Annotated in this window: 110 protein-coding genes (2 of these 110 running past the window's edge); 29 read left to right on the top strand and 81 right to left on the bottom strand. The window is 74.1% G+C overall.

Annotated elements, in window-relative coordinates:
- The 15 genes from nuoL to BLS43_RS03595 form a co-directional block, all read right to left on the bottom strand.
- Positions 1 to 1796, bottom strand: partial view of an NADH-quinone oxidoreductase subunit L gene (nuoL, locus tag BLS43_RS03665; protein ID WP_093076674.1) — the 5' portion only. 112 nt of this gene lie to the left of the window's left edge; 1796 of the gene's 1908 nt are visible here — the first part of the coding sequence; it begins with the start codon at positions 1794 to 1796; its stop codon lies off the left edge, out of view.
- 12 nt (positions 1797 to 1808) lie between these two features.
- A complete protein-coding gene (nuoK, locus tag BLS43_RS03660; RefSeq protein WP_093076672.1) occupies positions 1809 to 2108 on the bottom strand; it encodes an NADH-quinone oxidoreductase subunit NuoK in 300 nt (99 codons plus the stop codon).
- Positions 2105 to 2983 carry an NADH-quinone oxidoreductase subunit J gene (locus BLS43_RS03655; RefSeq protein WP_093076669.1) on the bottom strand — a complete coding sequence of 293 codons (879 nt, stop codon included), beginning with the start codon at positions 2981 to 2983 and terminating at the stop codon, positions 2105 to 2107. Before BLS43_RS03655 ends, nuoK begins: the two co-directional genes overlap by 4 nt.
- Complete coding sequence (gene nuoI, locus BLS43_RS03650; protein ID WP_093076667.1) at positions 2980 to 3522, bottom strand: NADH-quinone oxidoreductase subunit NuoI; 543 nt, start codon at positions 3520 to 3522, stop codon at positions 2980 to 2982. Before nuoI ends, BLS43_RS03655 begins: the two co-directional genes overlap by 4 nt.
- Before the next feature lie 3 nt (positions 3523 to 3525).
- On the bottom strand, positions 3526 to 4809 hold the full coding sequence (gene nuoH / locus BLS43_RS03645) for an NADH-quinone oxidoreductase subunit NuoH (protein WP_245707277.1): 1284 nt from the start codon (positions 4807 to 4809) through the stop codon (positions 3526 to 3528).
- Complete coding sequence (locus tag BLS43_RS03640; protein ID WP_093076664.1) at positions 4806 to 7190, bottom strand: NADH-quinone oxidoreductase subunit G; 2385 nt, start codon at positions 7188 to 7190, stop codon at positions 4806 to 4808. The genes nuoH and BLS43_RS03640 overlap by 4 nt, the downstream gene beginning before the upstream one ends.
- The gene (nuoF, locus tag BLS43_RS03635) at positions 7187 to 8509 is read right to left on the bottom strand and encodes an NADH-quinone oxidoreductase subunit NuoF (RefSeq protein WP_093076661.1); all 1323 of its coding nucleotides are present in this window, start codon (positions 8507 to 8509) and stop codon (positions 7187 to 7189) included. Before nuoF ends, BLS43_RS03640 begins: the two co-directional genes overlap by 4 nt.
- Positions 8506 to 9225, bottom strand: coding sequence for an NADH-quinone oxidoreductase subunit NuoE (nuoE, locus tag BLS43_RS03630; protein ID WP_093076658.1), 720 nt, complete (start codon positions 9223 to 9225; stop codon positions 8506 to 8508). The genes nuoF and nuoE overlap by 4 nt, the downstream gene beginning before the upstream one ends.
- Positions 9222 to 10544 (bottom strand): NADH-quinone oxidoreductase subunit D, encoded by a 1323-nt coding sequence (locus BLS43_RS03625; protein WP_093076655.1) that lies wholly within the window; start codon positions 10542 to 10544, stop codon positions 9222 to 9224. The genes nuoE and BLS43_RS03625 overlap by 4 nt, the downstream gene beginning before the upstream one ends.
- A complete protein-coding gene (locus BLS43_RS03620) occupies positions 10541 to 11398 on the bottom strand; it encodes an NADH-quinone oxidoreductase subunit C (protein WP_093076652.1) in 858 nt (285 codons plus the stop codon). The genes BLS43_RS03625 and BLS43_RS03620 overlap by 4 nt, the downstream gene beginning before the upstream one ends.
- Entirely contained in the window at positions 11398 to 11949 is a 552-nt protein-coding gene (locus BLS43_RS03615; RefSeq protein WP_093076649.1) for a NuoB/complex I 20 kDa subunit family protein, read from the bottom strand. Before BLS43_RS03615 ends, BLS43_RS03620 begins: the two co-directional genes overlap by 1 nt.
- Before the next feature lie 4 nt (positions 11950 to 11953).
- Complete coding sequence (locus BLS43_RS03610; RefSeq protein WP_093076646.1) at positions 11954 to 12319, bottom strand: NADH-quinone oxidoreductase subunit A; 366 nt, start codon at positions 12317 to 12319, stop codon at positions 11954 to 11956.
- Positions 12320 to 12417: 98 nt separating this feature from the next.
- Positions 12418 to 13677, bottom strand: coding sequence for a geranylgeranyl reductase family protein (locus BLS43_RS03605; protein WP_093076643.1), 1260 nt, complete (start codon positions 13675 to 13677; stop codon positions 12418 to 12420).
- A gap of 145 nt (positions 13678 to 13822) precedes the next feature.
- Complete coding sequence (locus BLS43_RS03600; RefSeq protein WP_093076640.1) at positions 13823 to 14515, bottom strand: demethylmenaquinone methyltransferase; 693 nt, start codon at positions 14513 to 14515, stop codon at positions 13823 to 13825.
- 122 nt (positions 14516 to 14637) lie between these two features.
- Positions 14638 to 15219: a hypothetical protein gene (locus BLS43_RS03595; RefSeq protein WP_093076637.1), complete on the bottom strand. Its 582-nt coding sequence runs from the start codon at positions 15217 to 15219 to the stop codon at positions 14638 to 14640.
- A gap of 85 nt (positions 15220 to 15304) precedes the next feature.
- Between BLS43_RS03595 and bla the strand changes: the two genes are divergently transcribed.
- Positions 15305 to 16180, top strand: coding sequence for a class A beta-lactamase (bla, locus tag BLS43_RS03590; protein ID WP_218129697.1), 876 nt, complete (start codon positions 15305 to 15307; stop codon positions 16178 to 16180).
- Positions 16181 to 16194: 14 nt separating this feature from the next.
- Here the strand turns inward: bla and BLS43_RS03585 are convergent, their stop codons facing one another.
- Together BLS43_RS03585 and BLS43_RS03580 are read right to left on the bottom strand one after the other, a co-directional pair.
- Entirely contained in the window at positions 16195 to 17295 is a 1101-nt protein-coding gene (locus BLS43_RS03585; RefSeq protein WP_093076634.1) for a glycosyltransferase, read from the bottom strand.
- Positions 17292 to 18422 (bottom strand): glycosyltransferase family 4 protein, encoded by a 1131-nt coding sequence (locus tag BLS43_RS03580; protein ID WP_218129696.1) that lies wholly within the window; start codon positions 18420 to 18422, stop codon positions 17292 to 17294. The genes BLS43_RS03585 and BLS43_RS03580 overlap by 4 nt, the downstream gene beginning before the upstream one ends.
- A gap of 164 nt (positions 18423 to 18586) precedes the next feature.
- Between BLS43_RS03580 and BLS43_RS03575 the strand changes: the two genes are divergently transcribed.
- Positions 18587 to 19381, top strand: a complete 795-nt coding sequence (locus BLS43_RS03575; protein ID WP_093076632.1) for an inositol monophosphatase family protein — start codon at positions 18587 to 18589, stop codon at positions 19379 to 19381.
- Here the strand turns inward: BLS43_RS03575 and BLS43_RS03570 are convergent.
- Positions 19360 to 19857 carry a DUF3592 domain-containing protein gene (locus BLS43_RS03570; RefSeq protein WP_093076629.1) on the bottom strand — a complete coding sequence of 166 codons (498 nt, stop codon included), beginning with the start codon at positions 19855 to 19857 and terminating at the stop codon, positions 19360 to 19362. The genes BLS43_RS03575 and BLS43_RS03570 overlap by 22 nt on opposite strands.
- A 60-nt stretch (positions 19858 to 19917) precedes the next feature.
- Here BLS43_RS03570 and BLS43_RS03565 point away from each other — a divergent pair, with 60 nt between their 5' ends.
- Entirely contained in the window at positions 19918 to 21123 is a 1206-nt protein-coding gene (locus BLS43_RS03565; protein ID WP_093076626.1) for an isochorismate synthase, read from the top strand.
- Here BLS43_RS03565 and BLS43_RS29235 read toward each other — a convergent pair.
- Positions 21120 to 21662, bottom strand: a complete 543-nt coding sequence (locus BLS43_RS29235; RefSeq protein ID WP_176921155.1) for a signal peptidase I — start codon at positions 21660 to 21662, stop codon at positions 21120 to 21122. The genes BLS43_RS03565 and BLS43_RS29235 overlap by 4 nt on opposite strands.
- A gap of 169 nt (positions 21663 to 21831) precedes the next feature.
- Between BLS43_RS29235 and BLS43_RS29230 the strand changes: the two genes are divergently transcribed.
- Together BLS43_RS29230 and BLS43_RS03555 are read left to right on the top strand one after the other, a co-directional pair.
- Positions 21832 to 22470, top strand: a complete 639-nt coding sequence (locus tag BLS43_RS29230; RefSeq protein WP_176921154.1) for a TasA family protein — start codon at positions 21832 to 21834, stop codon at positions 22468 to 22470.
- A 118-nt stretch (positions 22471 to 22588) separates the two neighbouring features.
- Entirely contained in the window at positions 22589 to 23890 is a 1302-nt protein-coding gene (locus BLS43_RS03555) for a calcium-binding protein (RefSeq protein ID WP_245707276.1), read from the top strand.
- 3 nt (positions 23891 to 23893) lie between these two features.
- Here BLS43_RS03555 and BLS43_RS03550 read toward each other — a convergent pair whose 3' ends face one another.
- Positions 23894 to 24937: a hypothetical protein gene (locus BLS43_RS03550; protein ID WP_093076620.1), complete on the bottom strand. Its 1044-nt coding sequence runs from the start codon at positions 24935 to 24937 to the stop codon at positions 23894 to 23896.
- Between the two features lie 332 nt (positions 24938 to 25269).
- Positions 25270 to 26949: a 2-succinyl-5-enolpyruvyl-6-hydroxy-3-cyclohexene-1-carboxylic-acid synthase gene (gene menD / locus BLS43_RS03545; protein ID WP_093076617.1), complete on the bottom strand. Its 1680-nt coding sequence runs from the start codon at positions 26947 to 26949 to the stop codon at positions 25270 to 25272.
- Between the two features lie 538 nt (positions 26950 to 27487).
- On the opposite strand from menD, the gene BLS43_RS03540 reads away from it, so the two are divergent.
- On the top strand, positions 27488 to 29134 hold the full coding sequence (locus BLS43_RS03540) for an ABC-F family ATP-binding cassette domain-containing protein (protein WP_093076614.1): 1647 nt from the start codon (positions 27488 to 27490) through the stop codon (positions 29132 to 29134).
- Positions 29135 to 29251: 117 nt separating this feature from the next.
- On the opposite strand, the gene BLS43_RS03535 is transcribed toward BLS43_RS03540, so the two are convergent.
- The 5 genes from BLS43_RS03535 to BLS43_RS03515 all read right to left on the bottom strand — a co-directional run bounded on the left by BLS43_RS03535 (position 29252) and on the right by BLS43_RS03515 (position 33803).
- Complete coding sequence (locus BLS43_RS03535; RefSeq protein ID WP_093076611.1) at positions 29252 to 29623, bottom strand: Rieske (2Fe-2S) protein; 372 nt, start codon at positions 29621 to 29623, stop codon at positions 29252 to 29254.
- A gap of 11 nt (positions 29624 to 29634) precedes the next feature.
- On the bottom strand, positions 29635 to 30861 hold the full coding sequence (locus tag BLS43_RS03530; RefSeq protein ID WP_093076608.1) for an NAD(P)/FAD-dependent oxidoreductase: 1227 nt from the start codon (positions 30859 to 30861) through the stop codon (positions 29635 to 29637).
- Between the two features lie 8 nt (positions 30862 to 30869).
- Positions 30870 to 31196 (bottom strand): Rieske (2Fe-2S) protein, encoded by a 327-nt coding sequence (locus tag BLS43_RS03525; protein WP_237196430.1) that lies wholly within the window; start codon positions 31194 to 31196, stop codon positions 30870 to 30872.
- Between the two features lie 56 nt (positions 31197 to 31252).
- The gene (locus tag BLS43_RS03520; protein ID WP_093076605.1) at positions 31253 to 31993 is read right to left on the bottom strand and encodes an iron-containing redox enzyme family protein; all 741 of its coding nucleotides are present in this window, start codon (positions 31991 to 31993) and stop codon (positions 31253 to 31255) included.
- 193 nt (positions 31994 to 32186) lie between these two features.
- Positions 32187 to 33803 carry a hypothetical protein gene (locus tag BLS43_RS03515; protein WP_093076602.1) on the bottom strand — a complete coding sequence of 539 codons (1617 nt, stop codon included), beginning with the start codon at positions 33801 to 33803 and terminating at the stop codon, positions 32187 to 32189.
- A gap of 211 nt (positions 33804 to 34014) precedes the next feature.
- Here BLS43_RS03515 and BLS43_RS03510 point away from each other — a divergent pair, with 211 nt between their 5' ends.
- From BLS43_RS03510 to BLS43_RS03500, 3 genes are read left to right on the top strand one after another with little or no spacing between them, the layout of a single operon-like run.
- Positions 34015 to 35625 (top strand): gamma-glutamyltransferase family protein, encoded by a 1611-nt coding sequence (locus BLS43_RS03510; protein WP_245707275.1) that lies wholly within the window; start codon positions 34015 to 34017, stop codon positions 35623 to 35625.
- Positions 35618 to 36052, top strand: coding sequence for a RidA family protein (locus tag BLS43_RS03505; protein WP_093076600.1), 435 nt, complete (start codon positions 35618 to 35620; stop codon positions 36050 to 36052). Before BLS43_RS03510 ends, BLS43_RS03505 begins: the two co-directional genes overlap by 8 nt.
- Positions 36053 to 36091: 39 nt before the next feature.
- Positions 36092 to 37486: an MFS transporter gene (locus BLS43_RS03500; protein ID WP_176921153.1), complete on the top strand. Its 1395-nt coding sequence runs from the start codon at positions 36092 to 36094 to the stop codon at positions 37484 to 37486.
- A gap of 52 nt (positions 37487 to 37538) precedes the next feature.
- Here BLS43_RS03500 and BLS43_RS03495 read toward each other — a convergent pair whose 3' ends face one another.
- Together BLS43_RS03495 and BLS43_RS03490 are read right to left on the bottom strand one after the other, a co-directional pair.
- A complete protein-coding gene (locus BLS43_RS03495) occupies positions 37539 to 37991 on the bottom strand; it encodes a GlcG/HbpS family heme-binding protein (RefSeq protein ID WP_093076594.1) in 453 nt (150 codons plus the stop codon).
- Between the two features lies 1 nt (position 37992).
- A complete protein-coding gene (locus tag BLS43_RS03490; protein ID WP_093076591.1) occupies positions 37993 to 39435 on the bottom strand; it encodes an aldehyde dehydrogenase family protein in 1443 nt (480 codons plus the stop codon).
- Between the two features lie 111 nt (positions 39436 to 39546).
- On the opposite strand from BLS43_RS03490, the gene BLS43_RS03485 reads away from it, so the two are divergent.
- A complete protein-coding gene (locus tag BLS43_RS03485; RefSeq protein WP_093076588.1) occupies positions 39547 to 41265 on the top strand; it encodes a PucR family transcriptional regulator in 1719 nt (572 codons plus the stop codon).
- Positions 41266 to 41330: 65 nt separating this feature from the next.
- On the opposite strand, the gene BLS43_RS03480 is transcribed toward BLS43_RS03485, so the two are convergent.
- The 8 genes from BLS43_RS03480 to BLS43_RS03445 form a co-directional block, all read right to left on the bottom strand.
- Complete coding sequence (locus BLS43_RS03480) at positions 41331 to 41636, bottom strand: adhesin (RefSeq protein ID WP_093076585.1); 306 nt, start codon at positions 41634 to 41636, stop codon at positions 41331 to 41333.
- Positions 41637 to 41675: 39 nt separating this feature from the next.
- On the bottom strand, positions 41676 to 42503 hold the full coding sequence (locus BLS43_RS03475) for an aldo/keto reductase (RefSeq protein WP_093076582.1): 828 nt from the start codon (positions 42501 to 42503) through the stop codon (positions 41676 to 41678).
- Positions 42504 to 42582: 79 nt separating this feature from the next.
- Complete coding sequence (locus BLS43_RS03470) at positions 42583 to 43308, bottom strand: sensor histidine kinase (RefSeq protein WP_093076579.1); 726 nt, start codon at positions 43306 to 43308, stop codon at positions 42583 to 42585.
- Between the two features lie 104 nt (positions 43309 to 43412).
- Positions 43413 to 46280, bottom strand: a complete 2868-nt coding sequence (locus BLS43_RS03465; protein ID WP_245707273.1) for an FAD-binding and (Fe-S)-binding domain-containing protein — start codon at positions 46278 to 46280, stop codon at positions 43413 to 43415.
- 5 nt (positions 46281 to 46285) lie between these two features.
- Entirely contained in the window at positions 46286 to 46780 is a 495-nt protein-coding gene (locus BLS43_RS03460; RefSeq protein WP_093076576.1) for an FmdB family zinc ribbon protein, read from the bottom strand.
- 62 nt (positions 46781 to 46842) lie between these two features.
- Complete coding sequence (locus BLS43_RS03455) at positions 46843 to 48141, bottom strand: hydroxyacid-oxoacid transhydrogenase (protein WP_093076573.1); 1299 nt, start codon at positions 48139 to 48141, stop codon at positions 46843 to 46845.
- Positions 48138 to 48908 carry an N-acyl homoserine lactonase family protein gene (locus tag BLS43_RS03450; protein WP_237196405.1) on the bottom strand — a complete coding sequence of 257 codons (771 nt, stop codon included), beginning with the start codon at positions 48906 to 48908 and terminating at the stop codon, positions 48138 to 48140. Before BLS43_RS03450 ends, BLS43_RS03455 begins: the two co-directional genes overlap by 4 nt.
- A 102-nt stretch (positions 48909 to 49010) precedes the next feature.
- The gene (locus BLS43_RS03445) at positions 49011 to 49721 is read right to left on the bottom strand and encodes a GntR family transcriptional regulator (protein WP_093076567.1); all 711 of its coding nucleotides are present in this window, start codon (positions 49719 to 49721) and stop codon (positions 49011 to 49013) included.
- 161 nt (positions 49722 to 49882) lie between these two features.
- Here BLS43_RS03445 and BLS43_RS03440 point away from each other — a divergent pair, with 161 nt between their 5' ends.
- The 5 genes from BLS43_RS03440 (at position 49883) to BLS43_RS03420 (ending at position 55043) form a co-directional block, all read left to right on the top strand.
- A complete protein-coding gene (locus tag BLS43_RS03440; protein ID WP_093077416.1) occupies positions 49883 to 50176 on the top strand; it encodes an ANTAR domain-containing protein in 294 nt (97 codons plus the stop codon).
- A 9-nt stretch (positions 50177 to 50185) separates the two neighbouring features.
- Positions 50186 to 51094 carry a 1,4-dihydroxy-2-naphthoyl-CoA synthase gene (locus tag BLS43_RS03435; RefSeq protein ID WP_093076565.1) on the top strand — a complete coding sequence of 303 codons (909 nt, stop codon included), beginning with the start codon at positions 50186 to 50188 and terminating at the stop codon, positions 51092 to 51094.
- An 89-nt stretch (positions 51095 to 51183) separates the two neighbouring features.
- Positions 51184 to 52350 (top strand): o-succinylbenzoate--CoA ligase, encoded by a 1167-nt coding sequence (gene menE / locus BLS43_RS03430; protein WP_176921151.1) that lies wholly within the window; start codon positions 51184 to 51186, stop codon positions 52348 to 52350.
- A 136-nt stretch (positions 52351 to 52486) separates the two neighbouring features.
- Entirely contained in the window at positions 52487 to 54070 is a 1584-nt protein-coding gene (locus BLS43_RS03425) for a hypothetical protein (RefSeq protein WP_176921150.1), read from the top strand.
- Positions 54071 to 54161: 91 nt separating this feature from the next.
- Positions 54162 to 55043 (top strand): 1,4-dihydroxy-2-naphthoate polyprenyltransferase, encoded by an 882-nt coding sequence (locus BLS43_RS03420; RefSeq protein ID WP_093076562.1) that lies wholly within the window; start codon positions 54162 to 54164, stop codon positions 55041 to 55043.
- A 1314-nt stretch (positions 55044 to 56357) separates the two neighbouring features.
- Here the strand turns inward: BLS43_RS03420 and BLS43_RS03415 are convergent.
- Positions 56358 to 56819 (bottom strand): DUF4229 domain-containing protein, encoded by a 462-nt coding sequence (locus BLS43_RS03415; RefSeq protein ID WP_093077410.1) that lies wholly within the window; start codon positions 56817 to 56819, stop codon positions 56358 to 56360.
- Positions 56820 to 57115: 296 nt separating this feature from the next.
- On the opposite strand from BLS43_RS03415, the gene BLS43_RS03410 reads away from it, so the two are divergent.
- Both BLS43_RS03410 and BLS43_RS03405 read left to right on the top strand, forming a co-directional pair.
- Positions 57116 to 57337 carry a BldC family transcriptional regulator gene (locus BLS43_RS03410; RefSeq protein WP_093076559.1) on the top strand — a complete coding sequence of 74 codons (222 nt, stop codon included), beginning with the start codon at positions 57116 to 57118 and terminating at the stop codon, positions 57335 to 57337.
- A gap of 70 nt (positions 57338 to 57407) precedes the next feature.
- Positions 57408 to 57662 (top strand): hypothetical protein, encoded by a 255-nt coding sequence (locus BLS43_RS03405; protein WP_093076556.1) that lies wholly within the window; start codon positions 57408 to 57410, stop codon positions 57660 to 57662.
- On the opposite strand, the gene BLS43_RS03400 is transcribed toward BLS43_RS03405, so the two are convergent.
- From BLS43_RS03400 to hemB, 10 genes are all read right to left on the bottom strand, one after another.
- Positions 57659 to 59035, bottom strand: a complete 1377-nt coding sequence (locus BLS43_RS03400) for a MinD/ParA family ATP-binding protein (protein ID WP_176921174.1) — start codon at positions 59033 to 59035, stop codon at positions 57659 to 57661. The genes BLS43_RS03405 and BLS43_RS03400 overlap by 4 nt on opposite strands.
- Positions 59036 to 59266: 231 nt before the next feature.
- Complete coding sequence (gene ccsB, locus BLS43_RS03395; RefSeq protein WP_093076553.1) at positions 59267 to 60283, bottom strand: c-type cytochrome biogenesis protein CcsB; 1017 nt, start codon at positions 60281 to 60283, stop codon at positions 59267 to 59269.
- Positions 60283 to 61887 carry a cytochrome c biogenesis protein ResB gene (gene resB, locus BLS43_RS03390; RefSeq protein ID WP_093076550.1) on the bottom strand — a complete coding sequence of 535 codons (1605 nt, stop codon included), beginning with the start codon at positions 61885 to 61887 and terminating at the stop codon, positions 60283 to 60285. The genes ccsB and resB overlap by 1 nt, the downstream gene beginning before the upstream one ends.
- The gene (locus BLS43_RS03385; RefSeq protein ID WP_093076548.1) at positions 61884 to 62633 is read right to left on the bottom strand and encodes a cytochrome c biogenesis CcdA family protein; all 750 of its coding nucleotides are present in this window, start codon (positions 62631 to 62633) and stop codon (positions 61884 to 61886) included. The genes resB and BLS43_RS03385 overlap by 4 nt, the downstream gene beginning before the upstream one ends.
- A 207-nt stretch (positions 62634 to 62840) precedes the next feature.
- Entirely contained in the window at positions 62841 to 63425 is a 585-nt protein-coding gene (locus tag BLS43_RS03380; RefSeq protein ID WP_093076545.1) for a TlpA family protein disulfide reductase, read from the bottom strand.
- Positions 63422 to 64084: a histidine phosphatase family protein gene (locus BLS43_RS03375; RefSeq protein ID WP_093076542.1), complete on the bottom strand. Its 663-nt coding sequence runs from the start codon at positions 64082 to 64084 to the stop codon at positions 63422 to 63424. Before BLS43_RS03375 ends, BLS43_RS03380 begins: the two co-directional genes overlap by 4 nt.
- On the bottom strand, positions 64081 to 65376 hold the full coding sequence (gene hemL / locus BLS43_RS03370; RefSeq protein ID WP_093076539.1) for a glutamate-1-semialdehyde 2,1-aminomutase: 1296 nt from the start codon (positions 65374 to 65376) through the stop codon (positions 64081 to 64083). Before hemL ends, BLS43_RS03375 begins: the two co-directional genes overlap by 4 nt.
- A 10-nt stretch (positions 65377 to 65386) precedes the next feature.
- Entirely contained in the window at positions 65387 to 66004 is a 618-nt protein-coding gene (locus BLS43_RS03365; protein ID WP_093076536.1) for a hypothetical protein, read from the bottom strand.
- A gap of 17 nt (positions 66005 to 66021) precedes the next feature.
- Positions 66022 to 66303: a DUF4282 domain-containing protein gene (locus tag BLS43_RS03360; RefSeq protein ID WP_176921149.1), complete on the bottom strand. Its 282-nt coding sequence runs from the start codon at positions 66301 to 66303 to the stop codon at positions 66022 to 66024.
- Entirely contained in the window at positions 66300 to 67271 is a 972-nt protein-coding gene (gene hemB, locus BLS43_RS03355) for a porphobilinogen synthase (RefSeq protein WP_093077404.1), read from the bottom strand. The genes BLS43_RS03360 and hemB overlap by 4 nt, the downstream gene beginning before the upstream one ends.
- A gap of 63 nt (positions 67272 to 67334) precedes the next feature.
- Between hemB and BLS43_RS03350 the strand changes: the two genes are divergently transcribed.
- On the top strand, positions 67335 to 68111 hold the full coding sequence (locus BLS43_RS03350) for a hypothetical protein (protein WP_143029926.1): 777 nt from the start codon (positions 67335 to 67337) through the stop codon (positions 68109 to 68111).
- Positions 68112 to 68242: 131 nt separating this feature from the next.
- Here BLS43_RS03350 and BLS43_RS03345 read toward each other — a convergent pair whose 3' ends face one another.
- The 8 genes from BLS43_RS03345 to BLS43_RS03310 all read right to left on the bottom strand — a co-directional run bounded on the left by BLS43_RS03345 (position 68243) and on the right by BLS43_RS03310 (position 77076).
- Complete coding sequence (locus BLS43_RS03345) at positions 68243 to 69772, bottom strand: bifunctional uroporphyrinogen-III C-methyltransferase/uroporphyrinogen-III synthase (RefSeq protein WP_093076527.1); 1530 nt, start codon at positions 69770 to 69772, stop codon at positions 68243 to 68245.
- A gap of 31 nt (positions 69773 to 69803) precedes the next feature.
- A complete protein-coding gene (hemC, locus tag BLS43_RS03340) occupies positions 69804 to 70727 on the bottom strand; it encodes a hydroxymethylbilane synthase (RefSeq protein ID WP_093076524.1) in 924 nt (307 codons plus the stop codon).
- Positions 70724 to 72079, bottom strand: a complete 1356-nt coding sequence (locus BLS43_RS03335) for a glutamyl-tRNA reductase (protein ID WP_093076521.1) — start codon at positions 72077 to 72079, stop codon at positions 70724 to 70726. Before BLS43_RS03335 ends, hemC begins: the two co-directional genes overlap by 4 nt.
- Entirely contained in the window at positions 72076 to 72807 is a 732-nt protein-coding gene (locus BLS43_RS03330; protein WP_093077401.1) for a redox-sensing transcriptional repressor Rex, read from the bottom strand. Before BLS43_RS03330 ends, BLS43_RS03335 begins: the two co-directional genes overlap by 4 nt.
- 246 nt (positions 72808 to 73053) lie before the next feature.
- Complete coding sequence (locus BLS43_RS03325; RefSeq protein WP_093076518.1) at positions 73054 to 73680, bottom strand: fasciclin domain-containing protein; 627 nt, start codon at positions 73678 to 73680, stop codon at positions 73054 to 73056.
- Between the two features lie 24 nt (positions 73681 to 73704).
- Positions 73705 to 75228: a molybdopterin-dependent oxidoreductase gene (locus BLS43_RS03320; protein ID WP_093076515.1), complete on the bottom strand. Its 1524-nt coding sequence runs from the start codon at positions 75226 to 75228 to the stop codon at positions 73705 to 73707.
- A gap of 88 nt (positions 75229 to 75316) precedes the next feature.
- Positions 75317 to 75547, bottom strand: coding sequence for a glutaredoxin family protein (locus tag BLS43_RS03315; RefSeq protein ID WP_093076512.1), 231 nt, complete (start codon positions 75545 to 75547; stop codon positions 75317 to 75319).
- A complete protein-coding gene (locus tag BLS43_RS03310) occupies positions 75544 to 77076 on the bottom strand; it encodes an AMP-binding protein (protein ID WP_093076509.1) in 1533 nt (510 codons plus the stop codon). Before BLS43_RS03310 ends, BLS43_RS03315 begins: the two co-directional genes overlap by 4 nt.
- An 807-nt stretch (positions 77077 to 77883) precedes the next feature.
- On the opposite strand from BLS43_RS03310, the gene BLS43_RS29800 reads away from it, so the two are divergent.
- The 3 genes from BLS43_RS29800 to BLS43_RS03295 all read left to right on the top strand — a co-directional run bounded on the left by BLS43_RS29800 (position 77884) and on the right by BLS43_RS03295 (position 81141).
- A complete protein-coding gene (locus BLS43_RS29800; protein WP_176921173.1) occupies positions 77884 to 78450 on the top strand; it encodes a sigma-70 family RNA polymerase sigma factor in 567 nt (188 codons plus the stop codon).
- A 226-nt stretch (positions 78451 to 78676) separates the two neighbouring features.
- Positions 78677 to 80035 carry a DUF5667 domain-containing protein gene (locus BLS43_RS03300; protein WP_093076506.1) on the top strand — a complete coding sequence of 453 codons (1359 nt, stop codon included), beginning with the start codon at positions 78677 to 78679 and terminating at the stop codon, positions 80033 to 80035.
- A gap of 224 nt (positions 80036 to 80259) precedes the next feature.
- A complete protein-coding gene (locus tag BLS43_RS03295) occupies positions 80260 to 81141 on the top strand; it encodes an HAD family hydrolase (RefSeq protein ID WP_093077395.1) in 882 nt (293 codons plus the stop codon).
- Between the two features lie 3 nt (positions 81142 to 81144).
- On the opposite strand, the gene BLS43_RS30415 is transcribed toward BLS43_RS03295, so the two are convergent.
- The 21 genes from BLS43_RS30415 to BLS43_RS03195 all read right to left on the bottom strand — a co-directional run bounded on the left by BLS43_RS30415 (position 81145) and on the right by BLS43_RS03195 (position 101015).
- Positions 81145 to 81426 (bottom strand): hypothetical protein, encoded by a 282-nt coding sequence (locus tag BLS43_RS30415; protein WP_218129695.1) that lies wholly within the window; start codon positions 81424 to 81426, stop codon positions 81145 to 81147.
- The gene (locus tag BLS43_RS03290) at positions 81414 to 81995 is read right to left on the bottom strand and encodes a carboxylesterase family protein (protein WP_218129694.1); all 582 of its coding nucleotides are present in this window, start codon (positions 81993 to 81995) and stop codon (positions 81414 to 81416) included. The genes BLS43_RS30415 and BLS43_RS03290 overlap by 13 nt, the downstream gene beginning before the upstream one ends.
- A gap of 84 nt (positions 81996 to 82079) precedes the next feature.
- A complete protein-coding gene (locus BLS43_RS03285) occupies positions 82080 to 83207 on the bottom strand; it encodes a lysophospholipid acyltransferase family protein (RefSeq protein ID WP_093076503.1) in 1128 nt (375 codons plus the stop codon).
- Positions 83207 to 84271, bottom strand: coding sequence for an NAD-dependent epimerase/dehydratase family protein (locus BLS43_RS03280; RefSeq protein WP_245707271.1), 1065 nt, complete (start codon positions 84269 to 84271; stop codon positions 83207 to 83209). The genes BLS43_RS03285 and BLS43_RS03280 overlap by 1 nt, the downstream gene beginning before the upstream one ends.
- A gap of 84 nt (positions 84272 to 84355) precedes the next feature.
- Entirely contained in the window at positions 84356 to 84457 is a 102-nt protein-coding gene (locus tag BLS43_RS03275) for a 30S ribosomal protein bS22 (RefSeq protein ID WP_010241351.1), read from the bottom strand.
- Between the two features lie 118 nt (positions 84458 to 84575).
- Complete coding sequence (locus BLS43_RS03270; protein WP_093076500.1) at positions 84576 to 84794, bottom strand: helix-turn-helix domain-containing protein; 219 nt, start codon at positions 84792 to 84794, stop codon at positions 84576 to 84578.
- 147 nt (positions 84795 to 84941) lie between these two features.
- A complete protein-coding gene (gene proC / locus BLS43_RS03265; protein ID WP_093076497.1) occupies positions 84942 to 85745 on the bottom strand; it encodes a pyrroline-5-carboxylate reductase in 804 nt (267 codons plus the stop codon).
- 44 nt (positions 85746 to 85789) lie between these two features.
- Positions 85790 to 86611 carry a thioesterase family protein gene (locus BLS43_RS03260; RefSeq protein WP_093076494.1) on the bottom strand — a complete coding sequence of 274 codons (822 nt, stop codon included), beginning with the start codon at positions 86609 to 86611 and terminating at the stop codon, positions 85790 to 85792.
- A gap of 38 nt (positions 86612 to 86649) precedes the next feature.
- Entirely contained in the window at positions 86650 to 87447 is a 798-nt protein-coding gene (locus tag BLS43_RS03255) for a sugar phosphate isomerase/epimerase family protein (RefSeq protein WP_093076491.1), read from the bottom strand.
- Positions 87444 to 88892 (bottom strand): Yip1 family protein, encoded by a 1449-nt coding sequence (locus BLS43_RS03250; protein ID WP_093076488.1) that lies wholly within the window; start codon positions 88890 to 88892, stop codon positions 87444 to 87446. Before BLS43_RS03250 ends, BLS43_RS03255 begins: the two co-directional genes overlap by 4 nt.
- Entirely contained in the window at positions 88889 to 89899 is a 1011-nt protein-coding gene (locus BLS43_RS03245) for a Ppx/GppA family phosphatase (RefSeq protein WP_093076485.1), read from the bottom strand. The genes BLS43_RS03250 and BLS43_RS03245 overlap by 4 nt, the downstream gene beginning before the upstream one ends.
- Before the next feature lie 50 nt (positions 89900 to 89949).
- Positions 89950 to 90633, bottom strand: a complete 684-nt coding sequence (locus tag BLS43_RS03240) for a response regulator transcription factor (RefSeq protein WP_093076482.1) — start codon at positions 90631 to 90633, stop codon at positions 89950 to 89952.
- Between the two features lie 163 nt (positions 90634 to 90796).
- The gene (locus BLS43_RS03235; RefSeq protein ID WP_176921171.1) at positions 90797 to 91960 is read right to left on the bottom strand and encodes a sensor histidine kinase; all 1164 of its coding nucleotides are present in this window, start codon (positions 91958 to 91960) and stop codon (positions 90797 to 90799) included.
- Between the two features lie 116 nt (positions 91961 to 92076).
- Positions 92077 to 92811, bottom strand: a complete 735-nt coding sequence (locus BLS43_RS03230; protein ID WP_093076476.1) for a phosphoglyceromutase — start codon at positions 92809 to 92811, stop codon at positions 92077 to 92079.
- 175 nt (positions 92812 to 92986) lie between these two features.
- A complete protein-coding gene (locus BLS43_RS03225) occupies positions 92987 to 93478 on the bottom strand; it encodes a MarR family winged helix-turn-helix transcriptional regulator (RefSeq protein WP_093076473.1) in 492 nt (163 codons plus the stop codon).
- Positions 93479 to 93504: 26 nt separating this feature from the next.
- Entirely contained in the window at positions 93505 to 94263 is a 759-nt protein-coding gene (locus BLS43_RS03220) for a GntR family transcriptional regulator (protein ID WP_093076470.1), read from the bottom strand.
- An 84-nt stretch (positions 94264 to 94347) separates the two neighbouring features.
- On the bottom strand, positions 94348 to 95340 hold the full coding sequence (locus BLS43_RS03215; RefSeq protein WP_093076468.1) for a DUF4349 domain-containing protein: 993 nt from the start codon (positions 95338 to 95340) through the stop codon (positions 94348 to 94350).
- 69 nt (positions 95341 to 95409) lie between these two features.
- Entirely contained in the window at positions 95410 to 95892 is a 483-nt protein-coding gene (locus tag BLS43_RS03210) for a type III secretion system chaperone family protein (protein ID WP_245707270.1), read from the bottom strand.
- Positions 95889 to 97184, bottom strand: a complete 1296-nt coding sequence (gene mshA, locus BLS43_RS03205; protein WP_093076466.1) for a D-inositol-3-phosphate glycosyltransferase — start codon at positions 97182 to 97184, stop codon at positions 95889 to 95891. Before mshA ends, BLS43_RS03210 begins: the two co-directional genes overlap by 4 nt.
- Before the next feature lie 19 nt (positions 97185 to 97203).
- On the bottom strand, positions 97204 to 100335 hold the full coding sequence (locus BLS43_RS03200) for a sacsin N-terminal ATP-binding-like domain-containing protein (protein ID WP_093076464.1): 3132 nt from the start codon (positions 100333 to 100335) through the stop codon (positions 97204 to 97206).
- Positions 100236 to 101015, bottom strand: coding sequence for a DUF3027 domain-containing protein (locus tag BLS43_RS03195; RefSeq protein WP_093076462.1), 780 nt, complete (start codon positions 101013 to 101015; stop codon positions 100236 to 100238). Before BLS43_RS03195 ends, BLS43_RS03200 begins: the two co-directional genes overlap by 100 nt.
- Before the next feature lie 50 nt (positions 101016 to 101065).
- Here BLS43_RS03195 and BLS43_RS30860 point away from each other — a divergent pair, with 50 nt between their 5' ends.
- From BLS43_RS30860 to BLS43_RS03180, 3 genes are read left to right on the top strand one after another with little or no spacing between them, the layout of a single operon-like run.
- Complete coding sequence (locus tag BLS43_RS30860; protein WP_093076460.1) at positions 101066 to 101812, top strand: glutaminyl-peptide cyclotransferase; 747 nt, start codon at positions 101066 to 101068, stop codon at positions 101810 to 101812.
- Positions 101813 to 101835: 23 nt separating this feature from the next.
- Positions 101836 to 103368, top strand: coding sequence for an MFS transporter (locus BLS43_RS03185; RefSeq protein ID WP_093077386.1), 1533 nt, complete (start codon positions 101836 to 101838; stop codon positions 103366 to 103368).
- Positions 103369 to 103372: 4 nt separating this feature from the next.
- Positions 103373 to 103840 (top strand): DUF2771 family protein, encoded by a 468-nt coding sequence (locus BLS43_RS03180; RefSeq protein ID WP_093076457.1) that lies wholly within the window; start codon positions 103373 to 103375, stop codon positions 103838 to 103840.
- Positions 103841 to 103940: 100 nt separating this feature from the next.
- Here the strand turns inward: BLS43_RS03180 and BLS43_RS03175 are convergent, their stop codons facing one another.
- Positions 103941 to 104327, bottom strand: a complete 387-nt coding sequence (locus BLS43_RS03175) for a cold-shock protein (protein WP_093077383.1) — start codon at positions 104325 to 104327, stop codon at positions 103941 to 103943.
- Positions 104328 to 104436: 109 nt separating this feature from the next.
- Positions 104437 to 106071 carry an AMP-binding protein gene (locus tag BLS43_RS03170; protein WP_176921147.1) on the bottom strand — a complete coding sequence of 545 codons (1635 nt, stop codon included), beginning with the start codon at positions 106069 to 106071 and terminating at the stop codon, positions 104437 to 104439.
- Positions 106072 to 106189: 118 nt separating this feature from the next.
- Here BLS43_RS03170 and serS point away from each other — a divergent pair, with 118 nt between their 5' ends.
- Positions 106190 to 107455 (top strand): serine--tRNA ligase, encoded by a 1266-nt coding sequence (gene serS, locus BLS43_RS03165; protein WP_093076451.1) that lies wholly within the window; start codon positions 106190 to 106192, stop codon positions 107453 to 107455.
- A 30-nt stretch (positions 107456 to 107485) separates the two neighbouring features.
- Here serS and BLS43_RS03160 read toward each other — a convergent pair whose 3' ends face one another.
- Positions 107486 to 108112 carry a helix-turn-helix domain-containing protein gene (locus tag BLS43_RS03160; protein WP_245707269.1) on the bottom strand — a complete coding sequence of 209 codons (627 nt, stop codon included), beginning with the start codon at positions 108110 to 108112 and terminating at the stop codon, positions 107486 to 107488.
- Between the two features lie 81 nt (positions 108113 to 108193).
- Here BLS43_RS03160 and BLS43_RS03155 point away from each other — a divergent pair, with 81 nt between their 5' ends.
- The 4 genes from BLS43_RS03155 to BLS43_RS03140 all read left to right on the top strand — a co-directional run bounded on the left by BLS43_RS03155 (position 108194) and on the right by BLS43_RS03140 (position 112628).
- The gene (locus tag BLS43_RS03155; RefSeq protein ID WP_093076445.1) at positions 108194 to 109240 is read left to right on the top strand and encodes an isopenicillin N synthase family dioxygenase; all 1047 of its coding nucleotides are present in this window, start codon (positions 108194 to 108196) and stop codon (positions 109238 to 109240) included.
- A 290-nt stretch (positions 109241 to 109530) separates the two neighbouring features.
- Positions 109531 to 111882: a molybdopterin cofactor-binding domain-containing protein gene (locus tag BLS43_RS03150; RefSeq protein WP_093076442.1), complete on the top strand. Its 2352-nt coding sequence runs from the start codon at positions 109531 to 109533 to the stop codon at positions 111880 to 111882.
- A 3-nt stretch (positions 111883 to 111885) separates the two neighbouring features.
- Complete coding sequence (locus BLS43_RS03145; protein WP_093076439.1) at positions 111886 to 112356, top strand: (2Fe-2S)-binding protein; 471 nt, start codon at positions 111886 to 111888, stop codon at positions 112354 to 112356.
- Between the two features lie 2 nt (positions 112357 to 112358).
- Complete coding sequence (locus tag BLS43_RS03140) at positions 112359 to 112628, top strand: hypothetical protein (RefSeq protein ID WP_093076436.1); 270 nt, start codon at positions 112359 to 112361, stop codon at positions 112626 to 112628.
- Between the two features lie 68 nt (positions 112629 to 112696).
- Here the strand turns inward: BLS43_RS03140 and BLS43_RS03135 are convergent, their stop codons facing one another.
- On the bottom strand, positions 112697 to 113347 hold the full coding sequence (locus BLS43_RS03135; RefSeq protein ID WP_093076434.1) for a cache domain-containing protein: 651 nt from the start codon (positions 113345 to 113347) through the stop codon (positions 112697 to 112699).
- 86 nt (positions 113348 to 113433) lie between these two features.
- Positions 113434 to 114200, bottom strand: the 3' portion of a protein-coding gene (locus tag BLS43_RS03130) for a FadR/GntR family transcriptional regulator (protein WP_237196306.1). 31 nt of this gene lie beyond the right edge of the window; the window shows 767 of its 798 coding nt (coding positions 32-798); its start codon lies off the right edge, out of view; it ends in the stop codon at positions 113434 to 113436.

The following is a 114200-nucleotide window of genomic DNA, read 5'->3' as shown; positions in this document are numbered from 1 at the left end:
CCGCCGCCGAGGCCCGCGGCGATGCCGTTGACCGCGCCGTCGACGCCCCGGTTGTCCACGAACACCAGCGCCCGGGTGAGCCAGATGCCGGGCCGCTCGATGAGCGTCTCGTTGATCGTGTTGGCGTACAGGTCCCGCCGGGCCGCCCGCACGGGCACGGACACCGGCGACGGCCGCTCGACCGGCGTCGGGCGGCGCCCGACGACGAGGTACGCGATCACCACGCCGAGCAGGGAGAACGCCACCACGAGCCACGGGACCAGCGCGTGCGGCAGCACCCCGCCCTCGAGCTCGCGCAGCTCGCCCACCGACGGGGCCAGCCACTCGTAGAGGCCGATCGAGTACAGGAGGAAGCCGCCGAGCACGGAGCCGAAGGCCAGGACGATCATCGGGACCGTCATCGTGGCCGGGGACTCGTGCGGGTGGTAGTCCTTCCCGTCCGGGCCCTTCAGCTCGCGCCAGCGCTCCTTCCCGAAGAAGGTCATGATCATCAGGCGGGTCATGTAGAACGCGGTGAGCCCGGCCGCGAGCGTGGCCGCGCCGCCGAAGACCCAGCCCTGCCAGCCCTCCTGCGCGAACGCGGCCTCGATGATCGCGTCCTTGGAGAAGTACCCGGACAGGAACGGGAAGCCGATCAGCGCCAGGTAGCCGAGGCCGAAGGTCACGAAGGTGATCTTCATGTGCTTGCCCAGGCCGCCGAAGTGGCGCATGTTCACGTCGTCGTTCATGGCGTGCATGACCGAGCCGGCGCCGAGGAACAGCCCGGCCTTGAAGAACCCGTGCGTGAGCAGGTGGAAGATGCCCAGCGCGTAGCCCGCCGGACCGAGGCCGACCGCCAGGATCATGTAGCCGATCTGGCTGACGGTGGAGTAGGCGAGGACCTTCTTGATGTCGTCGTAGGCGCAGCCGATGACCGCCCCGATGAGCAGGGTGACCACGCCGACCAGCGAGACGATCAGCCGCCCGGTCTCGGTGAGGTTGTAGATCGGGCTCGTCCGGGCGATGAGGTAGACGCCCGCGGTGACCATCGTCGCCGCGTGGATCAGGGCGGAGACGGGGGTCGGGCCCTCCATGGCGTCGGGCAGCCAGGACTGGAGCGGGAACTGGCCGGACTTACCACAGGCCCCGAGCAGCAGCAGGATCGTGATCGCCAGCACCGTGCCGCCGGGGACCTCGCCGATCCGCGCGAACACGTCGGTGTACTGCAGCGTGCCCAGTTCGAGCCAGATCAGGAAGATCGCGACGGCCAGCCCGACGTCCCCGACCCGGTTCATCAGGAACGCCTTCTTCGCGGCGGTCGCCGCCGACGGCCGGTCCTGGTAGAAGCCGATCAGCAGGTAGGACGCCAGGCCGACGCCCTCCCAGCCGAGGTAGAGCATCACGAAGTTGTTGCCCAGCACCAGGATCAGCATCGCGGCGACGAACAGGTTCAGCTGCGCGAAGAAGCGCCGCCTGCCCGGGTCGTGGCTCATGTAGCCCACCGAGTAGATGTGGATCAGCGACCCGACACCGGTGATGAGCAGCACGAACGTCAGCGAGAGCGGGTCCAGCCGCAGGCCGAAGTCGACGTTCAGGGAGCCCGAGGCGATCCAGTCGAACAGCGACACCTCGCGGGTGCGCTCCTCGGGCGCGAGCCCGAGCGTCTCGAAGAACAGCAGCAGCCCGATCACGAAGGACGCGACCACGGTCGCGACCCCGAGCCAGTGGCCCCAGGCGTTCGCACGCCTGCCGGCCAGGAAGTTGATCAGTGCGCCGAGCGCGGGCAGGACGAAGAGCAGGGGAGCGAGAGCGATCATCGTCGACGGCTCCTAGTACTTCAGCAGGTTGGCGTCGTCGACCGACGAGCTCCTGCGGGTTCGGAAGATCGACATGATGATGGCGAGGCCGACGACCACCTCGGCGGCCGCCACGACCATGACGAAGAACGCCATGACCTGGCCGTCGAGCGTGCCGTTGATGCGGGCGAAGGTGACCAGCGACAGGTTCACCGCGTTCAGCATCAGCTCGATGCACATGAACACGACGATCGCGTTGCGGCGCACCAGCACCCCGACGGCCCCGATGGTGAAGAGCAACCCGCTCAGGAGCAGGTAGTTCGTGGGGCTCACCGCTCCTCCTCGCTGGCGCTCGTCGGCCGGCTTCGCCCAGGCGCTGTGTCGATGGCCGAGCTCGCAAGCTCGCTCGGCGGCTCCAGCTCCTTGCGCCGACCCTGCAGGGAGTGCCCGTCCGCGGGCGGACGGGGGGTCTCGTCCACCTCGTGGCCCTCGAGGATCTCCGACAGCGACTCGGGGGCGATCGACCCGTCCGGCAGCAGCGCGGGGACGGCCACGGAGTTGGCCGTGGCGTAGACGCCGGGGCCGGGCAGCGGGGAGATCCGGTCGCCGCGCAGGCGCGCGATCACCGCGGCCCGCTGACCGTTCCGCTCGCGCGGCTTGCGCTGGGCGAAGGCCAGCACCAGCGCCCCGAGCGCCGAGGTCATCAGCAGGGCGGCGGTGAGCTCGAAGGGCCACACGTACTCGGTGAAGACCAGCTGCCCGATGCCGGTGAGGTTGCCGTTGCCCGCCCGGGCTCCCAGCCCGGCGGACGGGACCGCGAACATCGTCCGCCCGACGCCCGCGACCAGCAGCAGCGCGAAGCCCAGGCCCAGGATCGCGGCCCAGACGCGTTGCCCGCGCAGCACCTCGACGACCGAGTCGGCGCTGTCGCGACCCACCAGCATCAGCACGAACAGGAACAGCATCATCACCGCGCCCGTGTACACGATGATCTGCACGAACCCGAGGAACGGGGCCTGCTGCATCATGTAGAGCACGGCGAGCGAGAGCATCGTCAGCACCAGGAACAGCGCCGAGTGCACCGCGTTGCGGGCGAAGATCATCGCGACCGCGGCGGCCAGCGCCACCGGGCCGAGGATCCAGAAGACGATCGCCTCGCCGACGCCGGCGTTGCCCGCCGTCGAGTCGGCGACCTGCGCGAGGATCATCGGACCTGCTCCCCGACGGGGTCGGACTCCACACCCTGACGCGCCAGGACGGGGCCCTGCACGTAGTAGTCCTGCTCGTCCTTCCCGAGCCGCATGGGGTGCGGCGGCTGCTCCATGCCCGGCAGCAGCGGCGCGAGCAGCTGTTCCTTCGTGTAGATCAGGTCCTGCCGGTTGTCGTCCGCCAGCTCGTAGAAGTTCGTCATCGTGAGCGAGCGGGTGGGGCAGGCCTCGATGCACAGGCCGCAGCCGATGCAGCGCAGGTAGTTGATCTGGTAGTCCGCGCCGTAGCGCTCACCGGGGGAGAACCGCGCCTCCTCGGTGTTGTCCCCGCCCTCGACGAAGATCGCGTCCGCCGGGCAGGCCCACGCGCAGAGCTCGCACCCCACGCACTTCTCCAGCCCGTCCGGGTGCCGGTTGAGCTGGTGGCGGCCGTGATAGCGGGGCGCGGCCGGGGGGAAGTCCTCGGGGTACTCCTCGGTGACGACCTTCTTGAACATCGTCGAGAAGGTGACGCCGAAGCCTTTGAAGAAGTCGAACATCTGCTAGTCCTCCTTCCCGGTGAGAGCGGGTTCGGGATCGGGTGTGGCCCGTGCGATCCGCTTCCGGGACCGGCCGGGCGGGGCGAGGTCGAGCGGCGGCACCGGGTAGCTGCTCGCGAGCTCGACGTCCGCCGCGTCCTCGGTGCGGTCCGGCAGCATGAACGCGATGGTCAGCACGGCCGCGAAGCCGAGCACGATCGCGATGACCAGCGCCGCCGTGCTCTCCGCGCCCGTCGTGGTGCGGAACACCCGGATGGCGAAGACGATCATGGTCCAGATCAGCGCGACCGGGACCAGCACCTTCCAGCCCAGCTTCATGAACTGGTCGTAGCGGAAGCGCGGCAGCGTGCCCCGCAGCCAGATGAAGAGGAACAGGAAGAGCAGCGTCTTGGCGATGAAGACGACGAACTCGATCCAGCCGTTCACCGGCCCGAGGAACGGGATGCGCCCGCCGCCCAGGAACAGCGTGGTCGCCATCGCGGAGACGGTGACCATGTTGACGTACTCGGCCAGGAAGAACAGCGCGAACTTCAGCGACGTGTACTCGGTGTGGAAGCCGCCGACCAGCTCCGACTCGGCCTCCGGGAGGTCGAACGGCGCCCGGTTGGTCTCGCCGACCATCGAGATCACGAAGATCACGAAGCTGGGCAGCAGCAGGTAGAAGTACCAGCCGCCGGACTGCGCCTCGACGATGTCCGCCGTGGACAGCGAGCCCGCGTAGAGGATGACGCCGACGACGGAGAGCCCCAACGCGATCTCGTAGGAGATCACCTGCGCCGCGCTGCGCAGCGCGCCGAGCAGCGAGTACGGGTTCCCGGAGGCCCAGCCGCCGAGCACGATCCCGTAGACGCCGATGGAGGAGCAGGCCAGCACCACGAGCACGCCGACCGGCAGGTCCACCAGCTGCAGCACCGTGCGCTCGCCGAAGATCGACACCTCGCCGCCGAACGGGATGACGGAGAAGGCCACGAACGCCGGGATCGTGGAGATCACCGGGGCGAGGAAGTAGACCTTCTTGTCGGCGAGGACCGGCATGATGTCCTCTTTGAACGCGAGCTTGAGCCCGTCCGCGAGGGACTGCAGCCAGCCGCCGGGGCCGGTCCGGTTCGGGCCCGGACGCTGCTGCATCCGGCCGACGACCTTGCGCTCCCAGTTGATCATGAACAGGGTCAGCACCACGCCGACGGCGAACAGCACCACGACCTTGAGCAGGACCAGCCAGATCGGGTCGTCCGCCAGGAGCTGCTGGGTGTGGGTCATGCCGTCCTGCTGCGCGAGGAGGTTCATCCTGCGGTCACCCTCACCAGAGCTCCGTGCCCGACACCCAACGTGCTCCGCACCTGGGACCCGGGCGAGTGCGCCGGGAGCCAGACGACGCCGTCGGGCAGGTCGGCCAGCTCGACCGGCAGCGTGATGGCCCCCCGGTCGGTGGCGACGCTCGCCTGCCCGCCCTCGGTCAGCCCCAGCCGCTCGGCCGTGGCCGCGTTCGCGCGCACCCGCGGGGCGCGGGCGGTGCCCGCCAGCGCGGGCTCGTCGACCTGCAGCGCGCCGTCGTCGAGCAGCTGCCGCCAGGTCGCGAGGACCGCCGAGCCGACCTGCGCGGGCCGCGGCGTGCTGCCGGGCCGCTCGGTCGGCGCGGTGAAGGTCCCGGTGTAGGGCCCGAGCCGGTCGAGGTCACCGGCCGCCGCGGACGGGGTCTGGGTGAACAGGTCCACGTCCATCTCGACGGCCAGGGTGTCCAGCACCCGGCAGTCCGGCAGCACACCCCCACCGTCGAGCGACGGCGCGAACGGGCGGTGGCGGCCCTCCCAGTTCACGTAGGTGCCCGCCCGGTGGGCGTCCGGGGCCACCGGCAGCACCACGTCGGCGAGCTCGGTGACCGCGGAGGTCATGATCTCGAGGCTGACCAGGAACCCGACGTTCGCCAGCCCGGCGAGCGCGGCGGCCGGGTCGGCCAGGTCGTGCGGGTCCACCCCGCCGACGACCAGCCCGGACAGCGCACCGGACGCGGCGGCGGCGAGGATCTCGTCGGTGCTGCGGCCCGGCTCGGCCGAGAGCGTGACACCCCAGGCCCGCTCCACCTCGGCGCGCGCGGCCGCGTCGGTGACGGGCCGCCCGCCCGGCAGCAGCGTCGGCACCGCGCCGACCTCCAGGGCACCCCGGTCCCCCGCGCGGCGCGGGACCCAGGCGACCTGCGCACCCGTGCGGGTCGCGAGCTCGGCGACGGCGGAGTGCAGACCGGGCACCTCGGCGGCCCGGTCGCCGACCAGGATCACCGATCCGGTGGCGGACAGGGCGTCCACGAGCTCGCCCCCGACGGACAGCTCGCGCAGGACGCTCGCCTCGGCGCCGGGAACGGACTTGATCAGGGTCGCGTGCGTCTTCTCGACGCCCGGCGTGGACCACTGCCCCAGCGTGAACACCCGCTGCCCGTGCTTGCGCACGGCCTTGCGGACCCGCAGGAACAGGATCCCCGACTCCTCCTCCAGGTCCATGCCGACGGTCAGCACGCTCGGCGCGGCCTCGACGGCCGCGAACGTGACCGTCGGGGTGAGCTGGGTCTGCAGGAACGCCAGCTCCTCGGCGGAGTGCGGCCGGGCCCGGAAGTCCACGTCGTGGGTGCCGGCGGCGACCCGGGCGAACTTGGCGTAGGCGTAGGCGTCCTCACGGGTGAGGCGCCCCCCGGCCAGGACCCCGATGCCCCGGTTGCCCCGGGCGGCGAGCAGCCCCTCGGCCGCGACCCGCAGGGCCTCGGTCCAGGAGACCTCGACGAGCTGCCCGGACTCGTCCCGCAGCAGCGGCCGGGTGATCCGCTGCTTCGCGCCGAGGTAGCGGAAGGCGAAGCGGCCCTTGTCGCAGAGCCACTCCTCGTTGACCTCGGGATCGTTGCCGGCCAGCTTGCGCATGACCTGGCCGCGCCGGGTGTCGGTGCGCGAGGCGCAGCCGGAGCTGCAGTGCTCGCACACGCTCGGCGTGGACTTCAGGTCGAACGGCCGGGAGCGGAACCGGTACGCCGCGCTGGTCAGCGCGCCGACCGGGCAGATCTGGATGGTGTTGCCGGAGAAGTAGCTCTGGAAGGGCTTGTCCTCCGCCGTGCCGATCTGCTGGTTCGCGCCGCGCTCCAGCAGGTCGATGAACGGGTCGCCCGCGATCTCGTCGGAGAAGCGGGTGCAGCGCTGGCAGAGCACGCAGCGCTCGCGGTCCAGCAGCACCTGCGACGAGATGGGCAGCGGCTTCGGGAAGGTCCGCTTGGTCTCGACGAACCGGGAGTCCGTGCGGCCGGTGGACATCGCCTGGTTCTGCAGGGGGCACTCGCCGCCCTTGTCGCAGATCGGGCAGTCCAGCGGGTGGTTGATCAGCAGCAGCTCCATCACGCCCTGCTGCGCCTTGTCGGCGACGGGCGAGGTGTGCTGGGTCTTGACGACCATCCCGTCCGCGACGGTCATGGTGCAGCTGGCCTGCGGCTTCGGCATGGGCCGCCCGCCCATCTCCACCTCGACCAGGCACTGGCGGCACGCGCCCGCCGGCTCGAGCAGGGGATGGTCGCAGAAGCGCGGGACGATGATCCCGAGCCGCTCGCAGGTGCGGATGAGGATCTCGCCCTTCGGCGCGGTGACCTCGATGCCGTCGATGGTGAGCGTGACGGTCTCGGTCTCGGTGGTCGTCATGCGGGGGCTCCGGTCAGTTCGACATCGGCCAGCTGCTCGGGCCGCGCGACGGCCGGCTGCTCGGCGATCAGGTCCAGGAACTCCTGGCGGAAGTACTTGATGCCGCTGGTGATCGGGCTGGTCGCGCCGTCGCCGAGCGCACAGAACGAGCGGCCGAGGATGTTGTCGCAGACGTCCAGCAGGGTCTCGACGTCCGACTCGGTGCCCTCGCCGTGCACCATCCGCTCCAGGATCTGGACCAGCCAGTACGTGCCCTCGCGGCACGGGGTGCACTTGCCGCAGCTCTCGTGCTTGTAGAACTCGGTCCACTTCATGACCGCCCACGGCACGGAGACGGTCTCGTTGAAGACCTGCACGGCCGTCGTCCCCAACATGGAGCCGGCACCCGCCGCGCCCTCGAAGTCCAGCGGGACGTCCAGGTGCTCGGCGGTGAACATCGGCGTGGAGGAGCCGCCGGGTGTCCAGAACTTGAGCGGGATCCCGTCCTTCATCCCGCCCGCGAGCTCCAGCAGCGTCCGCAGCGTGATGCCCATCGGGGCCTCGTACTGCCCGGGCCGCTCCACGTGGCCGGACACCGAGTAGATCTTCGGGCCCGGGGACTTCTCGGACCCCATGGTGCGGAACCACTCCGCGCCGCCCGCCACGATGTAGGGGACCGAGGCGATCGTCTCCACGTTGTTCACCACGGTGGGGCTGGCGTAGAGGCCCGCCGTCGCCGGGAACGGGGGCTTGAGCCGCGGCTGCCCGCGCCGCCCCTCGAGGGAGTCCAGCAGCGCCGTCTCCTCGCCGCAGATGTAGGCGCCCGCGCCGGCGTGCACCACGATCTCGAGGTCGAAGCCGGTGCCGAGGATGTCCGTGCCCAGGTAGCCCTGCGCGTAGGCCTCGGCGACCGCGGCGCGCAGCCTGCGGATCGGGTGCAGGGCCTCGCCGCGCACGTAGATCGCGCAGAAGTTCGCGCGGATCGCGTAGCTGGTGATGATGCAGCCCTCGATGAGCGAGTGCGGGTCCGCCATCATCGTCGGGATGTCCTTGCAGGTCCCCGGCTCGCCCTCGTCCGCGTTGATCACGAGGTATTTCGGCTTGGCGCCCGCGCCCTCGCCGCCCTGCGGGATGAAGGACCACTTCATGCCCGTCGGGAAGCCCGCGCCGCCCCGGCCGCGCAGGCCGGAGTCCTTGCAGAGCTGGATCAGCTGGTCCGGGTGCCCGGCGAGCGCGGTGCGCATCGCCCGGTACCCGCCGGTGCGCTCGTAGGTCTCCAGCGTCCAGGAGTTCTCCTGCGCCCACCTCGAGGTGAGCACGGGGGTCAGGATGTCGCTCATGACTTCTCCGGGAGTGCGGGGATCTCGTCGGGGAACGCCGGAGCGGCCCAGCCCCGCTCGGCGGCGATCATGGTGCCGCGCAGGGTCTCCGGGGCCGCCGAGTTGCCGGCGACGGCCGCCGCGGCGACCGTCGGGTCCTCGGTGAAACCGGCGAGCTCCAGCTCGACGGTCCGCAGGTCGGTCAGCGGGGCCCCGCGCGTGGGGTGCGGCTTCTCGCCGCGCTGCAGCGCCTCGACCAGCCGCTCCGCCGACTCGACGGTCTGGTTGTCGAAGTACTCGTAGTTGACCTGGATCACCGGGGCGAGATCGCAGGCCGCCAGGCACTCCGCGTGCTCGAGGGTCAGCGAGCCGGTGGTGCCCGGCTCCCCCGCCGTCTCCTCGTGCCCGACGCCGAGCCTCTCGCTGAGCCGCCGGTAGATGTCGTCCCCGCCCAGGGCGGCGCAGAGCGTGTTCGTGCACACGCTGACCAGGTGCTCGCCGCACGGGGTCCGCTTGTACATCGTGTAGAAGGTCGCCACCGCGCTGACCTCGGCGGTGCTCAGGTCGAGCAGCTCGGCGCAGAACCGGATGCCGTCCTGGCTCACGCAGCCCTCCACCGACTGCACGAGGTGCAGCAGCGGGAGCAGCGCGGACCGGGCGACCGGGTAGCGGGCGATGACCTCCTTCGCCCGCACGTGGGTCAGCTCGTCGAAGCCGCTCATCGCACGCTCGCTCATCGGTCCACACCTCCCATGACGGGGTCGATGCTCGCGACGGCGGCGATGACGTCCGCGACCATGCCGCCCTCGCTCATCGCCGGCATCGTCTGCAGGTTCACGAAGCTGGGGTCCCGGACGTGGACGCGGACCGGCCTGGTGCCGCCGTCGGACACGAGGTGGTAGCCCAGCTCGCCGCGCGGGGACTCGACGGTCGAGTAGACCTGCCCCGGCGGGACGTGGAAGCCCTCGGTGACCAGCTTGAAGTGGTGGATCAGGGACTCCATCGACTGCCCCATGATCTTGCGGACGTGCTCGAGGGAGTTGCCCATCCCGTCGCTGCCGATGGACAGCTGCGCGGGCCAGGCGATCTTGCGGTCCTCGACCATGACCGGGCCGGGCTCGATCTTGTCGCAGGCCTGCTCGATGATCTTCAGCGACTCGCGCATCTCCGCCACCCGCAGCAGGTAGCGGGCGTAGCAGTCGGCGGCGGTCTCCGTGGGGACCTCGAAGTCGAACTCCTCGTAGAGCGAGTACGGCTCGATCTTGCGCTGGTCCCAGGCCAGGCCCGCCGAGCGCAGGATCGGGCCGGTGGCGCCGAGCGCGAGGCAGCCGTCCACCGGCAGGTACCCGACGCCCTGCAGCCGCTGCTTCCAGATCGGCTGGCCGGTCAGCAGGTTGTCGTAGTCCGGCAGCCGGGAGTGCATGACCTTGACGAAGTCGAGGACCTTCTCCCTCCAGTCCTCGGGGAGGTCCTGGGCGAGGCCGCCCGGCCGGATGAACGCGTGGTTCATGCGCAGCCCGGTCAGGTACTCCAGCAGGTGGAGGACCTCCTCGCGCTCACGGAACCCCGCCGTCATGCCGGTGAGGGCGCCCAGCTCCATGCCGCCGGTGGCCAGGCACACCAGGTGCGAGCCGATCCGGTTGATCTCCATGAGCAGCACGCGGATCAGCGCGGCCCGGCGCGGGACCTCGACCTCCAGGAGCTTCTCGACGCCGAGGCAGTAGCCGGCCTCGTTGAACAGCGGCGCGAGGTAGTCCATGCGCGTCACGAACGTGACGCCCTGGGTCCAGGTGCGGTACTCGCAGTTCTTCTCGATGCCCGTGTGCAGGTAGCCGATCACCGAGCGGGCCTGGGTGACGGTCTCGCCCTCCAGCTCCAGCACCAGGCGCAGCACCCCGTGGGTCGACGGGTGCTGCGGCCCCATGTTGATGACGATGCGGTCGTCGTGCTCGTCCTGGGCGACGCTGTCCAGCAGCTCGTCCCAGTCGCCGCCGGTGACCGTGTAGACCGGGCCCTCGGTGGTCTGCCGCTCGGTGGCGTAGGGGTCGGTGGTCACGAGTACGCCCTCCGCTCATCGGGCGGAGGGATCTCCGCGCCCTTGTACTCCACCGGGATCCCGCCCAGCGGGTAGTCCTTGCGCTGCGGGTGGCCCCGCCAGTCGTCTGGCATGAGGATCCGGGTGAGCGCGGGGTGGCCGTCGAAGACCACGCCGAACATGTCCCAGGTCTCGCGCTCGTGCCAGTCCGCCGTCGGGTAGACGGACACGACGCTGGGCAGGTGCGGATCGGCCGGGTCGAGGGCGACCTCGAGCCGGATCCGTCGCCGCCAGGTCATCGACAGCAGGTGGTAGACGACGTGCAGGGGCTGGTGCACCTCGGCGCCGTCCGGCGCGGTGTAGTCCACGCCCGACACGCCGGAGCAGAGCTCGAAGCGCAGGTCCGGCTCGTCCCGGAGGGTGCGGCAGACCTCGAGGATCCGCTCCCGCTCGACGTAGAACGTGATCTCGCCGCGGTCGATCGTGATCTGCCGGACGGCGCTGCGGGCCACCCCGCGGTCGTCGAGCGCCGCGGCGAGGTCGTCCGCCAGCTCGTCGAACCAGCCGCCGTAGGGCCGCTCGGCCGGGGCGGGGGCGTAGCCGGGCAGGCGCAGGCCACCGAAGCCGGAGGTGTCCCCGGAGCCGCGGACGCCGAACATGCCGGACCGCTCGCGGGTGGGGGCGAGCCGGGTGCCGCCCTCGGGCGCCGCGGCGGTCTCGGCGGACTCGGCGGTCTGCTCGACCTCGCCCGCCGCCGGGGCCTCGCCGCCCGCGGCGCGCTGCTCGGCGGTGGCGGGCCCGCTCGCCTCGGCGGAGGACTGCGCGCCGCCGGTGGGCTCGGCGCCGTCCTTGCTGGTGCCCGTGGGTTCGCTCATCAGGCCTTCTTCGCGTACTTGATCGACGACGGGATGAGCTCGGTCTTGTGCCCGCTGGCGGCCAGCTCGGCCGCCCGCTTGCTGCCCAGCGGCTCGTCCATGATCTTCGCGTGGATCTTGAGGATCGCGTCCATGAGCATCTCCGGGCGCGGCGGGCAGCCCGGCAGGTACATGTCCACCGGCACGATGTGGTCCACGCCCTGGACGATGGCGTAGTTGTTGAACATGCCGCCCGAGCTGGCGCACACCCCCATCGCCAGCACCCAGCGGGGCTCGGGCATCTGGTCGTAGATCTGGCGCAGGACCGGGGCCATCTTGTTGCTGACCCGACCGGCCACGATCATCAGGTCCGCCTGGCGCGGCGAGGCCCGGAAGACCTCCATGCCGAAGCGGGCGAGGTCGTAGCGGGGTGCGCCCGTCGTCATCATCTCGATCGCGCAGCAGGCCAGACCGAAGGTCGCGGGCCACAGCGACGACTTGCGGGTCCAGTTGACCAGCTTCTCGACGCTGGTCAGCAGGACCCCGGAGGGCAGGTTCTCTTCCAGGCCCATGGGCTTAATCCCACTCCAATCCGCCGCGGCGCCATTCGTAGAAGTAGACGAAGCCGATCGTGGCGATGTAGACGGTGACCGCGACCAGGCCGAACAGGCCCAGCGAGTCCGCCGCGACCGCGTACGGGTAGAGGAACACCAGCTCGATGTCGAAGAGGATGAACAACATCGCGGTGAGGTAGTAGGCGACCGGCATCCGACCGGTGCCGACCACCGGCTTCGGCGACGGTTCGATGCCGCACTCGTAGGAGTCCAGCTTCGCCCGGTTGTACCGGCGCGGGCCGATGTAGGGCGCGGCCGTGACCGAGAACAGCGCGAACGCGCCGGCCAGCAGGGCCATGAACAACAGCGCCAGATAGGGATCGAGCATCGTGCACCTTCGTCGTCTGCACTACACCGGGCGAGCTGTGGGTGGGGTCGCGCGGACCCTACGTGTGCGCGGTCACCTCACTCTGAGTGAGGTGACCCTTACAAGGCTGGGGTCAGCCTGGTCAGCGTGCGGAGGACGCGATCGCTCCACTCCCCCTCCTTCTCGTCGTAGAGGTTGGCCAGGAGCTTGAGCAGCACCTGCATGGTGGACCGGCGCGGCAGCCCGTGCCGGGTCGCGACGCGCATGACCGTGGGGTTGCCGATCAGGCGGGCGGCGAGGGTGGCGAGCCGGTAGTAGCGGCCCAGGATCTCGCTCATCTGCCGGGGGTAGGCGGCGACCGCGGCCTCGCGGGACGCCCCCGTCCGGGCGAGCGCCTGCACCGCGCACCGGGCGGCGACGGCGGCGGACTCCATCGCGTAGGCGATGCCCTCGCCGTTGAGCGGGTTGACCATGCCGCCCGCGTCGCCGACCAGGAGCAGGCCGGGGCGGGCGTGCGGGGTCCGGTTGAAGCCCATCGGCAGCCCGGCGCCGCCGACCGACGTGCCCTCGCCGAGCCCGAGCTCCGCGGTCCACTCCCGCAGCAGCCTGCGGTAGTCGAACGAGCCGCGGTCGGTGGCGAGCACGCCGAGCCCGACGTTCACGGTGCCGTCGCCCATCCCGAAGACCCAGCCGTAGCCGGGCAGCAGCCGGGGCCGCGCGCCGCTGCGGTCCCACACCTCGAGGTGGGTCTCGAGATAGGTGTCGTCGAAGTCCGCGGGCTGCGGGTGGTACCCGCGGACCGCGACGCCGAGCGGGCGCCGGTCGTCCTTCGCCATGCCGAGCGAGCGCGCCACCCGGGCGGACACGCCGTCGCAGGCCAGGGTGAGCGGGGCGCGGTAGGTGCGTTCCTTCGTGCGGACCCCCACCACCACGCCGCCGCGGTCGGTCACGGCCTCGGTGACCGCGGCACCCTCGACGACCCGGGCCCCCTGCTTGCGGGCGTGGTCGGCGAGCAGCGCGTCGAAGTCCTGCCGCGGCCGGACGGCACCGAAGTCCGGATGGGCGGCGACCGTGGGCCAGGGCAGGTCCAGGCTCGCCCCTCCCGCGACGACCCGCAGGCCCCGGTTGTGCCGCCACCCCGCGGCCTCGGACACGTCCACGCCGAGGTCGACGAGCTGCCCGACGGCACGCGGGGTCAGCCCGTCGCCGCACACCTTGGGGCGCGGGAAGGTCGCCTTCTCGAGCACGAGGACCTCGAGGCCCGCGCGCGCGAGGTGAGCCGCGGCCGTCGAGCCCGCGGGGCCCGCCCCGACCACGATCACGTCGGCGTCGTCCCCCCGCGGCCCGGCGGCGCCGGTGGTGGGATCGGACGCCGTCATACCGCTCCTTGTGAACTGGTTCACGAGGTACTTGTGAACTGTTTCACGAAGTTCGGCGGGATGTCCAGGCGGGGCGTGGCGCGTTTCGTCCGGTTCGAGAGGAGATCGACGGGGCTACGGCCGTGCCGGTCGGACGGCGCTCCGGCTACGCCGGTCGGACGGCACGGTGCAGGGCGACGGCCCCGCCCGCCAGGTCGCGCCAGGCCACCCGGGACCAGCCGGCCCCGGCGATGATCTCCGCGAGCCGCCGCTGCGGCGGCCAGTCCACGATGGACTCGCTCAGGTAGGTGTAGGCATCGGGGTTCGAGGAGACCCGGCGGGCGATCGCGGGCAGCACCCGCCGCAGCATGACGTCCTGGTAGACGACCCGATACGGCGTCCAGCTCGGGGTGCCGAACTCGCACACGACCAGCCGCCCGCCGGGTCGGGTGACCCGGGCCAGCTCGCCGAGGGCGCGGGCGGTGTCCGCCACGTTCCGCAGGCCGAAGCTGATCGTGACGGCGTCGAAGGAGCCGTCCGCGAAGGGCAGGTGCAGCGCGTCCGCGGCGACCTTGGGCACCGCCCGCCCGGCCCCGGCGCGCAGCATGCCCAGCGAGAAGTCCGCGGCCACGCAGTAGGCGCCGGACTTGGCCAGCTCCACCGTGGACACCGCCGTGCCTGCGGCGAGGTCGAGGACCCGCTGCCCGGGCCGCAGCTCGAGCGCCTCGCGGGTGAGCGCGCGCCACCGCCGGTCCTGCCCGGCGGTCAGCACGGTGTTGGTGAGGTCGTAGCGCTTCGCGACCCCGTCGAACATCGCCGCGACGTCCGCGGGGTCCTTGTCCAGCTCGGCCCGGCTCACGCGCTGAACCCTACGCGGCCACGGCGACCGCACGTTCCGTGCTCCCAATGCTGCGTGATCACCGCTTGCGTGCACGCACCGCGGTGCTCACGACGGTGAGCGCACACTTTCGGCGATCATGGTCAGCTCCGTGGCCGCGGGATGCTGCGCAGCGCCTCGCGCAGGCCGCGCAGGTACTCGGCGCGGGTGCGGCGGGCGGTCCGCTCCCACTCCGCGGCCGGGATGGCGAGCGGCCCGCCGGCGCCGGTGAAGGCCCCCATGCCGTGCAGGGCGATCCAGCGGTGGTCGTACTCGTGCGGGGTGGCGCGGTCCCACAGGACGGCGCGGACCACGGTGCGCCGCAGCCGGGCGGTGTCGGTGAACGCGAAGCGGTTGACGGGGCCGCCGAAGCGCTCGGTCAGCGCCCCCACCGCCGCGCCCGCCGAGGGGTCGGTGCAGCGGTTCGCGTCGAAGCGTGCGCGAACCTGGCCCGCGTAGAACCAGAAGGCCGCGTCCGCGGGCCTGCCCTGGTCGAGCAGCACCTCGCTCAGCGCGCACAGCACCGGCGGGGCGAACCGGGCGGGCTCCAGCTCCACCAGCGCGGCGGTGCGCCCGCGGACGTCCGCGTCCCCGTCGAGCAGGCCGGCGATCGCGTCGAGCGCCAGCCGGGTGTCGACGTCGGCGTACTCGCCGGTCGGCTCCACGATCACGGTCTTCTGCGTCATGTCCCGAGCCTCGCCGCCGGCGTCGGATCGGACATCCGTGACTCTACGGAGGACCGACCGTGACCGACGATCTACGGTCGGTGACGTGCTCCCCTCTCGACGCGCCGTACTCCTCGGCGGCCTCGGTCTCGTCGCCGCAGGCTGCGCCACCCCCGGCCCCGCGGCACCGCCTCCGTCCGCGGACGACCCGCAGCTCGCCGCGCTCGAAGACCGCTTCGGCGGCAGGCTCGGCGTGTTCGCCGTGGACACGGGGTCGGGGACGACCGTCACCCACCGCGCGGACGAGCGCTTCCTGATGTGCTCGACGTCGAAGATGCTCGCCGCGGCCGCGATCCTCGCCCTGCGCGTGGACCGGCCGGGGCTGCTGGACCAGCAGGTCTCCTACCCGCGCAGCGCTCTCGTCACCTACTCCCCGGAGACGGAGCGCCACGACGCGATGACCGTCCGCGACCTCTGCCACGCGGCGATGACGCTGTCGGACAACACCGCGATGAACCTGCTGCTGGAGACCCTCGGCGGGCCCGAGCGGCTCACCGGGTTCCTGCGCCGCGAGGGGGACATGATCAGCAGGCAGGACCGCCCCGAGACCGACCTGAACATCCTCGACGGCGACAAGGACACCTCCACCCCCGCGCAGGTGGCCGCGAACCTGCGCTCCTTCGCCCTCGACGACGGCCTCGACCCCGGGGGCCGGGACCTCCTCGTCGGGTGGCTGAAGGCGAACACGACGGGCGCGACGCGGATCAAGGCGGGCCTGCCCGCGGACTGGGTGGTCGGCGACAAGACCGGCGCGGGCGGCCAGGGCGAGATCAACGACGTCGCGGTGGTCTGGCCGCCGGGCCGGGCACCCCTGGTCATGGCGGTCTACACGGCCCCGGCGGACCCGGGTTCGAACGGCAGCCCGGAGACGGTCGCCGAGGCCGCCCGGATCGCAGCTTCGCTGCTCGTGAGCGGTGAGTAGTGCTCTAGCACCACTTACCGCGCACGGGCGAGCGAAGCGAGCATCCCCTCCACGGCCGCGGGCCACGAGAAGCGTTCCGCGCGGGCCCGGGACGCGGCGCGGCGGACGAGCTCGTCGGCGGCCAGGTGCGTGGTCACGCCGCGGGCGAAGTCCTCCGGGGAGTCCGCGGCACCCGCGTCCCCCACGATCTCCGGGAGCGCGGAGGACCGGGAGACGACGACCGGGGTACCGCTGGCCAGCGACTCCAGCGCGGAGAGGCCGAACGTCTCGTGCGGGCCCGGCGCCAGCGAGACGTCCGCGCTGGCCAGCAGGGTGGCCAGGCGCGCGCGGTCCGGGACGAAGCCCACGAAGTCCACCGGCAGGCCCGCGGCCCGCCGCTGCAGGGCCGCCCGCCGCGGCCCGTCGCCCGCCACGACCAGCCGGACCCGGTGCCCGGCGTCGCAGAGCGCGGCGACGGTGTCGATGCTGCGCTCGGGGTGCTTCTCCGGCGAGAGCCGTCCGCAGTGGACGAGCAGGGCGTCGGCACCCCGGGCGAGCGAGCCCCGGACGGTCGCGGAGTGTCGGGCCGGGGAGAAGGTCGCGAGGTCCACGCCCAGCGGGACCTGGCGGACGTTCCGCGCGCCGATCCGGTCGAACTCCTGGCGGGCGAAGGCCGTGGTGCACACGACGGTGTCGTAGGCGGCCGCCATCCGGGCGTTGGCGACGTCGGCGACCCGGCGGGCCGCGGGCGCGGGCAGCAGGAACTGGTGCAGCAGCCGGTCCAGCCGCTCGTGGGAGATCACCACGGACGGCACGCCCGCCGCCGCGGCCCACGCCCCGAGGCCGCGCAGGGTCAGGCGGTCGGAGACCTCGACCGCGTCGGGCCGCAGCCGGTCCAGGAGCCGGCGGACCCGCCAGGGGTCGACGGCCCGGTAGCCCGCGGTGCCCGGGATCCGCGGCGCGGGGACGGTGATCCGCCGGATGCCGCCGTCTCGGACGTCGGAGGCGTGCGGGCCGGGCACGACGAGCACCACCTCGTGCCCGCGGGCCACGTAGCCGCCGCCCAGGGCGTTGAGCGCGGTGCGCAGCCCGCCCGAGCGGGGGCCGTAGAAGTTGGCGAGCTGGACGATCCTCATGCGGCCTGCGCGACCCCGGGCCGCAGGACCTCGCCGTAGTGGCACACCAGCTCGTCGCACACCGCGCCCCAGGTCCGGCGCAGCACCGACCGGCGCGCGGCGGAGCCGTACTCGGCCCGCAGCGCGGGATCGCGCAGCCGGTCCACGGCCACCCGCAGGTCCGGCCAGCCCGGCTCGTCCTCGGGCGGGAGCGGCACGAGGTAGCCGGTGCGGCCCGGCAGCACCAGGTCGCGGGGGCCGCCCGCGTCGGGCGCGACGACCGGGAGCCCGGACGCGAGCCCCTCCTGCACCGCCTGGCAGAAGGTCTCGGCCGGTCCGGTGTGGACGAACACGTCCAGCGAGGCGTAGATCTCGGCCAGTTCGTCGCCGCCGCGGAAGCCGAGGAACGCGGCGTCCGGCAGGGCCGTGCGCAGCCGTTCCTCGCTGGGCCCGGCCCCCACCACCACGAGCCGGACCCCGGGCATGCCCGCCAGCGACGCCAGCCGCTCGACCTGCTTCTCCGGCGCCAGCCGCCCGACGTACCCGACCAGCAGCTCGCCGTGCGGCGCGAGCGCGGCCCGCACCGCGGCCGAGCGCTTCCCGGGTGTGAACCGCCGCGTGTCGACCCCCCGGGCCCACTGGTGCACCCGCGGCACCCCGCGCTCGCGCAGCGCCTCGGTCGCCCAGGACGACGGCGCGAGGGTCCGGTCCGCCTGCGCGTGCAGCATGCAGGTCCAGCGCCAGGCCGCCCGGGCGGTCAGCCCGAGGCCGTAGGAGGAGGCGAACCCGGCGACGTCGGTCTGGTAGACCGCGACCGTCGGGATGCCGAGCCTGCGGGCCGCCCACAGCCCCCGCGCCCCGACGACGAACGGGGCCGCGAGGTGCACGACGTCCGGCCGGAAGGCGCGCAGGGCCTTCACGATCCGACGGCTCGGCACCCCGACCGGCATGGAGGACACGACGGGCAGCTCCACCGCGGGCACCCGGACCACCGGGACGCCCTCCCAGGAGGTCGGTTCGTCGGCGCCGGGCGCGATCACCAGCACCTCGTGCCCACCCGCGCGCAGGTGCTCGAGCACCCGCAGCACCGAGTGGGTGACGCCGTTCATCACCGGCAGGAAACACTCGCTCACGATCGCGACTCGCACCCGCGCACCGTGTCGCGCGCGCCGCGCCGGCTCGGGTCGCGGACGTGGCCGCGGCGGGAACCTCTCCCGAACTTCGCGCGCCGCCCCGGCCCGCGGGGGAGAGTTCACCGCGGGGACGGTGCGCGGACCGGACGGCGATACCCCGGGCGCGGAGCATCGCGAGCATGACGGCCACCACCCGCACCCCGGCCCCGGTGGACCCGGGGCTGCTCTCCCGCGCCCTGGAGGTCGCGGGCAGGCTCGCCAACGACGCCGCCGAGGTCATCGCGGCGACCGCGGGCCGCGCCCCCGGCTCCGCGGCCAAGTCCGATCCCTTCGACTGGGTCACCGACACCGACCGCACCCTGGAGCGACACACCCGCCGGGTGCTCGCCGCCGAGTTCCCCGAGGTCCCGGTGATCGGCGAGGAGTACGGCGGGGAGGCCGACCCGGCGGGCCTGCGCTGGATCGTGGACCCCGTCGACGGCACCGCCAACTACGTCGCGGGCCTGCCCTGGTGCGCCTACAGCCTCGGTCTGGTCGACGCCGACGGCCCGGTCGTCGGGGTGATCGCCGACCCGAGCCGCGCCACGATCTACGCCGCCGCGCGGGGCCGCGGGGTCCGCGCCAACGGCGCACCGGTCCCCACCCTGTCGGGCACCACCGGGGTCGTCGGCGGCCTGGTCTGCGCGGAGTCGCCCTCCCCCGCCCTGGTCGAGCGGGCGCGGGCCCGGCACACCGGGATCCGGGTGCTGGGCTCGTCCGCCCTCGCGATCACCCAGGTCGCGCTGGGGCGCGCGGTCGCCGCGGTCGTCGACGGCTACCACGAGTGGGACGTCGCGGGCGCCCTCTGCCTCGCCCTGGAGGCCGGGGCCGTCGTGCTCGACCGGGCCGGGCGGCCCGAGCCGCTGCCCGCGGGCGGCCTGCTGGTCGGGGCCCCCGCCGTCGTCGAGGAGGTCTACTCCTGGTGGGCGACCTGAGCGACCCGCCCCCGCCGCCTGCGCACCAGGTAGGCGGCACCACCGAAGGCCGCCCAGCCCGCCGCGGCGAACCCCAGCAGGAGCGGGAGACCGGCCCACGCCGTGCGGCCAGCGACGCGGACGAGGTCCGGATCGGACCGGGCGTACTCGACCTGCACCGTGCTCCCGGGCTGCAGGCCGCGCGGGTGGTAGACGCCACGCTCGGGGGCGACCAGCCGGCCGTCCGGCACCGGGAAGCGGACCAGGGTGCGGGCGAAGCCCGACCCGTCGAGCACCTCGGCGGTGGCGGTGCCGCGATCGGCGTCGATCCGGACGTCGTCCGCGAGCGCGCCCACGAACGCCACCAGGCACAGCGCGGTCCACAGCGCCGCGACGCCGACCAGGACCCGGGGCAGCCGCCGGTGCACCGCCCGACCGAAGCCGACCGCGGTCCGCCCGACCTCGGCCAGTAGCTCCGCCGCGCCACCACCCGCCACGGCGGTGACTGTAGTCATGGTCCCCGTGCGGCCCGCCGACGCCGTCCCTACTCTCGAAGCGTGACGACCGCAGCGCTCCCCACCGGACTGCGGGTGCGCTCCCGCGAGGTGCCGCCACCCGCCCACGGGCTGCTGTCGCTGTTGCCGTCCGCGTCCGGACCGCTGTCCTGGGTCCGCGGCGGCGAGGGGCTCGTCGGGTGGGGCGAGGTCGCGCGGTTCACCGGGACCGGGGCGCGCCGGTTCGCCGACGCGGACGGCTGGTGGCGGCGGCTCGTCGCGGACATGACCGTGACCGACGACGTGGGCGTGCCCGGCAGCGGGCCCGTGGCGTTCGCGTCGCTGACCTTCGCCGACCGCTCGCCCGGGTCGGTGCTGGTGGTGCCGCGGGTCGTCGTCGGGCTGCGCGGCGGGCGCGCGTGGGTGACCGAGTTCGGCGCACCCGAGCCCCGGTCCACCGAGCCCGTCCGGCGCCCCACCGGGCTGCGCTACGCCGACGGGGACCTGCCCGTCTCCGGGTACCGGGCCGCCGTCGCCGAGGCCGTGCGGCGGATGCGCGCGGGCGAGCTGGACAAGGCCGCCCTCGCCCACGACCTGCTCGCCGTGTCCGAGACCCCGCACGACCCGCGCCACCTGCTGCGCGAGATGGCCCAGCGCTACCCGACGTGCTGGGCGTACGCCGTCGACGGGCTCGTCGGCGCCACCCCGGAGCTGTTGCTGCGCAAGCGTTCCGGGATGGTGGAGTCCCGGGTGTTGGCGGGCACGGCGTGGGCGGGCGGCGAGCTCGCCACGGAGAAGAACCTCGTCGAGCACCGGTACGCGGTGGAGTCGCTGGCCGCGCGCCTGGAGCCCTTCTGCCGCGGCCTCGAGGTCCCGGCGCAGCCGTCGGTGCTCGACCTGCACAACGTGTCGCACCTGGCCACGGACGTCCGCGGCCGGGTCCGCGGAGACGCCTCCCTGCTGCGGATCGTGGGCGCGGTGCATCCGACGGCCGCGGTCGGCGGCACCCCGCGCGCCGAGGCCGTCGCGCTGATCGCGGCGCTCGAGGGCATGGACCGCGGGCGGTACGCGGGCCCCGTCGGCTGGGTCGACGCGACGGGGGACGGCGAGCTCGGCGTCGCGCTGCGGTGCGCGCAGCTGGACGGTCCGGTCGCCCGGCTGTACGCGGGCTGCGGGATCGTCGCGGACTCCGATCCCGACAGCGAGGTCCGCGAGGCCGCGGCGAAGCTGCTCGCGGTGCGCGAGGCCCTCGAGGCCCTCGAGGCTTAGGCCCGCTCGCGGGGGACCAGCAGGGTCAGGGCCACGCCGAGCAGCACCACTCCGCCGAGGATCGCGAGCCCGGCGGGGGCGGTGAGGCGGTCCCGGACCGTGCCGACGGAGGGCACGTCGTACCAGAGCTCGCCGTGCACGTCGGCGGCCGCGACCGGGTTCGGGTCGTCCACGGGGTTGGCGTCCCCCCTGGTCACGAACCGGGGCCCGGGCTGCACCGCGACGATGCGGTGGGTGACGACCCGCGCCTCCCCCGTCGAGGCGTCCCGGTCGGTGAAGTTCACGACGTCACCGACCCCGAGCCGCGCGGGCTCGACGGGCCGGATCACCGCGACCGACCCCACGGGCAGCGTCGGCTCCATGCTGCCGGAGAGCACCGTGAGGGCCTTCCCGCCGACCAGCAGCGGGAGGATCGCGAGCGCGCAGGCGAGGGCGAGCGCGGCGACCACGGCGAGCGCGCCGAGGACGCCGAGCACCCGCCGGGCCGGGTGGCGACGACGGGTACGCGCAGGCTCCGCCGCGACGGAATGCGATCCCATGTGCGTGATTCTCCGTGGCGCGGACCCATTCCGCTGCCCCGACCACCCGATCGAATGGCGGACACGACTCGAATTGCCGCGACTGCCGCGGGTGCGCATACTCGGCGCTCGCCGCGCATTTCTCCCGGTTCTCGCGGCATCCCCCATTCCTCGCGACCGGAGCAGCCAGGTGACGATTCAGGAGAACGCGAAAAAGGACAGGCGCCGGAAGGCGGGCCTGATCATCGGAGTCGTGGCGGCGGTGATCGCCGCCGCCGCCATCGGGGCGGGGACCTATGCCGCCTTCACCGACACCGAGACCGGCCCCGGCGGCACCCAGACCGCGGGCACACTGGACCTGGAGATCGGCGGCACGGGTGTCCAGACGCTGTTCACCGGCACCAACATCGCGCCCGGGTACACCAAGGACGTCACGTTCACCGTGCACAACGCCGGGTCGATCGGCGGCACGCTGAGCAACTCCCTCACCCTGACCGGCGCGGACGGCACCTGCACCGAGCCGGAGCGCACCGCCGAGGGCGGCGCCTGCAAGCCGGCGGGCGACCTGCAGGACCAGATGACGGTGGTCGTGGTCTCCTCCCCCGCGTCGAACGTGGCGACCGCGCCGGTCGCGATGACCGAGTTCGTGAAGACCCCGCTGCCGGGCAACGGGTCCGCGCTCGCCGCGGGCGCCACCGGCACCTACGTGCTGCGGTTCGCGCTGCCGAACGACACCTCGACCACGGCCGAGACGAACCCCAACAACAAGGTGCAGGGCGACACCGTGACGCTCGGCTCGACCTTCACCCTGGTCCAGGCGACCACGTGACCCGAACGTCGTAGCAGGCGTCACCCTCGGTTCGTCCGGAGGTGTCCCGGAAACCCTTTCCGGGACACCTCTTCGACCTTCAGGAAATCAGATGCGACGCCGGGTCATCGTCTCCATCGTGGCGATTTCGGTCATTCTGGCGACGGCTTTCCTGTCCACCGCCGACACCACTCTCGCCCGCTACACCGATGTCGAGGCGAAGCCCGGACAGCTCGGCGCCGCCACCGTCGTCCTGGGAGCCGCGTCGAAGACACCGACCCTGGCCTTCGCCAACCCGGCCGCGTCCGGCTCCGTCAGCGCGACGCTCACCGTGGTCTACGCGGGGACGACGACCGCCCGGCTGACCGTCGACACCACGCCGGCCACCACGTACGCGTCGAACTTCTGCTCCTACAACCCCGGCACCGGCTGGCGGACCCGGAGCATCGCCGGGGCGGTCGGTCCCACCATCACGTTCTCCGTCGCCGGGACCTCGGTCGCCTACTGCACCATGCTCAACGGCGCCGAGATCACCCTCGCGCCCTCGGTGGACGCGGGCAGCACCACCGCCTCCACCGTCACCGCCACCTACAGCGGCCTGCTCAACGGCCTGTTCGCGGGCAAGACCGACACGGTGCCGCTGCGGCTGCACGCCTACTCGACCTCGGGCAGCGGCTTCAACCACGCCGCGACGGGGACACTCTCGGTCTCGACGGCGGCCACCGCCGCGGCTGGGCCGCGGACCCTGACGGCGGCCAGAGCCGCCGCACCCGCACCGGGCAGCACCTCCCCCACCCCGAGCGCCGCCGCACCCGTCGCCGCGGTGACCGCCGCCGACCTGCCCCCGGAGTGCGCGGGCCGCTCGCCCGCGTCGTTCGCGGAGAAGGTCGTGCTCACGCCGGCGAACCCGGCGTTCGACGCGGCCCGGGACCGGCCGGGCGTCGCCGGGCCGTTCCTGGTCGTCGGGTCGGCGGCGGGCGACACGATCGTCGGCTCGGCGGGCGCGGACTGTCTCGTCGGCGGGGACGGGGACGACACGATCTCCGGCGGTGCCGGGGACGACGTGCTCGTCGGCGGGGCGGGCGTCGACCGCCTGAGCGGGGACTCCGGCGCCGACCTGCTGGAGGGCGGCCCGGGCGCGGACGTCCTCGACGGCGGGCCGGGCGCGGACCTGCTCGACGGCGGGCCGGACGGGGCCACCTGCACCACCGACCCGACCGACACGACGACGGGGTGCCTCCCCCCGGCGGAGACCACGACCGCCGTCGTTCCGGACGGGGTCCCCGCCACGTCGGAGCCCGCTCCCGTGCCGGGCGGTGCGGTGCCCGAGGGCGGGCCGGAGACCCCGCCCACCCCGCCCGCCCCCGTCGCGCCGCAGTCACCGGAGGGCGCCGTGCCGGAGGGCGGCGCGGACCCCACCGCCGCGCCCCCTCCGGCCTGACCGTCAGCTCCGGCGCTCCACCGCCGCGCGCAGGGAGTCGACCTCCGCGCGGTAGGCCTCGCGCTCCTCGCGCAGGCTGCGGACCGCGCCGCACAGGAACGGGACGGCGGCGGCGAGCAGCGCGGCCGTCGCGGCCAGGTGCAGCGCGACCGACACGCTCGCCTGCACCCCGGACACCGACACCGCGTGGGCCGCGGCGGGCAGCGCGAAGGCGAGACCGACCCGCCGCAGCAGCGGACGGTCCCGGCGCACGCCCGCGGCCACCGCGAGCAGACCCGCCGCAGCCGCACCGGCCCACACCGCCAGGGACGCGGCGGACCCCACCGCGGGTGGGAGCGCGACGCCCGGGGCGAGGCCGTCGAGGGTGCCCGCTGCCGCGACGGCGCAGGCGAGGGCACCCGCGGCGACGAGGACCACCGGCCGGCGGGCCGAGGACCGCCTGCGCACGGCGAGCACCAACAACGCCACCGCGGCGAGCAGCCCGACCATCCCCACCACCGGCCAGAGGCCGCCGCCGCGCAGCTCCAGGGCCGCACCGAGCGGGCCCGCCAGCGTGGCGCAGGCCACCGCCGCGGCGAGGCGTTCGGCGCGCCTGCTGCCGGACGCCCGCCCCGCGACGGCGATCATCAGCGCGGCCGCGGTCCCGCCCGCGAGCGACGCCGCGGCGGCGGCCCGCGCCACGGGCGTGATCGCGAGTCCGCGGAGGGCGAGCCACGCGACGACCGCCACGGTGGCCAGCGCGGCGAGCTCGACCGCGAACGCCGTCCACGACTCCCGCGGGACGTCCCGCCACGCCGAACGGGGCGCCGGCGCGGGCCGGGGTGCGGGAATCGATACCGGTCCGCGGCGGTCCCATGGTGCACGAGCCCCGGCGGGCCGCCGCCGACGGCCGGTGGGCCAGCCCGCCGCGGCCGCGTCCCCACTCGGGGCGGACGGGCGCACGACGACCAGGTGCGGACCGTCCGGCATCCGCGCGGCGGCGCCGGTCGCGCGGGTGCCGTCGCTCGGGTCTGGCCGCGGGTCGCGGCTCCGGAGGCTGGAGGTCACCGGTTCCTCGGAGGGTCGGGGGCGGCCCGGCGGGACGCGGGGCCGAGGAGCTCGGGCGAACGCGTCCGAGGTCCTGTCGGGCGCATCGGCGCGTCGTCGCGGGTCGTTACCCAGCGGGCACGGCAGCTGGCGGATCGTGACCGCACGGCGCAGTCGCCTACTCCGCTCAGCGGCAGGAGGGTGCCCGCGAACGGCCCTCATTCGGCCCGCATCGGCACCGGTGATCAGCGAAAACGTGCGCTCACCGCTGCCAACGCCACGCTGAGCGCACGCTTTCGGTGATCATGCCGCAGTGAGCGCACGACACGTGCACCAGGCGGGTCGGACGCGGGTCAGGTGCGGTCGGGGAGCGCGCGGACCGCGGCGGTGATCTCGGCGGCGAGGGCGTCGTGGCCCGCCCGCAGCGTGCTCCGGTCGGCCCGCACCTCGACGACCCGCAGGCCCTTGTCCTCGCCCGCGAGCGCCTCGGGCAGGTCCGCGAGGTCGGTGAGCAGGGTGTGCGTGGCGCCGAGGCCGGTGGCGACGGCGGCGAGGTCCGCCCGGTGCGGCGTGCCGAAGATCCGCTCGAAGGAGGCCGCATGCTCGTCCGCGCCCTGCTCCAGCAGGCCGAAGATGCCGCCGCCCGAGTCGTTGAGCACCACCAGGGTCAGCGCGGGGCGGGGTTCGTCCGGCCCGATCAGCAGCCCGGTGGTGTCGTGCAGCAGGGTGAGGTCGCCGAGCAGCGCCACCGTGGGGCCGGGATGGGTCAGCGCGGCGCCGACGGCCGTCGACACGGTTCCGTCGATGCCGGCGACCCCGCGGTTGGACAGCACCTCCAGCCCGGCCCGCGGCAGCGCGGCCAGGGCGACGTCCCGCACGGGGTTCGACGACCCGAGCACCAGCCGCGAACCGCCCGGCAGCGCCGCGGTCAGCGCGCGGGCCAGCACGAGTCCCCGCGGCACCGCGGCGTGCTCCGGATCGCGGGTCGGGTCGAGCGTCCGGTCGAGCACGGCGGCGGCCGCGTCGTCCGCCTCCCGCCACGCGCGGACGAACTCGGCGGGCGGGGCGAGCTGCGGCAACGCCCCGACGGCCCGCACCGAGCCCGCGACGTCGGTGAACGGCATGCCGTCCGGGGCCGCCACCGCGTAGACGTCGACGGCGGGGTCGGCCAGCAGCCGGGCGACGGCGCGGTGCAGCGTCGGCCTGCCGATCACCACGACCTGCCGGGGCCGCGGCAGCGCGCCGGCCGCACCCAGGAGCCACGGCCCGGCGACCAGCCCGTGCGCCCACAGCGGCGACGACGGCTCCGCGATCACCGGGGTCCCGCCGAGCAGGGTCGGCGCGGGCGCGGTGCCGGCGCCCGCCACGACCAGCGTGGGTGCCGCCGGGTCCAGGGGTAGGGGCGCGGCGACCCGCCCCACCGGCGAGACGACCGTCCACGGTGCACCGTCCGGCCTGCCCTCGGGGAACACCGCGCCCGGCTCGGGCACCAGCGGCTCCGCGAACGGCACGTTCAGGTGCACCGGGCCCGGCTCGCCACCCGCCGCCCCGGTGGCCGCCGCGACCGCGCGGTCCACCGCCGACCGCCAGCGCGCGGGCTCGCGCGAGTCGCTGCTCGCCACCGACAGGGTGGAGGCGCGGCGCACGGCCGTGCCGAAGATCCCGTGCTGGTCCACGGTCTGGCTGGCCCCGGTGCCGACGAGGTCCATCGGCCGGTCCGCGGTCAGCGCCAGCAGCGGCACGCCGGACCAGGCCGCCTCGAGCACCGCGGGGTGCAGGTTCGCGACCGCGGTCCCGGACGTCGTCACCACCGGGACGGGGCGCCCGGAGCCCAGCGCGAGGCCGAGCGCCAGGAAGGCGCCGGTCCGTTCGTCGACGCGCACGTGCAACCGCAGCCTGCCCGCCGCGTCCGCCGCGTGGAGCGCGAACGCCAGCGGCGCGTTGCGCGAGCCCGGGCAGAGGACGGCGTCGGTCACGCCGAGGCGGACCAGCTCGTCCACGACCACGCGGGCCTGGGCGGTCGACGGGTTCACGTGTTCGACCCTATGTCGCCACCCCCGGTTCCCGCCCTGCCTGCCTCCTCACAGGCCGGGTGATCGCCGTGCGTGACCGCGCCCGGACGCGCCCGGTGCGCACAGCTCGGACGCGGTCGCCGGCATCGCACTCGTGCGCGCCCCGCGACGCGACGACCCGGTCGAACACTCCCGAGACACCCACGCCGCGGCAGGTTCGCGCTCGCGCTCTCGTGACACTCGACGCGATCACGGCACGAACGTGACAAGAGCGCAGTCACCGGGGCGCTCCGGTGACACTCGGAATGATCACCGCGCGCGAGCGTGACGGGAGCGCACCCGCGACAGCGCTCGAGTGACGCTCGGAACGATCAGTGCGGCGCGAGACCGCGTATCGCGAGCGTGACAGGAGCGCACCCGCATGACAGGAGCGCACCCACACCGACGCTCCCGTGACCCTCGGAAGGATCATGCCGGGCGAGGGTGACGGGAGCGCACTCGCGGCAGCGCTCGCGTCACCGACGGGCGGGTCGGGGGCACGGTTACGCTCGGCGGTGACATGAGCGCGACACTGCAGACTTCGGCCCTCTCCGCCGGGCACGGCGCCCGGGTCCTGTTCACCGGTCTGGACCTGGTGGTGGCGCCCGGGGACGTCGTCGGGCTGGTCGGGGTGAACGGGGCGGGGAAGTCGACCCTGCTGCGCCTGCTGGCCGGGGAGACGGGCGGGCGGGGGATCGACACCGAGGGGTCGGTCTCGCTGTCCCCGCCGGACGCGACCGTCGGACACCTGCCCCAGGAACTGGAGCGCGGGCCGGAGTCGATCAGCGCGTACCTCGCCCGCCGGACGGGGGTGGCGGCGGCGCAGGCGACGATGGACGCGGCCGCGGAGGAGCTCGCGACCTCCGACGGCACCGAGTACTCGGCCGCGCTGGACCGCTGGCTCGCGCTCGGCGGCGCGGACCTCGACGAGCGGGCGGGTGAGGTCGCCGCGGAGGTCGGCCTCGGGGTGTCCCTCGACACCCCGATGAGCGCGCTGTCCGGCGGGCAGGCCGCCCGCGCCGGGCTCGCCGCGCTGCTGCTCTCCCGCTACGACGTCCTGCTGCTCGACGAGCCCACCAACGACCTCGACCTCGACGGCCTGGAGCGGCTGGAGAAGTTCGTGCGCGGGCTGCGGAGTCCGGCGGTGATCGTGTCGCACGACCGCGAGTTCCTGGCCCGCACGGTGAACCGGATCGTGGAGCTGGACCTGCACCAGCACCGGGTCGGGGTCTACGACGGCGGCTACGACAGCTACCTCGCCGAGCGCGAGATCGCGCGCAGGCACGCCCGCGAGGCGTACGAGGAGTACGACGACAGGCTCGACCAGCTCAAGGACCGCGCCCAGATGCAGCGCAACTGGATGGCCCAGGGCGTGCGCAACGCGCGGCGCAAGTCGAAGGACAACGACAAGAACGTCAAGGCCAAGCGGGCGGAGACCAGCGAGAAGCAGGCGTCGAAGGCCCGCCAGACGCAGCGGGCGATCGAGCGCCTCGAGGTCGTCGAGGAGCCGCGCAAGGAGTGGGAGCTGCGCATGACGATCGCCGCGGCCCCGCGGTCCGGCGCGGTCGCGGCGCGGCTGGACGGCGCCGTCGTGGAGCGGGGGTCGTTCACGCTCGGGCCGGTCACGGCGCAGGTCGACTGGGCCGACCGCGTGATCATCACCGGCGCCAACGGGTCGGGGAAGTCGACGCTGCTCGGCGCGCTGCTCGGGCGGATCCCGGTCGCGGCGGGCAGCGCGGGCCTGGGCTCCGGGGTCGTGGTCGGCGAGGTCGACCAGGCCCGCGGGCTGTTCCTCGGCGACGAACCGCTGGTGACGGCGTTCGGCCGGGCGGTGCCGGACTGGCCGGAGTCCGAGGTCCGGACCCTGCTGGCCAAGTTCGGGCTCACGAAGGAGCACGTGCCCCGGCCCGCGGCCTCGCTGTCCCCGGGCGAGCGGACCCGCGCGGCGCTGGCGCTGCTGCAGGCCCGCGAGGTGAACCTGCTGGTGCTCGACGAGCCCACCAACCACCTCGACCTGCCCGCGATCGAGCAGCTGGAGCAGGCCCTGGACTCCTTCCCGGGCACCGTCCTGCTGGTCACCCACGACCGCCGGATGCTGGACACGGTCCGCGCCACCCGTCGCTGGCGGGTGGCGGCGGGGCGGCTGTCCGTGGACGACGCCGTCTGACGCCTCGCCCCTCGGAGCCTGGTCGCGAGCGGACCCGGCCGTGCGCGCGGGCGTCTGCACCTTCGACGTGCTGCCGGTGTTGAGGGCGGTCACCGCCCCCTGACGGCGAACCGGGGCTCAGCCCGGCGTGAGCCGCCTGGCCCCCGACGCCCGGCGCTTCGCGGCCGCGGCGGCCAGCTCCTCGTCGATCCCGACGTGGATGTGGCCGTCCTCCTCGCGCACCGGGAAGATCACGATGGGCCGGGTCGCGGGCGGGCAGAGCGGCTCGCCGGAGGCGTAGTCGAAGACGCTGCCGTGACACGAGCACAGCAGGCCCTCGTCGGTGACCTTCCCGCTGGACAGCAGGCAGTCGAGGTGGCTGCAGTAGTTCGAGGTCGCGTGGATCTCCCCGTCCTGGCGGGACAGCGCCACCTCGACGTCACCGGCGAAGAACCGCCGCACGACGCCGTCGGGGATCTGGCCGGAGCGGGCGATCTTGTGGAACTCCACGGTGGTCTCCTTCAGGCGCTGATGGTGTCGAGGAGGTCGAACAGGTCGGTGTCGTCGTCGGCCAGGGCGGCGGTCGGCACGGGCAGGCCCAGGGAGATCAGCTGCCGGGCGGCCGGGACGTCGCCGCCGCGGTCCATCGCGAACGCGGCGTGCACGCACCCGTCGGCGAGGTAGAAGGCGGTGAAGTCCCGCTCGGCCACGTTCCCGCGCACCACGACCTCGGCGCCCGGGCGCGGCGCGCCGACGACCTGCAGCCCGAGCCCGTACTGGTCGGACCAGAACCAGGGCGCCTCCGGGGCGCCCACCGGCCTGCCGACCATCGCCTTCGCGACCGCGGTGCCCTGGGTGGTCGCGTTGTCGACGTGCTCGTGGCGGACGAACCCGTCGCCGACCCGGCGGGCGGCCACGTCCCCCGCGGCGAAGACGCCGGGCAGCGCGGTGCGGCAGGCGTCGTCGACCGCGATCCCGCCGCGCACGGGGTCCACGGCCAGGCCGGACGCGCGGGCGATCTCGTCGTTCGGCACCGCGCCGACGGCGACGACGACCAGGTCCGCCTCGACCCGGCCCGCGGCGGTGTGCACCAGGACCCCGGACGCGGTCTGCTCGACGGCCGCGATCTCCTGGCCGCAGCGCAGGTCCACGCCGTGGCCGCGGTGCAGGTCGGCGTACACCTCGGCCATCTCCCGGCCGATCCTGCCGATCATCGGCAGCAGGCCCGCCTCCAGCACGGTCACGGCCACGCCGTGCTCGCGGGCGGTCGCGGCGATCTCGGAACCGATCAGCCCGCCCCCGACGACGGCGATCCGCTCGGCCGCGGGGAGCAGGTCGCGCAGCCGGGCCGCGTCGTCGAGGGTGCGCAGGTGGATCACCCGGTCGCCGTCCACCCCGGGGAGCCTGCGGGCCCGGGCGCCGGTGGTGAGCAGCACGGCGTCGGCGGTGACGACTCCGCCGCCGACGAGCTCGACCCGCCCCGCCGCCACCCGCTCGGCCCGCACCCCGAGGCGCAGGTCGACGGCGTTCGCGGCGCACCACGCGTCGTCGAGCAGGGTCAGCTCCGCGACGTCGGTCTCGCCGCGCAGGTACTCCTTGGACAGCGGCGGGCGCTGGTAGGGGGCGTGCGGCTCGTCGGACAGGACGGTCACCGGGCCGTCGAAGCCGCGGCGGCGCAGCAGCCGCACGGCGGACACGGCCGCCTGGCCGGCTCCCACGGTCACCAGGCTGCGGGGCAGGTCGGACATCGGGGCTCCTATCGCGGCTGGGCGCTGACGTGCACGATCCCGTCGACGACGCGGACGGCGTGGACCGGCTGGCACTCGTCGCGGTCCTCCGCGGCGCCGGTCTCGGGATCGAACTTCCACTGGTGGGCGGGGCAGACGACGCTGCCCTGCCAGAGCACCCCGCGGGACAGGGACCGTCCCTTGTGGATGCAGACGTCGTCGAGGGCGAACACCCGCTCGCCGACCAGGAACAGCGCGACGGCGCGGTCCCCGATCTCGACCCGGGTCTTGCGCCTGCGGGCCAGGTCCGCGAGCGGGACCGTCGCGACCCACTCCTCGGTCCGGATCTCGCTCACGGGCTCTCCCCTCCGGAGGAGGGCCGCGGCGGGTCGTGCCCGCCGCGGCCGGTCGGTCAGGCGGACGGCGCGACGTAGGTGTCGTAGAGCGCGCGGGTGTAGGAGAAGCGCATCTCCGCACCCCAGCGGACGAACTGGAGGCAGCGTTGCTGCAGCTCCGGGGTGGTCGCGTGCTCGAGCACGATCTGGTAGCCGCGCTCGCCGTGCACCTCGTCCGAGGTGATGTGCAGGTCGAAGAACTCGATCTCGTCCTCGGTGAAGCCGTAGGTCTCGCGCAGCGGCACGATCTGCTTGCGGTAGATGCCCGGGACCTGCGACTCCAGGCCGACGACCAGCGCCGCGGTGGCGACGACGAAGTGCTCGCGCATGGCGACCGCGTAGCACCAGGACTGCAGGCCCCGGGTCACCGCGTTCATGTTCGAGGGGTCCTCGATGCGCTCCCTGGTGGTGCCGCACGCCTCGCCGAACCGGATGAGCAGGTCGGTGTGGCGGATGTCGGCCAGCTCCTCCTCGTACATGTTCTGGAGGGTGAAGTCCTTGGCGTCGGTGCAGGTGTCGGGGGTGTTGCCGTAGATGTAGCCGAGGTAGTCGGCGAACGGGCCGACGTAGTGGTAGTGGTTCTCGGCCCAGCGGGCGAAGTGCTCGCGGGTCAGCTCACCGTCCGCCCAGGCCTTGCTGAAGGACGCGTTCTTGGCCTCGCGGCCCTTGATCGCGTCCTCCAGGGCGGCGCGGAAGTCGTCCTTCGACAGCAGGCCCGGCGTGCCGGCGCCGGCGGGGTTCTCGACGGTCAGGGTCATGACGAGCCCTCCAGGAGGTGGGTGGTGGTGGGGACCGGGGGCTTCCCGATGACAGGAACGCTAGGCAGGTCGGCGGCCCCGATCCTGGTCATTCCGCACAAGGATCGGCGTCATCTTGAGGTGGTCTGCACAGCTCGCTCCGGACCTGCCGAAGGCCCCGGCGACCCGCCGGGGCCTTCGGGTGGAGCGGGGCCTAGAAGAACGTCGCGGCGACCAGTGTGGACAGCACCAGACCGGCGACGACGGGCAGGAAGCACTTGCGGGCGAGGTCCACGACCGGGACCCGCGTCACCCCCGCCACGACGAGCAGGGAGGACCAGGCGACGAGCACACCGCCCCCCGTCCAGACCGAGCCCATCTGACCGACGGCCGCGAGGGTGGCCGGGTCCATGCCGACGTTGGGCGCCAGGGCCCCGGCCAGCGAGCCGGTGAGCGGCAGGCCGGAGAAGCCCGAGCCCTCCAGGCCGCACATCATGCCGATGATCAGGATGCCGAAGCAGACGACCAGCGGGTTGCCGGGGATGAACCGCTCGGCCGCGGTGACCAGGTCGACCAGCAACGCGGGCGCCTCCTGGCCCTCCGGAACGCCGATGATCTTGCCCGCGAAGTCGGCGTTGCCCAGGAAGAAGAACCCGGCGATCGGCAGCACGACGCCCATGGCCCGGAAGGCGAAGACCAGCCCGTCGGTCACGTGCTCACCGGTGGTCTGCAGCGCCTTCTTCGGCCCGTCGAAGGCGGCGACGACGAACACGACCAGGATCGCCGCCAGTCCGCCGACCAGCGCGGCCGCCGACCCGCCCTCGAGCGCCGGGACCACGCCCACCTTGCCGAGGACCATGTAGACCATCATCAGCAGGAAGGCGATCGGCACCACGGCCGCGAAGAGCTTCGACAGCCGGACGGTGCGCGGGTCGTCGGCGGGCTCGGGGGCGGGCTCCTGGTCGGGGACGGTCCCGTCACCGCCCCCGCCGGTGCGCTGCGCGGGCGGCGCGGCGGGCGGCGGGGTGCCACCGCCCCCACCGACGGTGGCCCCCACCGGCACCTTCTCCTCGACCTGGACCCGCAGCGGCTCGGCCACCGCGGCGGCGGGCTTCGCCTTGCGCAGCATGCGGCGGGCCGGGCGGGGCTCGGCGACCACCCCGGCCTCCCACTCCTCCAGGTTCGACTCCGCCGGGCGGCGCATGTGCCTGCGCAGCATCACCCCGGTGATCGCGAGCGCGGCCACGCCGGTGACCAGGGACAGCACCAGCGCCACATCGGCCACGGCCGAGGTCTCGGTGCCCGCCGCGACGGCGGACAGCCCGGGCGCGACCTGCATGACGTAGTCGCTGGACAGCGCCATGCCCTGACCCGCGACGGCGATCGCCATCGCCGCGCCCATGGCGGGCAGCCCGGCGCGGATCGCCGCCGGGACGAGCAGCGCACCGATCAGCGGCACCGCGGGCGTCGGCCAGAAGAACAGGCTGATCCCGTAGGTGACCACGGCGAGCACGACGTAGGCGGACCAGCCGCCGCGCATGACCTTCTGGAAGGGGGTGACCATCCGCTGGTCGGCCTTCATGGCGCGCAGCGCGCCGAGCAGCGCCGTGACCATGGCGATGATCAGGAAGATGTTGAACAGCTCGGACGCGGCGGTCAGGCTCGCGTTGAAGACGGCCTGGATACCCGTGACCGGGTTGCCGGTCATGACCCAGGCGGTGACGAACGTGGCGGCGAGTGCGGGGACCAGGACGTTCCTGCGGGCGATCGTGACGCCGATGATGACGACGACGCCGGCCAGGTAGACCCAGTGCGCGGCAGTGAGACCCACCGCGGCCTCCTTCCCGCCGAGGTGGCGGTCGATGTGGTGGTGTGGCCGGTCACGGTGCTCTCACCTGCACGAACACGACTACCTCAACAGTGCACAGCGCGCGGGTTTCGGATTGTGCACGTTGCCGTTAAGGCAGAGTGCACTACCGCGCGGTCCAGACTTGTGCAGGTGGCCCCTACTGGGCCGCATCGTGGGCGGTCATCGTGCACCCATGACGACCGTGGCACCACCTCGCCCGTTCCCCGGCACGCTGCGCCCGGCCGCACTCGGTGCCGACGGCATGGTCGCGGCCAGCCACCCGGCGATCAGCCGGGCCGGGGCCGACGTGCTGGCCGCGGGCGGCACCGCCGTGGACGCGGCGCTGGCGATGGCGGCCGTCGCGTGGCTCGCGCTGCCGGGCCAGTGCGGCCTCGGCGGTGATGCGTTCGCCCTGGTCCGGGAGCCCACCGGCGCGGTCGACGCGTTCTGCGGCAGCGGCTTCGGCCCCGACGGCGGCACCCCCGAGCACTACGCCGGACAGACCGTGCTCCCCCGCCACGGCGCGGGCTCGGTCACCGTCCCCGGGGCCGTCGCGGCGCTCTCCGCGCTGGCCGAGCGGGCCACCCGGCCGCTCGCGGAGCTGTGGGCGCCCGCGGTGCGCCTGGCCCGCCGGGGCCTGCCCTGCACGGCCAAGACCGCGGGGGACATCGCCCGGCACGCCGAGCGCCTGGGCGCCGACCCGGAGATCGCGGCGACCCTGCTGCGGGACGGGCGGGCCCCGGCCGTCGGGACGCGGGTGGCGCAGCCCCTGCTCGCGGACTCGATCGCCCGGCTGGCCGTCGACCCCGCCGCGTTCTACACCGGTGACCTGGCCGAACGGGCCGTCGCGCACCTCACCGCGCTCGGCGCGCCGTTCTCCGGGGACGAGTGGGCGGCCTCGGGCGAGGTGGCCGCCGAGCCCGCGCTGCGCCGTCGCTACCGGGGGAGGTGGGTGCACCAGACCCCGCTGCCCACGCCGGGCTGGATGGTCCTCGACCAGCTCGCCGCGTGCGAGGGCGAGCTCGGCGCGGCGCCGCTGTCCGCCGCGGAGGTGCACTGGTTGGCCGGGGCCGCCCGGATCGCGTTCGCCGACCGCTACGCGCACGCGGGCAGCGACTCCGACGGCTGGCGCCGCGGCGGCGAGCCCGCCGCGGTGGCCCGGGCGAAGGAGCGCATCCGCGCGGGCGACCTGCCCGGTGCCGCCGGGCGACCCGACGGCGACACGACCTCCCTGGTCGCGGTCGACGCCGACGGGCGCGCGGTGGGCCTGATCCTGTCGCTGGCCTTCACCTTCGGCGCGGGCCTGTCGATCCCGGGCACCGGGATCGTGCTGAACAACCGGCTCGGCCGTGGCGCGTACCTCGTCCCCGGCCACCCCAACGAGGTGCGGCCGCGCCGCAGGCCCCTGCACACGCTCCACACCTGGCTGGTCACCGACGACGACGGCGGGCTCCGGCACGTCGGCAACACCCCCGGTGGCGACGGCCAGGTCCAGTGGAACGCCCAGCTGCTGTCCCACCTGCTCGACCACGACGCCGACCCGCAGGCCGCCGTCGACGCGCCGCGCTTCTCGGTGTTCCCCGGCAGCGACGCGGGCGACCTCGGCGCCGCCGCCGAGCTGCGCTGCGAGGACCGGCTCGGTGCCGACACGCTCGCCGGGCTGGCCGCGCGCGGCCACGACGTGCGCACCGTCGGGGACTGGGGGGCGGGCGGCAGCGCCCAGGTCGTCTCCCTCGACGTCGAGCGCGGCTGCCTGGTCGGCGGCTCCGACTCCCGCCAGGAGGGGGTGGCCCTCGGTGTCTGAGCCGGACGTGTCCGCCGCCCCGGCCCCCCAGGGCCGGTACGTGCCCGCCGTGGTCGCGGGCGGGCTGGTGCACTCCGCGGGGATGACGCCGCGCCGGGCCGGGACGCTGGTGCTCACCGGATGTGTCGGCGCGGACGTCACGCCCGAGCAGGCGCGCTGGGCGGCCGGGCTGGCCGCCGGGAACGCGCTGCTGGCCGTGACCGAGGCGGCAGGCGGGCTGGACCGGATCGCCCGGGCGGTCCGGATGACCGTCTACGTGCGCTGCACCGACGACTTCACCGCCCTGTCCGCCGTCGCCGACGGCGCCTCCGCCGTCCTCGCCCGCCGGCTCGGCGAGGACGCCCTGCCCGCCCGCGCCGCCGTCGGGGTGCGGGCGCTGCCGGGCGGGGCGCCCGTCGAGGTCGACCTCACCGTCGCCCTCGCCTGAGCCGCCCCATCCCACCCGATCTCGAGGAGGACGCGGCCCGTGTCCGGAGCCGTCACCGACCCACTCCAGCGCACCGGGACGGGCGGGCCCCGGCTCGGGCCGGTCGCGGCCGCGCTCGTGCTCGGCACCTTCGCCAGCACCATCGCGAACACCCTGGTCAACGTCCCGCTCGCGGCGATGACCGCGGACCTCGGGGCGCCGCTGACCAGCGGCACCCTGATCGTCGTCGCGTTCAACCTGACGTGCGCGGTGGTGCTGCCCTTCGCCGGTTGGCTGGGCGGGCGGCTCGGCAGGCGGCGGGTGTTCCTGTTGTCCATGCTCGGGGTCACCGTCGGCGCGATCGGCGCCGCGTGCGCGCCCACGCTGCCCCTGCTCATCGCCTTCCGTGCGGTGCAGGGGATGTCCGGCGCCCTGGTGCTGCCCACCGTGCTCGCCCTGCTCACCGACGTCGCGGGCCCCGAGCGGCGCGGGCGTGCGGTCTCCTGGTGGGCCGCGGCGAACGGCGCGGGCCAGGCCGCGGGGCCGACCGTCGGCGGTCTGCTCACCGACGCCTTCGGCTGGCGCTCGGTGTTCGTGACGATCGTGCCGTTCGCGCTCGCCGCGTTCGCGGGAGCGTGGCGGTGGCTGCCGCACACCCCGGCCCGACCGGCCCGGCTCGACGTCGCGGGCGCGCTGTCGCTGGCCGCCGCCGTGGCCGCGCTGCTCGTGGGGGCCTCCGCGGTCGCGCCCGCGGGTCTCGGGTCGCCGCTCGTGTGGGGCGGGTTCGGGCTCGCCACCGCGGCGCTGGTGGTGTTCGTGCTCGTCGAGCGTCGCCGGGCGGACCCGTTCGTGCCGCCGCGGCTGCTGGTCGCGCCGCGGTTCGCGCGATCCGCGGTCGCCGCCATGGCCCAGATGTTCTGCCTGACCGCGACCCTGCTCACCGTGCCGCTGTTCCTGACCGGGACGGCCGGCGCTCCGGCGCGCACCGCGGGCCTGCTGGTCGTGGCGTTGCCCCTGGTGATGACGCTGCTGGCACCCGTGTCCGGGGTGTTGACCGAGCGCTGGAGCCCGCGGTGGGCGCTGCGCGGCGGGCTGCTCGTGCTCGGCGCGGGCGAGCTGGCCCTGGCCGCGGTCCTGGCCCTGGGAACCGGTGGGGTCGGCGCACTGGCGGGGCTGGTGGCGGCGGTCGCCGTCGTCGGTGCCGGGATGGCGTTCACCCAGACCCCGGCCGCGGCCGGGGCGACCCGGTCGGCGCAGGAGGCGGACTCCGGCGCGGGCCTCGGGGTGTTCAACTCGCTGCGGTTCGTCGGCGCCGCGCTGGCCGGCGCGGTCGTCGCGCTGGTGCTCGGGGACGCGCCCGCGGGAGCGGGGCCGTTCGTCCTGATGGCGCTCGTGTGCGCGGCCGCCGCGGCGCTGGCCCTCGCGGTGACGTTCGCGGGCCGCTCCCCCCGCTGACCCGCGCGAACGGCGCCCCCGGGATCCCGGGGGCGCCGTTCGCGGTGGTCGCTCAGGCCGGGACGGCGCCTGCGACGAGCTCCTCGAAGGCCGCGAGGGCGGCGGCACCGACGGCCTTGTCCTGCTCGCCGTTGCCCCCGCTCACGCCCACGGCGCCGACGACCTGACCCTGGTAGACGATCGGGAAGCCGCCCACGAACACGGTGAACCTGCCGGGGTGCATCTGCTGGATGCCGAAGGCCTCGTTGCCCGGCAGCGCAGGGCCGTTCGGCGGCTCGTTGAACAGGTGGGTGGCGCGCTGGTGACCGGCCGCGGTGAAGGCCTTGGCGATCGCGATCTCCACCCCGGTCAGCCGGGCGCCGGTCATCCGGTGCAGGGCGATGGGGTGGGCGCCGTCGTCGGCGATGCAGATCGTCTGCCTGACGCCGATCCGCTCGGCCTCGGCCTCGGCGGCCCGCAGCAGCACCAGGGCGTCCTCGAGGGTCAGGCGGTGGATGGTCTGCATGTCAGCTCCCGTGGGTCAGGTAGACGGTCTTGGTGTCGGTGACGAAGTCGAGCGCCTGGCGCCCGCCCTCGGGGAAGGCCCCGCCGGAGGAGGCCTTCCAGCCGCCGAAGGGCGGTGTCACGCCGTTGCCGGTGGTGGGCGCGTTGACCTTGACGATGCCGGTGTGGGCGCGGGCGGCGAACCGGTGCGCGACGGCGAGGTCGGCGGTGTGGATCGCCGCGACCAGTCCGTGGCTGGAGGCGTTGACGCGGGCGAGGGCCTCGTCCGCGTCGGCCACCGGGAGGACGGAGCAGAACGGCCCGAACACCTCGCCGGTGACGAGCGGATGATCGTCGGGGACGTCGGAGAACAACGTCGGGGCCACCCAGAAGCCCTCCGGGTCGCGGTCGGCGACGGCGCCCGCCTCCGCGACGATCCGGGCGCCCGCGGCCACGGCCGAACCCTTCAGCGCCGACAGCCGCTCGCACTGCGCCGCGGTGGCGACCGGGCCGGTGGTGACCCCCGCCGCCGTCCCCGGCCCGACCGTCAGCGCCTGGACGTGCGCGGCGAGCAGCCGCATGAACTCCGCCGCGACCGGGCGGGCCACCAGGACCCGGTCGGTCGAGGTGCAGGCCTGGCCGGTGAGACCGAAGGCGCCCACCGCGACGTCGGCGGCGGCCTGCTCGAGGTCCGCGTCCGCCGCCACGACGGCGGCGTTGCGCCCGCCGAGCTCCAGCTGGAGACGCGCCTGGCCGTGCGCCCGCTCGCGCACGAGCGCACCGACGGCGTCCGAACCGGTGAAGGTCACCGCGCGCACCCGCTCGTCACGCAACAGGGCGTCCATCGCGGCCGGGTCGTGGCCCTGCAGCACCGGCAGGACCGCGGCGGGCACACCCGCCTCGACGGCGATCTCGGCCAGCAGCGCGCCGACCCCGGCGGCGACCGGGGAGGGTTTGAACACCACCGCATTGCCCGCGGCGAGGGCCGGAGCGATCTTGCGGGCGGCGAGGGACAGCGGGAAGTTCCAGGGCGTGACCGCCGCGACGACGCCGAGCGGGCCGCGCAGGGTGTAGGCGAAGGTGCCGGGGGTCTCGGTCGGGAAGCTGGTGCCCTCGACCAGGTAGGCGAGCTGCGCGGCCAGCCGGAACTGCTCCGCGGACTTGCCCACCTCCCCGCGGGCGGCCCCCAGCGGCTTGCCCTCCTCGCGGGTGATCTGCGCGGCGATCTCGTCGGCCCGCCGTTCCAGCAGGTCGGCCAGCCCACCCAGCGCGGTCGCCCGACGCAGCGGCGGCAGCGCGGCCCACCCGGGGGCGGCCGCAGCCGCGGCCTCGACGGCCGCCCGGGCGTCCGCGGCGGTGGCCGGGCGGAAGCTGTGCACGATGCGGCCCGGCGCGGAGGGATCGACGGAGCGACCCGCCGGCGGATCGGAGCGCGCAGCCGGCGCGAGTGAGAGTGCAGAGTGCACGAAGAACCTCCGGCGGATTGTGGAAAGTGGTGGCTACCGCCGATTGTGCGGTCGCGTCACCATGGCTGACACTGGACGAAGTGCACCCCGCGACGGATCGGATCTAGGCACATGGCACAGGACGCGCATCCGACCGACACGGGCTGGCAGTCGGTCACGGTGGCGGACCTGCTGGCCGAGCCGTTGCTCCGCAACACCCTCGTCGCCGGGGCCGACGGGGTGACCCGGGCGGTGCGCTGGTGTCTGCCCCTCTCCGAGCTCGACGACTCGGACGGTCCCGGTGAGCCGGGCACCGCCGTCCACGCCGCCGCGGCCGCGCTGCGGGACGAGGCCGGGGCGGCGCTGGTCGAGCGGGTGGCGGCGGCGGGCACGGTGGCGCTGCTCGTCCGGCTGACCCCGGAGGACCTCGCCGGTCCGGAGCCGCTGCCGGCCCTGTTCCCCCAGGCCCGGGGCGCCGCCGACGCGGCCGCGCTGCCGCTGGCGCTGCTCCCGCCGTCGGCCGGGTACCGCACGGTCAGCCAGCTCGTCGCCACCAAGGTCCTGGCCCAGACCACCCACGTCCTGGAGTACAGCGACCGGGTGCACCGCTCGCTGGGAGAGATCCTGGCCCGCGGCGCGGGGATCTCGCCCCTGGCGTACGGCATGGCGCGGATGGGTGAGGCCCCGGTCGTGGTGGTCGACGCGGACGGCGCCGTGCTCGCCGTCGAAGCCACGGCGGCGACCGGCAGGCCGGCGGTCGAACCGGTCGCCGCAGCGTTGGCGCGGTACCTGGAGACGGTCTCGGGCGGGCCGCTGCCGCACGGCGCCGAGGTGCTCGAGACGGTCGCCGACGTGGTGCCGATCGTGGCGGCGGTGACCTTCGGCGGCGAGGTGAACGGCCTGGTCGCGGTGCTCGAGCCGCGAGACGCCGACCCCCACGACCGGGCGCAGCGGCGGATCGTCGCGCAGGAGGGCGCCACCCTGATCGGCTCGGAGATGCTGCGGCTGCGGTCGATGACCGAGGCCGAGGAGCGGACCCGCGGCGACTTCGTCGTCGACCTGGTGCACGGCCGGTTCGCCGACGGAGGGCAGCTGCAGGCCCGGGCGCGCCACCACGGGTTCGCCGTCGACGGCGCCTACGCCGTGCACGTCGCCGAGCTCGACCCGCCGATCTCCGACGATCCGCGGGCGGTCCGCCGGTTCAACGCGGCCGCCCGCGCCGTCGAGCGGCTCGATCCCGACGGCGCGGCTCCCACGCTGGCCACGCAGGTGGGCGGCAACCTCGTCGTCGTGCGGCCCACGGCGCACCCGAGCGACGCCGCGGCCGTCCGCGACCACGCGGGAGCCGTCCGGCGGGTGCTGCGCGAGCGGCTGGGCTCCGACGCCCGGGTGGCGTACGGCCGGGTCGGCACCGGTGCCCGCGGCGTCGCGGCGAGCTACCGCGAGGCGCGGACCGCGCTCGCCCTGGGCAGGCGGGTCGACGTGCCGCCGGTCGCCGGGTACGACGACCTGCGCATCTTCGTGGCACTGCAGGACCTCGCCGACTCGGAGAACGGCCGCACCTTCGCCGCCGAGATGCTCGCCCCACTGCGCCGCGCCGACGGGCACGCCCGCAGCCTGGAGAGCGTCGTCACGGCCTACATCGCCGAGTCGGGCAACCTCAACGCCGCCGCGCGGCGGCTGGGCCTGCACCGCAACACCACGCTGTACAAGCTCGACCGGGTCTCGCGGGTGCTCGGCATGGACATCCGGTCGGCGGACACCCAGTTCATGATCTGGCTGGCCCACCACATCGACACCTTGAGCCAGGTGACCGACAGCCTCGACGCCGAGCTCGCCCCACCCCCCTGACGGCGAACGACGCGTCCGCTCACCAAGAGTGAGCGAACGCGCCGTTCGTCGATGGAGGGGCGGGATCAGGCCTGCGCGGTCTCCTGCGGGCCGATGGCGAAGCGGAGCTCCTCCTGGCCCTCGTCGTTGGTGAAGGGCTGCACGTCGAGGACCTTGTCCTCCAGCACCTCGGCCGCCATGGGCTCGAGGAACACGTTCAGCCCCTCCCCCGTGAGAACCGTGTCACTCCCGTCCGCCTGGGCGGCGAGGGAGAGCTCCAGACCCTGCTCGGGATCGGTGGCCGCGATCCGCAGGCCGCCGCCGTCGGGCAGCTCCGCGTCGGTGGTCAGCGTCTTGATGGCTTCGGCCGCGGTATCGGTGATTGCCAACATTCGACCGACCGTACCGAGAATCCCGGGCGCCTGCAGAGCTCAGCCGAAGGTGTCGGGGTCCGGGCCGATCCGGTTGCCCGCGTCGAGGCCGGTCAGGGTGGCCACGTCGTCGTCGGCCAGCTCGAAGCCGAAGACATCGAAGTTCTCGACGATCCGCGACGGCGTCACGGACTTGGGGAACACGATGTTGCCGAGCTGGATGTGCCAGCGGAGCACGATCTGCGCCGGGGTGCGGCCGTACTTCTCGGCGAGCGCGAGCACCACCCCGTCCTGCAGCAGCGGTCCGCCCTGCCCCAGCGGGCTCCACGCCTCGGTCGCGATGCCGTGGTCGCGGTGGTATGCGCGCAGCACGGCCTGGCCGAAGTCCGGGTGCACCTCGATCTGGTTGACCGAGGGCACCGTGTCGGTCTCGGCCGCGAGCCGGTCCAGGTGCGGGATCTGGAAGTTCGAGACGCCGATGGACCGGGTCTTCCCCGCGGCCTTGGCCTCCTCGAACCCGCGCCAGGTGTCGACGTAGGCGTCCCGCTTCGGCTGCGGCCAGTGGATCAGGTAGAGGTCCACCTGGTCGAGCCCCAGCTTGGCCAGGCTCTCGTCGAGCGCCTTCTGGGCCTCCTGGCGGCCGTGGCGGTCGTTGTTCAGCTTCGTGGTGACGAAGAGCTCCCCGCGGGCGATCCCGGACTTCGCGATCGCCTTGCCCACGGACTCCTCGTTGCCGTACATCTGCGCGGTGTCGATGTGGCGGTATCCGGCGTCGAGGGCGCGGGCGACGGCCTCCTCGGCCTCGGTGCCCGCGTCGACCTGCCAGACGCCGAACCCGAGCTGCGGAATCTGGACACCGTCGTTCAGGGTGATGGTCGGAACAGACATGCCTCAGGTCTACCCCTCGATCGCTTCGGTTACCCCGCGAGCATCCTCACGCCGGCGGCGGGAATGTCGCGGGATCGTCTCACCGCGGGAACGGGATGTGCGGGCCCAGCGGGAGCATGGCCTCGACCAGCGTCCCGGTCACCGAGCGACGGACCACGCAGGTGCCGCCGACCGCGGCGGCCCGGCCGCGCATGGCCGGGACGCCGCTGCCCGCGACGAAATCCGCAGGCAGACCGGGACCCTCGTCGGTGACCTGGACCTCCAGGTACGGGCCGCGCACCCGGACCCGGACGCGGGCGGGCGCCCCCGGGGCGTGCCGGGCGGCGTTGGCGAGTGCCTCGGTGGCGATCGACGCGGCCGCCGACTCGACCTGCGCGCCCATCACCGGCAACGGCCACACCTCGACGGCCGCACCCCGAGCCGCCCGGTACAGCGCGGCGGTCAGCCCGTCCTCCAGCGGGACGAGATCAGCGCGGGCCCGCTCGGCGGACCGGGCGACGACGTGGGACCGCAGCCCGGCGGCGAGCCGGGCGGCGACGGCCGCGAGCAGGTGCGGCCGGTGACCCACCGTCGGCACGACGAGCGATCCCACGAACTCGTTGCCGTAGCGCAGCGGCACCCGGACGACCTTCGGCCCGAGGACGCCCCAGCGGGCGACCTCGTGTCCCGGGGTGGCCCCGACCTCCACGGCCGCGGCGCCCACCCCGGCGCTCGCCACCACCAGCCCGAGCAGAGCCGTGAGCTCGGCATCCGCCCCGACCGGCCCGAAGGTCCCGGTCCGGTGCTGCTCCGCCACGATCGTCATCCCGTCAGCCCCCGCCTCGGTCTGGTCCCGTCCTGGGCCCGTTGTCCGACTTCTCGCGAAGTCGGTCGGTCTCATTACGGTCACGAGTCGACGGGGCGAAAGGTTCACCCGTCAGGGCGAAGTTCGGCCCTCAGGCCGAGCGCCTGTGCCGCCATCCGGGCGAGGTGTACCGGCTCTCTGGTCCCCGCCTGGCGGAGTTGGGTGCGGCAGGAGAATCCGTCCGCGATCACCGCGACGTCCGGGTCCGCGGTGCGGACGGCGGGCAGCAGCACCCGCTCGGCGGCCGCCATCGAGACCTCGTAGTGGCCCTTCTCGAACCCGAAGTTGCCCGCGAGCCCACAGCACCCGGAGTCCAGCACCTCCGCCTCGATGCCGAGCGCGGCCATGACCGCGCGGTCGGCCTCGCTGCCGAGGTCGGCGTACTGGTGGCAGTGCAGCTGCACGAGCGCCCGCGCGCCGCCGGAGACGCGTTCGCGAAGCTCGTCGGTGTGCTCGGCGAGCAGCTCGGCGAAGGTGCGGACGTCGAGGGCGGCGACCAGCGGCTCGTCGGGCAGCAGCTCCTCGGCGTCGGTGCGCAGCGCGGCGGTGCAGGACGGCTCGAGGCCGACCACCGGCACCCCCTGCTCCACCCACGGCGCGATCGTGCGCAGCGAGCGCCGCAGCACCCGGCGGGCGGCGCCGACCTGGCCGGTCGAGGTCCACGTCAGCCCGCAGCAGACGGTGCGCGGCGGCAGCTCGACGCCGTAGCCGAGGGACTCCAGGACGGCGACGGCGTCCTCGGCGATGGACGGGTCGAAGTGGTCGGTGAAGGTGTCCGGCCAGAGCAGCAGGCGCCCCCGCGGCGCGGGCCGCACCGCGGTCTCCAGCGCCCGGGCGCGGGCGGTGGTGGTGAACGTCTCGGGCGCGATCGCCGGGATCTCGCGCTCCGGCGCGATCCCGCCGACCCGCTTGGCGAGGGCGGCGAGGGGCTTCACCCGGGCGAGCGCGTTGAGCCCGGTGACGGCGCTCGCCGGCAGCTTCCCGACCAGCCGCATCCACCGCGGCAACGCACCCATCGAGTAGTGCGACGCCGGACGCAGCTTGTTGCGGTACCGCTGCGCCAGGAACTCGGTCTTGTAGGCGGCCATGTCCACGCCGACCGGGCAGTCGGTCTTGCAGCCCTTGCAGGACAGGCAGAGGTCCAGCGCGTCGGCGACGTCGTCGTCCTGGAAGCCGCCGGTGACCACCTCGCCGTTGGCCATCTCGAACAGCAGCCGCGCGCGGCCGCGGGTGGAGTGCTGCTCGTCGCCGGTGGCGCGGTAGCTGGGGCACATCACGCCGCCGTGGCTCGTCACGCACTTGCCGACGCCCAGGCAGCGGCGCAGCGCCCGACCGAACTCGCCCCGGTCGTGGGTGAACCCGAGCGCCGGGGTGCCGAGCGCCGGCATGCCCATGAAGATCCGCAGGTCCTCGTCCAGCCGGGCCGAGCGGACGATGCAGCCGGGGTTCATCCGGTCGTCCGGGTCGAAGATCCCCTTGAACTCCTCGAACGCGGCGATGACGTCCGGCGGGTACATCCGCGGCAGCAGCTCGGAGCGGGCCCGCCCGTCCCCGTGCTCCCCCGACAGCGAGCCGCCGTGGGCGACGACGGCGTCCGCCGCGTCCTCCATGAAGGCCCGGAAGTTGGCGACCCCGGGCTCGGTGAGCAGGTCGAAGTCGATCCGGACGTGCAGGCAGCCGTCGCCGAAGTGGCCGTAGTACACGCCCTTGCGGCCGTGCCGCTCCAGGACGCGGTCGAACTCGCGCAGGTAGGAGCCGAACCGCTCGGGCGGGACGGCCGCGTCCTCCCACCCGGGCCACGCCTCGCCGCCGTCCGGGCTGCGGGTGAGGATCCCGGCGCCGTCCTCGCGGATGCGCCATAACGCCTTCATCCGGGCCGCGTCGTCCTCGACGATGGCCTCGGTGAGGCCGTAGGGCTTCATCGCCGCGGCGATGGCCTGGGCCTTGGCCCGCGCCTCGGCCTTGTCCGCCCCGCCCGTCTCGACGTAGAGCCAGCCCCCGCCCGGGGGCAGCGCGCGCCAGCTGGTGGACACCGGGTCCTGCGCGCGCAGGGCGGCGATCAGCCCGGAGTCCATGCCCTCGATCGTCAGCGGCGCGTGCTCGCGGACCACCATGACGTTGTCCGCGGCGACGTACGCCGACTCGAAGCCGAGGACGGCCAGGGCCCGGGCGGGCGGGGACTCGACGAGCCGCATGGTCGCGGCCGTCGTGACGGCGAGGGTGCCCTCGGACCCGACCATCGCCTTCGCCAGGTCGTGCGGCAGCTGGTCGAGGTTGTAGCCGGACACCCGGCGCGTGAGGTCGGGGAAGGTCTCGGCGATGCGGGGGCCGATGCGCTCGTGCAGGGCCAGCAGCGCGGCGGGCATGGCGTCCCGCGTGTCGATCCGCTCGCCGCGGTAGGTGAGGGCTTCGAGCCGGACGGTGTTGTCGACCGTCTTGCCCCAGGCCACGGAGTGCGACCCGCACGCGTTGTTGCCGATCATCCCGCCGATCGTGCAGCGGTTGTGCGTGCTGGGGTCGGGGCCGAACGTCAGGCCGTGCGGGGCGGCGGCGTCTCGCAGCTGGTCGCAGATCACCCCCGGCTCGACGCGGGCGGTGCGGGCCTCCGGGTCGATCTCCAGGATGCGGTTCATGTGCCGGGTGAAGTCCAGCACCACCGCCGTGTTCACGGCCTGGCCCGCGATCGAGGTGCCCGCGCCGCGCGGGAGCACGGGGACCTGGTGCTCCCGGCACACCGCGAGCGCGGCCTCGACGTCCGCCGCGTCGCGCGGGCGCACGACCCCGATCGGCACCTTGCGGTAGTTCGACGCGTCCGCCGACCACATCGCGCGGTGCGCCGGGTCGAAGCGCACCTCCCCGCCGACGACCCTCTGCAGGTCGGCGGCCAGGGCTGCGGCGGCGTCGGTCGTGGTGGTGGGTTCGAGCGCGGTCACGGGCCTCAGTCTGACGTCGGCGCCGGGTCGGGGCTCGACGCGGGCGTCGGCTCGGCGTGGCCGTGCCCATGACCGTGCCCATGACCGTGCCCATGACCGTGGCTGTGCCCGTGGGCCTTGGCGCCCGGGACGGGTGCGGTGCCGGAGAGCTGGATGTCCCCCGCGCGCAGCGGCGCGTCGTGGTAGCGGCCCTCGTGGGCCAGGATCGGCCGCTGGTCGCCCGCGATCTCCGGGTACTTCTCCTCGAGCTTCTGCCGGGAGTCCCAGCTGCGGCGCATGGAGTCGATGTACTCGGAGTTCCCGTTGTAGACGCCCTTCCAGGTCTGGGGCATCTCGTCCTTCGACAGGCCGGGGCTCGCCTGCCCACCGAGCGAGAACCCGGCGGGCACCTTCGTGGTGGCACCCCCGCACCGCGGACAGCCGGGTGCGTCGGTCGAGGTCATCGACGTCAGGTGCTCGAAGCGGGTCCCGCACTCACAACGGAACACGTAGATCGGCATTCGAGGCCTCTCCGGGGTCGTGAGCGGCGATGGTCGCCATGGCGACCATCGCCGCTCACGGGTCACCAGTTCTGGATGGACTTCGTGAGGATGTCGGCGATGTCGTCCTCGGTCGGGACCTTGGGGCACGTGGCGAGCAGGCGCTGCTGCTTCATCGTGCCGGGCACCAGGTCCGGGACGTCCGCCTCGGTGTAGCCGACGCCGCCGATCCCGTTGGGGATCCCGATGTCCTGCATCAGCCGGGTCAGCACGCTCGGCAGCTGCTCGCGGGGGTCGTTGTGGGTGTCGGCCCGCGGGTCCATGAGCTCCGCCGCGCGAAGGTGCCGCTCGGGCGCCGACTCGAAGGAGAACCGGAACGCCTCCGGCGCGGTCAGCGACACCGACTGCCCGTGCGGGACCATCGGCTCGTCCGGCGGGTAGCCGTCCGGGACGTAGTCCTTGACCATGCCCGCGATCGGGTAGGCGTTCGCGTGCGGGATGTGCACCCCGGAGTTGCCGAACCCCATGCCCGCGAACGTCGCGGCCATCATCATGTCCGAGCGGGCCTCGAGGTCGTCCGCGCCGCGGTGCACGGCGTTGCGGAAGCTCTTGGCCAGCAGGGTCATCGCCTTCTCGCACCACAGGTCCGAGACCGGGTTCGAGCCGCAGTAGGTGACCCGCTCCTCGGGCTTCTTGCGGTCGAACGTGGTGTAGTACCGCGCCGTGTAGCTCTCCACCGCGTGGCAGGTGATGTCCATCCCCGCCGCCGCCGTGACCTCCGGCGGGAGCGTCATGGTGAGCAGCGGGTCGATCACGGCCAGGGTCGGGCGCAGGCGCCAGTGGCTGATCCCCGTCTTGACCTTCATCGACAGGATGTCCAACACGCACATGGCGGTGGACTCCGAGCCGGTGCCCGCCGTCGTCGGGACCGCGATCAGGGGCTTGAGCTGCCCCGGCGGGACCTTCGCGTTGCCGATCGGCTTGTTGATGTAGTCCATCAGCTCGCCGGGGTGGCTGGTCAGCAGGTTGATGGCCTTGGCCGTGTCGATCGCGGACCCGCCGCCGACGGCCACGAACCCGTCCCACGGCCCCTGCACCCGGGCGTACTCGGTCGCCTTGTTCATCGAGTCGTCGGTCGGCTCGACGTGCACGCCGTCGAAGATCTCAGAGTCGATGTCGTAGCGCTTGAGGGTGTCCGCCAGGCGCTGGGGCGCGCCGAGGGCGTTGACCCCCGGGTCGGTGACGATCAGCACCCGCTTGACGCCGTACGCGGTCAGCTCGAAGCCGACTTCGTCGATGGCGCCCGCGCCGAACTTCAGGGGCGGCGCACCCCAGGTGAAGATCGTCTCCTCGGTCAGCTCGGGTACCTCGAAGCTCGTCACGTGTAGGACCCCTCAGGCGCCTTGCGCAGCTCGTGGATCTGGTTCGCGTCGTGCCCGAAGATCATCTGCGCGGAGGTCTGCTCCTGGATACCGCGCAGCTTCTCCACCGAGCTGAACCACTGCTCCAGGTTGTTCACGATCGCGGCGGGCGCGGCGGGCGGGCCGTAGCTGTCCCCCATGTACACCGCGTCCGAGGTGAAGATCATCGTCCCGGTGTCCGGCAGGTCGACCTGCATGGACATGCAGCCGACGGTGTGCCCGGGCGTCTGGATCAGCTTGACGCCGGGCAGGAAGTCCACGTCACCGCTGACGGTCTCCCAGTTCAGGCCCTCGTAGTCCGCCTTGAGGTGCGCGCCGTTGAAGTCGCCCTCGAAGTTCAGCGCGAACTCCTTCTCCTTGTCCGAGCACACCATCTTCGCGTGGGTGTTCTTGAACAGGTTCGCGTTGCCCGCGTGGTCGAAGTGCAGGTGCGAGAGCACGACGTAGTCGATCTCGTCCAGGCCGACGCCCATCTGGTTCAGCCGGGAGTCGAGGTAGTCGTCCGGCCCGGCCTTGTCGTAGGGGAAGAAGTCCTGCAGGCCCGTCGGGCCCCAGCGCTCCTCCCAGTCGGCCGGACAGGAGGTGTCCCACAGGAGCTTCCCCTCGTCGGTCTCGACGAGCACGCAGTGCGTCGGGACGTCGACCCAGTCGATCGGGGACCCCTTCTCCTGGCGGGGCTTGATGCTCACACCCGGCTTGAGCAGCAGCCAGGTCAGGTCGGCGGTCATGGCTCCGCACGGGATCACGGAGACTCGGTTCGCAGTGGCCACGATGGTCCCTTCGGCACTGAGGGGTGGGCGGTGACACCGTGGCATGTGGCATGCCACTCGTCAATTCGTGCGCATCACCGCACCTGTCGTCCAGGAGAGGTCGACGTCGACGGGCTCGCCGCCCGCCTCCTGCGCGATCAGCAGGGCCGCGGTGTGCTCCACGTGCGCGCGCATCGCCTCCGCCGCGCCGACCGCGTCCCCGTCCTCGACCAGGTCGAGGATCACCCGGTGCTCGGCGACGATGTCGTCCAGGCTGCGGGACTCCCGCGCGGTCGACACGCCGCGGCGCAGCACCATGTCCCGCAGGCCGTCGACGATCCCGGCCAGCCGGGCGTTGCCCGCCGCCTCCAGCAGCACCCGGTGGAAGCGGCGGTCGTGTTCGAACATCGTGAACTCGTCGTCGGACTTCGCGGCCTTCTCCATGTGCGCGAACGTGCGCCGCAGCTCCTTGAGCTGGGCGGCGTCCAGCCGGTCGACGGCGCGTCGGGTGGCCGCCGGCTCGAGCAGCAGCCGCAGCGCGAAGACCTCCTCGAGGTCGTGCAGGCTGGTGAGCAGCACCCGGACCCCGCGGTTGCGCTCGAAGCGCACCATGCCCTGCTGCGCGAGCTTGATCAGCGCCTCGCGGACGGGCGTCCGGGACACGCCCAGCTGGGTCGCGAGGGTCTGGACCGAGTAGAGACTCCCGGGTGCGAGCTCCCCGCTGATCACCGCGGCGCGCAGGGCGGAGAGCACCTGTGCGTTGACACTCGTCGTCTCCCGCAGGGGTTTCATGGGCCTCCCACCGGCTCGTCGGCGAGAGTGGCATGCGACACGTCACCGGTCAATTCGGACCTTGGCCCCGGGCGCGGGCCGGTGCTTGGTAACGTCCTCCGCGCGAGTCCAGCAGCGAGGCCCGCGGTCCCAGTAGACCGAGACCCGCTGGACAGGTGGACATGCCCGAAGACCTCGATCCGTCACGCCCGGACGAGGCCGCACTGCTGGTCGAACGCATCGCCCAGCTCGAGAGCGCGCTGCGCAGCCGGCCGGTGATCGAACAGGCCAAGGGCATGCTCATGCTCGTCCACCGGTGCGACGAGGAGCAGGCCTTCCGCATGCTCATCGCGGTGTCGCAGAGCAGCAACCGCAAGCTGCGGGAGATCGCGACGGAGATCGTGGAGGTGCTGCCGAGCGGAGGGACCCTCGCCGCCGACATCGCCGACGCGTTCGACGTGGAGCGGCGCCGTTAGGGTCGGGCGGTGAGCGATTTCGTCTCGGAGACCTTCGACCCGGCGGCCTGGTCCCCGGTGTCGGGGTTCGCGTTCTCCGACATCACCTACCACCGGGCCGTGGACTGCGGCGTCGTGCGGATCGCGTTCGACCGCCCCCAGGTCCGCAACGCCTTCCGCCCGCACACCGTGGACGAGCTCTACGCCGCGCTCGAGCACGCCCGCACGAGCGCGGACGTCGGCGCCGTGCTGCTCACCGGGAACGGGCCCTCCCCGAAGGACGGGGGCTGGGCCTTCTGCTCCGGCGGCGACCAGCGCATCCGCGGCCGCACCGGCTACCAGTACGCGGACGGGGACACCGCCGACACCGTGCAGGCGGGCCGGGCCGGGCGGCTGCACATCCTGGAGTGCCAGCGCCTGATCCGCTTCATGCCCAAGCCCGTCATCGCCGTGGTCAACGGCTGGGCGGCGGGCGGCGGGCACTCCCTGCACGCCGTCGCCGACCTCACCCTGGCCTCCGCCGAGCACGCCCGGTTCAAGCAGACGGACGCCGACGTCGGCTCCTTCGACGGCGGCTACGGCTCGGCCTACCTGGCCAAGCAGGTCGGCCAGAAGTTCGCCCGGGAGATCTTCTTCCTCGGCCGGACCTACACCGCCGAGCAGATGCACGCCATGGGCGCGGTGAACGCCGTCTACCCGCACGCCTCCCTCGAGGCCGAGGCCCTCCAGTGGGGGCGGGAGATCCTGGGCAAGTCCCCGCAGGCCCAGCGCATGCTCAAGTACGCGTTCAACCTCACCGACGACGGCCTGGTCGGCCAGCAGCTCTTCGCGGGCGAGGCGACCCGCCTGGCCTACATGACCGACGAGGCCGTCGAGGGCCGCGACGCCTTCCTCGAGAAGCGCGACCCCGACTGGGCGCCCTACCCCTGGCACTACTGATCCGCGCCTCCGGCGCCTGTGAGTGGTAAGTGGTGCTCTGGCACCACTTACCACTCACGAGCGCCGGAGGCGCCGGTACGGTGCGCGACATGCGTCCGTTGTCCGTGCTCCCCCTGGACGGGTCGCCCGACTCGCTCGACGACCTGGTCGGCGCGTTGACCGCCGCGACGGACGGAAGCGGGCCCGCCGTCCTGCCCCTCGCCGCCGCGGACCATCGGCGCGGCGCGTCGGCCCCGCCCGCGGACGAAGTGCCGGACGAGGTCGCCGTCGTCATCTCGACGTCGGGGTCCACCGGCCGGCCCAAGCACGTCATGCTCTCCGCCGCGGCCCTCACCGCCTCCGCGCGTGCGACCGAGGAACGGCTCGGGGGTCCCGGGCGCTGGGTGCTCGCGCTGCCGGTCGACCACGTCGCCGGGGTGCAGGTCGTGCTGCGCGCCCTGGCCGCGGGGGCGCCGCCGGTGCTGCAGGACGTCCGGGACGGGTTCCGGCCCGCCGGGTTCGCCCGGGCCACCGGACGGCTGCCGCACGGCGCTCGGCGCTACACCAGCCTCGTCCCCACCCAGCTCGGTCGGATCCTCGACGAGGGCGCGGCCGCGATGTACGCCCTCGCCGGCTACGACGCCGTGCTCGTCGGGGGTGCGGCACTGGCCCCCGCCCTGCGGGAGCGGGCCGAGGCGGCCGGCATCCGGGTCGTCGCGACCTACGGGATGAGCGAGACCTGCGGGGGCTGTGTCTACGACGGGCTGCCGCTCGCGGGGGTGGACGCGCGGGTGGACCCCGCCGGCAGGCTCTCCCTCGGCGGTCCGGTGCTCGCGTCGGGTTACCTGGGCGATCCCGCCGCGACCGCGGCGTCGTTCGTCGGGGGGCGGTTCGTGACCGGGGACCTCGGCCGCTGGGACGGGGAGCGGCTCGTCGTGCTGGGCCGGGCGGACGACGTGATCGTCACCGGCGGGGAGAAGGTGGCACCCGCGGCCGTCGAGCGGGTGCTGGCGGCGCAGGCCGGGGTGGCGGCGGTGTGCGTCGTCGGCCTGCCGGACCCCGAATGGGGGCAGGTGGTGGCCGCCGCGATCGTCCCGTCCGGGGCCGGACCAGACCTGGAGGCGGTGCGCGCGGCCGTCCGAGCGACCGAGGGACGGGCCGCCGTCCCCCGACGGATGCAGCTGGTGGCCGAGCTTCCGCTGCGGGGCGTGGGCAAGCCGGACCGCACGGCGGTCGCCGCGCTGCTCGATCGGGTGGGAGACCCCCCGACTCGGTGACGGATCGTGACACCCCATGGGGTCGCTTACTCTCCGTTGATTGACCACTACACATTCATCCGTTGTGCTCTCGTCCCATGCGACACAGGTTCACCTGTAGTCACACCGATCACACGGGACGGAGCACGGAATGCGTATGAGGTGGCGCACGGCGGTCCTGGCCGCCGCGACCGCAGCGCTCACGCTCGCCGGGATCGCACCCGCGATCGCGGCCGAACCGAGCGGTACGTCCTGGACCGCCGATCTCGCCTCCGGCGAGGCGGCGGGGGTGACGACGTCCGGTGGTGCGGTGCGGCTCGACCCGGCCACCGCGTTCCGTGCGCCCGCGGACGCACCTGCCGGCGAGGCGCTCACCGAGGGCGCCGCCGACCTGGTCTCCACCGGGCTGCTGACGCTCGCACCCCAGGACCTGAACACCCCGACGTCGGCGGTGGAGTCGGTGCTCGACGCGACCGTTCCGCCGGGTTCCAGCGCCTCCATGGACGTGCGCGGGCGGACGGCCACCGGCGGCTGGACCGAGTGGATCCCGTCCTCGGACGCCGGCGTGGCGGAGCTGCCCACCCGGACCTCCGAGGTGCAGGGGCGGCTCGTCGTGACCGGGGATGCGACGGTCCGCGGGGCGACGCTGCGGGCCGAGCCCTCGACGGGTGGTGTCGAAGGGCTGACCGAGCAGGCGCCCCTGTCCTACAACGTGTTCGCGACGCGGGAGGGGCTCGTGGGCGGCACCACCGCCAACGGACACGTGATCACCGAGCGGGACCACTTCGTGGCGCTGCCCTCGCGGCGGGCGCTGTCCCCGCGCGACACCAGCGACTACTCGGTGCGGGTCTGCGCGCCGAACGGGCAGTGCGCGTTCGCGCCGGTGTGGGACGTCGGCCCGTGGAACACCCGCGACGACTACTGGAACTCCGCCGACCAGCGCCAGGAGTGGAAGGACCTGCCCCAGGGCGTCCCGCAGGCGCAGGCCGCCTACCGCGACGGCTACAACGGTGGCAACGACCAGTTCGGCCGCAAGGCCGCGAACCCCGCCGGCATCGACCTGGGCGACGGGGTGTTCTGGGACGCGTTGGGCCTCAAGGACAACTCCCAGGTGCAGGTCGACTACCTGTGGACCGGCTCGGTGCGGCTGTCGAAGGTCTCCGCCGAGGGGGTCGCGCAGGTGCGCTCGGCGCCCTCGGACGACGCGTCGGTGGTCGGCGTGGCCGCGGACAGCGCGGACGTCCCGGTCGAGTGCGTCTCCGCGGGCTGGGCCCGGATCGGCGAGGGCCAGTTCCTCACCGCCTCGGTGCTCCCGGAGGCGACCGATGCCCCCTCCTGCGCCGCGGCGGGCGACGCGGTCGCGGGTGGTGCGGCGGCGCCGGGCGAGGAGCCGACTCACGCCGCCGCGGCTGCACCGGGTTCGGCGGGCTCCGGGTCGGACGCCGCCGGGAATGCCGCCTCCGACGCGGCTCCGACGGCGTCGGGCTCGGTGGGTGAGGGTGCTTCCGTGGTGGGTGCGGGTGGTCGCGCGGATGCGGGCGGAGCGGGCGCGAGTGGCGCGGGTTCCGGCGGCGCGGGCGCGAGTGACGCAGGTTCCGGCGGCGCGGGCGCGAGTGGCGCGGGTGCAGCGGACCCGGCGGACACCGGGCCTGTGACGGCGCCGAGCAGCGCGGAGGTCGGCGGCGCGGCGGCGGTGCGGGCCGGCGCCGCGACCGTCGAGCAGCCCACCGCGACGGGCTGACCGCCCGGGCGGCCTGCGGAGCCTGGTGATCCGCCGCGGAACCCTTCCGGGGCGGGGGTCGATCGGCCGGGCGCGCGGGTTAGATTTCGGCGTGGCTTCTCTCGCGCAGTGGGTCCAGGGCGCACGGCCGCGGACCCTGCCCACGGCCGTCGCGCCGGTGCTGGTCGGGACCGGGGCGGCGATCGGGTCCGGGACGGTGTCGATCGGGCGGGCCGTGCTCGCGCTGATCGTGGCGGCGGCCCTCGTCATCGGCGTCAACTTCGCCAACGACTACTCCGACGGCATCCGCGGCACCGACGACGAGCGGGTGGGCCCCATGCGGCTCGTCGGCTCGAAGGCGGCCACCCCCGCAGCGGTGCGCACGGCCGCGTTCGTGTGCTTCGCGATCGCGGCCCTCGCCGGCCTGACGCTCGTCTCACTGGCCCGCGCGTGGTGGCTGATCGCGGTGGGCGCGCTGTGCATCGCGGGCGCGTGGTTCTACACCGGCGGCAAGCGGCCCTACGGCTACGCGGGGCTCGGCGAGGTCGCGGTGTTCGTGTTCTTCGGCCTGGTCGGCACGCTCGGCACCACGTACACCCAGTCGGGCACGATCGGCCCGCTCGCGGTCGTCGGGGCGGTGGGGGTCGGCCTGCTCTGCTGCGCGGTGCTCGTCGCGAACAACCTGCGAGACATCGCGGGAGACACCGAGGTCGGCAAGCGCACGCTCGCCGTCGCGCTCGGCGATCGGGACACCCGCCGCTTCTACGCGGCCCTCGCCCTGCTCCCGTTCGTGCTCACGATCGGAATGGGCGTGCTCAGCCTGCCCGTCCTGCTCGGCCTGCTCGCGCTCCCCCTCGCGATCCCACCGACCCGCGCCGTCCTCCGGGGCGCGGACGGCCGCCCCCTCATCCGCGTGCTGCAGCAGACGGGCATGGTGCTGCTGGCCTGGTCCACCCTGACGGCCGTCGGGCTCGCACTCGGCCTGGCGTTCTAGCGGCGGCCCCGGCCACGATCCAGGTGGCCCGGGACCGTCGGACCCGCCAGGCGAGACGCTCCGGTTCCTGATGCTCCGCCTTCCCGACGATCCGAGCGACCTCAGACCCGCCAGGCCCAACGACACACGATGCCCAGGTTTCGGACGCTCCAGACCCCCGACCATCCGAAGGCCCTCCGACCCGCCACGCACACCCCGGCGCGATGCTCAGGTTCCGGATGGTCCGGGCCCCCGACGATCCGGCCGGCCCACGACCCGCTAGGCACAACGCCACACCATGCCCAGGTCTCGGATGCTCCGGACCCCCGACCATCCGAAGGCCCTCAGACCCGCCACACAGACCTCGGGGCGATGCTGAGGACCCTGACGCTCCTGCTTCCCGACCCATCCGAACACCCTCAGAACCGCCACACACAACCCGGCGCGATGCTCAGGATCCTGATGGTCCACGCCACTGGCCATCCGAGCGCCTGCGGGCCGGGTGGGTGCACCTCGACGCCGACTCGGGTCCCTGATGGTCCGGCACCCGATTCATCCTGCGCGGGAGCGTCCGCCCTCGGATCGTCAGCAAGCTGAGCAACGCACCGCAGCGGGTCGACCAAGTACGCCGGTCGCCGGACGGTCGGCACACAGGACCGTCAGGAGCCTGAGTCAGACTGATCGCGGCGCCGTCGGATCTCGCCTGTGATCGGATGCCGCGACCGGATGACCCGAGCGCCAAGAGCGCCAGGAAGCTGAGCATCGCGCGGCGGCGCGTCGACCAGATGCGCCGGACGTCGGATCTCGGCTCATCTGAGCATCAGGATCCTGAGCATCGCCCCGCGGTGCGCGTGGCGGGTCCGGTACTGCTCGGATGGGTCGGGACGTGGACTGTCAGGAACCTGAGCATCGCGGTGAGGCACGCAGGTTCACTCCGAGGCGTCCGGATGATCGTCGGCCCGGACCATCCGGACCCTGAGCATCGTGTGGCGGGATGCCTGGTGGCTCTGAGACCCTCCGGATCGTCGGGAAGGCGGAGCATCCGGAACCTGAGCATCGCGCCGGGGTGTGCGTGGCGGGTTTGAGGGCCTTCGGATGGTCGGGGGTCTGGAGCGTTCGGGCCCTGGGCATGGTGTGGCGTTGGGTCTGCCGGGTCGGAGGGCGTCCGGATCGTCGGGGGCGCGGAGCGTCAGGCTCCTGCGCATCGCTCGGCGTTGGGCCCGCAAGCTCCGATGGGGTTCGGATGACCTGGCAGGCGAAGCGTCAGGAACCTGCCCATCGGTCCGGCGAACGTCCCCGTTGACTCCAGGGTGCGGTGACCATGGGCGCGAGGTCTCAGGAACGGTCGAGGGGCTCGTCGGACTTCGAGGCGGCGACGGCAGGGGCAGCGGCAGGACCGGCCGGTTCGGTGTCAGGCTTGTCGGCCTCCGCCTCGGCCTCGGCTGTGCGGTCGGCGACGGGCTTGGCGGGACCGTCGGCCGGCCCGGTGCGCTCGAGAGGGTCGGGGTGCCCTGCGTCGTCGCCACGGAGGCCGGCACGGAGTACGGCGCGCTCGGCGCCGCGGCGCTCGCGGGCGGCGGACAAGGCCGCGTCCAGGCGTCCGCGCAGGCCACGGAACAGCACCATGGACAGGGGCAGCGCCACGACCAGCCCGATCAGGATCGCCAAGAGCACCGGGACCCCGACGAGCGCCAGCACGGCGGCGATCAGGGCGAGCAGCCCGAGCCGAGCGAGCGTGTAGAGGGCGATGGTGGCGCCCAGCGACGGCGCGCCGCGGGTCTCGGTGTCGGCGGACATGGCGACGAGGGTACCGACCGCTCGCCGCCGCGGGTTCACCGTCCGGCGGTCCCGAGCCCGGCCTCACACGCGCCCCACCGGATCGCGGGCATCCTCGGGAACACGAGCGATTCCGCAGCTCAGGCCCCTCTGTCGCGGCGCTCAGGCTCCTCTCAGACTCCCGCCCGGCTTTCGCCCGGAAGTCCGCTTTGCCCTTTAAGAGCCCTTTACCTCCGCCCAACCGTTCGAGTACCCGGGGTCCTCGGTGTCACGATGGCCCGGTAATCGACGATACGGATTCTCTTGCGGAGGCACGGATGTCTGCTCCGACCCAGAACGCGAACGAGCGCCTGCTCACCCCCGGCGAGGTGGCGACCCTCTTCCGTGTCGACCCGAAGACCGTGACCCGTTGGGCCTCGGCCGGTCGGATCGGCTCGATCCGGACCCCCGGCGGCCACCGCCGCTTCCGTGAGTCCGAGGTGCGCGGCATGCTCGCCGACCTCACCAGCGAGGCGACCATGGGGACGCACCACCGCTGATCCCCCACCCGGGGTTCTTTACCGGGGCATTGCCCGTCCCTTCGGTACGCTCGGTACCGGAGGTGATGGTGTGCTCTATCTCGTGGCATTCGTCGGCGCGGCGGTCATCGCGTTCCTGCTGTGGCGGGCGATGAACGGTGACCGCGCCGAGATCCCGCGCGGCACGAGCGCCCCGCGGGCCTCGGACGTGCCGCGCAAGCCGCGGCCCACGGGTCCGGACGACGATGCGGACTTCCTGCGCAGCCTCGACACGAACCTGCGCAAGCCGGACGAGGGCCCGGGCGAGACCGACGGGCCCCCGTCCGACAAGGGTGACCGCGACTAGCGGGGGAACCCGTCGGCCACGTACGCGGCCAGCTCCAACAGGGCGATCCGCGTAGGCGCCGAGAGGCGGTCCAGGTCGACCTCCGCGCCCTCCTCGAGGTGCGGGTCGAACGGGATCTGGACCACCGCGCGGCAGCGTCCGGCGAAGTGCCGCGCCACCTGGTCCAGGTCCACGGCCCCGGCCTGCCGGTGCACGTTGTTGATCACGGAAATCCCGTTGCGGACGAGGTCGCCGTGGTCGTGCGCCTCCAGCCAGTCCATCGTCGCGGAGGCGCTGCGCGCTCCGTCGATCGAGCCCGACGACACGATGATCAGCTGGTCCGCCACGCCCAGCACGCCGTACATGGCCGAGTGCATCAGGCCGGTCCCGCAGTCGGTGAGCACGATGTTGTAGAAGTGCTCGAGCAGCGTGACCGTGCGGCGGTAGTCGTCCTCGCTGAAGGCCTCCGAGACCGCGGGGTCCTCCTCGCTGGCCAGCACCTCCAGCCGGGACGGCCCCTGGGACGTGTAGGCCCGGACGTCGGTGTAGCGGCGCACGCGCTGGGCGTCTCGCAGCAGGTGGCGCACGGTGGCGCTGGTCTCGAGCGGGATCTTCTGCGCGAGCGTGCCGCGGTCGGGGTTCGCGTCGACGGCGACGACCCGGTCCCCGCGCTTGGAGGCGAACGTCGCACCCAGGGTGGCGGTGATCGTCGTCTTGCCGACGCCGCCCTTGAGGCTCAGCGTCGCGATCTTGTGGCAGCCCAGCAGCGGCTGGTTGATCCGGGAGATCAGCTCGCGCTCCCGAACGTCCTGCGGGCTCTCCCCCGGGTTGATCAGGCGCCCGGTGAGCAGGTAGAGGAACTTGCGCCACCCGGTGCGCGGCGGCCGCCTGCGGCTGGGCCGCAGCAGGCGGGCCGTGGAGAGGTCCGCGGACTCGTCGGAGGAGTCGGCGCGGTGCCGTTGCGCCTCCTGCGCCGCGACGGCCCCGGGATCCGTCCAGCGCCCGACGTCCCGGATCGGCCGCTGCGGCGCAGGCACCCCGTCGGGCGGGGTGGCGTCGTCGGGGACCTCGGCGAGGTCCTCGGTGGCCGGCAGCCGGTACGGCCGCGCAGGGGTGGACGTCACGTCACGGTCGGGCACCGCCGGTGCGACGGGCGGGGGCACGGCGGGCGGAGGCACGGCGGCCGGGGGCACGGCGGGCGGAGGCACGGCGGCCGGGGGTGGCGCGGGCGGAGACACCGGGGGTGTCGACGACGTCGGTTCCGGAGCCTGGAACCACTCGGAGCGGTCCTCCTGGGGTGGGACCGGGCCAGGGTGGACCGGCTCCTGCGGTGCCGGGGTGTAGGCCTGCGGAGCCTGCGCCGCGGGCTCCTCGGCGTCGTCCTGCTCGTCGATCTCCAGGACGTCCGAACCCCAGGTCGCGTCCTCCGGGACCACGCCCCAGGCCTCGTCGCGCCGGGCGCCGATGCCGGGCTGCTGCTCCCGGCGCTCCTGGGCGGCACGGGCGTTCGCCGCCCACCGCTCCCGGACGTAGCGGCCCACGGAACCGTCGGGGTACTCGTCCGGCCTACTGTCGCTCACGGTCGCCGACGGTAGTCGTGCGAGCCGTCTCGGTCGAGGTGACGGTCAGCCCAGCCCCGCGTACGAGTGAAGGCCGGCGATGACCATGTTGACGAAGAAGAGGTTGAAGATCACCGTGGCGAGTCCCACGATGTTGATCCACGCGGCCGGGGCGTGGCGCCAGCCCGCGGTCGCCCGCGCGTGCAGGTAGGCCGCGTAGACGACCCAGGAGATGAACGCGACGGTCTCCTTGGGGTCCCAGCCCCAGAACCGGCCCCAGGCCGCCTCGGCCCAGATCGCGCCGCAGATCACGGCGAAGGTGAACATCGGGAACGCGACCACCGTGGTCCGGTACGCGAGCCGGTCCAGCGTCTCCTGGGCGGGCAGCTTCGCGACGAACCCGGCGGGCCGCCCGGACCGCTTCATCAGGTACAGGATGCTCGCGACGCCGGGGACGATGAACAGCCCTGTCGACAGCGTGATGGTGGTCACGTGGATGACCAGCCAGTACGACTGCAGCGCGGGCACGACGGGTGCGGCCTGCGCGTAGAGCACGGTGCCCGCCAGCACCATCAGGACGAGGATCGGGGCGTAGAGGAACACCCCGAGCCTGCGGATCCCCCGACTCCGGCCCGCCCCGCGCTGGAGCACCACCAGCCACGCGACCATCGCCGCGAGACAGACGGCCGAGGTGTACTCGTACATGTTGCCCAGCGGCCACCGCTCGGCGGCCAGCCCGCGCAGCGCGATCGAGCCCAGATGCAGCAGTACGCCGAGGATGGTCAGCGAGACGGCCATCCGGCCGAAGCGGTCCGCCCGGCTGCGCTCCGGCTTCGGCGTCCTCACCGGGGGCGGCGGGATCTCGTCCGCCGCGGAGCCCGCCGAGCCGGCGGAGCCCGAGACGGCCACGGGCTCGGCGCTGGTCGCCGCGACGGCGACGACCTCGGCGGGCTCCGCGGCGGGCGTGCTCTGCCGGGCCGTCACGTACTCGACCGCCGAGAACACCATGGCCAGCAGGTACACCACCACGGTGCCCTCGAACAGCAGGTCGCTGTACTGGGAGAGCAGGGGGTCGACAGGCATCAGCGTGCTCCGCTTCCGGTCGGTTCCAGCAGGTCCGTCAGTGTCGTGCGCAGACGGTCGAACTCCTCGCCGTAGCCCGCGCGGTCGGTGCGGGCGAGCCCGCCCAGCTCGACCCGGCTACGGCCTTCGCCCTCGGGCGTGACGCGCACCCAGAACCGCCGCCGCTTGATCGACAGCGACAGCGCGAGCCCGCCGAGCATGAGCAGCGCGAACACCAGCACCGCCTCCTGCCCCGGGTCGTGGCTGATCTGCAGGGCCACCCACTGGGTGACGTCGTCGAAGCGGATCTGCGTGCCGTCGTCGAGGGTGATGCTCTGGCCCGGGACCATGTTCTCGCGGGCGACCCGGGTGAGCTCGCCCGAGTCGACCTTCGACTGGTCGACCGAGAAGATCGACTGGCCGCGGCCGTCGTCGAGACCCAGGTCGCCGCGCATGACGTCCACGGCGGCCTCGGGCGCGAGCAGGTCCGGGAAGGTGGAGGTGACGACCTGGCCGCCCGAGCTCGTCGGGGCGAACAGGCCGGTGACCGCGATCGAGCTGCGCTGGCGCTCCGCGGGGTCCGCGATGCCGGGGCGCTCGAACTTGGTGGCGCCCTGCGAGAGGTAGGTCCGCAGGTCCACGGGCTGCCACTGGATCTCCCCGGTCCGCTGCGTGCCGTCGGGCCAGGTCACGGTGAATCTCGGGGCGTACCCGTGGTTGAGCAGGTAGACCCGCTCGCCGTCGATCCGCAGGGGGTGGTTGACGGCGAGCTCGTAGTCCTGCCAGTCGGCGGCGTCACCGGACTCGACCTGGGCGGCCGTCTGGTAGCCGAGCTGGGCGCGGTACTGCTCGGGCTGGCCGTTGGACAGGTAGTCGGCCTGGAAGGAGTTCACCTGGATGCAGAAGGGGGCGAGCTCGGTGCCGTCGACCTGCAGGCCGGGGCGGAAGGAGTCGTAGCCGAGGATCGAGGTGTTGCAGAACTGGCTGCCGTTGGCCAGCACGATGACCTGGCCCTCGTACCCGAACAGCTTCCCGACGGCCATCGCGATCAGCAGACCCACGATGCTCACGTGGAAGACGAGGTTGCCCGTCTCGCGCAGGTAGCCCTTCTCCGCGGAGATCGTGTCCGCCGAGCGGACCCGGCGCCAGCCCTTCAGCTGCGCGTCCATCCGGTCGAGGACCTGGTCGGGGGTCCCCTCGACGACGTCGACGGCATGGTGCGGCATCCGCGCCAGGTTGCGCGGGGTGGCGACCGGCCGCTGCCGCATCGCGCGCCAGTACTCGACCGTGCGGGGCGTGAGGCACCCGACGAGCGAGATCATCAGCAGCAGGTAGATCGCGGCGAACCAGGGGGTGGCGAAGACCTCGAACGCGCCGACCTTGTCCAGCAGCGGCGCGAGCTGCGGGTAGTCGGCGAAGTACTGGTCGACGAGCTGGGCGTTCAGCGAGCGCTGCGGCAGGAGCGCGCCGGGCAGCGAGGCCAGGGCCAGCAGGAACAGCAGCACCAGGGCGGTGCGCATGCTCGTGAGCCCGCGCCAGGCGTTCCGCGCGAACGCCAGGACCGCACGGGTGCGGTGCGGGGGCGGCGGCGCGGCGGCGGGCGGCGCGGGGATCGTGGTGCTCATAGGGCCGGGGTGAACCCTGCGATCGAGACCTGCAGCTCGGCGAGCAGCTGCCCCCACAGGCCGCTGACCAGCAGCACCCCGACGGCGACCATGAGCACCCCGCCCGCGATCTGGATGGAGCGGGTGTTGCGGCGCAGCCAGCCGAGCGCGGCGACCGCGCGGGAGGCGCCCAGCGCGATCAGCACGAACGGCAGCCCGAGCCCGGCGCAGTAGGCGAGCGTGAGCACGACGCCGCGCATGCTCCCGCCGCCGGTCCCCGCCGCCACCGCGACGACGCCCGCGAGCGTCGGGCCGATGCAGGGCACCCAGCCCAGCCCGAACACCGCGCCGAGCAGCGGGGCGCCCCAGAGACCGAGCTTCGGGACCCAGTGCACGCGGCGCTCGTTCTGCAGCACCGGGATGAGCCCGACGAACGCCAGCCCCATCACGATCATGACGATCCCGCCGACCCGCTGGAGCACCTGCTCGTTGCGCACGAGCACGTCCGCGAGCCACACGACACCGACCAGGATCGCGCCGAACACCACCGTGAAGCCCGCGACGAACAGCCCGGCGGCACCGGCGACCCGGAACCGGCCCTCGGTGCGGTTGCGGTCCACCCCGACGAGCCCCGCCAGGTAGGCGAGATAGCCGGGGACGAGCGGGACCACGCAGGGCGACGCGAAGCTCACCGCGCCCGCGAGGACGGCGACCACCGCTGCGACGAGCAGCGGGCCGCTGACCGCGAGGGTGGTCGACGCATCCATCGCTCGCCAGAGTACGCACCTTCTACGCGTCGTAGTGCGCCGGGCGGGCGGGTGGTGCGGGGTGAGATGACGCTTGGGACGCCCAAGCGTCGCTGCATGGCGCTTGGGCGTCCCAAGCGTCAGTGCCGCGCCAGAGCCGCTGAAGCTTGGGCGTCCCAAGCGTCGCTGCATGGCGCTTGGGCGTCCCAAGCGTCAGGGGCCCCCGCGTCAGGCAGCGGGTTCGGCCGCCACGCGTTGCACGGTGCTGAGCAGGTCGCTGGGGCGGATCACGGTCAGGTAGACCGCGGCCACCCGGTGCTGCCGGTCCAGGACCAGCGTGCTGGGCACGACGTTGCGCGGGTAGCCGTCCAGGGCCGCGAGGCTGCGCGAGGCGGGATCGAAGATCGAGTCGAACGTCAGGCCACGGTCGGCCTTGAAGTCCCGGGCGGCGTCCCGGTCGTCGCGCACGTCGATCCCGAGCACCGAGACGCCCAGGTCCTTCGTCTGGTCGGCGACGAACTGCAGGTCGGGGGCCTCGGTCCGGCACGGGCCGCACCACGAACCCCAGATGTTGACGACCACGACCCGGCCCGCGTAGTCGTCGAGCCCGACCTGGGCGCCCTCGTTCATCAGCGAGTCGCCGGACAGGTTCGGGGCGACCCCGCGGGACGACGGCGGGTCGTACAGGATCGTCGTCTGCCCGCCGGGGGCGACGAACGTGAACTCCTGCGCGCCCGTCGCGACGGCGTCCTTGCTGGTGGAACAGCCCGCCAGCACGAGCAGGCCGAGCAGCAGCGGCAGAACCCTCCTCATGCGCCCGTCACCGTGGGGTCGGAGGCACCCGCGGGCTCGGCGTAGGTGAGTCCGGTCATCGTGGTGCCGGTGAACTCGACGCTGGTCAGCGAGGCGAGGGCGCACTGGCGCGAGCGGGGGTCGTGCCAGAGGCGTTGCCCGAGCAGGTAGCGGCGCAGCGTCCAGATCGGCAGCTGGTGCGACACGCAGACCGCCTCACGGCCCTCGGCCAGCGCGCGGGCGCGGTGCACCGCGCCGAACATCCGGTGCGCGATCCTGAGGTAGGGCTCGCCCCAGGACGGGGTGAACGGGTCCCGCACGAGCCGCCAGTTCGCGGGGCGCCGCAGCGCGCCGTCCCCGACGCCGAAGGTCTCGCCCTCGAACAGGTTGCCGGACTCGATCAGCCCGTCCTCGGTGACGATCTCGAGGCCGTGGGTGTCCGCGATCGGGGCGGCGGTCTCCTGCGCCCGCTGCAGCGGGGACGCCACCACGGCGGCGATGTCGTTCGACGCCAGGTACTTCGCGACGATCCCCGCCTGCTCCTGCCCCTCCTCCGCGAGCCGGTAGCCCGGGATGCGGCCGTAGAGGATGCCGTCGGGGTTGTGGACCTTGCCGTGGCGCAGCAGGTGCACCACCGTGCGCGGGCCGCTGACCGGCGGGGAGCTGCGGTCACCGCTCACTGGACGGCCGCCGCCGCGGCCTGCGCCGCCGCCGGGAGGGCCCGCTCGATGACGGCGAACGCGTCGTCGTCCAGGGCCGCGGAGACGAACCAGGCCTCGAAGGCGCTGGGCGGCCCGTAGACGCCGGCGTCGAGCAGGGCGTGGAAGAAGGCGGGGAAGCGCCAGGTCTCGGCGGCCTTCGCGGTCTCGTAGTCCACCACCGGCGACTCGGTGAAGAAGACCGAGAACATGTTGCCCGCCGTCTGCACCCGGTGCGGCACGCCCGCGGCGGACAGCGCGTCCCCGAACAGGCCGACGAGGCGGGCCGCGTTCGCGTCGAGCGTCTCGTAGACGGCCTTGTCCGCGGTGCGCAGCGTGGCCAGCCCGGCGGCGACGGCGACGGGGTTCCCGGACAGCGTCCCGGCCTGGTAGACCGGGCCCTTCGGCGCCAGGTACGACATGAGCTCGGCCGAGCCGCCGAAGGCCGCGGCGGGCAGGCCACCGGACATGACCTTGCCGAAGGTGTAGAGGTCACCGGCCACGCCGTCGAGCCCGAACCACCCGGCGGGCGAGACGCGGAACCCGGTCATCACCTCGTCCATCACCAGCAGCGCGCCGTGCTCGCGGGTGATCTCCCGCAGGCCCTCGTTGAAGCCCGCGACGGGCGCCACCGCGCCCATGTTCCCGGCCGCCGCCTCGGTGATCACGCAGGCGATCTCGGCGCCGCGCTCGGCGAACACGGCGCGGACCGCGTCCAGGTCGTTGTACGGCAGCACCACGGTGTCCTGGGCCTGCGCGCCGGTGACGCCGGGGCTGGTGGGCAGCCCGAGCGTCGCGACACCGGAGCCCGCCTGGGCGAGCAGCGCGTCGACGTGGCCGTGGTAGCAGCCCGCGAACTTCACGACGACCGTGCGCCCGGTGATCCCCCTGGCCAGCCGGATCGCGCTCATGGTCGCCTCGGTGCCCGAGTTCACCAGCCGGACCTGCTCGACCGGCTCGACCCGGCCGATGATCGCCTCGGCGAGCTGGATCTCCGCCTCGGTGGGCGCCCCGAACGACAGGCCGCCCAGCGCCGCCTCCCGCACCGCCTCGACGACGGCCGGGTGTGCGTGGCCGAGGATCATCGGGCCCCACGAGGAGACCAGGTCGACGTAGCGGTTGTCGTCCGCATCCGTCAGCCACGCGCCGCGCGCGGACGCCATGAACCGCGGGGTGCCGCCGACCGCGTTGAACGCGCGGACCGGGGAGTTGACCCCGCCGGGGATGACCCCCGAGGCGCGGGCGAAGAGGGCGGCCGACTCGGTGGTGCTCACCCCGTCAGTCTTACAGCTTCGCGAACCAGTCCGACGACGGGCGGCGGTGCAGCAGCACGATCCCCGCGATCAGGAGGACCAGCGGCACGGCCACGACCAGGCCCGCGGCGCTCACGGAGAGGTTCAGCACGAGGAAGATCGCGAAGAGCACGCCGAGCACCGTGGCGACCGTGCGGGCCCAGCGCCTGCCGGTCAGCGCCGTGAGCGACACCGCGACGAAGGCGAGCGCCAGCAGGGTGATGATCGCGAACATCAGCCGCAGCGCCTGCAGGAGCTGGTCGAACGTGACGTTCGCCTGCGCCAGGGTCTGCTCCAGGTTCAGGTCCGGCGGCAGCACGGACTGCAGCTCGGCCTGGGTGAGCGGGGTGACCAGCGACAGCACGCCCAGCACCACGAACGGCAGCGCCGCGACCACCAGCAGCACCACCCCGGCGACCACCGTGCCCGGCCTGCGGCGCGGCGGGGCGGGGGTGTGGTCCTGCGGCGAGGAGGGCTGCGACGGCGCGGAGTAAGGGGTGTACGGGTAGGGCTGTCCGGCGTTCGCCCCGTAGGGGTTCTGCGGGTACTGCGCGTAGCCCCCACCCGACCTCGGGGGGATGTATCGGGGGCCGTCCTCGCCGCTGCTCACGCAGGCCAGGGTACCGGTCAGGGCTCCCGACGGGTCCGCTGCGACAGGCGGACGACCGCCACGAGGAACTCCAGGACCACCCGCAGGAGCAGCAGCGAGAAGACCGCCGCCACCGCCCCGCCCACCAGCGCGGCGATCCCGAGGCCGAAGCCGCGGGAGAAGGTCACCAGCACCACGCCGACGTACCCGACGACGATGAGCACGATGCCCACGACGTAGAGCAGCCGGGCGACCGCGGGCGTGGCGAAGCGGTCGAAGTCCAGGTCCGTGAGCGCGGTGAGCACCCCGGGTTCGTTCACAGCCACTCCGCGGCCTCCGCGGCCCAGTAGGTGAGGACGAAGTCCGCACCGGCCCGTCGGAAGCTGGTCAGGGACTCGAGGATGGTGCGCTCGCGCTCCAGCCACCCGTTCGCGGCGGCGGCCTCGATCATCGCGTACTCGCCGCTGACCTGGTACGCGGCGACCGGGACGTCCGCGGTGTCGGCGACGGTCCGCAGCACGTCGAGGTAGGGCAGGCCCGGCTTGACCATGACCATGTCGGCGCCCTCCTCGAGGTCGAGCGCGAGCTCGCGCAGCGACTCCCGCAGGTTCGCGCCGTCCTGCTGGTAGGTCTTGCGGTCGCCCTTGAGCTGGCTCTCGACGGCGTCCCGGAACGGGCCGTAGAAGGCGCTGGTGTACTTGGCGGTGTACGCGAGGATGCCGGTGTCGGTGTGCCCCGCCTCGTCGAGCGCCTCGCGGATGACGCCGATCTGGCCGTCCATCATCCCGCTCGGCCCCACGACGTGGGCGCCCGCCTCGGCCTGCGCCACGCCCATGCGGGCGTAGACCTCCAGGGTGGCGTCGTTGTCCACGCGACCCTGGTCGTCCAGGACGCCGCAGTGCCCGTGGTCGGTGAACTCGTCGAGGCAGAGGTCCGACATGAGGACGGTGTCGTCGCCGAGCTCCGCCCGCAGGTCGCGCAGCGCGACGTTGAGGATCCCGTCGGGGTCCGTGGCGCCGGAGCCGACCGCGTCGTGGGTCGCGGGGACGCCGAACAGCATGATCCCGCCGACGCCGCGCTGCACCGCCTCGACCGCCGCCTTGCGGAGGCTGTCGCGGGTGTGCTGGACCACGCCGGGCATGGACGCGATCGGGGTGGGCTCGGCCGCGCCCTCGCGCACGAACATCGGCAGGACGAGGTGGCGGGGCCGGACGTCGGTCTCGGCCACCAGCCGTCGGAGCGCGGGGGTGGTCCGCAACCGCCGCGGCCGCTGCACAGGGAAGCCCATGCGCCCAGCGTACGACCGGGGGTGGGTGCCGGGGCGGGTCACCCCATGGGGCATCCTGCGCGCGTGACCAAACCGGGACGCAGCGTCATCGCCCTCCTTCTCGATCGATCCAGCTCGCTCGGCCCGCTGCGCGACGAGGTGCGCGCCGCCGTCGCCGGGCTCCTCACCGAGCAGGCCGCCCGGCCCGGCGAGGTCGAGGTGTACGTCACCACGACCGGTCGTCGCGCCGGGAGGCTCGGCGGCGGGATCCCGGCCGGGGACGCCGCCGTCCCGAAGCTGCGCGGGCGGGGCACGGCCGCGGTCCGGGACTCGCTCGGCGCGCTGGTCGGCGGGCTGGGGTCCGCCCTCGCCGGGATGCCGGAGGACGAGCGCCCCGCGCGGGTGTTCCTGGTGGTCGTCACCGGGGGCGCCGACGAGGGCAGCGCCACCTGGGGTCCGGACGAGCTGCGCGACCTGGTCGCCACGCAGGAGCGCGACTACGCGTGGGAGGTCGTGACCGTCACGGTCGCCGAGCACGCCGGGCTCGCGCCGTGGGGCGAGGGCTTCCGCTCGATCGGTGCGGCCCCGACCGCCGAGGGCGTGCGCGCGGGTGTCGCCGCCGCGTCGGCGTACGTGGCGCGCGCCCGCGAGGTCGGTCCGTGGGAGCCCGTCGCGGGGTTCTCCCAGGAGGAGCGCTGGGCCGCCTACCCGCCCGCCTTCCACGCCGACGAGGCGGGCGCGGACGAGACCACCGTCATCCCGGTGATCACCGCCGAGCGCCTGGCCGAGGCCGACCGCGCCGACGCCGAGAGCCGACGCCGCTGGTGGGAGCACCTGCTCCGCCGCCCCGCCAAGGTCTGACCGCCCCCGGCGAACGGCGCGTTCGCCGACCAGGTGGGAACCAACGCGCCGTTCGCTCATCCGGGCCCGAGACACGAACGGCGCGTTCGCTCACCAGGTAGGAGCGAACGCGCCGTTCGTCGCAGCAGGGGTCAGCGGCGGCGGGCCTTGACCTTCTTCGGCGGCGGCAGGGCGCCCTCCGCGCGGAGCTTGGCCGCGTGCGCCGCCAGCGCGTCGACCAGGGCCGGGACGCGGGCCTCCTCCGGCTGGACGTCCACGCGCAGGCCGAACTCGCGGGCCGTCTCCGCCGTGGCCGGGCCGATGCAGGCCACCAGCGTGCGCGCGTGCGGCTTGCCCGCGATGCCCACCAGGTTCCGCACCGTCGACGACGAGGTGAAGCAGACCGCGTCGAACCCGCCGGTCTTGATCGCCTCGCGGATCGGGGCGGGCGGCGGGGCCGCGCGCACGGTTCGGTAGGCGGTCACGTCGTCGATCTCCCAGCCGCGGTCGGTGAGCCCGGCGGCGAGGGTCTCGGTGGCGATGTCCGCCCGCGGGAGCAGGACGCGGTCCACCGGGTCGAGGATGTCGTCGTGCGGCGGGAAGAGCTCGAGCAGCCCCTCCGACGTGCTGGTCTGCGCCTCGTCGATGTCCGGGACCAGCTCGGGGACGATCCCGAACTCGCGCACCTTCTCGGCGGTCGCGGTGCCGACGCAGGCGATCTTCACGCCGGAGAAGGCCCGCGCGTCCAGCCCGAACTCGTGGAACTTCTCCCAGACCGCGCGCACGGCGTTGGTCGAGGTGAACACGACCCAGGCGTAGCGCCCGTCGACCAGGCCCTTGACCGCCCGCTCCATCTGGGTGGGCGAGCGCGGCGGCTCGACGGCGATGGTCGGGACCTCCTCGGGGATGGCCCCGTGCATGCGCAGCCGGTCGCTCATCACGCCCGCCTGGTCCTTGGTGCGCGGGACCAGCACGCGCCAGCCGTACAGCGCGCGGGACTCCCACCAGGCCAGGTCGAGCGCGCCGCCGACGGTCACGACCAGCGGGCCCTCGAGCTCGGCGGCGTCCGACGCCATGGCGCCGATCGTGGTCGAGACCGTCTTCTGGGTGTTCTCGGTGCCGTGCGCGGTGACCGCGACGGGGCTGTCGGAGGCGCGGCCCTGGCCGGTCAGCGCGGTGGCGACCTCGGCCAGGTGGGCGGCGCCCGCGTGCAGCACCAGCGGGCCGGGGGAGGCGCAGAGCGCGGCCCAGTCGACGCCGGCGCGCACGTCCGCCTCGACGTGCCCGGACCCGAGCGCGACGCCCGCGTACGCGGGCACGGCGGTCCCGGCGGGGACCCCGGGCACCACGTCGAAGGCGAGCCCGGCGGCGGCCACGGCCCGGGCCTCGGCCACCACGGCGTCGACGGTCAGCGGGTCGCCCGAGACGAGCCGGACCACGGGGCGGCCGGACTTCGCCTCGGTGACCAGGTCGCCTGCGACGTCCGCGGGCTGGCCGACGGCGGGCCGCACCTCGGCGCCCTCGGCCACCAGGCCCAACACCGCCTCGGGCACGTCCGGGTCGTTGACCACGAGCGGCGCCGTGGACAGCACCTCGCGGGCGCGCACGGTCAGCAGTCCGGGGTCCCCGGGGCCGGAGCCCACGAAGGCGATCCGACCGGCGGTCGGGGTTGTGCGAGTCATTGTTGTTCCTACGCTCCCAGCGTCTTCTTCTCTAGCGCGCAAGCTCGTCGGCGCCCATGTCGAGCAGCTCGAGCGCGAGGGACGCGCCGAGCTTCTCGGCGTTCTCGATATCCCCGGTGACGGACGCGCGCAGCAGTGCGCCCTCGGTCACCTCTCCGATCCCGACCACGGCGCGCAGCGACAGCCGCTCGACCACGCGCCCCTCGTCGTCGAGGTCCTCCACCACGTCCGCGTGGGCGGCCACGGGTGCGCTGCATCCGGCCTCCAACGCCGCGAGCACGGCCCGCTCGGCGCTGACCGCCGCCCGGACGCCCGCGTCGTCGAGCACGGCGGACAGGAACTCGATCAGCTCCGTGTCCCCGGCCCGACACTCGATCGCCAGCGCCCCCTGGGCGGGGGCGGGCAACATCTGCAGGGGGTCGAGCAGTTCGCTCGCCTCCGACACCCGGCCCAACCGGCGCAGTCCCGCGGCCGCGACGACCACGCCGTCGAGCTCGCCGGAGCGGACCTTGCCGATCCGGGTGTCCACGTTGCCGCGGATCGGGACGACCACCAGGCCGAGCCCGAGCGCGTGCAGCTGCACGGTCCGCCGCGGCGACCCGGTGCCGATCCGCGACCCGGGCCGCAGCGCGCCGAGCACGGTGTCGGCCACCAACGCGTCCCGCGGGTCCTCGCGGACGGGCACGGCGGCCAGCGCGAGCCGCGGGTCCGGCGCGGTGGGCAGGTCCTTGTAGGAGTGCACCGCCACGTCCACCTCGCCCGCGACGAGCGCCTCGCGCAGCTGCGAGACGAACACGCCCACGCCGAGCTGCTCGATCGGGGCGAGCGAGCGGTCGCCGGTCGTGTGGACGTCGACCAGCTCGGCGTCCCGGCCTGCGGCGCTGATGAGGTCCCGCACGGTGCCGGACTGGGCCATCGCGAGGGTGGACGGGCGGGTGCCCACGCGGAGTGTCATCGCTCGTCCTCCACCGGCGCGTCGATGGCCACGGCCACGTCCTTGCCCCGGATCGACGAGCCCGCCACGGCGGCGGGCTTGCCCGGGTCGAGCTCGAACAGGGTGCGCAGCGCGGCGGCGTAGCTGTCCCCGTCCGGGCCCTCGGCGAGCCGCTTGACCTGCACGGTCGGCGTGTGCAGCAGCTTGTCGACGACGCGGCGGACGGTCTTGGTGAACTCGTCCCGCACCGCGTCCGGCAGCTCGGGGAGGCGGGAGTCGAGCCGCAGCAGCTCGGCGTCCACCACCTCGGAGGCGCGGCGGCGCAGGGCGGTGACGGTCGGGGTGACCTCCGCGGACCGCTGCGCGGCCAGGTAGTGCTGGGCCTCCTCGGCGACCAGCTCGGCGGCCTTGGCGACGGCGCCGTTGTTCGCGGGACCCGCGAGCCGCTGCTGCAGGGCCGCGAGGTCGACGACGGTGACCCGGGGCAGCTCGGCCACCGCGGCGTCGACGTCCTTCGGCAGGCCGAGGTCGCACACCACGAGCGGCGCCGCGCGGCCCGCGAGCCCCTGGGCGACGGCACCGGCCTCGACGACCGTGCCGATCGCCCCGGTGCAGGCGACGAGCAGGTCCGCGTCCGCCAGCTCGGCGGGCAGGTCGGTGAGCAGCCCCGCGCGGGCGGGCAGGCCCGCCTCGCCGGACTTCTCCGCGAGCCGCTGCGCCCGGTCCAGGCTGCGGTTGAGCACGGTGATCTCGGCGGCGCCCGCCCGGCGCAGGTGCGCGGCGGCCAGTGCGCCCATCGCGCCCGCCCCGACCAGCACCGCCTTGCGCCCGGCCAACCCGTCGAGCACGGTCGAGGCGTCCGCGAGGGCCTCGGACACGACCGACGCGCCCGCGCCGTCGATGCCCGTGGTGGCCTGCACCCGCTTGCCGACGCGCAGCGCCTGCTGGGCGAGCTCGTGGAGCACCCGGCCGACGGTCCCGGTCTGGTCCGCGGTGGCGTAGGCCTGGCGGAGCTGGCCGAGGATCTGCGACTCGCCGACGACCATCGAGTCCAGACCCGCGGCCACGGAGAACAGGTGCTGCACCGCGGAGCCCGCGTAGTGCACGAAGAAGTGCTCGGTGAGGTCGGCCATCGGCAGCCCGGAGTGCCTGCCGAGCACCTCGGAGACGTCCGCGAGGCCGCCGTGGAAGGCGTCCACGACCGCGTAGACCTCGACCCGGTTGCAGGTCGAGAGCAGGGTGACCTCGGAGACGTGCGCCCGCCGGACCATCTCGTCCAGCAGCTTGGGCACGTCGTCGGCCGAGACCGCGACCTTCTCCAGCACATCGACCGGCGCACTGTGGTGCGACAAGCCGACGACCAGCACGCTCATGATGTGGCTACCGCCGATCCGTTGCGTCCGTGCACGACCTGGGGAGAGGTCGGCCCGCCCTCGTTGATACGCCCCGCCACGTGGAAGGCGAGCACCTGCAGCTCCACGGCGAGGTCGACCTTGCGGACCTCCACCTCCGCAGGCACCTGCAGCACGGTGGGGGCGAAGTTCAGGATGGAGTGCACGCCGGCGGCCACGAGCTGGTCGCACACCTGCTGGGCGGCCTGCGCGGGCGTGGCGATCATGCCGATGGTGACGCCCACCGCCGGGCAGACCGCGGGGATGTCCCGCACGTGCCGGACCTCGATGCCGTTGATCGGCGTGCCGACCAGGTCGGGGTCGACGTCGAACATGGCGGTGACGGGGAAGCCGCGGCCGCCGAAGCCGCCGTAGCCCGCGAGCGCGTGCCCGAGGTTCCCGACCCCGACCAGCGCGACGGCCTGCGGGTGGTCGAGCCCCAGCACCTTCTCCAGCTCGTGCTGCAGGGACGCCACGTCGTAGCCCACGCCGCGGATCCCGTAGGTGCCGAGGTGGCTGAGGTCCTTGCGCAGCTTGGCCGAGTTGACCCCGCTGACCGCCGCGAGCTCCTCCGACGACACCGTCTCGGCGCCGCCGTCCGCCAGCTGGCCGAGCACCCGCAGGTAGACCGCGAGCCGGGCGACGGTCGCCTCCGGGATGACCTTGACGACCTTCTCGGAGTCACCGGGGTCGGCCTGCGGCGGCAGCATCACGCGGCGGCTCCTCGAGGTGTCCTACTCGTCGATGGGCCGCGGGCTGGGGCCGACGGCCTGCGCGGCCGGAGGATCACGCGGTGAATACCCTGGCGGCGACGCCATCACACGGTAGTCGCTCGTGAACGTGCGCACAAAGTTGCGATCTTGGTCCGCGGCGTGGTCTCGTACGCGACCCACGGCGGGCGACCGGTGGTCGCCCGCCGACGGCCGTTCACCGCGCCCGGCCGGGCCTGCGCCTGCTCAGGACGGCTGCAACACGTGGTCGACCAGGAACACGTTCGCGTTCTCCGTGGTGATGTCCCCGCACGTCACGGCCGCCTCGGTGCCCGCGCCGTCCGTGACCGTCGTCTCCTCCGGGGTGCCGCCGACCCGGACCTCGCCGCCCTCGAGCTGCTGCGAGACCCCCGCGGCGCGCAGCTGGGCGCCGGTCTCCCGGGTGTTCGACACGTGGTACTCCAGCAGCGCGCGCAGCCGGGCGGGGTCGGACAGGGCGGGCGCCGCCTCGAAGGCCGCGTTGGTCGGCGCGAAGACGGTCAGCCCCGGGGCGGTGTTCAGCAGGTCGGTCAGCCCCGCCCGCACGATCGCCTCGTGCAGCCTGCTCAGCTCCGGGCTCGACTCGATGGCCGCGGCGACCGGCTGCAGGCGCACGTTGTCCAACGAGCCCGGGTCGTCGGACAGCGGGAGGTCGGCGCAGCCGGGCCCGAACGCCGCCACGGCGACGTCCGGCGAGGGGGCCGGGGTCTTCGCACCCTGCGCGGCGACGGTCGGGACCGGCGGCACGTCCGTGGCGGTCGACGCCTGCTGGCTGGGCGCCGAACACGCGCCCACGATCGCCAGTGCCGGGAGTACCGCCCAGAGCTTCCTCATGTCCACCTCGTCTGTCGCCCTCGTCTACCGCGCGGTGAAGATCACCGCAGGCCAGCCGGTCGCGCCGTCCGGCAGGACGTCTGCGGCCCGCTCGGTCTGCAGCGCACCCGTCCCGTCGGTCGCCCGGACGCGCATCGTATGGCTGCCCGCGCCGACCTCGACGGAACCCCGCCACATCCGCCACGTGTCGCCCCCGACCGTGTCGGCCAGCTCGGCCTCGGCCCAGGGCCCGCCGTCGACGCTGTACTCCACCCGCGAGATCCCGCGCGGCTGCGACCACGCGATCCCGGCGACCGTGACCGCGCCCGCGGGCACGGCGGCGAACGGGCGCGGGAGGTCGATGCGGGCCTCGGTCTTGATCGGGCCGCGTTCGCCCCAGCCGCGCTGCTCCCAGTAGGACTCGCGGGCGGCGAACGTCGTCAGCTCGAGGTCGGTGACCCACTTGGTCGCCGAGACGTAGCCGTAGAGGCCGGGGACGACCATCCGCACCGGGAACCCGTGCTCGGTGGGCAGCGCCTCCCCGTTCATCCCGACGGCCAGCAGCGCGCCCCGCCCGGGTTCGAGCAGCACCTCGGTGGGGGTGCCCGCCGTCCAGCCGTCCGAGCTGGTGGAGAACACCTGGTCGGCGCCCGGCCGCGGGCCTGCGGCGCGCAGCACGTCCGCCAGCTCGACGCCGACGAACCGGGCCGTGGAGATCAGGTCGCCACCGACGTCGTTGGACACGCAGGTGAGCGTCACGGTCCGCTCGACGAGCGGTCGGGCCAGGAGGTCGTCGAAGGTCAACGTGAGCTCGCGGTCCACCATCCCGTGGACGCGCAGGCTCCAGTCCTCGGCCCGCAGCTGGGGCACCCGCAGGGCCGTGTCGATCCGGTAGAAGTCGGTGTTCGGCGTGAGGTAGGGGGTGAGCCCGAAGTCCGTGCCGGCCCCCGTCTCGCGGGCGACCGACGCGGCGGCCAGCCGGGCGGTCACGACCGCGCGGGAGTCGATCGTGGGCCGACCGAGCAGCACGCCCGCGCCGCCGCCGACGACGGAGAGCCCGCCGACCACCGCGGTGGCCTGGAGGAACCGCCGCCGGGTGATCCCGTCGGCCGATCCCGTGTACTCCATGGCCCGCCGGTGCAGCTCGCGGAACACCCACCAGCCCACCCCCGCGGCCACGACCGGCGCGAGCAGGTCGGTGGGCGCGAAGGTCGGGTTCGTGGCGGTCGCGGCGATGCCGAGCACGCCGAGCACCCCCACCGTGACCTGCCCGACGGTGGCGAACCGGCGCGAGGCCAGGCCCGCGCCGACCGCGACCAGCAGCAGCACCACGCCGATCCCGACCAGCAGCACCGGCTTGTCCGCGGTGCCGAACGCGGACTTGGCGAACTCGACCACGGGCGCAGGCGCCAGCCGCACCACCGCGTCCCCCACCTGCAGGAACGGCGACGACGACGGCGCCACCAACCCGGCCACCAGCTGCCCGGCGGCGAGCGCGGCCACGATCGCGAGGAGCAGCACCCCGATCGCGACGGGCGCGCGGAGGGTCGTGGCGAGAGAGGGCTTCACCGGACCATCCTCCGCCAGGGCGGTCCCGGAGGATGTGACGAAACGGTGATCTCCCCACCGTCGCCCCGCATCGTGGAGCCACACTCCGTCAGGTCAGGGCCTTGCGGAGGCGCGCCTCCTCGACCGCGTAGTAGCCGTGGGTCCTCCCGTCGATCTGGATGACCGGGACCATGTCGCCGTACTCGGCGCGCAGCTCGTCGTCGGCGTCGACGTCCTCGGTGGTCCACTCCACGCCCAGCTCACCGCAGATCCGGGCCACGTCGGACTCGGCGACCTCGCAGAGGTGACAGCCCACCCGCGTCAGCACGGTGACCCTCACGAGGTCACCGCCAGGACCCGGCGCGCGATCTTGCCGGTGGGCGTGCGCGGCAGCTCGTCGACGAAGGAGATCACGGTGGGCCGCTTGAACCGGGCCAGCCGCAGGGCGCACCACTGCCGGACCGCGTCCTCGTCCACCCCCTCGGCCACCAGCACCGCCTTGACCGCGGCGCCGGTCCGGTCGTCCGGGATCCCGACGACGGCCACCTCCTGCACCCCGTCGAGGGCGAGCAGCACCTGCTCCACCTCGCGCGGGTAGACGTTGAAGCCGTTGACGATCACCAGATCGGAGGAACGGTCGACGAGGTGGAGGTCGCCCTCGGCGTCGAGGTAGCCGACGTCCGCGGTGCGGAACCAGCCGTCCGCGTCCGGGCCGCCCGCGCCGTCCGGCCAGTAGCCGGAGAACAGGTTGGGGCCGCGGACGGACACCAGCCCGGTGTCGTCCCCGGTGTCGGAGAAGTCGTCCGAGGGGTCTCCCTCCTCCAGCTCCTCGGCGGGCCGGTCCGCGAGCGGCTGCCCCTCGGCGTCGACCAACCGCAGCTCGACGCCGGGCAGCGGGCGCCCCACCGAACCGGGCTTGGACCGGCCGGGCACGGTGCTGGTGACCACCGGCCCCGCCTCGGACAGCCCGTAGCCCTCCAGGACCTCCATCCCGGTGGCCTCGCGGAACGCCGTCATCCACGCGGGGGGCAGCGGCGCGCCGCCCGAGGTGCAGATGCGGACGCCCTCCAGGGCCGCGCGCAGCTCGGCGGGGTCGACGTCCAGCAGGGCCCGGTACATCGACGGCACGCCCGCGACCCCGCTCACCCGGTGCTCGCGCAGGATCGCCGGGGTGGCCTGCGGGTCGAACCGCTCGGTGAGCACCGCGGTGGCCCCGGACCAGGCGACCTGCAGCAGGCCCGCCGCCAGGCCGAAGCTGTGGAACAGCGGGAGCGCGAGCAGCACCCGGTCCGCGGGGGTGACCGGCGCGGGCCGCAGGGCGGCGGTCTGCTCCCGGTTCGCGAGCAGCGCCCGGTGCGACAGCTGGACGCCGCGGGGGCGTCCGGTGGTGCCGGAGGTGTAGACGAGCAGGGCGATCGCCTCGCCGCCCGGCGGGTCGGCGAGCGGCTCACCCGTCCGGGCGTCCGGGTCCGGCGGCGACAGCACCGGGACGGCCGCCTCCGCGGCGACGTCCGCGGCCACGCCCGCCTCCGTGACGACCGCTGCGGGGCGGGCGTCCGCGAGGATCTCGGCGACCTCGCGCGCCACGGACCGCTGACCGACGGGGACCGCGATCGCCCCGGCCCGCAGCGCCCCGAACAGGGCGACGCAGAAGCCGACCCCGTTGGGCAGGACCAGCACGACCCGGTCCCCCGGCGCGATCCCGGCGGCGGCGAGGCGCGCGGCCTCGGCGCTCGCGGCGGCGTCGAGCTCCGCCCAGGTCAGCGTGCGTCCGGCGGTGACGTCCACGACCGCGGCGTGCTCGGGTGCCCGGACCGCCGCGCGGCGGACCAGCGCGCCGAGGTGGGAGACCGACTCGGTTGGCTGCACCCCGGCAAGACTAGTGGCGTTGCGGGGCGGGGCCGTAGGGCGCAAGGGGCATGCGCCCGACGGTGCGCCGACACGCCCGATTCGGTGCGATCGACCGGACACACTGCGCTACCACCACGTTGACCGCGCGTGACCGTCCGCTCACCGGATAAGAGACTCGGCGAGCGGTGGCGCCCTCGGTGGTGGCGCCGGGCTCCCCTAGGGTCCACCCCCACAACCTTCCAACGCCGCTCCTGCGGGAACGGCACGAGACCTCACCCAAGGGAGTGGCATGCAGTCTGTCGCCGGCGCACCGCGGGTTCCCGGGTGCCGCCCCGGTCCCGCCCTTCGCGACCGGGTCGCCCAGGCTTCATGACCTCCTCGATGCGACCCGAGGGACTGCTCCCGGTGGAGCGGTTCGGCTCCGCGGGTCAGGTCTCCTCCGGACGGGGTTCCGCGGCGTGGTCCGGCCTGCCCAGGCAGGTCGGACCCGGCGTGGCCCGCACCGGCGCGGGCGGGGCCGAGCTCCCCGCGGCCCCGCCGCCCGGTACCCCCGCCGACGTCGTCCCCGGTACCCCGGAGACCTCCGCTCCCCCGGCCCAGCCCGACCACACCGCCACCGCGAGCCTCGGCCGCGCGGCGGTGGACGGTCGGCCCACTCCCCGGCAGGCGCCCGTGACCGCTCCCCCCGTCGCTCCTCCCTTCTCGCGGCCGCAGGCGCCGCCCGTCCAGGGACGGCCGCCCGCGGGCGGACCGCCGCCGGGTCGGACGCAGCCGCCGCAGGCCGCGCAGGCCCCCGAGGCCACCCAGGCCCCGCAGGCCCAGGCCATGCCGGACCCCAACGACGAGTCCATGGGCAGCTGGGTCCTGGTCAAGGCCTGCCAGGCGGGCGACCAGGACGCGTTCCGCGAGCTGTACGCGCGGTACCAGGACGTCGTGTTCCGGTACGTGCTGTTCCGGCTGGGTGACCGCACCCTGGCCGAGGACCTCACCCAGGAGACCTTCCTGCGCGCGCTGCGCCGCATCTCGTCGGTCAGCTACCAGGGCCGCGACATCGGGGCGTGGTTCGTCACCATCGCCCGGAACCTGATCTTCGACCACGTGAAGTCCAGCCGCTACCGACTGGAGTCCACGACGGCCGACATGGTCGAGCACTCCCCGACCACGCACGGCCCCGAGCAGCAGGTCATCGAGAACGCCACGAACTCCGAGCTGCTCAAGGCGATCGAGAAGCTCAACGCCGACCAGCAGGACTGCATCCGGATGCGCTTCCTCCAGGGGCTCTCCGTCGCCGAGACCGCCGAGCGGATGAACCGCGCGGAGGGCGCGGTCAAGGCCCTCCAGCACCGCGCCGTCCGTCGGCTGGCGCAGCTCATGCCGGAGGGGCTCCGATGAGGGTCGACCCCGCGAGCTCCGCCTCCGCGATGAGTGCGCCACATATCGCGAACTACATGCTTGTCGTTACTCCTGCGGCGAGTGACCTACACCAAGCGGTGAACGGTCCCTGTGCCGTAACCGACGACCGTTCGCCTCGTTGTGTGGGTGAACGTCGATGGAGCGCGAGGCCCCGATCGGGCCGAGCGCAGGCGAACAGCGCAGGGATGCAGTGAGGACGGCGAACATGGCCTCGGGACGATGGGGCTCCGACGAGGAGCGCTGGGACGCCGAGCTGTACTACGGCCCGGACGAGGAGCTGGAGCACGAGCTCGCGCTCGCGGCCGCCCTCGACCGCAGCCGTGTCGACCTCAGCCCGGACCCGGACGCGGCCGACCGCATGCGGGGGGACTTCTTCGCCCGCCTCGAGCAGGAGTGGCAGACCGCTCCGCCCGAGTCCGACGCGGAGCGCACCGCCGTCATGGCGCCGATCCCGCCCGTCGACCTCGGCCCGACCCAGGTGATCGCCGCGGCCCGGGACGAGGAGCCCGCGCCCGAGGACGCCGAGCCGGTCGCCGAGCCGGTCGCCGACGTCGTCTCGATGGTCGGCCGCAAGGGCCGCAAGCGGCACAACCTGCCCGCCAACCACCCGGAGAACCCGCGGCGGCCCAAGACCGGGCGGCGCGTCGCGCTGGTCGGCGCGGCCGCGGCGGCCGGGCTGGTCGCGCTGGTCGGCGGCACCGCGGCGATGAGCCAGGGCGCGCTGCCCGGGGACTCGCTCTACTCCATGAAGCTGATGTCCGAGTCCACGGGCTCGGCCTTCACCTTCGGGGACGCCGCCCAGGCGAAGCGCCATCTCGACATCGCCGCGACCCGGCTGGCCGAGATCGAGTCGCTGCGCCAGGCGGGCCGGACCCCGGACGCCGCGACCTACGAGGCCGCGCTGCGGGCCTTCGACACCGCCGCGAGCGAAGGCTCCCGGATGGTGCTCGCCGGCCCGGACCCGAGCGAGGCGAGCCTCGAGGACCTGGGCGCCTGGGCGCACCGCCAGTCGGACACGCTCGCCGCGCTGCAGTCCGGGAGCGGTCAGGTCCCGGGCGCGGCCGACTCCGCGCGGCTGATGGAGCGGGTGGCCGAGCGGTCCGCCGCGCTGCAGGCCCGGATGGGGTGCACCGAGGTCAGCGACGGCGTCGACGACCTCGGCCCGATCCCGGCGACCGGCACGTGCGTCCCGGCCCCGAACGCCGCGCGCTCGTCCGGCTCGGCCGTGCAGGCGGGCCCCTCGGGGTCGTCGTCCGCACGCGGCGGGGCGGGCACCGAGTCCGCCACGCCGGAGTCGGCCACCGAGACCACGGCGCCGACCGGCACCACCGCCCCGCAGCAGGAGGGCGACCTCCTCGACCCGCTGCTGGGCGGGCAGGAGTCCTCGACCACGTCGACGACGCCGGGGAGCCCGAGCTCCACGACGTCGAGCGGCTCGTCCACGGGTTCCTCGGGATCCGACGACCGGCACAACGGCGGCGGGAGCGGCGGGGGCGGCGGGCTGCTGCCCCCGATCAACCTGCCGCCGCTGCTGCCGGGCCTGCCCTCCATCACGCTGGGCTGACCCGGGAGACCGAGCTCCGCCTCAGGGCCGCGCGGTGGCTCCTCTCACGACGAGGGGCACCGCGCGGCCCTCGTTCCGTGCGGGCCCGCGTCGGTACTGTGGTCACCGGCTGGACTGTGGTGACCGGCTGGTCGACTCCGAGGTGGCGGTAGATACAGGTGGTCAGGGAGCAGGACGCGGACGGGCGGGCACAGGTCGCGGGTGTCGCCGAGTCCGCCGACGTGATGGCGTCGGTCAGCGCGCTGGACCGGTCGCAGCGGGCGGGTGAGGCCTCCGCGGCCGCCGCCGTGGCCGCCGGGGAGACCGCGCCGCCCGCGGGCTCGCTCGCGGCGGCCGAGCTGGACCTGACCGCCGCCGCCTTCTTCGACGTCGACAACACGATGATGGTCGGCGCCTCGATCTTCCACTTCGCCCGCGGGCTGGCCGCGCGCAAGTTCTTCACCACCTCGGACCTGGCCGGGTTCGCCTGGCAGCAGCTCAAGTTCCGGGTCGGCGGCCGCGAGGACAAGACCGGGATCGCGGGGCACCGGGACACCGCGCTGTCGTTCGTGGCCGGGCGCCCGGTCGACGAGGTCGTGGCGCTCGGCGAGGAGATCTACGACGAGCTGATGGCGGACCGCATCTGGGCGGGCACCCGCGCGCTGGCCCAGATGCACCTCGACGCCGGGCAGCGCGTCTGGCTGGTCACCGCCACCCCGGTGGAGCTCGCGCTGATCATCGCGCGCAGGCTGGGGCTGACCGGGGCGCTCGGGACCGTCGCCGAGAGCGTCGACGGGCACTACACGGGCCGGTTGGTCGGCGAGATCCTGCACGGCCCGGCGAAGGCGCACGCGGTGCGCGCGCTGGCCGTGACCGAGGGGTTGGACCTGCGCCGCTGCACCGCCTACTCGGACTCGGTGAACGACGTGCCCATGCTCTCGGCCGTGGGCACCGCCGTGGCCGTCAACCCGGACTCCGAGCTGCGGGACGTGGCCAAGGAGCGCGGCTGGCAGGTCCGGGACTTCCGCACCGGCCGCAAGGCCGCCCGCATCGGCGTGCCGAGCGTGCTCGGCGCGGGTGCGGTCGCGGGTGCGGTCGCCGCGGGACTGGCCTACCGCAAGCGCTGAGCCTCAGCTCAGGGTGAGGACGTCCCGGGCGGCGTCCGCCACCGGGGCCGGGATCTCGCCGGTGCGGACGAAGGCGCCCCAGACGGCGCGGAAGCGGCGGCCGAGCTCGTCGACCTCCGCCCACGGGGTGTCGCCGAGCAGGGCGGCGCCCGCCCAGCCCGTGCGGGCGCCGAACAGCAGGTCGATCTCCGGGGCGCAGGCCCGCCAGGCCGCCGCCCGCTGCCGTTGCGGCGGCAGCGGCGGGCGCCCGTACCGGACCCCGAACGGCATCATCAGGTGCGCCACCGCGTCTCCGCCCGCGGACTGCCCCGCCACGGTGACGGCGGCCGGTCACCGCCGAAGGCCGCGATGTTCGTGTGCACCCACCGCAGCGCCGCGAGCTGGTCGACCAGCCCCAGGTTCGCCGGCGCGACGCCGTCCCTGCCCAGGTAGCCGAGGAGCCCGAGCCGGTAGCCCACGGTCACCACGACGAGCCGCTGCTCCTCGACCAGCGCCCGCGGGTCGTAGACGGGGGCGTCCCCCGCACCCGTCTCGTAGGACCCGCCGTGGATCCAGACGAGCACCGGCAGCCGCTCCTCCGGCCGGACGTCCGCGGGCAGGGTGATCGTGAGCCGCTGACAGTCCTCCCCGACGGTCCCGCCCGTGACCTCGCCGACCAGCGCCGTGAGCGTCGCCGACCGCTCCTGGGGCGCGGCCGGACCCGCCTCCAGCGCGGGGAACGGCTCCGTGAAGCGCGCGGGCGGGCGCGGCAGGCCGAACCGCGCGGCGTGGGCGTAGGGCACCCCGCGCACCCGGACGACGGCCCCGTCGCGGCGCCCGAGGACCGGGCCCGCGGGCGGTTCGAACCGGATCACCCTGCGGAGCCCCAGGGGGTGTCTGGTGGATCCATGCCGAGTCCGCGGGCCCCGCGGGCCGGCTGGAGATCCACCAGACACCCCCTAACCGAGGAAGACGTTCCGGCGTTGGGACAGCAGCCGGTAGAGCGTGTGCTGGATCGTCTCGCGCACCTGGTCGGTGAGGTTGAAGACGAGCATGGGGTCCTCGGCGTCCGCCGGGGTGTAGCGGTCCAGCACGATCGGCTCGCCGAACTCGATGTACCACTTCGACGGCAGCGGCACGAGACCCAGCGGGCCGAGCAGCGGGAAGGTCGGCGTGATCGGGAAGTACGGCGCGCCCAGCAGCCGGGCCAGGGGCGCCACGTCGCCGATCTTCGGGTAGGTCTCCTCGGCCCCGACGATGGAGCACGGGATGATCGGCACGCCGGTGCGCAGCGCGGCCGAGACGAACCCGCCGCGGCCGAAGCGCTGCAGCTTGTAGCGGTCCGCGAAGGGCTTCCCGATCCCCTTGAAGCCCTCGGGGAAGACGCCGACGAGCTCCCCGGAGCCCATCAGCCGCTCCGCGTCGGGGTTGCAGGCCAGCGTGGCGCCGTTCTTGCGGGCGAGCTCGCCCACGATCGGCAGCCGGAACATCAGGTCCGCGCCGAGCAGCCGCAGCCGCCGCCGCGCGGGGTGCTCGCTGTGCAGGGCCTGGATGGTCATCAGCGCGTCGAGCGGCAGGGTGCCGGAGTGGTTGGCGACGATCAGGGCGCCGCCGCTGTCCGGCACGTGCTGCATCCCGATCGTCTCGACCCGGAACCAGTGCTGGTAGAGCGGCTGGAGCACGGGGGCGATCACGGACTCGGCGAGCTCGGGGTCGTAGCCGAACTCGTCGACCGGGTAGTCGCCCGCGAGCCTGCGCCGCACGAACCGCAGCGCCGACTCCAGCGCCGACTCCCAGGCCGGGGGCTCCGGGTCCGGGACGACCGCGATCGGCGGCGTCTGCGGTGGCGCGTCGTCCGCGGGCGGCCGCGGGCGCGGCGTGGTCGTCGTCCTCGAGGTGCTCGAGGACGACGAGGTGCCCGCGTCGGAACGGCGGGCGCGTCCGGACGGTTCGCGGTCGGCGCGGCCCCGCGGACGGGTCTCCCCCGCCCCCAGCCGCCACCGCGTGCGCCCACCCGTGTCGTCGGCGTGCAGCGGGATGACGCGTGCCTCCGGCACCCGAGCCCCCTTCCCGTTCTTCTCCACCATCAGCCGAGCACCTTCGCGGCGCGCAGCACGGTCCGCTCGGCCGCCTCGAGCCGGGCCCGCCCGAGGACGGGACGCAGCGCGCGGCCGCGGACGTAGTCGTCGAAGGCCTGCACGGTGGTCCACCGCGGGGCGAAGCCGAAGCGCTCCTTGAGCCTGGTCGTGTCGACCACCCGGCCGAAGTGCAGGAACCGCATCTGCTCGGGGCTGTAGTCCACGATCCGCGCGCCCCGCAGCAGCCTGCCGACCGGGCCGACGGCCGGGGAGGGCACCGGGACCTGGACCTGACCGGCCCGGCGGATGGCCTGCGACAGCATCAGCACGCCGTCCGCCGCCACGTTGTAGACGCCCGGGAGGTCGTGGGTGGCCGCCCGTTCCAGCACCGCGAGCGCGTCCTCCTCGTGGAGGAGCTGCATGCGCGCGTCGAACCCGAGGACGGTCGGCACCACGGGGAGCGCGAAGTACCGGGTCATCACGGTGTCGATGCGCGGGCCGACGTAGTTGCAGAACCGCAGCACCGTGGTCCCGACGTCCGGGCGGCGGCGGGCGAAGCCGCGCAGGTACCCCTCGATCTCGGCGGCGTCCTTCGCGTAGCCGCCGGACGGGAGGTCCTTGGGGGTCATCGACTCGTCGAACAACGCGGGGTCGCGGGACCCGGAGCCGTAGACCGCGGTCGTCGACTTGAGCACCACGCGCCGCACCCGCTCCGCCTTCTGGCAGGCGGCGAGCAGCTGCATGGTGCCGATGACGTTCATCTCCTTCATCGCCGTGCGCCCGCCGGACGAACCGGGGCTCGCCGACAACGCGGCGTGCACCACGGTGTCGACGCCGGCACCGGCGATGACCTTGGAGATGAGGGGGTTGCGGATGTCCGCGCGGACGAACTCGGCGCGGCCCATCCGGCGGAGCATGTCCCGCGAGGGTGGGACCGTGTCCACCCCGAGGACGCGCTCGATAGCGGGATCCGCGGCCAGCCGGGCCGCGAGGTTGCCGCCGAGGAAGCGGCTGACACCGGTCACGAGCACGACGGAGGGCCGGTCCAGGGGCTGCGGTCCCGAAGGCGTCACGGGCACGACCTGTCTCGTCGCGGAACGGGTGTTCGTCGCGGAACGGAAGCGGGCCCCGCCCTCAACAGGACGGGACCCGGTACCTCACTTGCCGAGCTTGCGACGCTGGACGCGGGTCTTGCGCAGCAGCTTGCGGTGCTTCTTCTTCGACATCCGCTTGCGACGCTTCTTGATGACCGAACCCATGCGCGGTACCTCCTACTGCAGCTTCACTCAACTCCCGCGCACGCGGGTGCACACGGCGAGACGACTACCGGCTGGCGATCCTACCCGGCGGGCGGACGCCGCCGCCCGGGGGGCCGGCTCAGCCCGCGTCGAAGTACGCGTGGCGCAGGTAGTCCTCGACGGCACGCTTGGGTACCCGGAACGACCGTCCCACCCGGGCGGCGGGCAGCTCCCCGCCGTGCACGAGCCGGTACACGGTCATCTTGGAGACGCGCATCATCGCGGCGACCTCGGCCACGGTCAGGAACTGCACCGCGGCGAGGTTCTCGGGCCGGCCGGACTGCTCTCGGTCGTCCATCCGGACACCGCCTTCCCCGTTCGCCACCCACTGTTCCCTGTGAGGATAGCGGGACCGGTGTGACGCCTTCGACACACCATGCCACACGCGCGGGGTCTTCAGGCGCGCGTCAGGGTGACACGTGCTCCTACATTCGGGTCAACGCACCTACACCGAGCGTCCCAACTCGACGCTCCGGTCCCGGGCGGCCTCGATGGCATCGATCAACGCGGCCCGCACACCGTGGCGCTCCAGCTCGCGGATCGCCGCGATCGTGGTGCCCGCGGGCGAGGTCACGGCCTCGCGCAGCAGGACCGGGTGGTCGCTGGACTCGCGCAGCATCGTGGCGGCCCCGTAGGCGGACTGGATGATGAGGTCGGCGGCGACGGCGCGCGGCAGCCCGAGCAGGATCCCCGCGTCGATCATGGCCTCGACCAGGAAGAAGAAGTACGCGGGCCCGGAGCCGGACAGCGCGGTGACGGCGTCCTGCTGGCTCTCCGGGACCCGCACGACCGCGCCGACGGCGCCCAGCAGCTCCTCGACGAGCGCCAGGTGCTCCGGGGTGGCGTGGGTGCCGCCGGAGACCGCGCTCATCGCCTCCCCGACGACCATCGGGGTGTTCGGCATGACCCGCACGACCGGGGTGCCCTCCGGCAGCCCGCTCTCGAACAGCGCGGTCGGCAGGCCCGCGCACAGGCTCACGACGAGCGTCCCGGGCCGCAGGGCCGGCTTCAGGTCGGTCAGCACCGGGGCGATGTCCTGGGGCTTGACGGCGACCACGACGACGTCCGCCTCCGCCGCGGCCTTCGGCACGTCGGCGGACCCGACCCCGAGCCGCCGGGTGAGCTCCGCCGCCCGCTCCGGGTGCCGCTCGGTGAACACGAGGTCGGCCGCCGGTCGGCCCGCCGCCAACAGCCCCGCGAGCAGCGCCTCCCCGATCTTCCCTGCACCCAGCACGGCGATTCGTGTCATGCGCCGAACGGTAGCCCGCGCGCAGGCCGGTCCTCCCGCCCGGGCTACGAGTGCGGCAAGGGCGCCAGGGCGAGCTGGCGGGCCTGGCAGACGATCATGCCGCGGGAGTCCCGGACGGTGCAGTCCTCGTCGAACCAGGTGCCCGCGACCATCTCCGAGCGGGACTCCAGCCGCAGCCAGCCGGGCGCGGGGTGGGCGCGCAGCAGCGCGGTGAGCTGCACCGTCGGCGCCCAGCCGAAGTCGCCGCCGAGGTTGAACAGGGTGGGCGGCAGCGCGTCCCCCGCCAGCAGCGCGAACAGCGGGTCGGGGTCCTCGCCGCGGGGGCGCATCCACCCGCGGATCTGCGGGTCGCCGGTCTCGCCGCGCAGGAAGGCCATGGTGCCGGCGTCGTAGCGGGCCTCGGTGGCGGCTGCGAGCCCCTCCCCGGGGGTCCGGACGTCCGGGACCGCCTCCTGCGCGTCCGCGGGCGGCTCGGCGGGCATCTCTGTGGGGACGAGCCACCGCGGGTCCGCGTCCGGCAGCGCGCCGCCGGTGACCGTGGCGGACAGCACGAGCCTGCCGGCCTGCGCCATCCGCACCGTGGCGATCGAGGCCTGCCTGCCCAGCTTGACCACCTCGGTGTCCAGGTCGACCGTGCCCAGCTCGGGCGCGCGCAGGAACTCCGTGCTCACCACCACCGGGTCGACCTCGCGGCCGAGTTCGGAGGCCAGCCGGGCGAGCCCCGCCTTGGCCAGCAGCACCATCAACAGGCCGCCGTGGGCCTTCCCCCCGATGGTGAATCGTGTACCCAGCTCCGCGGTGTACCGGCCGCCGTCGTGCGCGGTGAGGGCGGTCGCCGTCGAGAACGGCCGCTCGGTGGTCGTCATGCAGGCAGTCGTATCACAGGCGCCGGCGCCCGTGATCGTCAGAGCGAGGGCTCGGGGGCGGCGGCGAGGTGCAGCCGGGCGTAGACCAGCGACTCGGCGAGCAGGGCCGCCCGCTGCTCCCGGGTGCGGCAGCGCCGGGTGCTGACCTCGAGCACCACGACACCGTCGAAGCCGGCGACGCGTTCGCACACCTCCGCGCAGGGCTGGGTCCCGCGGCCCGGGACGAGGTGCTCGTCACGCGGTGCCCCGGTGCCGTCGGTGAGGTGCAGGTGGACGAGCCCCTCGCCCATCCGGTCCAGCAGCTCCAGGGCGTCCGTGCCCGCGGCGGCCGTGTGCGAGAGGTCGAGGGTGTAGAAGCGGTGGCCGACCTCGGTGGGGTCGAACCCGGGCGCGTACGGCACCCGCCGGACCCCGAACCGCGACACCGGGAACATGTTCTCCACGGCGAGCCGGACGTCCGCGACCTCGCCCGCGCGGGCCACCTCGTCGGCGAAGGCGGCGGCGTAGCGGCGCTGCCAGCGAAACGGCGGGTGCACGACGACCGTGCGCGCCCCGAGGTGCTCCGCGGCGGCCACCGAGCGGCGGAGCCGGGCGATCGGGTCCGACCCCCAGACCCGCTGCGTCACGGCCAGACAGGGCGCGTGCACGGCCAGCACCGGCATCCCGTGGCGCTCCGACAGCCGCCGCACGGCCCGGACGTCCTGCGACACGGGGTCCGTCCACACCATCAGCTCGACGCCGTCGTACCCCAGCTCGGACGCGAGCTCGAAGGCCGCCGCGGCGGGCTCGGGATAGACCGAGGCGGTCGACAGCGCGACCGGTGGGCCGGTGGTCACCTCTCCAGGAGTACCAGGATCGCGGGCGAGACGGTGAGCAGCAGCCCCACGCCGACGGCGAAGACCGTGGTGCGCAGGTCGTCGTTGCGCAGCAGGGCCCGGACGCCGAGCACCAGCCCCACGGTGATGATCACCGCCGCGGCCAGGGCCACGACCGGCAGGTTGAACCACAGGTAGCGGAAGCCGACCCAGATCCCGGCGCCGACCAGCGCGCCCGCGATCCACTGCCCGATGACGACGGCCCACCCCTGCGGCGTGCCCTCGTCCTCGTCCTCGTCCTCGTCGACGTGGTCGGCGTCCCGGGCCGCGCGGCGGCCGAGGCCCGCGGGGGCGGCGTAGTCGGTGCCGGCCCCCTCCTCGTCCTCGTCGTCGTCCAGGAGCGGAGCGCCGAGCTGCGTCGGAGGTCCGCCGTCGGCGTCCTCGTCCTCGATCGGCGGGGCGCCCAGCTGGGTGGGCGGGCCGCCGTCGGAGACCGCCGGTGCCGCCGTGAACGGGGCGGTCAGCGGCTCCTCGGCGGCGCCGAGCCTGCCCAGCTGCTCCGTCTCGCGTTCCGGGGCCGTCCCTCGACGGGCCGCCGTGCCGGGCCAGGCCGCGCCGGACAGTCCGGCCGCACCGGCCGCACCTGTCGCGTTCGCCGCGCCCGCTCCGCGGGAGTTGCTCGGTGCGCCGCCCGCGGCGCCGGGTTGTGCGCCGCCACGCCCGGGCCAGGGGCTCTGCGCGGGCGCGCCCTGCGGCGGGCTGGTCCGGGGGGTGGCCGCCGGGCCGCGGTTCCAGGCCTGGGCGCCGTTGCGGTCCCAGTCCTGGCGCGCGGCACGGTCCCGCTCGGGGGCGGGCGGGGACTGGGACGGGGACTGGGCCTGGGGGGCGGGCACGCCCCCGCGCGACCAGTCCGACCGCGCGTTGCTGCGGGACCGGTCCCCGGCCGCGGACCAGGGGTTCGCGGGCGCCCCGGCGCCCGGCATCGCGGCGGGTGGGGCGGGCGGCCTGGCCGGCTGGCTCGAACCGTTGCGCGGGAACCCGTTCTGGGCGGGCCCCGGCCGACGACCGGCCGCGCGCGGATCGGCACCCACACCGTTCGCCCCGGCACCGTTCGCCCCGGCGCCGTTCGCCCCAGCGCCGTTCGCTCCGGCGCCGTAGCCGCCGTTCCGACCCGCGCCGCCCGCAGCGCCGCCCGCGCCGCCGCCCTCGGGCTGCTCCTCACGCTCCAACCAGCTCGCGGGCTGCTGCTGCCGCGCCTCCTCGGCGGCGCGCCGCTCGGCGCGCCCGCCGGGGCGGCCCACGAAGGTGCCCGGGGCGGGGGCCTCCCCGGTCGAGCCGGGAACGCCTCCGGCGGCGGGGTCGTCGTCGTCTCGGCGGCGCCGACGACGCCCGGTCGCCGCCCCGCCGTTCTCGGCGAGGAGCTCGGCGACCGTGCGCTGGCGCGGCTGGTCGGTTTCGGAGCTCATCCGCTACACCGTGCCTGTTCCGGCGTCAAGGGTCCAAGTGATGTGGGCGCGTCCTGCGCCGAGCGGTCGCCACGGGTCGACCCATCGAGCGTGTCGAGCCGTCGGAAGATCACCCCTTCGCGCAGCGCCCAGGGGCAGATGTCGAGTTCGGTGATCTTCAACGCCCGCATCGCGGCCTCCGCGACGACCGCCCCGGCGACGAGTTGGTGCGCCCGGGAGGGGCTCACGCCCTCCAGTTCGGCCAGGTCGCCGGAGGACATCCGGCTGATGAACGAGCCGAGCTGGCGCAGCCCCTGGTGGGTCAGCACGCGTCGGGCCCGCGGCCCCGCCCCGGACGGCGCCGCGCCCGTCAGGCGGGCCAGCGAGCGGAAGGTCTTGGACGTGCCCACCGTGAGGTCGGGCTCGCCCACCCGCCGCAGCTCGCGGGCGACCGGCGCCAGGTCGGCGTCCACCTTCTCGCGCAGCGCCTCGATCTCGCGGCGGGACGGCGGGTCCGCGGAGAACCACTCGCGGGTCAGCCTGCCCGCACCGAGCGGCAGGGAGGCCGCGGCCGCCGGGTGCTCGTCCCGCCCCGCCGCGAGCTCCAGGGAGCCCCCGCCGATGTCCAGGCAGAGCAGCCGCCCCGCCGACCAGCCGTACCAGCGCCGCACCGCCAGGAAGGTGTACCGCGCCTCGTCCTCCCCGGGCAGCACCTCGAGGGCCACCCCGGTCTCGGACCGGACCCGGCCGAGCACGGCCGCGGAGTTCGACGCGTCCCGCAGGGCGGAGGTCGCGAACGCGATCATGTCGTCGCAGCCGAGGTCGGCCGCCGAGTCCCGCGCCGCCACCACGGCCTTGAGCAGGGACGACGTGCCGGCGTCGGTCAGCGCCCCGCGGGCGTCGAGGTGCTCGGCGAGCCGCAGCTCCGACTTGATCGACGTCGCCGGGGTGGGGTGGCCGCCCCGCTGCGCGTCCACCACCAGCAGATGGACGGTGTTGGACCCGACGTCGAGCACTCCCAGTCGCACGGCGGGTCAGGTTACCGGCCCGTGCCCCGACCGTGCCCCGAGCGTGACCCTCACCCCTCGAACTTGTACCCGAGGCCGCGGACGGTGACGAGGTGCTGCGGGGTGCCGGGGTCCTGTTCCACCTTGGCGCGCAACCGCTTCACGTGGACGTCGAGGGTCTTGGTGTCGCCCACGTAGTCCGCGCCCCACACCCGGTCGATGAGCTGGCCGCGGGTCAGCACCCGGCCCGCGTTGCGCAGCAGGTACTCGAGGAGGTCGAACTCCTTGAGCGGCAGCGGGACGTCCGCGCCGTTGACCGACACCACGTGCCGTTCGACGTCCATCCGCACCGGACCGGCCTCCAGGACCCCGGCGTCGTCGGACTCCGGGCCGTCTCCGCCGCGCCGCAGCACGGCCCGCACGCGGGCGATCAGCTCGCGGGCCGAGTACGGCTTGGTGACGTAGTCGTCCGCGCCCAGCTCCAGCCCGACGACCTTGTCGATCTCCGAGTCGCGCGCCGTCACCATGATCACGGGGACGGCGGAGCGGGTGCGCAGCGCCTTGCACACGTCCGTGCCGCTCATGCCGGGGAGCATGAGGTCGAGCAGCACGATGTCCGCGCCGTTGCGGTCGAACTCCTCCAGGGCCTCCTGGCCCGTGGTGGCGACGGCGGCGGTGAAGCCTTCCTTGCGGAGCAGGAACGCGAGCGGGTCGGCGAAGGACTCCTCGTCCTCGACGATCAGCACACGGGTCATCTCATCCTCCAGGTGGGGGTGTCTGATGGGCCTCCGTCGAGTCCGCGGAGTTCCAGGTGGGTAGCCCGCAAGGCCGGGGAGCGGCCGATCCCGGGGTTGGATCGGCCGCGACGAGAACGCCGCGAGGTGCCCGCCTGGGACTTCGCGGGCCGTCGGGGGCTCATCAGACACCCCCGACGCCGGATGCCCCGGCCGGATCTCGGTCGCCCGCCACCGGTCGGGCCGCGGGGAGTCGCATGGTGAACGTCGAGCCGGTGCCGGGGCGGCTCCACAGCCGCACCTCGCCGCCGTGGTTCGCCAGCACGTGCTTGACGATCGCGAGCCCGAGCCCGGTCCCCCCGGTCGCCCGGGAGCGGGCCGGGTCCACGCGGAAGAACCGCTCGAACACCCGCACCTGGTGCTCGGGGGCGATGCCGATGCCGCGGTCGGTCACCGAGACCTCCACCCAGCCGTCCTCGACCGTGCGGCTCACCGACACCGACGCGTCAGGCGGGGAGTACGCGATGGCGTTCTCCAGCAGGTTCGACAGGGCCGTGACCAGCAGCGTCCGGTCACCGTCGACGGTGATCCCGGACGGCTCGTCGACGGTGACGTCGATCCGCGCGGACTCGGCGGAGAGCCGGGAGCGGCCCAGCGCCTCGCTGACGACCTCGTCGACCTCGACCTCCTCGAGGTCCGGCAGCGCCTCGGCCCCGGTGAGCCGCGACAGCGCGATGAGCTCGGTGACGAGGTGCCCGAGCCGGGTGGACTCGCGCAGGATCTTGGAGGCGAACCGCTCGACGGTCTCCGGGTCGTCCTTGGAGTCGAGCACCGCCTCGGCGAGGAGCCCGACGGCCCCGACCGGCGTCTTCAGCTCGTGGCTCACGTTGGCGACGAAGTCCCGCCGGGTGGCCTCCAGGCGCACCGACTCGGACATGTCCGCGGCCTCGACCAGGGTGAACCCGTCACCGAGCCCCTGCACGGTGGCCATCACGGCGGCGGGCTGCCTGCCGCGGGCCTCGAGCGGGGCGAGGTCGACGACGTCCGTCGCGACGACGCCGTCGAGCACCCGCCTGCAGGCGGCCCAGGCGCGGGGGTCCGGCCGCCCGGCCCGGACCACGCCCAGCTCGGCGGCGCGCCGGTTGTGCAGCACCACCTCGCCGGAGCCGGACAGCACGGCCAGCCCGGACCCCGTGGTGCGGAAGGTGCGCTGCAGCAGCTCGGCGAGGGTCGGGCCCCGGCGGACGTCGGGTCGGGTGGCGGGTCGGCGGCTGATGCTGCGCCCGATCAGCACGCCCGCCCAGAGGCCGAAGCCGAGGGCGACGGCGACCAGGCTCGCGGACGCCACGGGGTTCACGGACCCATCGTAGGCCCGGTGACCAGGCCGAACACCAGCCCGAACCGCCGAAGGTGAGCGGCCTGACTCCCGGAACGGGGGATGTTCGACCCCCGTTCAGGAGGCGTTCACCGACCCTGGTTCGCCACTCCCGCGATGGCCTCCTCGGCCGCGGCGGGATCCAGGTACTCGCCGCCCTTGGTGATCGGGACGAGCGCGTCGTCCAGCTCGTAGCGCAGCGGGATGCCGGTCGGGATGTTCAGCCCGGCGATGTCGGCGTCGGAGATGCCGTCGAGCTCCTTGACCAGCGCCCGCAGCGAGTTGCCGTGCGCGGCGACCAGCACGACCTTGCCCGCGCGCAGGTCGGGCGCGATGGCCTCGTCCCAGTACGGCCGCATCCGCACGACGACGTCCGCGAGGCACTCGGTCAGCGGCGCGTCGATCCCGGCGTAGCGCGGGTCGGCGTCCTGCGACCACTGCGAGCCCTTCTCGATGGGCGGCGGCGGGGTGTCGTAGGAGCGGCGCCACACCATGAACTGCTCGTCGCCGAACTCCTCGCGGATCTGCTTCTTGTCCTTGCCCTGCAGCGCGCCGTAGTGCCGCTCGTTGAGCCGCCAGTCGCGGTGGACCGGGATCCAGTGCCGGTCCGCGGCGTCGAGCGCGAGGTTCGCGGTGTTGATGGCGCGGCGCAGCAGGGACGTGTGCACGACGTCCGGCAGGATGCCCTGCTCCTTGAGCAGCTCGCCGCCGCGGCGCGCCTCCCCCTCGCCCACCTCGGACAACGGGACGTCCACCCACCCGGTGAACAGGTTCTTCACGTTCCAGTCGCTCTGGCCGTGGCGCAGGAGCACGAGAGTCGGCATGCGAGCAGCCTAGGCCGTGTGCCGCAGGCCGGAGGCCACGGATTCCGTGATCGAGGTCGCCTCCGGCAAGGCGGAGGCCCGTGCCGGTGTACTGGACGTCCATGGTCGGGCGGACAACGCCGCCGGGGGCGGCCTCGGCGCGGAAGCCGTGGCCTCCGGCGTGCGGCACACGGCCTCAGGGGCAGACCCCCGGCATGGGGGTGGCGTCCGGGTCACGGGTGAGCCTGCCCAACATCGCCCGGCAGATCGCCTCGAGCTGGCCGACCTGCTCGGGGGTCAACGCGTCGAACAGGTTGTCCCGCACGGTGCCCACGTGGCCCGGGGCGGCCCGGCGCAGGGCGTCGAGACCCTCCGGGGTCAGGGTCGCGAAGGTGGAGCGGCGGTCGTCCGGGCAGGGACGGCGGGAGACCCAGCCCTCCCGCTCCAGCCGCGTGACGGCGTGGCTCAGCCTGCTCTGGCTGCTCTGCGTGGCCGCGGCCAGCTCGCTCATCCGCAGCGTGTGGTTCGCGGCGTCGGACAGCATCGCGAGGATCAGGTAGTAGGCGTGCGGCATGCCGGAGTCCCGCTGGAGCTGCCGGTCGAGCGCACCGTCGAGCAGCGTCGTCGCCGCGACGAAGGCCATCCAGGCCTTCAGCTCGGCGGGCGTCAGCCAGCGGGGTTCGGTCATGCCCCCAGCATACTTGAGAACTCAACTTATGGGGTGGCGCCGACGAGATACCCGTCCTTGGCGCTGAACTGCGCGGTCAGCGTGAACCGGTCCCCGCGCACCAGCGTGTGCCGCCACTCGACGGCCGCGCCGCGCGAGCGGCCCAACCGCTCGATGGCCAACGCCGCGACGCCCGGGCCGATCTCCAGCAGCCTGCGCTCCTCCGCGGAGGGCACCACGGCCCTGATGTTCTCCCGGCCCCCGGCGACCCGGATCCCGCAGAGCCGCTCCAGCTCGGGGTAGACGCCGGTGTGGGTGAAGTCGACGTCGAGCAGCGGGGCCGCGACCTCCTCGGGCAGCCAGACCCGGTCCACGGCCAGCGGCTCGCCCTCGGCGAGGCGCAACCGCTCGAGGTGCACCAGCGGGGTGGACTCCTCCAGCCCGAGCCGCGCGGCGACGACCCCGTCCGCCCGGACGTCGAGCGTCCGGACGACGCTGCGCTGCTCCCGCCCGGTCGACTCGACGGCGGAGAAGAGGCTGTAGAGCGACCCGAGCTGCTGCTCGATCTCGACCGGCCCGGCCAGCCGCGGCGTCCGCCCCCGCCCGGCGACGACCAGGCCCTCCTCGCGCAGCCTGCGCAGCGCCTCGCGGACGGTGTGCCTGCTGACCTTGTACTCGGCGACGAGAGCGAGCTCGCCGGGGAAGGCCGAGTCGAACTCGTGGGCCTCCAGCCGGTCCCGCAGGTCGGCGAGGAGCTGGGCCCACAGCGGCTCGACTCCCTTGCGCACCAGGGGGCGCGCGCCCATCGCGTCCTCCCGGGTTCGCAGGTGCGTCGCGAAAGGGTAACCCGCCCTGTGAGCGGCGATGGTCGCCATGGCGACTATCGCCACTCACGACACCGGCTCGTCCACCGTCGGTGCCGGACGGCGGCGCCGCACCACTCGCCGTCGGACGAACCAGCCGAGTCCCACCAGCACCCCGACGACCGGGAGCATCGGCACCACGAACCCCAGTACCGCGAGCACCGCCACGCCGATGGACTGCAGCCCCTGCCACCCCACGGCGAGGCCGCCGAGGAAACCGCCGGTCGCGGGCGGCGGCGGCGCGACGACCGGGGTCAGGGAGAGCTCCACGGTCGCCATCGAGACCTGGTCCCGCAGCACCGCGACCCGCCGCTGCAGGGACTCCAGGTCCGCCTCGCGGGAGGCGAGCTCCGCCTCCACGGAGACGATCTCGCTGATCGTGGTGGCCCGGTCGAGCAGCCCGCGCACCCGCGCGACGCTCGCCTGCTGGGCCGCGACCCGGCCGTCGAGGTCGGCGACCTGCCCACCGACGTCCTGGGTCTCGCCGCCCCGCGCGGTCACCGTGCCGAGGCCCGCGATCCGCTCGGTGAACGCGTCGAGCCGGTCGGTCGGCACGCGCAGGGTGAACCCGGCCGAGGAGGTCCCCACGCTGCGCTCCTGCGCCACGAACCCGCCCACGGCGGCCACCGCGCCACGGACCTCGCCCGCCGCGACCGCCGGGTCGGCGACCTGCAGGGTCAGCGTCGCGGTGCGGATCACGTCCATCCCCGCGAGGCCGGGATCCAGCGGCGCGATCCCCGGCGCGCTGCTGCGGTCCGCGATCGCCGGGCTGCTCGGGGCGAACTCCGCAGTCGGACCGCTGTAGCCCCCGACCTCCGCGGTGCCGGTGTCCGGCGCGGCGGCGCCGCTCACCCCGCCGGACTCCAGTGCCACCCCCGCCACGACCGAGGCGGAGCCCAGCACGATCACCCCCGCGACGATCCCCGCGACCCAGCGCCCACGCCGTGTCCGTGGGGTCCGCGGGGTCCGTGGGGTCCCTGGGGTCCGGGACAGCCCCGCCCGCTCCGCCACCAGCTGCATGTCACCCTCCGAGGTCCGGTTCGACCCCAGGACGGAGGAAGTGGCCGATCGGGTTGCACCGGGGGGAACTCACGTGACGAGGTGCTCGAAGGCCTTCAGGTTCGCCAGCGACTCGCCCCGGTCGCTCCGCCAGGCGTACTCGCGCTTGATCGACTCCGCGAAGCCCAGCTCGAGGAAGGTGTTGAAGTCCCCGTCCGCGGCCTCGAGCACCTGCCCGAGCACCCGGTCGACCTCGTCCGCGCTCACCGCCGCGAAGGGGATGCGCCCGACGAGATGGATGTCCCCGACCCGGTCCAGCGCGTAGTGCACGCCGTAGAGCCGGGCGTTGCGCTGCAGCATGAACCGGTAGACGCCCTCGTGGTTCTCGTCGGGCTGCCTGCACACGAAGGCCTGCACGAACACGGTCTGCTCGCGCACGATCAGCCAGGTCGGGGTGTTGAGCCGGTTCTCGCCCTCCAGCGTGACCAGGTACTGGCCCGGCTCCCGGCGGGTGTGCGGGACCTCCAGCTCGTCGAGCGCCTTCTCGATCCCTGCGATGATCTCCGGGTTCACCCCTCGATGATGCCCGCGACGAGCCTGCGCCGCAGCCGGGCCGCGTGTTCGCGGCCCGCGTCCGCGTAGGTGGCCAGCAGCGCGTCCGTCGTGCGGTCCCAGGAGAAGTCCCGGGCGTGCGCCACGGCGCCCGCCGCCAGCCGCTCGCGCCGCGCCGGGTCCAGCGCCACCGAGGCCAACGCCGAGGCCCACTGCTCCGACCCGTGCCCCGGGACCAGGAGCCCGGACCGCTCGTCGGCGACGGCGACCGGCAGCCCGCCGACGTCCGCCGCCACGACCGGCGTCCCGCAGGCCTGGGCCTCCAGGGCGACCAGCCCGAACGACTCGTTGTGGCTGGGCACCGCCATGACGTCCGCGGCCCGGTAGACCGTGGCCAGCGCGGCGCCCGCCTGGGGCGGCAGGAACCGGACGATGTCGGCGATCCCCAGGTGCGCCGCCAGCTCCTGCAGCGACGTGGGCTCGGCGAGCCCGGACCCGGAGGGCCCGCCCGCGACCAGCACCACCAGGCGCGCGCGCAGCCCGGGATCGCGGCGCAGCATCTCGGCGGCCGCCCGCAACAGCACGTCCGGGGCCTTGAGCCGCTGGATCCGCCCCACGAACCCGAGCACCACGGCGTCCCGCGGGATGCCCAGCCGGGCCCGCGCGGCCACCCGGTCGCCGGGACGGAAGCGGTCGAGGTCCACCCCGGGCGGGATCACGACCGTGCGCAGCGGGTCCGCCCCGCACAGCTCCACCAGCTGGCGGGCCTCGGTGTCGGTGTTCGCGGTCAGCCGGTCCGCCTCGGCGACGACCTGGTCCTCGCCGATGACCCGGACCATCGGCTCGGGCTCGTCGCCCTCGGCGAGCGCGGCGTTCTTGACCCGGGCGAGGGTGTGCGCGGTGTGCACCAGCGGCACGCCCCAGCGGTCCCTGGCCAGCCACCCGACCTGACCGGAGAGCCAGTAGTGCGAGTGCACCGCGCCGTACCAGCCCGGCTCGTGGTGCGCCTCGGTCCGCAGCACGCCCGCGGTGAAGGCGCACAGCTGACCGGGGAGGTCGTTCTTCCCGAGCCCCTCGAACGGACCCGCGGCGATGTGCCGGACGAGCACGCCGGGCGCGAGCTCGGCGACCGGCGGCTGCTCCGACGACGTGGCCCTGGTGAAGATCTCCACGGGGACCCCGCGGCGCGCCATGCGGGTGGCGGTCTCGGCGATGTAGACGTTCATCCCGCCCGCATCGCCCGTGCCGGGTTGCTCGAGCGGGGAGGTGTGCACCGACAGGACGGCGACACGCCCACGGACCGGGATGTTCACATGCTTCTTCCTAGCACGCTCACGCGCCCGGCACCGCGCCGCCCGCCGGTCGCCCGGGGTGGGCGGCGCGGTGGGCGAGCAGGGCCCGGACGGGATCGTCGGCGTGCACCCGCCCGGCCTCGTCGACCCAGGTCGGGACCCTGCGCCTGGCCTTCTCGGGCCGGGTCAGGTCGATCTCCAGGGTGTCGTGGGACCAGACGAATCCGGCGGGCGGCGCGAGGCCCGCTGTGCGGCACGCCACCACGACCTCCGGCAGGTCCACCCAGGCGACCGCCCGGCCCGCACCGACCACCTCGCCCGCGACGACCTCCGACGCGAGCGGGAGATCCAGGATCTCGGCCAGCGCCGTCGGCTCGCCGCCCACCACGAGCTCGGCGGCGGGCAGCACCGCGGCCGTCCACGGCGCGTCGAGGACGACGGCGTCGTCGACGGACACGACCGTGCCGGCCAGCGACCGGACCCGGTCCGGCAGGTCGAGCGCGGCCACGTCCACCCGGCCGTCCGCGACCGCGTCCGCCAGCGCCTCGTGCGCCCGCGCCCCGAGCTCCGGCGACACCGTGCGGCTCGGGTCGGCGAGCCGTTCCAGCAGGTCGGCGGCCTCACGCGTGTCCGCGACGGCGAGCCCGGTCCGCACCCCGACCGCCGCGAGCACGGCGTCGTCGAGGCTGCTCGGGGCGGGGTCGTAGAGGCCCGCGATCGTCTCGGCCGACGGCGACCGCCAGAAGCCCGGTTCCCGGCCGGCGAGCAGCGCGTGGCGGGCGAGCCACCAGCTCGTGTAGCCGCCGGGTTCGAGCAGCGCGGCGCGGGTGGCGGGCGTGCCCGCGAGGAGCGCGAGGGCGCCCGGCCAGGCGTCGTCGGCGACGAGGTCGAGGTCGCGCACCGCGACGACCCGGGTCGGCTCGGCGTCCCCGGCGCGGTCCCACCAGAGGTCCTCGTCGTGCAGGTCGTGGTCGGGGCCCGTGGGCTCCTCGTCGACGACGACCGCGAACCCGTCGAGCACCCCCGCCGCCACCAGCGCCTCGCGGGGGAACCGGGCGGCCCAGTCGGCGGCGAGGACGCCGACCGGGGCGTCGGCGTCCAGCAGCGGCCGGACGGCGGCGTCCGGCAGCACCAGCTCGTCGGCGCGACTGGGCACCCCCTCGTCGTCCGGCAGCGCGAGCGCGCCGAACCCCGGCGTCGGCTCCCGCAGCAACCCGAGGACCGCGGCGGCCAGCGGCGCCGGGTCGAGGCCCGCCTCCGCGTCGTCCACCGACCGCTCCACGGCCGCGCGCAGCGCCGGGTGCTCCAGCAACGCGGGCCCGTCGACCTCCCGGGCACCGAGCCTGCGCAGCAGCGGGTGCACGGCCTCGGGCGCGACGACGTGCAACCCCGGCAGCCCGAGCGCCGCGACGGCCCCGAACCCCCCGCCCCCCACACGCGGCGAGGGTGACCCGAGCGTCCGGCCCGGGACGCTCCTGTCCCACTCACCGGACGCCTCGCCCGCCGACGGTGACGAGAGCGTCCGGCCCGCGACGCTCCCGCCCCCCTCGTCGGCGCCGATCACGACCGACGGCGGCCCGGCGACCAGCCGCCCGTCGACCAGCGGCACGGGCAGGGCGCGCAGGTCCTCCGCGAGCCCCGGCACGGTGTCCAGCGCGGGTTCCAGCACCGCGTACAGCCCGCGCCACCAGCCCGGCTCCCGCTCCACCGCGTGCAGGCGGTCGGTCAGCTCCGCCGCGGACACCCGCCGCACCCCGAGCCCGGTGAGCAGCGCCGCGTCCCGCGGGTCCACCGCGGCGAGCCGGGCGAAGCCGTCGTCGGCCGCGGCGAGCAGCGCGGCGAGCCCGTCGGCGCCCGGCAGGTCGAGCCACTCGGCCCGCCGCGGCACCAGCTCCGACACCTCCGCCTGCGCGGCGGGCAGCCAGGCGCGGCCCGCCAGCTCCTCGAGCACCCCCGTGCGCAGGGCCCCGTCGAGCTCGGAGAGCGGGAAACCCGGAGCCGGGACCAGCGACAACCGGTCCGCGGGCGCCACCGCGCGCACCAGCTCCACGTACGCCGACGCCGCGGCGCCCAGCACGGCGTCCGCGGCCGGGCCCGCCCGGAAGCGACGGCGGTCGGGATCCATCGGCAGGTCGGCGAGCAACCGGGCGGGCAGGCTCAGCCGCTCCGCGGAGGGGGTGGGCGCGTGCAGCACCTCGCCCGCGTCCGGTGCGAACGGCGCGGGCGACCCGTCCGCGGACACCGGCAGCGCCCAGCACACCCCGCGCTCGCGCCGCCCGCGTTCCTCGAGGGCGGTACCGGGCTCGTCGACCCGGGCCACCGCACGCACCAGGCGGTAGCGCGCCCCGCCCACGTCCGTCACGCCGTCGGTGTGGCTCCGGGACACCACGGCCCCGTCGACCTCGATCTCCGCGAGGTCGGGCAGGGCGAGCAGCAGGTCGGGCGCCGCCGCGCGGGCCGCGGCGAGCAGGCGGGCCGCCGACCCGGGCTCGCGCAACGGCAGCCGCACCTCGGTCGTGTACCCGGCGGGCGGGCCGGGCTCGTCCGCCTCGACCGGCCAGACCAGCCGCAGCACCGGGGCCCGCCCCGGCGCCGTGTCCCCGCCGCGGCGCGCGAGCTCGGCGGCGGGCCCGGGGAGCTCCCGCACGGCGGCGAGCGTGTCCGCCTCGGAGAACCGCACCCCGACGCCGGTCCCGACCACGACCCGCGGCGCGGACGACAGCGGCAGCACCGCCGCGAACCCGACGCCGAAGCGCCCCGCCGAGCCGGGGTCGTCCCGCTTCGCCGAGGCACGCAGGGAGGCGAGCGCGGCGACGCCCGCGGCGGTCAGCGGGGCACCGGTGTTCGCGACCCGGAGCTCGTCCTCCGCCACCGCGACCCGGACCCGGCCGGGCACGCCGGCCGCGTCGGCGGCGTTCTGCGCGAGCTCGACGAACCAGGTCGCGGCGTACCCGCCGAGGACCAGGTCCTCCTCGGCGTTGGCGTCCTCCCGGAAGCGCGTCGGGGAGTCCGCCCAGGCGGCGAGCAGGGCGGCGCGCAGACCCGCGGTGTCGAACGGGTCGACCGGGTCGTTCAGGAGCGGTCCTCGAGGTCCACGCCGTCGTCGTAGACCAGGGCGGAGACGGGGACCGGCGAGCCGACCCGCACCTCGATCTCGGAGTGCGCACCGCACCCGAACTCCACGGACACGACCGTGCCGTCCGCGGGCGAGTACTGGTTGGCGCAGGCGCCGAAGCCGCCGCGCAGGGAGCCCTCCAGGGGCAGGAAGAAGCCGCAGGTCCCGCACACCTCGGTGGCGGCGCGGGCCATGTCCGAGTCGGGACCGTGGGTGTCCTGCCAGCGCTCCGCCGCGTCCTGGCGGGCCTCGCGGGACAGCACCCGGGTGCGGCCGAGGCCGATCTCGACCGCGACCTCCTCGACGGCCGGGTCGTCCGACTGCACGTACGCGGGCACCAGGCGCGAGTCGTCCGGCTCCACGGGCAGCAGGTCGCCGGGGCCGAGGTCACCGGGCCGGATCCGCTCGCTCCACGGCACCCATCCCGGCGCGACCAGCGCGGACTCGCCGGGCAGCAGCACCACCTCGGACACCGTGACCGGCCCGTCCTCGACCGCGGCCACGGTCACCGACCACAGCCAGCCGCGGTAGCCCGCGACGTCCGCCGCGAACCGGTGCGTGACCGCCGACCCGTCCTCCACGACCGCGCCCAGGTGCGCGCCGACCGCGACCGCCGCCGCCTCCGGGCCGAGGTCGGCGGTGGCCTCCTCGACGGCCGCCGCCCGGGCGGTCTCGACGGCCTCGACGGCCAGGTCGAGGGCGACGCCGTGGGCGGGGGGCGCACTGAGGGTGGACATGGGTCCGATTGTGCCATCCGCGCCGTCGGCGGCCGGCATCATCACCCGCGATGCGCCGGACCCTCACCGCTCTGCTCGCCGCGGCCGCCCTGCTCTCGGCCTGCGCGGCGACCGCGGCACCCCCGACTCCGGTGCGCCCGCAGGTCCTGGAGACGATCCCGCACGACCCCACGGCCTTCACCCAGGGCCTCGAGCTGGCGGACGGCGTCCTCTACGAGGGCACCGGGCTGGTCGGGCGGTCCCAGCTGCGCGAGCTCGACCCGGCCACCGGCGCCGCCCGCCGCGCCGTGCCGATCCCGGCGGAGCTGTTCGGCGAGGGGATCACCGTCGTCGGGCCGACGATCTGGCAGCTGACCTGGCAGGACGGCGTCGCGCTGGAGTGGGACCGGGCCACCCTGACCCTGCTGCGCCGGGTCCCCTACGAGGGCGAGGGGTGGGGGCTCTGCCTCGACGCGGGCCGCGACCGGCTCATCCGCTCCGACGGCACCGACCGGCTGCACTTCCACGATCCGCGCACGTTCGCCGAGACCGGCTCGGTGAGCGTCGGCGTGACGAACCTCAACGAGCTGGAGTGCGTCGACGGCCAGGTGTGGGCGAACGTCTGGCAGACCGACCGGATCGTGCGCCTGGACCCCGAGACAGGCGCGGTGACCGCCGAGATCGACGCCTCGGGTCTGCTCCCGGCCGCGCAGCGGGCGGACGCCGACGTGCTCAACGGCATCGCCCACGTCACCGGCGACGAGTACCTGCTCACCGGAAAGTGGTGGCCGTCGACGTTTCGGGTGCGCCTGCGCTGAGCCCGCCGGGCAGAATGGGACCCATGGCGCGCGACGACCCCTACGAGCCCACGGTGCGTCGCCGCTACCCGTGGCACGACGACCCGGACTACGACCCGCACCAGTACCGCCGGGACCCGAACGCGGCGCCCCCGGACCCGGCCCCGCCACCGCCGGGGCCCGCCCCGGAACCCGAGCCCGAACCCCGGCCCGACCAGGCTCCGCCGGGCATGCCGAAGAAGCTCACGGTCACCCGGGTGGCCGGGATGCGCACCCGGCAGCTGACCGGCCGCGCGGTGAACACCTTCAAGCGCGCCGCGCACGCGGACGGCGCCGACCGCTCCGGGCTCACCAGCCTCACCTACGCCTCGATGATGGACTACGCGGTCGACGCCGCCGTGGCCGTCGCGCTGGCCAACACCCTGTTCTTCGCCGCGGCCACCGCCGAGTCGAAGACGAACGTGGCGCTCTACCTGCTGATCACCGTGGCCCCGTTCGCCGTGGTCGCCCCGGTGATCGGCCCGCTGCTGGACCGGCTGCAGCGGGGCAGGCGGGCCGCGCTGGCGGCCGCGTTCGTGGGCCGGGCCGCGCTGTGCGTGGTCATGGCGCTGAACTACGAGAACTGGATCCTCTACCCCGCCGCGCTCGGCGCGATGGTGCTGTCGAAGTCGTTCACGGTGCTCAAGGCGGCGATCACCCCGAGGGTGCTGCCCGAGGGCATCACCCTCGCCACCACCAACTCCCGCCTGACGACGTTCGGGCTGATCGCGGGCGGCGTGTTCGGTGGCATCGCCAGCGGCGTGGCCTACTTCTGGGGCTCGCCGGGCGCGCTGTACTTCACCGCGGCGCTCGGCCTGGCGGGCGCCGTGCTCAGCGCCCGCATCCCCAAGTGGGTGGAGGTCACCTCGGGAGAGGTGCCGGCCCGGCTGCGCAGCACCCGCAAGGCCAAGCGGGCCAGGGTCGGGCGCTCGGTGCTGGTCGCACTGTGGGGCAACGCGGGCGCCCGGCTGCTGACCGGGTTCCTCACCCTGTTCGTGGCGTTCGTGGTCAAGCAGCAGGCCGAGGGGGACGCGACGCGGCAGCTGTTCCTGATCGGGATCATCGGCGCGGCGGCGGGCGCGGGCTCGTTCCTGGGCAACGGCGTCGGCTCCCGGCTGCGCTTCGAACGCCCCGAGATCATGATCGTCTGCTGTGTGGCCGCGGCCTGCGCGGTGTCGGTCGTCGCCGCGGTGTTCCCCGGGATCGCGACGGCGGCGATCGTCGGCCTGGTCGGCGCCACCGCCAGCGCCCTGGCCAAGGTCTGCCTCGACGGCGTCATCCAGCGGGACCTGCCCGAGGAGTCGCGGGCGTCGGCCTTCGGCCGGTCGGAGACGGTCCTGCAGCTCGCGTGGGTGTTCGGCGGCGCGCTCGGCGTGCTGCTGCCGCACAGCACGTTCTGGATCGGGTTCTGCGTGATCGCGTCCGTCGTCGGCGTCGTCGGCGTCCAGACGTGGCTGGTCACCCGGGGCAGGTCGCTGGTGCCGGGCCTCGGCGGGAAGGCACCGGTCCTGGAGCGGCAGTCGGCGCCGGTAGCCTGACCGGGTGCGTCGCTCCCTGCTCGTCCTGCTCGGCGGTCTGTTCCTGCTCGCGGGGTGCGGCGGCGGGAACCCGCAGGTCACCTGGTCGGTGAGCGGCCAGGAGGTGACCGTGGGCCCCTCCCAGTTCTGCGACGTCCGGCTCCGGGACTGCACGAACGACGACCAGGCCCGAGCCCTGCTCCCCGTCCCGGCGGGCACCGCGGTCGAGGTCAGCGTGCCGTCGGAGGTGTCCGAGGCGCCCTGGTCCCTCGTCTTCGCCTACGTGGACGCGGCCGGGCAGCAGACCACCGGCCGCAGCCCGGTCTTCGCCCCGAACGCGCAGGAGAGCTACACGCTCACGCTCCCCGAGCCCGGGGACGTCCTGCAGACCGCCCAGGTCCAGCTCCTCGGCGCCGCCCCCGTCGCCAACCCGGACACCGGCGAGATCGACTACCCGGCCCGCGCGACCTGGGTCCTCGTCGCCCAGCCCTGACGACGAACGGCGCGCTCGCTCACACCCGGTGAGCGCACGCGCCGTTCGTCGGGTCCGACCCGGCCGGCGCAGCGGAGCCGCCTCAGCCGGCTCAGCCGACTCAGCCGTCCAGGTCCCGCGCCACCGCGCGGACGACCTCCGCGGCGAGCTTGGCGGTCTTGCGGTCGGGGTAGCGGCCCCGCCGCAGGTCCGGCTGGACCCGCGCGTCGAGCAGCTTGATCATGTCCTCGATGAGGCCGTGGAGCTCCTCGGCGGGCCTGCGCGTGGCCTCGACCACGGAGTGCTGACTCTCGACGAGCCGCACGGACAGCGCCTGCGGGCCGCGGCGGCCCTCGGCCATCCCGAACTCGACGCGCTGTCCCTGCTTGAGCGCCTCCACACCGGGGGGCAGCGAGGCCTTGCGGACGTAGACGTCCTCACCGCCGTCCTGCGCGAGGAAACCGAAGCCCTTCTCGGCGTCGTACCACTTGACCCTGCCGGTAGGCACCCTGCTCACCCGTTCCTCGTTCGTTCCCACCACGTCGTACACACGACGAACGCGTCCCGGCGACACCGGGACGCGCTCAGCCGAGAATAGTCCTGATCCGCCCCGGATGTCAGGCGTTCTTCACCGCGGCCGCCTCGCCGAGGTCGAGCAGGCCGACGGACTTCTCCCGCATCTCGACCTTGCGGACCTTGCCGGTCACCGTCATCGGGAACTCGTCGACCACGAGCACGTACCGCGGGACCTTGTAGTGCGCCAGCTTCCCGGCGGCGAACTCCTTGACACCGGCGGCGTCGAGCGGCGGGGCGCCCTCGCGCAGGATCACCCAGGCGCACAGCTCCTCGCCGTACTTGACGTCCGGCACCCCGATGACCTGCGCGTCGACGACGTCCGGGTGGGTGTAGAGGAACTCCTCGATCTCGCGCGGGTACACGTTCTCGCCGCCGCGGATGACCATGTCCTTGATCCGGCCGGTGATGTTGACGTACCCGTCGGCGTCCATGATCCCCAGGTCGCCGGTGTGCATCCAGCGGGCGGCGTCGATCGACTCCGCGGTCTTGTCCGGCTGGTTCCAGTAACCCAGCATCACCGAGTAGCCCCGCGTGCACAGCTCGCCGGGCTCCCCGCGCGGCACGGTCAGGCCGGTGTCCGGGTCCACGATCTTGATCTCGAGGTGCGGGTGCACCCGCCCCACCGTGGACACCCGCTGCTCGAGCGAGTCGTCCCGGCGGGTCTGCATGGACACCGGGGAGGTCTCCGTCATGCCGTAGCAGATGGTGACCTCCTCCATGCCCATCCGCGCGACGACCTGCTTCATCACCTCGACCGGGCACGGCGAGCCGGCCATGATCCCGGTCCGCAGGCTGGACAGGTCGAACGACTCGAAGTCCGGGTGGTTGAGCTCGGCGATGAACATCGTCGGCACGCCGTAGAGCGAGGTGCACCGCTCCTGCGCGACGGCGGTCAGGGTGGCCAGCGGGTCGAACCCCTGACCGGGGATGACCATGGTGCAGCCGTTCGACGTGCACGCCAGGTTGCCCATGACCATGCCGAAGCAGTGGTAGAAGGGCACCGGGATGCAGACCCGGTCCTCCGGGGTGTACCCGCACAGCGCCCCGACGTTGTAGCCGTTGTTGAGGATGTTGTGGTGGCTCAGCGTGGCGCCCTTCGGGAACCCCGTGGTCCCGGAGGTGTACTGGATGTTGATCGGGTCGTCCGGGGAGAGCTCGATCCGCGGCGGCTCACCGGTGGCCGCGGCCAGCGCGTCCCACTCCGGGGACCCGATGATCACCACCGAGCGCAGGTCGGGGCAGTTGCCGCGGACCTCGCCGATCATGGCCTCGTAGTCCGAGGTCTTGAAGGCGCTCGCCGCCACCAGCGTCGCGATCCCGGCCTGCTTGAGCACGAACTCCAGCTCGTGGGTGCGGTAGGCCGGGTTGATGTTCACGAGGATGACGCCGAGCTTGGCCGTCGCGTACTGCAGCAGCGTCCACTCGGGCATGTTCGGCGCCCAGATCCCGACCCGGTCGCCCTTGGTCAGACCGGACTCGTGCAGGCCCAGGGCCAGGGCGTCGACGTCCGCGCGCAGCTGGGCGTAGGTCCAGCGGCGGCCCGAGGGGACGTCGACCATGGCCTCGCGGTCGGGGTCCGCCGCCACCGTCCGGTCGAGGTTGTCGCCGATCGTGTCGCCGAGCAGGGGGACGTCGGAGACGCCCGACGCGTACGACGGCACCACTGGACTGGTCACACTCGGCTCCTTCAACACCACTGTCGGGATCGAGCCCCATCCTGCGACGCGGCCGAGGCGTGCGCCACACCCGGATGGGGAGGAAAAGCCGGTCGACCGCGCCCGATACCCTCGAACGATGCACGACCCTCGCGTCCTGCTCGACCCGGCGACCGACGCGGCGCGCAAGCTCGCGCGCCGCGGCTTCACCCTCGACGTCGCACGCCTCGAGCGCCTGTCCGCCGGCCGCAACGCGGCCATCCGGAAGGCGGACGAGAGTCGCGCCGAGGCCAACCGGCTGCAGAAGTCGGTCAAGGGCGCCTCCCTGGACGAGCGCCCCGCGATCATCGAGAAGGCCAAGGAGACCCGGGCCCAGATCACGCTCGCCGAGGAGGAGGTCAAGCTCCTCGAGGCCGAGCTGAACGAGTACCTCCTGGAGATCCCGAACCTGCCCGCCGACGAGCTGCCGGACGGCGCGTCGGACGCGGACGCGGAGCTCGTCCGCACCTGGGGCGAGATCCCCGCGGTCGAGGACCCGCAGGACCACGTCGACCTGGGCGAGAAGCTGGGCATCCTCGACCTGGGGCGGGCCACGAAGCTGAGCGGCCCGCGGTTCGCCGTGCTCAAGGGCCGCGGTGCGGCGCTGGAGCGCGCCCTGTCGCGGTTCTTCCTCGACCGCCACACCGAGCGGCACGGGTACACCGAGTGGTCGGTGCCGACGCTGGTCACCCGCCCCACGATGACGGGCACGGGTCAGCTGCCGAAGTTCGAGCAGGACCTGTTCCGCACCGAGGTGGCGGACCGCGAGCTGTTCCTCATCCCCACCGCCGAGGTGCCGCTCACCAACCTGCACGCGAAGGAGACCCTCGCCGCCGAGGAGCTCCCGCTGGCCTACACCGCGCACACGCCGTGCTTCCGCTCCGAGGCGGGGTCGTACGGCCGGGACACCCGCGGGCTCATCCGGCTGCACGAGTTCTCGAAGGTCGAGCTGGTCCGGATCGTGGACCCGGCGCGGTCGCGCGCGGAGCTGGAGGTCCTGGTCGGGCACGCCGAGGCGATCATGCAGGAGCTCGGCCTGGCCTACCGGCTGGTGCGGCTCGCGGCCGGGGACATCGGCTTCTCGGCCGAGTACACCTACGACATCGAGGTGTGGCTGCCCAGCCAGGGCACCTACCGCGAGATCAGCTCGTGCTCGGACTTCGGCACGTTCCAGGCGCGCCGCGCGGGCATCCGCACCAAGGCCAAGGACGGCACCCGCGGGTTCGCGGCCACGCTGAACGGCTCGGGGCTGCCCGTCGGCCGCACCCTGGTCGCGATCCTGGAGCAGGGCCAGCAGCCGGACGGCAACGTGCGGATCCCCGAGGCCCTCGTCCCCTACACCGGCTTCGACACCCTGACCCCGTAACCCCGTGAGTGGCGATAGTCGCCATGGCGACTATCGCCGCTCACGATCGCTGAGCTGGGCCGTTCGGGCCGCCGGGCGGCGGGCCGGGCCCTCCGGCGGGTGCGCGATGGCGAGGAGCAGGTGCACCGGGGCGTCCCCGTGCACCCGCCAGCGGTGCCGCAGCGCCGCGGAGTGCGAGACCAGGTCCCGCGGCCCCAGGACGACGGGCGCGCGGCCCTCGACCTCGACCTCCAGCTCCCCGTCGACCACGTAGACGGCCAGCTCGCCGGGGAGCGCGAACCACTCCTCGAGGTACTCCCCGGGCGCCACCACGTACTCGATCACCTCGAGCGGGGTGCCCGGCTGCATCACCAGCGCGCGGCCCGTCGCGGCGTCCGGCCGGTTCGCCACCGGGATCGCCCGGCCCTCGCCGGCCCGCACCACCGTGACCGGTTCGCCGGGCGCCGGGAGCAGTGCGCCCGGCTGCTCGCCGAGCGCCTCGGCGAGCCGGTAGGTGGTGATCATCGACGGCGCGCTCGCCCCCCGCTCGATCTGCGACAGGAACGGCTGGCTGACCCCCGCCCGCCGGGCAAGCTCGCGCATCGAGAGCCCGGACTTCTCCCGCAGCGCGCGGATCGTGGCACCGACCCGCGCATGGAGCACCGCCTCGTCCTCCACCGGACCTCCTGACAGCTCTTGACAGTCGTTCTGTACGGAACGATAGTTGCTAGCAATCATTCACGGCAAGGAGCTGCAGCCATGTCGGTCGCCCGGACCACGAACGGCGTCCTCGACGTCCCGATCATCGACCTCGCCCCGTACCTCGACGGCACCGACCCGGACGGGGTCGCCGCGGCGGTCGACCGGGCCGCCCGGACCGTCGGGTTCATGCAGGTCGTGGGGCACGGGATCCCGGCGGAGACCCTCGCGGCGTTCACCGCGGCCACGGACGCCTTCTTCGCCACCGACCCCGCAGCCAAGGCCGCCTACCGCTGCCCGCCCGGCGTGAACCGCGGCTACACCCCGCCGAAGGGCGAGTCGCTGGCCAACAGCCTCGGCCTGACGAGCGCGGCGGACCTGTTCGAGGCGTTCAACGTCGGCACCGAAGCGGCCTCGTTCGCCGACCTCGACCTCTCGGAGGCGGGCTACGGGACGAACGTCTGGCCCGCCGTCCCCGGCTTCCGCGAGGCCGTGGAGGCGTGGTTCGCCGAGGCGGGTCGCGTCGCCCGCGCCATGACCCGGGTCTTCGGCCGCGCCCTCGGTCTCGGCGACGAGGGCCTGACATCCTTCACCGACCATTCGATCGACGTCCTGCGCATGATCAACTACCGACTCCCCGCCGCGGACGTCGAGCTGGAGGCCGACCAGGTCGGCATGGGCGCGCACACCGACTACGGCATCGTCACGGTGCTCTGGGCGGACGCGGTGCCGGGCCTGGAGATCCTCGACGACGAGGGCGCCTGGCAGCCCGTCCAGCCCGCCCCCGGCGCCCTGCTGGTCAACCTCGGGGACGCCCTCGCGCGCTGGACCAACGACCGCTGGATCTCCACGATGCACCGGGTCGCGGCGCCGCGCGTCGACGGCGTGCTGGTCCCGCGCCGCTCCGCGGCCTTCTTCCACGACGGCAACGTCGACGCCGTCATCGCCCCCCTCCCGACGTGCGTCGACGCCGACCACCCGGCCCTCTACGAGGCGGTCACGGTCGGCGAGCACCTCGCGGCGAAGCTCGCCGCGAGCCGCGGCGGCACGCTGGCCACGAACGCCACCCGGGAGGCGTCCCGCCTGGGTGGCCCACTCACCCTTTGACCAGGTCGCACGCACCGACACGCCTCACTCGATGGAGTGGAGCCCCGGCCCGCACCCTGTCCCGCAGATGAGCAGCGCAGCCCTACCCTGACCCGCAGATGCGGGTCAGGGTAGCCTGCCCTTCAGTTCGCTGAGCTGCGAAGTCACGATCCGTGCGGGGCGCACGACCGACATTTCCTCGACGGTCCGTCACGCAACCGTCGAACCTCCTCGTCGTTGGCGGCGCAAGAAACCCGGACAACCGCTCCCCAAGCAGACCCCGGGATCGTCCCCGACGAAGAGGACCCCGAATGGCCCAGCATCGCGTCGCGCCCCCGCCCAAGAGAGAGGGCCTCCGCGCCCCGGTCGGTCGGCGCAAGTTCCTCGGCTACCTGGTCGCGGCCCCGACGCTCGTCGTGGCCGCCGAGCTGACCCGCCAGGAGATCTTCGGCGGTCCGAGCGCCACGGCCGCCCCGATCACGTCCGCGCCGCAGCCCCCCGAGGCCTACGACCTCCTCGACCTGCTGCGGGACGCCTCGCGCCCCACGGCGAACCTGATCCGGGTCGAGGTGAACCGCGACGGCACCGTGTCCTTCGCGCTCCCCCGGTCCGACAACGGTCAGGGCATCATCACCTCGACGCAGATGATCATCGCGGAGGAGATGGGCCTCGACGTCGACCAGGTGCAGGTCACCCTGGCCGACGCCCGCCCCGAACTGCTGTTCAACCAGATCACCGGCGGGTCGAGCACCACCTTCACCACCTACACCCCGATCCGGGTCGCGGCGGCGCTGGCCCAGATGCGCCTGCTCGACGCGGCCGCGCAGATCCTCAACCAGGACGTGCGCACGCTGACCGCGCGCAAGGGCCTGATCACCGACACCCTCGGCAACGCCCTGCCGATCGGGGACCTGACCGAGCCCGCCTCGAGCGCGGTCGACCAGGCCGTCGACGTCGTCCTGAAGCCCCGCGAGGACTTCACGATCATCGGCAAGCCGCAGACGAAGACCGACGCCCGGGACATCGTCACCGGGCGCAAGTCCTTCGTGAACGACCTGAAGATCCCCGACGCCCTGCCGACCGTGATCTGCCGGGCGCCCGACCTCAACGGCACCCCGGACGACGTCGAGAACCTCAAGCAGGTCCGCGCGATGCCCGGCATCACCGACGTGGAGGTCGTGTCCACCGGCGTCGCGGTCCGGGCGCAGACCTTCGGCCAGGCCATCGACGGCGTCCGCGCCCTGCAGGTGTCCTGGAACGACGGCACGGTGCACGGCGAGAGCGACGAGACCATCCTCGCCAAGCTCAAGGCCGCGGAGCTGCCGCTGGTCGTGCCGGCGGGCGCGGTCGAGACCGTCGAGGGCTCGTTCACCTTCTACTTCAAGAGCAACAGCTCGCTCGAGCCCAACTCCGCCATCGCGGACGTGCGCAGCGACAGCGCCACGATCTGGGGCCCGATGAAGAACCCGGTCACCGCGCAGGCGGCGATCGCGAAGAAGCTGGGCCTGCCGCAGAACGCGGTCACCGTGCACGTCGTCCAGGGCGGCGGGTCCTTCGGCCGCAAGCTCTTCTTCGACGCCGCGCTCGAGGCCGCCGAGGTCTCCCAGGCGATGGGCAAGCCCGTCAAGCTGATGTGGACCCGCGCGGACGACTCGCGCCAGGGCCGGGTCCACGGCATGTGCACCTCCCGGGTGCGGGCCACGGTCACCAAGGACTCGGTGCTGTCCTTCGAGCAGCGCCACACCAGCGTCTCCACCGACTTCACCCACGGCCTCGGTGACGCCATCACCGCGGCGGGCGCGAAGGCCCCGGGCGGCAACCTCACGTTCGCCGAGTCGATCTTCGAGCTCACCCAGGCGAACCCGTACAACTTCGGGGTGTCCACCCGCATGCTCAACGAGGTGGACATGCGCTTCAACACCTCGTCGATGCGCAACGTCTACTCCCCGGACGTCACCACCGCGCGCGAGGTCGTCACCGACCAGCTCGCGAACAAGATGGGCCGCGACGCCTACGAGTTCCGCCGCGAGTTCGCCCGCAGCGACCGCATCCGCGGGGTGCTCGACGCCGTGGCGAAGCAGGGCCGCTGGGGCCGGTCGATGAAGAACGGCACCGCGCAGGGCCTGGGCATCCACCACGAGTACAAGGGCGTCACCGCGGCGCTGGTGGAGATCGACTGCCGCCCCGAGACGGTGAACCGGAAGATCCGCGAGGGCGTCACCGGCCCGCGCGTCACCAAGGTGACCTTCGCGATCGACGCCGGCCTGGTGATCAACCCCAAGGGCATCGAGGCCCAGATGATGGGCGGGATCAACGACGCCATCGCGTTGATCCTCACCTCCAGCCTGCACCTCACCGACGGGCACTTCGTCGAGGCCAGCTGGGACAACTACTTCTACACGCGGCAGTGGAACACCCCGCCGGAGCTGAACATCATCATCGTCGAGCCGGACGACCAGGCCGACGAGCCCGGCGGCGCCGGGGAGGCCGCGGTGGCCGCGACCTGCGGCGCGATCGCGAACGCGTACGCCAAGGCCGTCGGCAAGGTCCCGACGTACTTCCCGATCAACCACCTCGACCCGTTCCCGTTCGAGCCGAAGCCGCTCGTGCCCCCGATCCCCGAGTCGCCGGTCGACGGCCTGCGCTACACCTACGGAGGCTGACCCATGCCTACGCGCACCCTGCACCTCAACGGCGAGAAGGTCACGGTCGAGGCCGAGGACGACGTCCGCCTGCTCTGGGTGATCCGGGACCTGCTCGGCGTCACCGGCCCGAAGTACGGCTGCGGCATCAACGTCTGCAAGGCGTGCACCAGCCACATCAACGGCCAGGCCTTCAACCCGTGCTCCGTGCCGGTCTCCGACATCAAGGAGTCCGACGAGATCACCACGATCGAGGGCCTGGCCGACGGCGACAAGCTCCACCCCATGCAGCAGGCCTGGATCGACATGGACGTCGCCCAGTGCGGCTTCTGCCAGCCGGGCCAGATCATGGCCGCCGTCGCCAAGGTGGAGCAGTGCCGCAAGGAGGGCCGCGACGTCGACGACGCGGCCATCGAGGAGATCCGCAACATCTGCCGTTGCGGCACCTACAACCGGATCCGCGAGGCCATCAAGGCCGGCGCGGAGGAGATGTGACCATGAGGACCATCATCTGCGGCGCCGCCCTCGGCATGGCCGCCATCCCGTTCGTCGCCGGCACCGCCCTGGCGGCCGAGGACACCCAGCCGCCGACGCAGGGCGCGACCGCCACCCTGGCGACCGCCGAGCAGCTCGTCGCGCAGTTCATGGACGCGAGCAACGGCAACGGCCCCAGCGGTGCCGACGGCGTCGAGACCGAGTTCCCGACCCCCGACCCGCGCTTCGTCGAGGGCCCCGTGGGTGGCCTGCTCAACGGCCCCCTCGACTAGCGGCTCCGCCGCCCGTGCGTGGTAAGTGGTGCCAGAGCACCACTTACCACGCACGACCGTGTCTCCCGTCAGGTGACGACGACGCGCCAGTCCGGCTCGTCGAGGGCGCGACAGGGTGCGTCGGTCAGGACGGCCCGGTCGCCCACCAGCCAGCGCGGGCTCGTCGAGAGGACCACGCGGTCCTCGACGTTCACCACCACGACGTCCGCGGCGAGGTCCCCCAGCTCGCGCAGCACCAGCGTCTCGAAGCGCGCGACCGGCACGTCCGCGCCCGCGACCCCCACGAACCGCCCGTCCGCCAGCACCGGCAGGGTCAGGGTGAGTAGATAGCGGTCGGTGCCGTGGACGTCCACATAGGGCCCGACGACGTGGCGGCGCCCGGTCCGGCGGGGCACCGTGAACCACTCGGCGGCCGCGTAGTCGTAGAACCCCACGCTCGCCGGGTTGAGGTCCACCTCCAGCATCACCGGCGCGGCCTCGGTGTCCGCCTGCCACCACTCCATCCGCAGTGGACGGTCGACGAGCAGCCCCGGCGCCACGATCACCCCCATCCCGACGGCGACGGACCGCTCCCGCACCAACCGTGCGATCAGCGCCTCCCGCACCGCCGTGACGTCCGAGTCGCACATCCGCCCACCGGCCGCGCGGTAGCCGGCCACCAGGTCGTCCCGCACCGCGGCGACGGACCGGAACACCCGCTCCACGACGCGCTCGATCACCGCGGCCGCCTGGTCCGCCGCGGAGTCCGGTCGTGAGCGGCGATGGTCGCCATGGCGACCATCGCCGCTCACGGGGTCGGGGGCGCTCACGAGCCCGCCGCCTCGGGGTAGCTGCCGGTGTGGTCCGCGCGGCGGTGCCCCTGCCGGGTCAGGCGGACGTGGGCCTCGATCAGCCCGGACGTGACGGCGGCGATCTGCTCCTCGGTGCGGGCGCGGGCCGCGGCACCGTCTCGGGCCGCGATCGCGTCGACCACCCGCCGGTGCCCCGCCAGGGCCAGGTCCAGCTCGGCGCGGGTGCGCTCGGTGCCCCACAGCAGCTGGCCGAGCTCGAACTGCAGCTCGATCTCCTCGCGGGTCAGCCGCACGGACTGGGCCGCGGCGGCGACGTCGATGAACCAGCGGCCCTCGATCCGGCGCTGCTCGGTGCCGCCCTCGGCGCTCGCGAGCCGGTCGAGCGTCTCCCGCAGCCGCGCGATCTCCGAGTCCGACGCCCGCTCGGCGGCCAGCCGGGCGGCGGCCCCGGAGACGGCGGCGCGGACGTCGCCCAGCTCGCGCAGGTCGGTGCTGCCCAGCTCGCGCAGCCTGCCGCGGGACAGCTCGGTGAGGGCCTCCTGGGAGGCGACGACGAAGCTGCCGCCGCCGCGCCCGCGCCGGGTGGCGACGAGCCCGCGCGCCCGCAGGTCGCTGAGCGCGTCCCGCAGGGTCACGGTGGAGACGTTCAGCGAGGCCGCGAGCTGCAGCTCCGACGGCAGCTGCTCGCCGTCGACGATGATCCCGAGCGCGATCGCGCTGCCCAGCCGCCGGACGACGGTCTCGCTGCGCATCGCCCCGTCGTCCAGGGGCGCGAAGACGG

Source organism: Pseudonocardia oroxyli (genome assembly GCF_900102195.1).
In the GTDB taxonomy this organism is placed as follows: Bacteria; Actinomycetota; Actinomycetes; order Mycobacteriales; family Pseudonocardiaceae; genus Pseudonocardia; species Pseudonocardia oroxyli.
This window is presented reverse-complemented; position numbering and strand designations above follow the sequence as displayed.

Coding starts and splice junctions, on each gene's coding strand:
- BLS43_RS03655 (WP_093076669.1), bottom strand. CDS start 2,983: ATGATCCTCGCGCAGGTCGCCGACTCGACGGCGGGCAACGCCGGCGTC.
- nuoI (WP_093076667.1), bottom strand. CDS start 3,522: ATGTTCGACTTCTTCAAAGGCTTCGGCGTCACCTTCTCGACGATGTTC.
- nuoH (WP_245707277.1), bottom strand. CDS start 4,809: ATGAACCTCCTCGCGCAGCAGGACGGCATGACCCACACCCAGCAGCTC.
- BLS43_RS03640 (WP_093076664.1), bottom strand. CDS start 7,190: ATGACGACCACCGAGACCGAGACCGTCACGCTCACCATCGACGGCATC.
- nuoF (WP_093076661.1), bottom strand. CDS start 8,509: ATGAGCGACATCCTGACCCCCGTGCTCACCTCGAGGTGGGCGCAGGAG.
- nuoE (WP_093076658.1), bottom strand. CDS start 9,225: ATGAGCGAGCGTGCGATGAGCGGCTTCGACGAGCTGACCCACGTGCGG.
- BLS43_RS03620 (WP_093076652.1), bottom strand. CDS start 11,398: ATGAGCGAACCCACGGGCACCAGCAAGGACGGCGCCGAGCCCACCGGC.
- BLS43_RS03615 (WP_093076649.1), bottom strand. CDS start 11,949: ATGGGCCTGGAAGAGAACCTGCCCTCCGGGGTCCTGCTGACCAGCGTC.
- BLS43_RS03610 (WP_093076646.1), bottom strand. CDS start 12,319: ATGCTCGATCCCTATCTGGCGCTGTTGTTCATGGCCCTGCTGGCCGGC.
- BLS43_RS03605 (WP_093076643.1), bottom strand. CDS start 13,677: ATGACGGCGTCCGATCCCACCACCGGCGCCGCCGGGCCGCGGGGGGAC.
- BLS43_RS03595 (WP_093076637.1), bottom strand. CDS start 15,219: ATGACGCAGAAGACCGTGATCGTGGAGCCGACCGGCGAGTACGCCGAC.
- BLS43_RS03585 (WP_093076634.1), bottom strand. CDS start 17,295: ATGAGGATCGTCCAGCTCGCCAACTTCTACGGCCCCCGCTCGGGCGGG.
- BLS43_RS03575 (WP_093076632.1), top strand. CDS start 18,587: ATGACGGCCACCACCCGCACCCCGGCCCCGGTGGACCCGGGGCTGCTC.
- BLS43_RS29235 (WP_176921155.1), bottom strand. CDS start 21,662: ATGGGATCGCATTCCGTCGCGGCGGAGCCTGCGCGTACCCGTCGTCGC.
- BLS43_RS03540 (WP_093076614.1), top strand. CDS start 27,488: ATGAGCGCGACACTGCAGACTTCGGCCCTCTCCGCCGGGCACGGCGCC.
- BLS43_RS03530 (WP_093076608.1), bottom strand. CDS start 30,861: ATGTCCGACCTGCCCCGCAGCCTGGTGACCGTGGGAGCCGGCCAGGCG.
- BLS43_RS03520 (WP_093076605.1), bottom strand. CDS start 31,993: ATGACCCTGACCGTCGAGAACCCCGCCGGCGCCGGCACGCCGGGCCTG.
- BLS43_RS03510 (WP_245707275.1), top strand. CDS start 34,015: ATGACGACCGTGGCACCACCTCGCCCGTTCCCCGGCACGCTGCGCCCG.
- BLS43_RS03495 (WP_093076594.1), bottom strand. CDS start 37,991: ATGCAGACCATCCACCGCCTGACCCTCGAGGACGCCCTGGTGCTGCTG.
- BLS43_RS03485 (WP_093076588.1), top strand. CDS start 39,547: ATGGCACAGGACGCGCATCCGACCGACACGGGCTGGCAGTCGGTCACG.
- BLS43_RS03480 (WP_093076585.1), bottom strand. CDS start 41,636: ATGTTGGCAATCACCGATACCGCGGCCGAAGCCATCAAGACGCTGACC.
- BLS43_RS03475 (WP_093076582.1), bottom strand. CDS start 42,503: ATGTCTGTTCCGACCATCACCCTGAACGACGGTGTCCAGATTCCGCAG.
- BLS43_RS03470 (WP_093076579.1), bottom strand. CDS start 43,308: ATGACGATCGTGGCGGAGCAGCACCGGACCGGGACCTTCGGGCCGGTC.
- BLS43_RS03460 (WP_093076576.1), bottom strand. CDS start 46,780: ATGCCGATCTACGTGTTCCGTTGTGAGTGCGGGACCCGCTTCGAGCAC.
- BLS43_RS03450 (WP_237196405.1), bottom strand. CDS start 48,908: ATGACCGCCGACCTGACCTGGCTGCTGCTCAAGCCGGGTGTGAGCATC.
- BLS43_RS03445 (WP_093076567.1), bottom strand. CDS start 49,721: ATGAAACCCCTGCGGGAGACGACGAGTGTCAACGCACAGGTGCTCTCC.
- BLS43_RS03440 (WP_093077416.1), top strand. CDS start 49,883: ATGCCCGAAGACCTCGATCCGTCACGCCCGGACGAGGCCGCACTGCTG.
- menE (WP_176921151.1), top strand. CDS start 51,184: ATGCGTCCGTTGTCCGTGCTCCCCCTGGACGGGTCGCCCGACTCGCTC.
- BLS43_RS03425 (WP_176921150.1), top strand. CDS start 52,487: ATGAGGTGGCGCACGGCGGTCCTGGCCGCCGCGACCGCAGCGCTCACG.
- BLS43_RS03415 (WP_093077410.1), bottom strand. CDS start 56,819: ATGTCCGCCGACACCGAGACCCGCGGCGCGCCGTCGCTGGGCGCCACC.
- BLS43_RS03410 (WP_093076559.1), top strand. CDS start 57,116: ATGTCTGCTCCGACCCAGAACGCGAACGAGCGCCTGCTCACCCCCGGC.
- ccsB (WP_093076553.1), bottom strand. CDS start 60,283: ATGCCTGTCGACCCCCTGCTCTCCCAGTACAGCGACCTGCTGTTCGAG.
- resB (WP_093076550.1), bottom strand. CDS start 61,887: ATGAGCACCACGATCCCCGCGCCGCCCGCCGCCGCGCCGCCGCCCCCG.
- BLS43_RS03385 (WP_093076548.1), bottom strand. CDS start 62,633: ATGGATGCGTCGACCACCCTCGCGGTCAGCGGCCCGCTGCTCGTCGCA.
- BLS43_RS03380 (WP_093076545.1), bottom strand. CDS start 63,425: ATGAGGAGGGTTCTGCCGCTGCTGCTCGGCCTGCTCGTGCTGGCGGGC.
- hemB (WP_093077404.1), bottom strand. CDS start 67,271: ATGGGCTTCCCTGTGCAGCGGCCGCGGCGGTTGCGGACCACCCCCGCG.
- BLS43_RS03345 (WP_093076527.1), bottom strand. CDS start 69,772: ATGACTCGCACAACCCCGACCGCCGGTCGGATCGCCTTCGTGGGCTCC.
- hemC (WP_093076524.1), bottom strand. CDS start 70,727: ATGACACTCCGCGTGGGCACCCGCCCGTCCACCCTCGCGATGGCCCAG.
- BLS43_RS03335 (WP_093076521.1), bottom strand. CDS start 72,079: ATGAGCGTGCTGGTCGTCGGCTTGTCGCACCACAGTGCGCCGGTCGAT.
- BLS43_RS03330 (WP_093077401.1), bottom strand. CDS start 72,807: ATGCTGCCGCCGCAGGCCGACCCCGGTGACTCCGAGAAGGTCGTCAAG.
- BLS43_RS03325 (WP_093076518.1), bottom strand. CDS start 73,680: ATGAGGAAGCTCTGGGCGGTACTCCCGGCACTGGCGATCGTGGGCGCG.
- BLS43_RS29800 (WP_176921173.1), top strand. CDS start 77,884: ATGCCGGACCCCAACGACGAGTCCATGGGCAGCTGGGTCCTGGTCAAG.
- BLS43_RS03300 (WP_093076506.1), top strand. CDS start 78,677: ATGGCCTCGGGACGATGGGGCTCCGACGAGGAGCGCTGGGACGCCGAG.
- BLS43_RS03295 (WP_093077395.1), top strand. CDS start 80,260: ATGGCGTCGGTCAGCGCGCTGGACCGGTCGCAGCGGGCGGGTGAGGCC.
- BLS43_RS03285 (WP_093076503.1), bottom strand. CDS start 83,207: ATGGTGGAGAAGAACGGGAAGGGGGCTCGGGTGCCGGAGGCACGCGTC.
- BLS43_RS03275 (WP_010241351.1), bottom strand. CDS start 84,457: ATGGGTTCGGTCATCAAGAAGCGTCGCAAGCGGATGTCGAAGAAGAAG.
- BLS43_RS03270 (WP_093076500.1), bottom strand. CDS start 84,794: ATGGACGACCGAGAGCAGTCCGGCCGGCCCGAGAACCTCGCCGCGGTG.
- proC (WP_093076497.1), bottom strand. CDS start 85,745: ATGACACGAATCGCCGTGCTGGGTGCAGGGAAGATCGGGGAGGCGCTG.
- BLS43_RS03260 (WP_093076494.1), bottom strand. CDS start 86,611: ATGACGACCACCGAGCGGCCGTTCTCGACGGCGACCGCCCTCACCGCG.
- BLS43_RS03250 (WP_093076488.1), bottom strand. CDS start 88,892: ATGAGCTCCGAAACCGACCAGCCGCGCCAGCGCACGGTCGCCGAGCTC.
- BLS43_RS03240 (WP_093076482.1), bottom strand. CDS start 90,633: ATGACCCGTGTGCTGATCGTCGAGGACGAGGAGTCCTTCGCCGACCCG.
- BLS43_RS03230 (WP_093076476.1), bottom strand. CDS start 92,811: ATGCCGACTCTCGTGCTCCTGCGCCACGGCCAGAGCGACTGGAACGTG.
- BLS43_RS03225 (WP_093076473.1), bottom strand. CDS start 93,478: ATGACCGAACCCCGCTGGCTGACGCCCGCCGAGCTGAAGGCCTGGATG.
- BLS43_RS03220 (WP_093076470.1), bottom strand. CDS start 94,263: ATGGGCGCGCGCCCCCTGGTGCGCAAGGGAGTCGAGCCGCTGTGGGCC.
- BLS43_RS03215 (WP_093076468.1), bottom strand. CDS start 95,340: ATGCAGCTGGTGGCGGAGCGGGCGGGGCTGTCCCGGACCCCAGGGACC.
- BLS43_RS03195 (WP_093076462.1), bottom strand. CDS start 101,015: ATGTCCACCCTCAGTGCGCCCCCCGCCCACGGCGTCGCCCTCGACCTG.
- BLS43_RS30860 (WP_093076460.1), top strand. CDS start 101,066: ATGCGCCGGACCCTCACCGCTCTGCTCGCCGCGGCCGCCCTGCTCTCG.
- BLS43_RS03185 (WP_093077386.1), top strand. CDS start 101,836: ATGGCGCGCGACGACCCCTACGAGCCCACGGTGCGTCGCCGCTACCCG.
- serS (WP_093076451.1), top strand. CDS start 106,190: ATGCACGACCCTCGCGTCCTGCTCGACCCGGCGACCGACGCGGCGCGC.
- BLS43_RS03155 (WP_093076445.1), top strand. CDS start 108,194: ATGTCGGTCGCCCGGACCACGAACGGCGTCCTCGACGTCCCGATCATC.
- BLS43_RS03150 (WP_093076442.1), top strand. CDS start 109,531: ATGGCCCAGCATCGCGTCGCGCCCCCGCCCAAGAGAGAGGGCCTCCGC.
- BLS43_RS03145 (WP_093076439.1), top strand. CDS start 111,886: ATGCCTACGCGCACCCTGCACCTCAACGGCGAGAAGGTCACGGTCGAG.
- BLS43_RS03140 (WP_093076436.1), top strand. CDS start 112,359: ATGAGGACCATCATCTGCGGCGCCGCCCTCGGCATGGCCGCCATCCCG.